Source organism: Enterococcus sp. 2201sp1_2201st1_C11_2201SCRN_220225 (assembly GCF_040925905.1).
In the GTDB taxonomy this organism is placed as follows: Bacteria; Bacillota; Bacilli; order Lactobacillales; family Enterococcaceae; genus Enterococcus_C; species Enterococcus_C asini_A.
Window position 1 is genome coordinate 1 of sequence record NZ_JBCOJC010000001.1, and the last position, 115,343, is coordinate 115,343.

Annotated in this window: 109 protein-coding genes and 1 pseudogene (1 of these 110 running past the window's edge); 100 read left to right on the plus strand and 10 right to left on the minus strand. The window is 40.6% G+C overall.

Annotated elements, in window-relative coordinates:
* The 7 genes from AB5754_RS00005 to AB5754_RS00035 form a co-directional block, all read left to right on the plus strand.
* On the plus strand, window positions 1-1,773 hold a 1,773-nt coding region (locus tag AB5754_RS00005), incomplete at its 5' end, for a hypothetical protein (protein WP_368259405.1).
* 5 nt (window positions 1,774-1,778) lie between these two features.
* A complete protein-coding gene (locus AB5754_RS00010; RefSeq protein WP_368251833.1) occupies window positions 1,779-3,731 on the plus strand; it encodes a phage tail spike protein in 1,953 nt (650 codons plus the stop codon).
* Window positions 3,731-3,949: a hypothetical protein gene (locus tag AB5754_RS00015; protein WP_368251832.1), complete on the plus strand. Its 219-nt coding sequence runs from the start codon at window positions 3,731-3,733 to the stop codon at window positions 3,947-3,949. The genes AB5754_RS00010 and AB5754_RS00015 overlap by 1 nt, the downstream gene beginning before the upstream one ends.
* Window positions 3,939-4,142, plus strand: coding sequence for a hypothetical protein (locus tag AB5754_RS00020; protein WP_368251831.1), 204 nt, complete (start codon window positions 3,939-3,941; stop codon window positions 4,140-4,142). Before AB5754_RS00015 ends, AB5754_RS00020 begins: the two co-directional genes overlap by 11 nt.
* Window positions 4,143-4,178: 36 nt before the next feature.
* Window positions 4,179-4,589, plus strand: coding sequence for a hypothetical protein (locus AB5754_RS00025; RefSeq protein ID WP_368251830.1), 411 nt, complete (start codon window positions 4,179-4,181; stop codon window positions 4,587-4,589).
* Window positions 4,589-4,825 (plus strand): phage holin, encoded by a 237-nt coding sequence (locus tag AB5754_RS00030; protein WP_368251829.1) that lies wholly within the window; start codon window positions 4,589-4,591, stop codon window positions 4,823-4,825. The genes AB5754_RS00025 and AB5754_RS00030 overlap by 1 nt, the downstream gene beginning before the upstream one ends.
* A gap of 12 nt (window positions 4,826-4,837) precedes the next feature.
* Entirely contained in the window at window positions 4,838-5,887 is a 1,050-nt protein-coding gene (locus AB5754_RS00035) for a GH25 family lysozyme (protein WP_368251828.1), read from the plus strand.
* Window positions 5,888-5,931: 44 nt separating this feature from the next.
* On the opposite strand, the gene AB5754_RS00040 is transcribed toward AB5754_RS00035, so the two are convergent.
* The 4 genes from AB5754_RS00040 to AB5754_RS00055 form a co-directional block, all read right to left on the minus strand.
* Complete coding sequence (locus AB5754_RS00040) at window positions 5,932-6,144, minus strand: hypothetical protein (protein ID WP_368251827.1); 213 nt, start codon at window positions 6,142-6,144, stop codon at window positions 5,932-5,934.
* Entirely contained in the window at window positions 6,144-6,374 is a 231-nt protein-coding gene (locus tag AB5754_RS00045) for a hypothetical protein (protein ID WP_368251826.1), read from the minus strand. Before AB5754_RS00045 ends, AB5754_RS00040 begins: the two co-directional genes overlap by 1 nt.
* A 289-nt stretch (window positions 6,375-6,663) precedes the next feature.
* Entirely contained in the window at window positions 6,664-6,933 is a 270-nt protein-coding gene (locus AB5754_RS00050; protein WP_368251825.1) for a hypothetical protein, read from the minus strand.
* A 1-nt stretch (window position 6,934) separates the two neighbouring features.
* Window positions 6,935-7,294: a hypothetical protein gene (locus AB5754_RS00055; RefSeq protein ID WP_368251824.1), complete on the minus strand. Its 360-nt coding sequence runs from the start codon at window positions 7,292-7,294 to the stop codon at window positions 6,935-6,937.
* A gap of 533 nt (window positions 7,295-7,827) precedes the next feature.
* Here AB5754_RS00055 and AB5754_RS00060 point away from each other — a divergent pair.
* Window positions 7,828-8,112 (plus strand): hypothetical protein, encoded by a 285-nt coding sequence (locus AB5754_RS00060; RefSeq protein ID WP_368251823.1) that lies wholly within the window; start codon window positions 7,828-7,830, stop codon window positions 8,110-8,112.
* Window positions 8,113-8,564: 452 nt separating this feature from the next.
* Here AB5754_RS00060 and AB5754_RS00065 read toward each other — a convergent pair whose 3' ends face one another.
* On the minus strand, window positions 8,565-10,070 hold the full coding sequence (locus tag AB5754_RS00065; protein WP_368259406.1) for a phosphomannomutase/phosphoglucomutase: 1,506 nt from the start codon (window positions 10,068-10,070) through the stop codon (window positions 8,565-8,567).
* Between the two features lie 339 nt (window positions 10,071-10,409).
* On the opposite strand from AB5754_RS00065, the gene AB5754_RS00070 reads away from it, so the two are divergent.
* The 12 genes from AB5754_RS00070 to AB5754_RS00125 all read left to right on the plus strand — a co-directional run bounded on the left by AB5754_RS00070 (window position 10,410) and on the right by AB5754_RS00125 (window position 21,084).
* Window positions 10,410-10,940 carry a YqeG family HAD IIIA-type phosphatase gene (locus tag AB5754_RS00070; RefSeq protein ID WP_311833533.1) on the plus strand — a complete coding sequence of 177 codons (531 nt, stop codon included), beginning with the start codon at window positions 10,410-10,412 and terminating at the stop codon, window positions 10,938-10,940.
* Entirely contained in the window at window positions 10,933-12,057 is a 1,125-nt protein-coding gene (yqeH, locus tag AB5754_RS00075) for a ribosome biogenesis GTPase YqeH (RefSeq protein ID WP_311833534.1), read from the plus strand. The genes AB5754_RS00070 and yqeH overlap by 8 nt, the downstream gene beginning before the upstream one ends.
* A gap of 33 nt (window positions 12,058-12,090) precedes the next feature.
* Window positions 12,091-12,402: a ribosome assembly RNA-binding protein YhbY gene (gene yhbY, locus AB5754_RS00080; RefSeq protein ID WP_311833535.1), complete on the plus strand. Its 312-nt coding sequence runs from the start codon at window positions 12,091-12,093 to the stop codon at window positions 12,400-12,402.
* A gap of 30 nt (window positions 12,403-12,432) precedes the next feature.
* On the plus strand, window positions 12,433-13,074 hold the full coding sequence (locus AB5754_RS00085; RefSeq protein ID WP_311833536.1) for a nicotinate-nucleotide adenylyltransferase: 642 nt from the start codon (window positions 12,433-12,435) through the stop codon (window positions 13,072-13,074).
* Window positions 13,067-13,660: a bis(5'-nucleosyl)-tetraphosphatase (symmetrical) YqeK gene (gene yqeK, locus AB5754_RS00090; protein WP_368251821.1), complete on the plus strand. Its 594-nt coding sequence runs from the start codon at window positions 13,067-13,069 to the stop codon at window positions 13,658-13,660. Before AB5754_RS00085 ends, yqeK begins: the two co-directional genes overlap by 8 nt.
* 21 nt (window positions 13,661-13,681) lie before the next feature.
* Window positions 13,682-14,023 (plus strand): ribosome silencing factor, encoded by a 342-nt coding sequence (gene rsfS / locus AB5754_RS00095; RefSeq protein WP_311833753.1) that lies wholly within the window; start codon window positions 13,682-13,684, stop codon window positions 14,021-14,023.
* Window positions 14,023-14,769, plus strand: coding sequence for a class I SAM-dependent methyltransferase (locus AB5754_RS00100; RefSeq protein WP_311833538.1), 747 nt, complete (start codon window positions 14,023-14,025; stop codon window positions 14,767-14,769). The genes rsfS and AB5754_RS00100 overlap by 1 nt, the downstream gene beginning before the upstream one ends.
* A 137-nt stretch (window positions 14,770-14,906) precedes the next feature.
* Complete coding sequence (locus AB5754_RS00105; RefSeq protein WP_368251819.1) at window positions 14,907-16,340, plus strand: glycoside hydrolase family 1 protein; 1,434 nt, start codon at window positions 14,907-14,909, stop codon at window positions 16,338-16,340.
* A 230-nt stretch (window positions 16,341-16,570) separates the two neighbouring features.
* A complete protein-coding gene (locus AB5754_RS00110; RefSeq protein WP_368251818.1) occupies window positions 16,571-17,737 on the plus strand; it encodes a nucleotidyltransferase in 1,167 nt (388 codons plus the stop codon).
* An 84-nt stretch (window positions 17,738-17,821) separates the two neighbouring features.
* Window positions 17,822-18,541, plus strand: a complete 720-nt coding sequence (locus AB5754_RS00115) for a YebC/PmpR family DNA-binding transcriptional regulator (RefSeq protein WP_368251817.1) — start codon at window positions 17,822-17,824, stop codon at window positions 18,539-18,541.
* Between the two features lie 182 nt (window positions 18,542-18,723).
* Window positions 18,724-20,232, plus strand: coding sequence for a glycerol kinase GlpK (glpK, locus tag AB5754_RS00120; protein WP_368251816.1), 1,509 nt, complete (start codon window positions 18,724-18,726; stop codon window positions 20,230-20,232).
* A 192-nt stretch (window positions 20,233-20,424) separates the two neighbouring features.
* A complete protein-coding gene (locus AB5754_RS00125) occupies window positions 20,425-21,084 on the plus strand; it encodes a hypothetical protein (RefSeq protein ID WP_311833543.1) in 660 nt (219 codons plus the stop codon).
* A gap of 278 nt (window positions 21,085-21,362) precedes the next feature.
* On the opposite strand, the gene helD is transcribed toward AB5754_RS00125, so the two are convergent.
* Entirely contained in the window at window positions 21,363-23,642 is a 2,280-nt protein-coding gene (gene helD / locus AB5754_RS00130; protein ID WP_368251815.1) for an RNA polymerase recycling motor HelD, read from the minus strand.
* A gap of 109 nt (window positions 23,643-23,751) precedes the next feature.
* On the opposite strand from helD, the gene AB5754_RS00135 reads away from it, so the two are divergent.
* The 15 genes from AB5754_RS00135 to AB5754_RS00205 all read left to right on the plus strand — a co-directional run bounded on the left by AB5754_RS00135 (window position 23,752) and on the right by AB5754_RS00205 (window position 40,454).
* On the plus strand, window positions 23,752-24,618 hold the full coding sequence (locus AB5754_RS00135) for an aminoglycoside 6-adenylyltransferase (RefSeq protein ID WP_368259407.1): 867 nt from the start codon (window positions 23,752-23,754) through the stop codon (window positions 24,616-24,618).
* An 18-nt stretch (window positions 24,619-24,636) separates the two neighbouring features.
* Window positions 24,637-24,813: a 2-hydroxymuconate tautomerase gene (locus AB5754_RS00140; protein ID WP_311833546.1), complete on the plus strand. Its 177-nt coding sequence runs from the start codon at window positions 24,637-24,639 to the stop codon at window positions 24,811-24,813.
* Between the two features lie 319 nt (window positions 24,814-25,132).
* Entirely contained in the window at window positions 25,133-27,073 is a 1,941-nt protein-coding gene (thrS, locus tag AB5754_RS00145) for a threonine--tRNA ligase (protein ID WP_368251813.1), read from the plus strand.
* A gap of 214 nt (window positions 27,074-27,287) precedes the next feature.
* Window positions 27,288-27,761, plus strand: coding sequence for a ribosome maturation factor RimP (gene rimP / locus AB5754_RS00150; protein WP_311833548.1), 474 nt, complete (start codon window positions 27,288-27,290; stop codon window positions 27,759-27,761).
* A 16-nt stretch (window positions 27,762-27,777) separates the two neighbouring features.
* On the plus strand, window positions 27,778-29,028 hold the full coding sequence (gene nusA / locus AB5754_RS00155) for a transcription termination factor NusA (protein WP_368251812.1): 1,251 nt from the start codon (window positions 27,778-27,780) through the stop codon (window positions 29,026-29,028).
* A gap of 14 nt (window positions 29,029-29,042) precedes the next feature.
* Complete coding sequence (locus tag AB5754_RS00160) at window positions 29,043-29,342, plus strand: YlxR family protein (RefSeq protein WP_368259408.1); 300 nt, start codon at window positions 29,043-29,045, stop codon at window positions 29,340-29,342.
* Entirely contained in the window at window positions 29,332-29,670 is a 339-nt protein-coding gene (locus tag AB5754_RS00165; RefSeq protein ID WP_368251810.1) for a YlxQ-related RNA-binding protein, read from the plus strand. The genes AB5754_RS00160 and AB5754_RS00165 overlap by 11 nt, the downstream gene beginning before the upstream one ends.
* A 91-nt stretch (window positions 29,671-29,761) precedes the next feature.
* Window positions 29,762-32,554 (plus strand): translation initiation factor IF-2, encoded by a 2,793-nt coding sequence (gene infB / locus AB5754_RS00170; protein WP_368259409.1) that lies wholly within the window; start codon window positions 29,762-29,764, stop codon window positions 32,552-32,554.
* 22 nt (window positions 32,555-32,576) lie between these two features.
* On the plus strand, window positions 32,577-32,924 hold the full coding sequence (gene rbfA, locus AB5754_RS00175; RefSeq protein WP_311833553.1) for a 30S ribosome-binding factor RbfA: 348 nt from the start codon (window positions 32,577-32,579) through the stop codon (window positions 32,922-32,924).
* Window positions 32,925-33,076: 152 nt separating this feature from the next.
* On the plus strand, window positions 33,077-34,006 hold the full coding sequence (truB, locus tag AB5754_RS00180; RefSeq protein ID WP_368251808.1) for a tRNA pseudouridine(55) synthase TruB: 930 nt from the start codon (window positions 33,077-33,079) through the stop codon (window positions 34,004-34,006).
* Window position 34,007: 1 nt separating this feature from the next.
* Window positions 34,008-34,946, plus strand: coding sequence for a riboflavin biosynthesis protein RibF (gene ribF / locus AB5754_RS00185; RefSeq protein WP_368251807.1), 939 nt, complete (start codon window positions 34,008-34,010; stop codon window positions 34,944-34,946).
* Between the two features lie 197 nt (window positions 34,947-35,143).
* Window positions 35,144-36,760, plus strand: a complete 1,617-nt coding sequence (locus tag AB5754_RS00190) for a PTS transporter subunit EIIC (protein ID WP_368251806.1) — start codon at window positions 35,144-35,146, stop codon at window positions 36,758-36,760.
* A gap of 2 nt (window positions 36,761-36,762) precedes the next feature.
* On the plus strand, window positions 36,763-38,094 hold the full coding sequence (locus AB5754_RS00195) for a 6-phospho-alpha-glucosidase (protein WP_311833557.1): 1,332 nt from the start codon (window positions 36,763-36,765) through the stop codon (window positions 38,092-38,094).
* A gap of 78 nt (window positions 38,095-38,172) precedes the next feature.
* Window positions 38,173-39,072, plus strand: coding sequence for a phosphogluconate dehydrogenase (NAD(+)-dependent, decarboxylating) (gene gnd, locus AB5754_RS00200; RefSeq protein ID WP_368259410.1), 900 nt, complete (start codon window positions 38,173-38,175; stop codon window positions 39,070-39,072).
* Window positions 39,069-40,454, plus strand: a complete 1,386-nt coding sequence (locus AB5754_RS00205; protein ID WP_368259429.1) for a gluconokinase — start codon at window positions 39,069-39,071, stop codon at window positions 40,452-40,454. Before gnd ends, AB5754_RS00205 begins: the two co-directional genes overlap by 4 nt.
* Here AB5754_RS00205 and AB5754_RS00210 read toward each other — a convergent pair.
* Window positions 40,433-41,155 carry a MurR/RpiR family transcriptional regulator gene (locus AB5754_RS00210; RefSeq protein WP_368252466.1) on the minus strand — a complete coding sequence of 241 codons (723 nt, stop codon included), beginning with the start codon at window positions 41,153-41,155 and terminating at the stop codon, window positions 40,433-40,435. The two genes, AB5754_RS00205 and AB5754_RS00210, sit on opposite strands and share 22 nt — an antisense overlap.
* A gap of 132 nt (window positions 41,156-41,287) precedes the next feature.
* Here AB5754_RS00210 and AB5754_RS00215 point away from each other — a divergent pair, with 132 nt between their 5' ends.
* The 14 genes from AB5754_RS00215 to whiA all read left to right on the plus strand — a co-directional run bounded on the left by AB5754_RS00215 (window position 41,288) and on the right by whiA (window position 58,897).
* Window positions 41,288-41,755 (plus strand): PTS glucose transporter subunit IIA, encoded by a 468-nt coding sequence (locus tag AB5754_RS00215; RefSeq protein ID WP_368252467.1) that lies wholly within the window; start codon window positions 41,288-41,290, stop codon window positions 41,753-41,755.
* Between the two features lie 68 nt (window positions 41,756-41,823).
* Window positions 41,824-42,978, plus strand: a complete 1,155-nt coding sequence (gene hemW, locus AB5754_RS00220) for a radical SAM family heme chaperone HemW (RefSeq protein WP_368259411.1) — start codon at window positions 41,824-41,826, stop codon at window positions 42,976-42,978.
* A gap of 161 nt (window positions 42,979-43,139) precedes the next feature.
* Window positions 43,140-44,183, plus strand: a complete 1,044-nt coding sequence (hrcA, locus tag AB5754_RS00225; protein WP_311833560.1) for a heat-inducible transcriptional repressor HrcA — start codon at window positions 43,140-43,142, stop codon at window positions 44,181-44,183.
* Window positions 44,184-44,218: 35 nt separating this feature from the next.
* On the plus strand, window positions 44,219-44,755 hold the full coding sequence (gene grpE / locus AB5754_RS00230) for a nucleotide exchange factor GrpE (RefSeq protein WP_311833561.1): 537 nt from the start codon (window positions 44,219-44,221) through the stop codon (window positions 44,753-44,755).
* A gap of 57 nt (window positions 44,756-44,812) precedes the next feature.
* Window positions 44,813-46,645: a molecular chaperone DnaK gene (dnaK, locus tag AB5754_RS00235; RefSeq protein WP_311833562.1), complete on the plus strand. Its 1,833-nt coding sequence runs from the start codon at window positions 44,813-44,815 to the stop codon at window positions 46,643-46,645.
* 198 nt (window positions 46,646-46,843) lie between these two features.
* Complete coding sequence (gene dnaJ, locus AB5754_RS00240; RefSeq protein ID WP_311833563.1) at window positions 46,844-48,013, plus strand: molecular chaperone DnaJ; 1,170 nt, start codon at window positions 46,844-46,846, stop codon at window positions 48,011-48,013.
* 153 nt (window positions 48,014-48,166) lie between these two features.
* Window positions 48,167-49,204 (plus strand): iron-containing alcohol dehydrogenase, encoded by a 1,038-nt coding sequence (locus AB5754_RS00245; protein WP_368259412.1) that lies wholly within the window; start codon window positions 48,167-48,169, stop codon window positions 49,202-49,204.
* 58 nt (window positions 49,205-49,262) lie between these two features.
* A complete protein-coding gene (locus tag AB5754_RS00250; RefSeq protein ID WP_368252101.1) occupies window positions 49,263-49,922 on the plus strand; it encodes a TVP38/TMEM64 family protein in 660 nt (219 codons plus the stop codon).
* A gap of 218 nt (window positions 49,923-50,140) precedes the next feature.
* Entirely contained in the window at window positions 50,141-52,132 is a 1,992-nt protein-coding gene (uvrB, locus tag AB5754_RS00255; RefSeq protein ID WP_368259413.1) for an excinuclease ABC subunit UvrB, read from the plus strand.
* A 25-nt stretch (window positions 52,133-52,157) separates the two neighbouring features.
* A complete protein-coding gene (gene uvrA, locus AB5754_RS00260; protein WP_311833567.1) occupies window positions 52,158-54,977 on the plus strand; it encodes an excinuclease ABC subunit UvrA in 2,820 nt (939 codons plus the stop codon).
* 139 nt (window positions 54,978-55,116) lie between these two features.
* A complete protein-coding gene (locus AB5754_RS00265; protein WP_368252103.1) occupies window positions 55,117-55,830 on the plus strand; it encodes an amino acid racemase in 714 nt (237 codons plus the stop codon).
* A gap of 224 nt (window positions 55,831-56,054) precedes the next feature.
* Window positions 56,055-56,939 carry an RNase adapter RapZ gene (rapZ, locus tag AB5754_RS00270; protein ID WP_311833569.1) on the plus strand — a complete coding sequence of 295 codons (885 nt, stop codon included), beginning with the start codon at window positions 56,055-56,057 and terminating at the stop codon, window positions 56,937-56,939.
* Window positions 56,936-57,934, plus strand: coding sequence for a uridine diphosphate-N-acetylglucosamine-binding protein YvcK (gene yvcK, locus AB5754_RS00275; protein ID WP_368259414.1), 999 nt, complete (start codon window positions 56,936-56,938; stop codon window positions 57,932-57,934). The genes rapZ and yvcK overlap by 4 nt, the downstream gene beginning before the upstream one ends.
* A 30-nt stretch (window positions 57,935-57,964) precedes the next feature.
* A complete protein-coding gene (whiA, locus tag AB5754_RS00280) occupies window positions 57,965-58,897 on the plus strand; it encodes a DNA-binding protein WhiA (protein WP_311833571.1) in 933 nt (310 codons plus the stop codon).
* Between the two features lie 137 nt (window positions 58,898-59,034).
* On the opposite strand, the gene AB5754_RS00285 is transcribed toward whiA, so the two are convergent.
* Complete coding sequence (locus AB5754_RS00285) at window positions 59,035-59,550, minus strand: thioredoxin domain-containing protein (protein ID WP_368252105.1); 516 nt, start codon at window positions 59,548-59,550, stop codon at window positions 59,035-59,037.
* A 179-nt stretch (window positions 59,551-59,729) separates the two neighbouring features.
* Between AB5754_RS00285 and cdaA the strand changes: the two genes are divergently transcribed.
* The 3 genes from cdaA (at window position 59,730) to glmM (ending at window position 63,185) form a co-directional block, all read left to right on the plus strand.
* Window positions 59,730-60,620: a diadenylate cyclase CdaA gene (gene cdaA / locus AB5754_RS00290; RefSeq protein WP_311833573.1), complete on the plus strand. Its 891-nt coding sequence runs from the start codon at window positions 59,730-59,732 to the stop codon at window positions 60,618-60,620.
* Window positions 60,617-61,747, plus strand: a complete 1,131-nt coding sequence (locus tag AB5754_RS00295) for a YbbR-like domain-containing protein (protein ID WP_368252106.1) — start codon at window positions 60,617-60,619, stop codon at window positions 61,745-61,747. Before cdaA ends, AB5754_RS00295 begins: the two co-directional genes overlap by 4 nt.
* Before the next feature lie 82 nt (window positions 61,748-61,829).
* Window positions 61,830-63,185: a phosphoglucosamine mutase gene (glmM, locus tag AB5754_RS00300; RefSeq protein WP_311833575.1), complete on the plus strand. Its 1,356-nt coding sequence runs from the start codon at window positions 61,830-61,832 to the stop codon at window positions 63,183-63,185.
* A 153-nt stretch (window positions 63,186-63,338) separates the two neighbouring features.
* Here the strand turns inward: glmM and glmS are convergent, their stop codons facing one another.
* A complete protein-coding gene (gene glmS, locus AB5754_RS00305; RefSeq protein ID WP_368259415.1) occupies window positions 63,339-65,150 on the minus strand; it encodes a glutamine--fructose-6-phosphate transaminase (isomerizing) in 1,812 nt (603 codons plus the stop codon).
* A gap of 554 nt (window positions 65,151-65,704) precedes the next feature.
* Here glmS and AB5754_RS00310 point away from each other — a divergent pair.
* From AB5754_RS00310 to clpB, 42 genes are all read left to right on the plus strand, one after another.
* Complete coding sequence (locus AB5754_RS00310; protein ID WP_311833577.1) at window positions 65,705-65,995, plus strand: hypothetical protein; 291 nt, start codon at window positions 65,705-65,707, stop codon at window positions 65,993-65,995.
* A gap of 49 nt (window positions 65,996-66,044) precedes the next feature.
* Complete coding sequence (gene sppA / locus AB5754_RS00315; protein WP_368252108.1) at window positions 66,045-67,067, plus strand: signal peptide peptidase SppA; 1,023 nt, start codon at window positions 66,045-66,047, stop codon at window positions 67,065-67,067.
* A gap of 1 nt (window position 67,068) precedes the next feature.
* Window positions 67,069-67,680: an RDD family protein gene (locus AB5754_RS00320; RefSeq protein ID WP_368252109.1), complete on the plus strand. Its 612-nt coding sequence runs from the start codon at window positions 67,069-67,071 to the stop codon at window positions 67,678-67,680.
* A 13-nt stretch (window positions 67,681-67,693) separates the two neighbouring features.
* Window positions 67,694-68,647, plus strand: coding sequence for a hypothetical protein (locus AB5754_RS00325; RefSeq protein WP_368252110.1), 954 nt, complete (start codon window positions 67,694-67,696; stop codon window positions 68,645-68,647).
* Window positions 68,648-68,779: 132 nt separating this feature from the next.
* Window positions 68,780-70,063 carry a trigger factor gene (tig, locus tag AB5754_RS00330; protein WP_311833581.1) on the plus strand — a complete coding sequence of 428 codons (1,284 nt, stop codon included), beginning with the start codon at window positions 68,780-68,782 and terminating at the stop codon, window positions 70,061-70,063.
* A 312-nt stretch (window positions 70,064-70,375) separates the two neighbouring features.
* Window positions 70,376-71,623 (plus strand): ATP-dependent Clp protease ATP-binding subunit ClpX, encoded by a 1,248-nt coding sequence (gene clpX / locus AB5754_RS00335; RefSeq protein WP_368252112.1) that lies wholly within the window; start codon window positions 70,376-70,378, stop codon window positions 71,621-71,623.
* A 75-nt stretch (window positions 71,624-71,698) separates the two neighbouring features.
* A complete protein-coding gene (gene yihA / locus AB5754_RS00340) occupies window positions 71,699-72,286 on the plus strand; it encodes a ribosome biogenesis GTP-binding protein YihA/YsxC (protein WP_368252113.1) in 588 nt (195 codons plus the stop codon).
* Between the two features lie 399 nt (window positions 72,287-72,685).
* Complete coding sequence (locus AB5754_RS00345; protein WP_311833584.1) at window positions 72,686-72,979, plus strand: UPF0223 family protein; 294 nt, start codon at window positions 72,686-72,688, stop codon at window positions 72,977-72,979.
* Window positions 72,979-73,752, plus strand: coding sequence for an inositol monophosphatase family protein (locus AB5754_RS00350; RefSeq protein ID WP_368252203.1), 774 nt, complete (start codon window positions 72,979-72,981; stop codon window positions 73,750-73,752). The genes AB5754_RS00345 and AB5754_RS00350 overlap by 1 nt, the downstream gene beginning before the upstream one ends.
* A 181-nt stretch (window positions 73,753-73,933) precedes the next feature.
* Entirely contained in the window at window positions 73,934-75,775 is a 1,842-nt protein-coding gene (typA, locus tag AB5754_RS00355; protein WP_311833586.1) for a translational GTPase TypA, read from the plus strand.
* A gap of 435 nt (window positions 75,776-76,210) precedes the next feature.
* Window positions 76,211-76,504: a YlaN family protein gene (locus AB5754_RS00360; RefSeq protein ID WP_311833587.1), complete on the plus strand. Its 294-nt coding sequence runs from the start codon at window positions 76,211-76,213 to the stop codon at window positions 76,502-76,504.
* Window positions 76,505-76,509: 5 nt separating this feature from the next.
* Complete coding sequence (locus tag AB5754_RS00365) at window positions 76,510-77,703, plus strand: FtsW/RodA/SpoVE family cell cycle protein (protein WP_311833588.1); 1,194 nt, start codon at window positions 76,510-76,512, stop codon at window positions 77,701-77,703.
* A 191-nt stretch (window positions 77,704-77,894) separates the two neighbouring features.
* Window positions 77,895-81,320 (plus strand): pyruvate carboxylase, encoded by a 3,426-nt coding sequence (locus AB5754_RS00370; protein ID WP_368252202.1) that lies wholly within the window; start codon window positions 77,895-77,897, stop codon window positions 81,318-81,320.
* Between the two features lie 213 nt (window positions 81,321-81,533).
* On the plus strand, window positions 81,534-82,643 hold the full coding sequence (locus AB5754_RS00375; RefSeq protein ID WP_311833590.1) for a CAP-associated domain-containing protein: 1,110 nt from the start codon (window positions 81,534-81,536) through the stop codon (window positions 82,641-82,643).
* A 2-nt stretch (window positions 82,644-82,645) separates the two neighbouring features.
* On the plus strand, window positions 82,646-83,077 hold the full coding sequence (locus tag AB5754_RS00380) for a YlbF family regulator (RefSeq protein ID WP_368252201.1): 432 nt from the start codon (window positions 82,646-82,648) through the stop codon (window positions 83,075-83,077).
* A complete protein-coding gene (locus AB5754_RS00385) occupies window positions 83,067-83,414 on the plus strand; it encodes a YlbG family protein (protein WP_311833592.1) in 348 nt (115 codons plus the stop codon). Before AB5754_RS00380 ends, AB5754_RS00385 begins: the two co-directional genes overlap by 11 nt.
* A 73-nt stretch (window positions 83,415-83,487) precedes the next feature.
* A complete protein-coding gene (gene rsmD / locus AB5754_RS00390) occupies window positions 83,488-84,057 on the plus strand; it encodes a 16S rRNA (guanine(966)-N(2))-methyltransferase RsmD (protein ID WP_368252200.1) in 570 nt (189 codons plus the stop codon).
* A complete protein-coding gene (gene coaD / locus AB5754_RS00395; RefSeq protein ID WP_368252198.1) occupies window positions 84,054-84,548 on the plus strand; it encodes a pantetheine-phosphate adenylyltransferase in 495 nt (164 codons plus the stop codon). The genes rsmD and coaD overlap by 4 nt, the downstream gene beginning before the upstream one ends.
* Window positions 84,538-85,560, plus strand: coding sequence for a SepM family pheromone-processing serine protease (locus AB5754_RS00400; protein WP_368252197.1), 1,023 nt, complete (start codon window positions 84,538-84,540; stop codon window positions 85,558-85,560). Before coaD ends, AB5754_RS00400 begins: the two co-directional genes overlap by 11 nt.
* 100 nt (window positions 85,561-85,660) lie before the next feature.
* Complete coding sequence (locus AB5754_RS00405) at window positions 85,661-86,056, plus strand: DUF1149 family protein (RefSeq protein WP_368252196.1); 396 nt, start codon at window positions 85,661-85,663, stop codon at window positions 86,054-86,056.
* Window position 86,057: 1 nt separating this feature from the next.
* Window positions 86,058-86,435 carry a VOC family protein gene (locus tag AB5754_RS00410; protein ID WP_311833597.1) on the plus strand — a complete coding sequence of 126 codons (378 nt, stop codon included), beginning with the start codon at window positions 86,058-86,060 and terminating at the stop codon, window positions 86,433-86,435.
* A 167-nt stretch (window positions 86,436-86,602) separates the two neighbouring features.
* Complete coding sequence (locus AB5754_RS00415; RefSeq protein WP_368252195.1) at window positions 86,603-87,337, plus strand: metallophosphoesterase; 735 nt, start codon at window positions 86,603-86,605, stop codon at window positions 87,335-87,337.
* 88 nt (window positions 87,338-87,425) lie between these two features.
* Complete coding sequence (locus tag AB5754_RS00420; RefSeq protein WP_368259416.1) at window positions 87,426-89,594, plus strand: Tex family protein; 2,169 nt, start codon at window positions 87,426-87,428, stop codon at window positions 89,592-89,594.
* A 3-nt stretch (window positions 89,595-89,597) separates the two neighbouring features.
* The gene (locus tag AB5754_RS00425; protein ID WP_368252193.1) at window positions 89,598-90,047 is read left to right on the plus strand and encodes a SprT family protein; all 450 of its coding nucleotides are present in this window, start codon (window positions 89,598-89,600) and stop codon (window positions 90,045-90,047) included.
* A 159-nt stretch (window positions 90,048-90,206) separates the two neighbouring features.
* Entirely contained in the window at window positions 90,207-91,541 is a 1,335-nt protein-coding gene (murC, locus tag AB5754_RS00430; RefSeq protein WP_368259417.1) for a UDP-N-acetylmuramate--L-alanine ligase, read from the plus strand.
* Window positions 91,542-91,798: 257 nt separating this feature from the next.
* Window positions 91,799-92,260: a MaoC/PaaZ C-terminal domain-containing protein gene (locus AB5754_RS00435; RefSeq protein ID WP_311833602.1), complete on the plus strand. Its 462-nt coding sequence runs from the start codon at window positions 91,799-91,801 to the stop codon at window positions 92,258-92,260.
* Window positions 92,247-92,969: a Bax inhibitor-1/YccA family protein gene (locus AB5754_RS00440; RefSeq protein ID WP_368252116.1), complete on the plus strand. Its 723-nt coding sequence runs from the start codon at window positions 92,247-92,249 to the stop codon at window positions 92,967-92,969. The genes AB5754_RS00435 and AB5754_RS00440 overlap by 14 nt, the downstream gene beginning before the upstream one ends.
* Window positions 92,970-93,044: 75 nt before the next feature.
* Entirely contained in the window at window positions 93,045-93,743 is a 699-nt protein-coding gene (locus tag AB5754_RS00445; RefSeq protein ID WP_368252117.1) for a hypothetical protein, read from the plus strand.
* A gap of 132 nt (window positions 93,744-93,875) precedes the next feature.
* Entirely contained in the window at window positions 93,876-96,521 is a 2,646-nt protein-coding gene (gene polA, locus AB5754_RS00450; RefSeq protein WP_368259430.1) for a DNA polymerase I, read from the plus strand.
* A 47-nt stretch (window positions 96,522-96,568) separates the two neighbouring features.
* On the plus strand, window positions 96,569-97,519 hold the full coding sequence (mutM, locus tag AB5754_RS00455; RefSeq protein ID WP_368252119.1) for a DNA-formamidopyrimidine glycosylase: 951 nt from the start codon (window positions 96,569-96,571) through the stop codon (window positions 97,517-97,519).
* The gene (gene coaE, locus AB5754_RS00460; RefSeq protein WP_368252120.1) at window positions 97,519-98,136 is read left to right on the plus strand and encodes a dephospho-CoA kinase; all 618 of its coding nucleotides are present in this window, start codon (window positions 97,519-97,521) and stop codon (window positions 98,134-98,136) included. The genes mutM and coaE overlap by 1 nt, the downstream gene beginning before the upstream one ends.
* Before the next feature lie 153 nt (window positions 98,137-98,289).
* Window positions 98,290-98,769 carry a transcriptional regulator NrdR gene (gene nrdR / locus AB5754_RS00465; RefSeq protein WP_311833607.1) on the plus strand — a complete coding sequence of 160 codons (480 nt, stop codon included), beginning with the start codon at window positions 98,290-98,292 and terminating at the stop codon, window positions 98,767-98,769.
* A 16-nt stretch (window positions 98,770-98,785) separates the two neighbouring features.
* A complete protein-coding gene (locus tag AB5754_RS00470; RefSeq protein ID WP_368252136.1) occupies window positions 98,786-100,168 on the plus strand; it encodes a DnaD domain protein in 1,383 nt (460 codons plus the stop codon).
* Window positions 100,152-101,078 carry a primosomal protein DnaI gene (gene dnaI / locus AB5754_RS00475; protein ID WP_368252121.1) on the plus strand — a complete coding sequence of 309 codons (927 nt, stop codon included), beginning with the start codon at window positions 100,152-100,154 and terminating at the stop codon, window positions 101,076-101,078. Before AB5754_RS00470 ends, dnaI begins: the two co-directional genes overlap by 17 nt.
* Before the next feature lie 21 nt (window positions 101,079-101,099).
* The gene (locus AB5754_RS00480) at window positions 101,100-101,369 is read left to right on the plus strand and encodes a hypothetical protein (protein ID WP_368252122.1); all 270 of its coding nucleotides are present in this window, start codon (window positions 101,100-101,102) and stop codon (window positions 101,367-101,369) included.
* A 56-nt stretch (window positions 101,370-101,425) separates the two neighbouring features.
* Window positions 101,426-102,136, plus strand: coding sequence for a tRNA (adenine(22)-N(1))-methyltransferase TrmK (locus AB5754_RS00485; RefSeq protein ID WP_368252123.1), 711 nt, complete (start codon window positions 101,426-101,428; stop codon window positions 102,134-102,136).
* Between the two features lie 22 nt (window positions 102,137-102,158).
* Window positions 102,159-103,283, plus strand: a complete 1,125-nt coding sequence (locus AB5754_RS00490; protein WP_368252124.1) for a Nif3-like dinuclear metal center hexameric protein — start codon at window positions 102,159-102,161, stop codon at window positions 103,281-103,283.
* Between the two features lie 11 nt (window positions 103,284-103,294).
* Window positions 103,295-104,527 carry a peptidase T gene (gene pepT, locus AB5754_RS00495; RefSeq protein WP_368252125.1) on the plus strand — a complete coding sequence of 411 codons (1,233 nt, stop codon included), beginning with the start codon at window positions 103,295-103,297 and terminating at the stop codon, window positions 104,525-104,527.
* Between the two features lie 411 nt (window positions 104,528-104,938).
* A complete protein-coding gene (locus tag AB5754_RS00500) occupies window positions 104,939-105,358 on the plus strand; it encodes a YjdF family protein (RefSeq protein WP_368252126.1) in 420 nt (139 codons plus the stop codon).
* A 268-nt stretch (window positions 105,359-105,626) separates the two neighbouring features.
* Entirely contained in the window at window positions 105,627-105,902 is a 276-nt protein-coding gene (locus AB5754_RS00505) for a DUF1294 domain-containing protein (protein WP_368252128.1), read from the plus strand.
* A gap of 39 nt (window positions 105,903-105,941) precedes the next feature.
* Window positions 105,942-106,988, plus strand: coding sequence for a YbhN family protein (locus tag AB5754_RS00510; RefSeq protein WP_368252129.1), 1,047 nt, complete (start codon window positions 105,942-105,944; stop codon window positions 106,986-106,988).
* Window positions 106,989-107,260: 272 nt separating this feature from the next.
* Entirely contained in the window at window positions 107,261-109,867 is a 2,607-nt protein-coding gene (gene clpB / locus AB5754_RS00515; RefSeq protein WP_368252131.1) for an ATP-dependent chaperone ClpB, read from the plus strand.
* Between the two features lie 186 nt (window positions 109,868-110,053).
* On the opposite strand, the gene AB5754_RS00520 is transcribed toward clpB, so the two are convergent.
* Entirely contained in the window at window positions 110,054-110,785 is a 732-nt protein-coding gene (locus AB5754_RS00520) for an SDR family oxidoreductase (RefSeq protein WP_368252132.1), read from the minus strand.
* 81 nt (window positions 110,786-110,866) lie between these two features.
* Between AB5754_RS00520 and AB5754_RS00525 the strand changes: the two genes are divergently transcribed.
* From AB5754_RS00525 to AB5754_RS00550, 6 genes and pseudogenes are all read left to right on the plus strand, one after another.
* Window positions 110,867-111,325: a MerR family transcriptional regulator gene (locus tag AB5754_RS00525; RefSeq protein WP_368252133.1), complete on the plus strand. Its 459-nt coding sequence runs from the start codon at window positions 110,867-110,869 to the stop codon at window positions 111,323-111,325.
* Between the two features lie 184 nt (window positions 111,326-111,509).
* Entirely contained in the window at window positions 111,510-111,947 is a 438-nt protein-coding gene (gene fabZ / locus AB5754_RS00530) for a 3-hydroxyacyl-ACP dehydratase FabZ (protein ID WP_311833618.1), read from the plus strand.
* Window positions 111,948-112,216: 269 nt separating this feature from the next.
* On the plus strand, window positions 112,217-114,055 hold the full coding sequence (gene lepA / locus AB5754_RS00535) for a translation elongation factor 4 (protein WP_311833619.1): 1,839 nt from the start codon (window positions 112,217-112,219) through the stop codon (window positions 114,053-114,055).
* 207 nt (window positions 114,056-114,262) lie between these two features.
* A pseudogene (locus tag AB5754_RS00540) lies at window positions 114,263-114,935 on the plus strand (zeta toxin family protein).
* Complete coding sequence (locus AB5754_RS00545) at window positions 114,928-115,092, plus strand: hypothetical protein (protein WP_368252415.1); 165 nt, start codon at window positions 114,928-114,930, stop codon at window positions 115,090-115,092. The pseudogene AB5754_RS00540 and the gene AB5754_RS00545 overlap by 8 nt, the downstream one beginning before the upstream one ends.
* A 182-nt stretch (window positions 115,093-115,274) precedes the next feature.
* Window positions 115,275-115,343 carry the 5' end (the start) of a hypothetical protein gene (locus AB5754_RS00550; protein ID WP_368252414.1) on the plus strand. Its footprint extends 198 nt past the window's final position, so the window shows 69 of its 267 coding nt (coding positions 1-69); its start codon is at window positions 115,275-115,277; the stop codon falls past the right edge of the window.

A 115,343-nucleotide genomic window follows, 5' to 3' on the forward strand; every position in this document is an offset into this window, starting at 1 on the left:
ACGACAACTAAAATTATGAGTTTCCCCTCAGGAAGATTTAGATTAGGGAAAAAAAGTACGTTGATCGCTGCACACGAAGTTGACTTGTCATCGACTACGTGGGGCAGCCTATTTTTTAACACATTGCTAAATACATTTACGTACACTGCGCCCACAAGCGGATCAATAGACGAGCCAAATAATCTTTGTGTTGGTGGTATCCAATATGGATATGTCAATAATCCAGTTATCAGTTTACCATTTGATTTTAGCTATAACGGCGGTGTGATGCCAAAAGCACCAGTTGGTGGCATGGTGACTTTTGCTTTGACTGGCCAAAAAATGCAATTTGATTTTGATAATTTGACTGTTACCGTGCCAACATTACGAATTGTGACTAAAAATCGGTCAAAATTTTACACGAATGGCGCAAGTGCTCAAACTTTAGCATTTAATAATACGTCAAATTTGCAAATGCTAACATACGATTACGATAGCGACAATTTAGCTATTACAACCGTTGACACTAGATCTGCAATTAACGGAGTGATACTGGCTGTTTTTGATGCAACGGCCAAAATGATATCAAGTACTCTGCCATATACTGTTAACGGATCTATACCGGCTACGGATCAGCAAGATCAAACGAATATTATTTATTGCTTGGGAAACGTGAATCAAATCATTAGTGGAACAACGATTAATCTAGTTTTTGACAATAAATCACTGCATGTTGACTCGCCGTGGTTTTATGGCTTTGTTATATTAGAAAATCAAGAAATTGTAATAAAACACAATGAAACGTTAGTTTTTAATTTTGTTGATAAAAAACTGGAAGTTACTAATAGCAGATACGACCGGGGAAAATGTTTTGCTGTAGCATTTAATAATAATGGCATTTTGAAATATCAAAATATCAAAATCGTAGAAAAAGAAAACGACACAGAATACACTACTTATTTTCCGTCGGAAGAAATGCGATTTGATTTCCCGATTGATCAAGATGCGGTGGTGGTTGATGATGAAATTTGGATTTGTGGATCTGGTGGAGAAGATAATGGCGGAATCATCCAACGACTGAATAAAGATAATTTTGAAAAAATAGGCACTATTTCTCATGGACTAGGTCATATGGGTAACGTTGATTATCGAAACGGCTACTTGTTAGAAACGGAAGGAATTGATAATGGTGATAGTACGTATTACCCTGCGCTGATCATTTATCATAACCCGCACGAGAAGAGCCTACTGACTCTTGGTGATACTGATTGTTTAACTATTAGTTTTAAAGACGGAGAGAAGCTTCTTGAAAATTCGAAGTTGGCTCCTGGTGGAGTTTTCGGCGAAAACGATCGTATCATTTACATGGTTGGCGCTAATTGTATTTACAAAATTTTGCTAGGCGTGGGAGAGCAAGATTTATCAGATAAAACGGCTGATAAGTCTGATATGGACTGCTGGGGTGTTTTTATCAGTGGAAAAGCCGCAGATGAATTTAATGGCACTGCAAAAATTATTGATCGATTTTACGGCACACAAGCGGGAGTCATGCAAGGCATTAGCTACCGAAATGGAAATATCTACTACATGTCAGGATTTGACGATATTACGTGCAAAGTTTTGGAATTTACTAACGAGACATACAGGATTAAGCAAAAATACACTTATGTTTGGATGGACGAAAACGGCGCTGCTAAGAAAATTGAGCCAGAAGCAGTATTCTTTATTGGCCGAAATTTGTATCTTGGTGGCCGGACTTTGGGTGACAGCTTTCTGGTTCATACGGAGGTGTGATCTAAATGCTAAAAGTCAAAAACTTATCCAACCAAACTACCGCCGTCTTAAGAAACGCATACAATGTCAGCTATGAAAAACCAGTTAACCAAATATGGTCAGCTGGTTTTTCTTTACCCTTAAAAGATCCAACCAGAAAAAAAGTGAAGCTCATGAACTTTTTGGAAATGCGCGATAAGGACGGCGAGTACATTGGGCTATTTCGCATTATGAGTCAAGTTTCCAAGACAAGCTCTAGTGGTCAGACCGTTGATTACGATTGTCTCCACGTTCTGTCTACTCTCATGGATTCGGCTATTTCTGGCTACCATCAGACAAAACGAGGCTGGACTACTCGCCAAGTGATTGAGTGGATTTTAAATTTTCAAGATGTGAAACACTGGCAATTGGGCCGATGTGATTTCACACGCTATTTTGAGTATTCCTTCGAAAACGAAAATGGGCTGGCCTCAGCATTGTTTTCTATCACAGAAGGCTTCGCGGAAGAGTACATGTGGACATACGACACTACTAGCTATCCGTGGACAATCAATCTAATCAAGCCAGATACTAAGCCGGTTTGTCGCATTCGGGAAGGTTGGAATCTAAAAGATTTAACGGTTGAAGAAAATGCCAGCAACTTGATTAACCGCCTGACATTTTTAGGAAAAGGCGATGGCATTAACAATCTCAACTTCAAAAAAATCAATGGTGGTAAAGACTATGTGGAAGATGCGGGAAGTCGTGCGGAATATGGTCTGATTGAATACATCAAGAAAGATGAGCGTTTCATCAACGAAGAATCTCTTTTGGAAAGCGCTAGGGGATTGTTAGAAAGTGCCAAACGTCCAAAAGTAACTTGGAAGACCACGGCTATTGATTTAATTAAATCAATTCCGACGAGATGGACCACCACAAAGATTCCTGAAATCGACAGGTTAAGAAGTGGCCAAGTCGTTCAACTGTGGACTAGCCTTTTCGGAGTGACCAATCTAAGAATTATGAATGAGAAAAAAACGGATGTGTTTGGTGATCCAGGAAATATCCAACTTGATATTAATTACATTAGCGGTGATATTACCACCACCACAGCAGATTTAGAGCGTCAGCTAGAGATTTACAAGCTCTCATCCGTTGGCGCTACGAACAAAGATACGGTTTCCTTTTTTGACAATGCCGACGAGGATAAGCCGTTGCCAGTACCGGTCTTTTTTGAAGATGAGCTCAAAAAAATCAACAAAGTGATTCTCACGTTTAAAACAGACAAATATCGGGCGTACAGTCGTGCCACAAAAGGCGGTGGAGCATTGATTGGCAGTACTGCTGCTGGCGGATATACAGCAAGTTCGACTGCTGGGGGTGGCGCAAGCGTCCAAGGTGGCACAAGTCAATCCGGGGGTGCGAGTGTACAAAGTTCCACCTCCACAGCAAACGGCTCGCACGATCACACAACATTCAAATATGCTTTTGATAATCCAACAGATATTGATCAGTTAAAAAGAAGGGCTTATTACGCGCAAGGAACGGCTGATTTAGTGGTAATTGAATCAACTGGAACAAATAACTTAAATACAAACACTCGTGCCGACAACCACACACACAATGTGTCTATTAATATTCCGGCCCATAACCACGGATTTAGCGTTAATATTCCAAGCCACAAACATGATTTCACAGTCCCAGCACACAGCCATCAAATCGAGTTGCCAGACCATACTCATGATATAGACTACGGAATTTTTGAAGATGACCAGATGCCTGATCGAATCGAAGTGTTAATCGACAATCAAAAAGTAACTGAGATTACATCGCTAAACGCTGACCGCTTGGATGTCACGAGGTATTTTTACACTGACGATGGGAAAATTACTCGTGGTTGGCATGAAGTAGTTTTAAAACCAATCGGTGCACGAGCTAGGTTTACTGGCCAATGTACAGTTTACGGATTCATTGGATCAATCGAAGGAGGAGAATTGTAATGGAACAAAAATACGCACAATTTACTTTAAAAAATGGTACACATATCCAGATTGGTGTGAAACATACTAAGGATTATCGTGATATGAGAAATAAAATTATCAATGCTAAAAACACTTTCGTTGATCTAATCGATTCTTGCACGGTTAAAGCTGACGAAGTTGTTTTAATTGAGCTTTTAACATATACCATCGAGGGGGAAGAAAAAGATGAAGATTGAAATCAAGTACCACAGTACAGAACCGATTTTCGTGGATGCGACGGAAGATGAAATTAAAGGAATTCAGCCGGCGTTAACCGAAAAAGATGAGTACGGAAACTTAACTACGGCTGCTATTTTTCTTGGCGGGTTTCCGTATTCGCCAGTCGGAATCCAGTACATTAGACCAGTGACGGAAGAGGCTACTGATTAGTGATCTCTTTTATTTTTGAGAAAAGAAGGGTTGTGTATGGAGGTATTAGATCAGTTAAACGATTTTTTTAGACAATATTTTGGTGTGGGACTGGTAGGCGGAATCATCTTTGCTGGCCGTCAGTTTTGGAAGCTCTACAAGGAGATTAAAAAGCGCAACGACCAACTAGACGAACTGCTTAAAGGCCAGACTGAGCTAGACATGCGCTTAGATACGCTTGAATTACAAGGAAATTTACGGCAGGAGGCGAGCCTAGCAAGTCTCCACGACCGGATTTACTCGTCTTACGAAATCATCTTAAAGCGTGGGTCAGTGACCATGAAAGAGCTGAACAATATAAGTCACCTCTGGAAGGCGTACAGTGGACTTGGAGGAAATGGCACAGGACATGCAATGTACGAAAGAATTTGTGCCATGCCAGTAATTGAGAAAGAGGAGGATGAATGATGAAAATGACAAACGATACTTATAACAAAGTTAAATGGATAGTAATGATTTTTTTGCCAGCTCTTACAGCTTTGATTGCCGGATTAGGTAAAGCATATGGCTGGGAAGGCACGGAATTAGCCGTTACGACATTAACACTTTTTACCACCTTTTTAGGAGCTATTACAATTAATAGCTCTGCAAAATATCGGGAGTTGAACGCTCTAGACAAAGACGACCAAGAAAACAACCTATAAGGAGGTAGCTCTATGTCAATTTTAGATATCGTGGATTTATCCAATAACAACGGCTCCAAAAACATTAAGGATTATCCAGCAGATGGCTATATGTTTAAAGCGACGGAAGGCAATTACTTTACCGATAAATACTGCGACCAGTTTGTCCAGCAAGCGGTTAAAGCTGGCAAGGTCTGGGGCGTGTACCATTTTATGGATGGCTCACCATGGCAAGCACAGGCTGATTACTTTATTGCGGCTACAAAAGGATATGTAGGTAAAGGTATTCTCTGTCTGGATTATGAAATGTACGGTCGGCAAGGCCCCACTATTGCAAAAAAATGGCTGGATTATGTCTATCAAAAGACTGGTGTCCGACCAATTATCTATATGAGCGCCTCTGTCACAAAAGAGGAAAACTGGGCGGAAGTAGTCAAAGCGAACTACGGCCTGTGGGTAGCCGATTACTCAGCGCCATTGGATAAACTGGGCTATTGGCCCGGCGCTATGATGTGGCAGTACACGTCAACTCCATACGATAAAAACTATTTCTATGGCGACAAAGCTGCCTGGTTAGCCTATGCAGGCTCAAAAGCTCAAACACCGCCAAAACCTTCTCAACCAACAATTAGCCAAGGCATTGCCAAACCCGGAAAAGGCCTGTTTTATCGCGTCCATATACCAAACCAAGGTTGGCTTGGCTACGTGGGCAGTACTATAACTGCGGGGACAACTGGCAAGGCAATCCCAATCCAAGCGGTGGAGGTACTCTGGAACGGCATTGGTGATCTGATTACCAGCAAGGCTCACGTGTCCGGTATTGGCTGGAAACCATGGAACTATAACATCACTGGCACGACCGGGCAAAACCGGAATCTGGAAGCAGTCCAGTTTTGGCTTGGCGAGCATTTGACAAAACAAGGATACTCCATTGAGTACCGCGTGCATGTAGCTAAAACAGGTTGGCAAGCGTGGAAAAAAGATGGTGAGATTGCCGGAACGACCGGAAAAGGACTAGCAATTGAAGCTATTGAGTTTCGGATGCGGAAAAACGGCGAACTTGAAGTAGGCAAGTTTTTATAAATAGCAAACAGCCCTCGGCCTATGCGGTCGGGGGCGTTTTTTTGTTATTCCGTGTTTTCTAGCATTTTCAAGTCCTTTAATACTTCCCAAGACTTCTTGCCAACCAACATTCCTATTCCGTCTAAAAGATAAACAGGGAACTCCTTCAGTTCTTTTATCTTGTAAGTGGCAAGAGTAGACTCGCCAATACCTGAAATCTGCGAAAGCTTGTAACGAGTGACCCCGTGTGCTTTAAGATAATCATCTAGCAGATACATCAATCTTCATCCTTTTCTTCGTATCCTTGGTCTTGTAATTCCCATATCAACTTAGTTGGTTCTTCTAAAAATAAATCGGAAGCATCTAACGATTCTGGGTTATAGTCTTCATCATCGACATCGATATAATTCGATGCCCCGCTTCCATTAGTAAACAAGTACCACTTTTCATCGTCGTTGATAACGATGAATGCCAATTCTGCTCCATCACCATTCAAGTAAACTCTCATTGTTCTTCCTCCTTTAAGTTATGTCCCTCTCTATATTTATATAATACTACAATATAATGTAGTAGTCAACAGAAATACTCAAATATTTTGAAGTATTTATTCCAAAACAAAAACCCCGCTACAGCAGGGTTACCTCGCCATCCACCTCGCAAGCCTCAGCAACAATTTAGCAACAGCGATAATGGTCAGTATGGTCAATCCGATGTAGAGAGCGTATAGGTATCTGATCAGTTTCATGCGCGTGCCTCCTTTAATAGTAGGTACGCAAAAAAAGCCTCCAAAAAGGAGACTAGTAAACTTTGTGTGGGTATCTGCTACGCTCAAATTCCACCACGATCTGCGGTTTCCCGATGACCGCATACTTCTTACAAACAAACTGCTTGCGACTGTTAAATTCCCCAGCCAGCGCAATCCGGCTACCTTCGGCAACGTCGGCCAAAAAGGTGAGGGAGTGGGTAGCAATCAGGCAGCTTATTTCATCAACCTTAAAATAGATGAGAGGGCGCTCGCTCATTTTGAGTATCTTAACCTTGGTTACTGTACCTCTGATGGTCTCCATGCTACGCCTCCAAATCTGACCACTTGGCCACAGATTCAAATTCCACGTTGCGGATTTCTTCCAGTTTAATCCGTTCGGTACCAATGTAGATCGCGCTCTCATCATAGCCTTTGACCATGCCACAAATATCCGGAAGATAGCTATCGTCCACAATATTATCCAATTGCACCGCAACGCGTTTGTTTTTAACAATCGCCTCAGACAGCACCGCGCCGATTTCTTCTTCAGTTAGCTTTTCCTTCGGCTCAATTATGATGGCATCTTTTCGTTGTTCTTCTTTTAACATGGCTGTGTGTTCGGATATAAAAAAGCCATTCCATTTCAGTTTTTTACGGTCATGATAGGGATGTAGTTCAGTCATATCGTTCACCTCACTTAAATTATACAAACGTACGTTCGTAAAAATCAAGCGAACAGAAAGTAAAATATAGAGGATAAAAACGTCGCGACTAAAAACGAAAAAATTGTAGGGCGTTATTTTTGGGTAATTTTAACTTTACCCACGAAATACCCAAAAAATAATTTCGTCAAAATATGTAAACACATATTATAATAGGTAGAAACATATCTGAAAAGGTAGTCAAAAAAGCTAATCCGATTATTCGATTCTCGTCACCCGCTTCTTATAATGAGAAGGAGCTGTAGTCCTTGACATGGATTACAGCTCTTTTTGTAGTGAAATAAAAATCGCTCAGTAAGTTTGAATTTATCGTTTAGTACAAGTATCAATGTTGAAAGGAAAGAAAATTCCTTTAAGAAAGGATGGGCTAAATTGGCTTTTATTTCGAGTCGGGGCTAGTTTATTGTTCTATCTTTTTCAAACAATTCCTCCTTTTATCAAAAGAGCAATTCTTCTATGTAACTTGTTAACATTTAGTTAGAGGGAGAAAAAGTATGAAACAATTTATTACAGGGAGCTTCATTGTTGCAGTATTACTGCCGGGAATTTTAGCCTCAAATGGAAGAATATCAGAAGCTGTGGCTCTATTGCTTTTGGGAGGCGTATTTATCGCTGGGGGACTGTTGATTCTTTTGGGCAAGCAGTATTATTTAGCGGCGGGAGTTTCATTGCGCAGTAAGCGCTATTCCAACGAGGATATTCGCAAGGGACGTTTTAGTGGTACTGTTATTGTCGGATTGGGAATTTTAATAGAAATCATTGATTTAGTGATTCTGTAATCTTTACTAGAAAAGAGCTTTCACAATAAAGTGGAAAAAGCTAGTAAATTTTTTTCAAAAAAGGCTAGCTTTTTTTGAAAATATTTGGCATAATACTGCTTGTCGGATAACTGACAGAGGATGTTAGCTTTATCTGATTGCCCTTTTTTATGAATAAATATGGTACTCCCACCGTATTTATCAAATATGTCAATTACTTGCTTCTAGCCTTTGCTGGCGAAAATGATTTTCCCCAAAAATCCCGAAGCCAAGCATTGACAACTCCCCCCAAGCCACCTTTAGATACTCCCATCTAAAGGTGGCATTTTTTGGCTAAGGTATAAAAATTTTACAAGTAAAACATAATAACTGGTCTAACTAGCCCACTTCAAAGTTAAAACGCAACCGACACATGATAAAGAATATCATGTGTCGGTTGCGTTTTTTTAGGAGGCTATCCGGTCTTTATTTGCTTACTTCATAGTTGATACTATTTTTTCTAAAGGTGTCAAATCAACTTTGGAATAATTTTGGAAGAAAGCTTTTAGTTTTTCTAGGATTTCTGGGTTATGTCCGAGTTCGTCATTTTCAATTTGTAAAACTAACAATGGCTCGTGTAAACTCATTCGCAACAGAAACCAGCCGGAGCCAAAAGGCGTGCTCATGGAAATTCGAATGCCTTCTTCGTTTTCTGAATTTACTTTCCAACCGGGGATGGTAGCCACATAGTCATTCAAATCCTCAATGACTTTCATACCAGTATTGCGGTAGTCAACTCCCTTAAGTGGAAAACGCAATTCCAAGGTTTCTGCCGGTTGTTTTAAATCGGCAATTAAATCGTCTAAGGTTTGGCCGGCTGCTTGCAGACTAGGAAGTAGCGTCAAAATCTTAGCGATTACATAAGCGCCATCGTCTAAGAAATAATTTTCCCGGAATGCTGCATGACCACTGGTTTCAATAGCTAAAGGACAATCGATACCGGCTTTATTTAGATCAATGGCTTTGTTAATAACGTTGCGGTAACCAGAAATATAACGCACTTGCCGGCCACCATGAGCTTCAATAAAGGTTTTTAAATGATCAGAAGTCGGGGAGTTGGTCACGATGGATGCTCCAGGCGACTCTTTTAATAAAATCATGCTTAAAACAGCAATCAGATTATTGCGATTTAGCACGTTGCCAGCTTGAGTGATCACCGCCGAACGATCCACATCTGTATCAAAAATAATGCCTAAATCAGCTTTTTCCCGTAAAACGGCAGTTCGAATGCTATTGATGGCTTCTTTATTATCAGGATTGGGAATGTGGTTGGGAAAATGACCATCTGGTTCTAAAAATTGTGATCCGGTGGTGTCAGCTCCCAAAGGTTTTAAGACTTTTTCTGCAAAAAAACCGCCGGCCCCGTTACCTGCGTCTAAGATAATTTTCATCCCAGCAAGAGGTTGTAGATTATCAGGTTTTCTGCTACGAATTTTCGCAACTAAGTCTGCACCATAAGGGGTCAGTAAATCAGCCTCTTGAGCTACATCAGCCCCATTTTTTTCTGTAGGTGTAGTATGCGTCAAAATATATTCAATATCACTTTTTTCAGCACCACCAGTTTTCGAGAAAATTTTGATACCATTGTAATAGTAAGGCAAGTGACTTGCTGTGAGCATAATCGCAAAATCGCAGTCAAATTGAGGGAATTGGGTCGCCATAAACATAGCCGGGGTAGTAGCCAGACCAAAGTCAATCACCTCAATGTCTTCAGTGAGAAAAACGCTTTTTAATGTGGCTGCTAAATCGGCTCCACTGATGCGGCTGTCTCGCCCAATGCCTAACGTAATCGGCTTATCGGTTTGATTGCGAAACCAATTTACCAATCCATAGGCGATTTCTTTGATGCTTTCTGAAGTGAGGTTTGCCTTGTGCTCAGCAGTGGAGATGGCAATTCCTCGAATATCGGAACCATTCTTCAATTCCAATAGGCTGCTCATATCGTTCATCCTTTCATTTGGAACCCTTTACACCTAGTATACCAAAATTCAAAAAACATTAAAGTAAAAATTACCAAAAAGATTTTTGCAGTGAACGGTAAAGGCAGTGGTTGTGATTAAGGGGGGCCTTTAGTTATAAAGTGCTATTGATAATCAAAAGAAGGGGGAGACGGTTAGTTGACTTTAGTAGCAGGCTTGTTTGAGGAAGGCGTTAAGGTGGGCAAACAAATTCTTAAACGCTAGTATTCTTCGTATTTTTATTGTATAATCAGGGTTTGAGGAGTGCAGAAAATGTACTCCTTTTTTTGAGAAAAGGACAACCAGTGAAGAGGAGTATCCATGTTTTTAAGTTATAAACCAACCTGGATGGTAGAGGCAATCTATCAAATTACGCCAGCTCAATTGCAAAAGCAAGGCATTAAAGCCGTTCTAACTGACTTAGACAATACCTTGATTGCTTGGAATAATCCAAATGGTACGGAGGAGTTACGCAATTGGCTAGCTCAAATGGAGCAAGCAGAAATTCCCGTTATTGTGGTCTCCAATAATAACGCGCAACGTGTAGCCAAGGCGATTGAGCCTTTTGGGCTAGAGTATATTTCCCGGGCATTAAAACCTTTTGCGAGAGGAATTCATCAAGCTTGTCAACGTTTGGGTTTGCCCCCAGAAGCAGTAGTTATGGTAGGGGATCAGTTGATGACGGATATTAAAGCAGCTCACTCAGCAGGGGTGAAAAGCATTTTGGTAAAGCCGGTAGTTAATACAGATGGCTGGAATACCCGGATTAATCGTTTTTTTGAAAGCAAAATAATGAAACATTTAGTGAAAAAAAATCCAGAGATGATCTGGCGAGGTGAACTACATGAGTGAAGCAATCGAAAATGAAGCATTGCATTGTATCGGCTGTGGGGCAGAGATTCAAACCACCACACCGGATACGTTAGGTTATACTCCCCAATCTGCATTAGATAAAGGACTTGCTACAGGAGAAGTTTATTGTCAACGCTGTTTCCGTTTACGCCATTACAATGAAATCCAAGATGTGAGTTTGACGGATGATGATTTTTTACGACTTTTAAATGAATTAGGCCAAAAGGAAGCTTTGATTGTCAATGTAGTGGATATCTTTGATTTTAACGGATCACTGATTCCCGGATTACATCGTTTTGTCGGGGATAATCCGGTTTTATTAGTGGGAAACAAAGTGGATATTTTACCAAAATCGTTGAAAAAGTCTAAAATGACGCAATGGATGCGAGAACGAGCCCATGAAGCGGGGTTACGACCAGTGGATGTGCTGTTAACCAGTGCTAAAAAGCCAAATGAAATGACTAATTTATTGGAAATGATTGAGAAGTATCGAGAGGGCCGGGATGTTTACGTGGTGGGTGTGACCAACGTAGGGAAATCCACATTGATCAATGCCATCATTAAACAGACTGCTGGTGTGAAAGAATTGATTACCACTTCACGTTTTCCTGGAACTACTTTGGATAAAATCGAGATTCCGCTAGATGACGGTCATTTTCTAATTGACACGCCAGGGATTATTCACCGGCATCAAATGGCGCATTATTTAGGTAAAAAAGATTTAAAAATCATTGCGCCAGCTAAAGAAATAAAACCCAAAGTCTACCAATTAAATCCTGGGCAAACTTTGTTTTTTGGAGGACTAGCCCGCTTTGACTTCGTCGCAGGAGAACGGGCGTCGTTTACCGCATTTATGGCCAATGATATTGAAATTCATCGTACCAAACTGGAAAAAGCGGATGCGTTTTACGAAAAACATGTTGGCGGATTATTGCAACCACCCCGTCCCGATGAAGTGGCAGATTTTCCTGAATTAGTGCGCTTTGAGTTTTCAGTGAAAGAAAAGACGGATATTGTCTTTGCCGGGCTCGGTTGGGTAACGGTGCAAAAACCGGGAGTCGTCTGTGGCTGGGCGCCAAAAGGTGTGGATGTTTTACGTCGGAAAGCTTTAGTGTAAGAAAATAGCAGTACTTGGAAGGAAAGTGAAAGAATGGAATTACGAGGAAAACAAAAACGTTTTTTGCGCAGTAAAGCCCACCACCTGCAACCAATTTTTCAAGTTGGTAAAGGCGGATTAAATGAAGCGATGATTTTACAAATTCAAGAAGCTTTAGAAAAGCGGGAATTGATTAAAATCACATTGTTACAAAATACGGATGAAGTTGCCGATGAAGTGGCAGCAGTCTTACATGACCAAATTCACTGTGAAATAGTGCAAATCATCGGTCGTGTTGTGGTTTTATTCAAACCTTCTTCAAAAGAAAAATACCAAAAGATTTCGACTGAAGTTAAAGCCATCTAAGGCTAAATTTACAAAGGAAAGTGAGGGAATATGTTGCAAACCAAGATCAGAAAAGACGTTCAAACTTTGGTGGCCAACCCCCAACCTGAGTTTGTAAAACGGCGTCAAGTAGGTATTCTGGGCGGAAACTTTAATCCGGTACACAATACTCATTTGATTTTAGCGGATCAAGTGGGGCGATTATTGGGACTGGATCAAGTCTATCTAATGCCAGAATTTTTGCCACCTCATGTGGATGAAAAAACAACCATTGCTCCAGAGCATCGGCTAAGGATGTTGCAGCTGGCCATTGAAGGCAACCCTTTATTAGCCATTGAACCCATTGAATTGCAACGGCAAGGTAAGAGTTACACTTATGAAACGATGAAGGAATTGCGAGAACGACATCCGGATACGGACTATTATTTCATCATCGGTGGTGATATGGTGGAATACTTACCTAAATGGCATAAAGTGGATGAATTAATGCAGTTAGCCCAATTTGTAGGGGTACGCCGCCCCGGTTATCCAGAAATTTCGGATTATCCTTTGATGTGGGTGGATGTGCCTTTAATGGATCTTAGCTCGACGATGATTCGTCAAAAAGTAGCCCAAGGGTGTTCCATTCGTTATTATGTACCAGAAGCGGTACGAGACTATATCGAAGAAAAGGGGCTGTACTTAGATGAATGAACCAACTTATACGGATTTAGACCGAGAACGCTTGATGCAAAAAGTGCAGATGCACATGAGTGAAAAACGTTTTAAACATGTTTTAGGTGTGGAAGAGGTAGCGGTGGCTTTAGCTGAAAAATACGGTGCTTCTCCAGTCAAAGCTTCTATTGCCGCTTTGTGCCATGATTATGCCAAAGAACGTCCAGATGATGAATTTGAACTGGTGATTCGTCGCGATGGTTTTGATTTAGCCTTGTTAAATTGGAATAACGCCATTTGGCATGGCTTGGTGGGGGCTAATTTTGTAGCCCGTGAACTGGGAATTGAAGACGAAGAAATCTTACAAGCGATTCGTCTTCATACTACAGGAGCTGCCCAAATGAGTTTATTGGATAAAATCATTTATGTAGCAGACTATATTGAACCAGGGCGGGATTTTCCTGGAGTGGTGGAAGCTCGAGAGATTGCCATGGTGGATTTGGATGAAGCGGTGCGTTATGAAACCAAACATACTTTAGCCCATTTAATTGAAAATGAAAATGCTGTCTACCCTAAAACTTTAGAAACCTATAATCACTGGGTAGCAAAAAAGAAAAGGAGCTGACCTAAAATAGATAGTCAGAAGATTTTAGAAATCGCCGTAACTGCGGCAGATAGTAAACATGCTGAGGATATCTTGGCTTTAGATGTGCGGGAAATTTCCCTTTTAGCAGATTATTTTGTGATTTGTTCTGCCAATAGTGAACGCCAAATCAATGCAATTATTGATGAAGTGTTGGAACAAGAAGAAAAAAATGGTGTGGATGTCAAACGGATTGAAGGCAAAGACGGGGCTGCTTGGGTCTTAATTGACTTAGGGGATGTCATCGTTCATGTCTTTTCGAATAACGAACGAGCTTTTTATAACTTAGAAAAGCTTTGGGCCGATGCGCCGTTAGTCGACATTAGTAAGTGGGTTGTGGCGTAATGGCCTACGAAACCTTTGCCTTTGTCTATGATGAGGTGATGGACAAAACCTTGTATGACAAATGGTTAAGCTTTGCCAAGCGTCATTTAGGCAAGCGCCGTAACTTATTGGAATTAGCCTGCGGTACCGGAGCTTTAGCGGTAGCTTTTGCTAAGGAAGATTATCAAGTCACCGCCTTGGATCTTTCTGAGGAAATGTTGATGATGGCCAGTGAACGAGCCTATGAAGCGCATGCGGACATTCAATTATTAGCTGGAGATATGATGGATTTAGAAGGCGTGGGTAGCTTTGAAGCTGTGACCTGTTTTTCTGATTCTATCTGCTATATGCCAGACGCTCCTAGCGTGCAACAGGTTTTTGATGAAGTCTATCAAGTATTAGAGGAAGAGGGCGTCTTTTTATTTGACGTTCATTCCCAATACCAGATTAATGAGGTCTTTCCTGAGTACAGCTATCATTATCAAACTGATGAATTTGCCTTTTTGTGGGATAGCTATCAAGATGCTCCAGATACCATTCAACATTTTTTGACGTTTTTTGTGCCGGAAAATCCTTCCGAGGAAAAAGTGGCTAACAACTTGTTTATCCGTGAAGATGAGATTCATGAAGAACGGACTTATCCTTTGGCTGAGTACGTGCGCATGTTGGAAAACGCAGGATTTAGCAAGGTAGAATGCTATGCTGATTTTATTGATAGTGAACCAAATGAAAAAAGTCGTCGGTGGTTTTTCGTTTGTCATAAGTAAGAAGTGAGGAGGGCTTAGCCATTCCTCGCTTTTTTTATAGAAATCTTACTTAAAGAAGGATATTCGATTGAAAATTTGCTATACTAAAGAAGTGAAGGGCTAATGTCTAGTCATTTAAAATTTGAGGAGGGGTACATTTGACAAAGCAATCGAAATTTCCAAAAGATTTTCTTTGGGGTTCGGCTTCAGCTGCTTATCAAGTAGAAGGTGCTTGGGACCAAGACGGTAAAGGACCATCTGTCTGGGATGAATTTGTCCGCATTCCCGGAAAAACATTTAAAGGGACCAATGGGGATCTGGCAGTAGATCATTTCCATCGTTACCAAGAAGATATCGCATTAATGAAAGAACAAGGGTTGAAAGCTTATCGCTTTTCCGTAGCGTGGACACGGATTTTTCCTAAAGGACGAGGAGAAGTTAATCAAGCTGGCTTGGACTTTTATATTCGTCTAGTTGATGAATTGATTGCAAACGGTATCGAACCAGTGCTTACTTTGTACCATTGGGACTTGCCTCAAGCCTTACAAGATGAATATCAAGGCTGGGAATCTCGCAAAATTATTGATGATTTTGTGAACTATGCCACTGTTTTGTTCGAAGCATTCCGAGATAAAGTTCATTATTGGGTTAGTTTAAATGAACAAAACGTCTTTATTCAAATGGGCTATATGTTGGCATTGCATCCTCCAGGTGTTACCGATGAAAAACGGATGTACGAAGCAAACCACATTGCTAATTTGGCTAATGCTAGTGTGATTAATAAATTCCATGAGTTGAATATGCCTGGGAAAATCGGGCCAAGCTTTGCCTATACACCAAACTATGCCATTGATAGCGATCCGAAAAATGTTTTGGCCGCGGAAAATGCAGAAGACTTAATGGCTCATTATTGGATGGATGTTTACGCTTGGGGCGAATATCCAATCAGTATCATGCATTATTTGAAAGCTCGGGGAATTGCACCAACGATTGAAGAAGGGGACATGGAATTATTACGTTCGGCTAAACCTGACTTTATGGGGATGAACTACTATCAAACAGCCACCAATGCTTTCAATCCACTTGATGGAGTGGGGCAAGGGAAAATGAATACCACGGGGAAAAAAGGCAGTTCTGAAGAATCCGGTGTTCCAGGAATGTATAAAAAAGTTTCCAATCCTTTTGTGGATCGTACGAACTGGGATTGGGAAATTGATCCTACGGGAATTCACATTGCTTTAAGACGAGTGACTAGTCGCTACCGTTTACCAGTTCTGATTACGGAAAATGGTTTAGGAGAATACGACAAGATTACAGAAAATCATGAAATTCATGATGAGTATCGAATTAAGTATTTGAAAAACCATGTGGCTGCCATTGGGGATGCCATTAGCGAAGGCTGCGAAGTGTTGGGCTACTGTACTTGGTCTTATACGGATCTTTTAAGCTGGTTAAATGGTTATCAAAAACGCTATGGCTTTGTCTATGTGGATCAAGATGAAACTCAAGAAGGCAGCTTGAAGCGATACAAAAAAGACAGTTACTACTGGTATCAACGAGTAATGGCTTCAAATGGGGAAAACTTAGAGTAAAGAGTAGCGTTTACCCCTAGTCGCTTCACCAGTCTTCAATCAATCCCAAATGCGGGATTATAAAAAACAAGCAACTTCCAATGTTCTTGAATGGAAGTTGCTTGTTTTTTCATTTTTTTGTGTCTGGAAATAGTCGCTATTTATCCTTTAGAAATGACTGTGGCACTTTGCTTTCTTATTTCATTTGTTTCTACTATCTGTACTGTTATAATGGATAGCGAGGTGAAAAGATGAAGTCAGTGGGAATTATTGTGGAATACAATCCTTTTCATAATGGTCATGCTTACCATGCAAAAATGGCCCGGCAAAAAAGTGGTGCCGAAGTCGTGATTGCCGTAATGAGTGGCAATTTTTTGCAACGAGGAGAGCCAGCGATTGTAGATAAATGGCAGCGGGCTGAGGCAGCTTTACACAACGGTGTGGATTTAGTGGTGGAATTGCCTGTTTCGTGGTCAGTTCAGGCAGCGGATTATTTTGCCAAAGGTGGAGTGAAATTATTACAGGCGCTAAACTGTGACAGTTTATGTTTTGGAACAGAAGATAGTGTAGACTTTGATTACCAAGCTTTTGGCAATTTCGCTTGGGCAGAACAAGAGCGAGTAAATACAGCTTTCCAACAAATTTCCGATCAAAAACTCAGCTATCCCCAGAAGATGAGTCTAGTTTATCAAGAGCTCTTTCCGGCCTTGCATTTATCTGGCGAACAACCCAATCACGTATTAGGCTTGACCTATGCTAAGGAAAATGCCAGCTATTCGCGTCCTATGAAATTGATTCCTATTCAGCGAAAAGGAGCAGCTTACCATGAAGCCGGACTAGTTCAGGAGTTTGCCAGTGCTACAGGTATTCGCCAAGGTGTACAACGAGGAGTGGATGTCAGTCCGTGGATTCCTTCTCAGACAATGAACGCTCTGTTAAAAGAACAAGTCACTTGGGAAAAATTATGGCCTCTTTTGCGGTATCGCTTGTTAGCTAGTCGCAAAAGTGAGTTGCAAACTATTTATCAAATGGTAGAAGGACTTGAGACTCGTTTAATGAATGCTGCCCGAAATGAAACGGATTACCAGTCATTTTTATCCCAGATTAAATCCAAGCGCTATACGTGGACTAGGATGCAGCGGTTGTTGTGTTATACCTTATTAAATATTACTCAAGAAGAAATGACAGCAGCCTGGGAACAACCAGCCTTAAGAATTCTTGGCTACACGAAATCTGGCCGAGCATATTTGCATCAAAACAAGAAAAACTTACAATTACCTCTCTTAAGTAAAATTGGCCAAGGGACTACAGTGGAACAAGTCGTGAGTAAGCGAGCTGATGAACTTTATCGCTTAGGGGATCAGCGAGTTCCCGAGCAAAATATCGGGCGATTTCCCTTGCGAGTGGAAATTCCCTAGAAAAGACTTCACAGAATGCTTTTTGACAAGTATAATGGAACAGGATATTTTTCACATAACAATTATTGAAAGCGAAGTGTAATGATGGGTCGTAAATGGGCAAATATCGTCGCTAAAAAAACCGCAAAGGATGGGGCCAATAGCCGCGTCTATGCAAAATTCGGGATTGAAATCTATGCAGCTGCAAAATCTGGAGAACCTGATCCCCATGCGAATCAAAAACTGCGGTTCGTAATCGAACGGGCGAAAACGTATAATGTACCAAAACATATTATTGATCGAGCAATCGAAAAAGCCAAAGGTAGCGGGGATGAAACCTATCAAGAACTACGCTATGAAGGGTTTGGCCCTAATGGCTCCATGGTGATTGTGGACACATTGACCAACAATGTAAACCGTACTGCAGCAGATGTACGGGCAGCTTTTGGGAAAAACGGCGGGAATATGGGAGTTTCCGGTGCTGTTTCTTATATGTTTGACAACACAGCACTCTTTGGCTTTGCCGGAGATGATGCGGATGAAATCTTAGAATACTTAATGGATCAAGATATCGATGTGAGAGACGTGGAAGAAGAGGATGGCCAAATCGTAGTTTACGGTGAATCCGAAGACTTCAGTGCCATTAACAATGCTTTGCGAGGAAAAGGAATTACTGAATTTTCTGTGGCTGAATTGCAAATGGTCCCTCAAAACGAAGTATCTTTATCAGGAGAAGACTTGGAACAATTCGAAAAAATGATTGACGCTTTGGAAGATTTAGAAGATGTGCAATCTGTTTATCACAATGTAGAACTTGAAGATTGAGTTTTCGTCTAAAAGACTGGTGCGTTTAGCGTACCAGTCTTTTTGTACTTTTCAGAAGTAATGAAGACAGCTTTTTATGGGAATAGTGGGCATTTTGTTATGTCAGTGGATACCGAGAATCTTTTTGGCAAGAAAGTAGGATATGCTATACTAAACTGAAATCAATTTAAGGTGGAGAAAATATGAAACCAGGTTATATATTGGCCCTTGATCAAGGAACGACTAGTACGCGGGCGATATTGATTAATCACGAGGGCAAAGAAGTGGGACGAGCGCAACGAGAATTTCCGCAAATTTTTCCAGAGGCGGGGTGGGTGGAACACAATCCTATGGACATTTGGAACTCGGCTCAATCCGTTATGTCGGATGCCTTAATTGACAGCAGCATTCATCCGGAAGAAATCAAAGCCATTGGCATTACGAATCAACGGGAAACCACCGTGATTTGGGATCGGAAAACAGGAGAGCCGTTGTATAACGCCATTGTTTGGCAATCAAAGCAAACCAGTGCAATTGCCCATGAATTAAAAACGGCGGGCCATGAAAAAATGATTCGAGAAAAAACGGGACTTTTGATTGATTCCTATTTCTCTGCCACTAAGATTAAATGGATCTTGGATAAAATTCCCGGTAGTCGAGAAAGAGCAACTCGTGGTGAGGTATTGTTTGGTACCATTGACACTTGGCTTTTGTGGAAATTGACCCAAGGGAAAGTTCATGTGACGGACTATACCAACGCCAGCCGAACTATGCTGTTTAATATCCATGATTTATGTTGGGATGAAGAAATTCTAGCTCTTTTGGATATTCCTAAACAGATGTTACCGGAAGTGCGATCAAACTCGGAAATTTATGGTTATACGGAAGACTTTTTGTTTTATGGTCAAAAAATTCCCATTGCCGGTATGGCAGGAGATCAACAAGCTGCATTGTTTGGTCAACAGGCCTTTGAAAAAGGTATGGTGAAAAATACTTATGGTACGGGAGCTTTCATCGTAATGAATACTGGTAGTGAGCCAATTGCGTCGACTAAGGGGCTTTTAACCACCATTGCCTATGGGATTAATGGAGAGATTACTTATGCTTTAGAAGGTAGTATTTTTGTAGCTGGCTCTGCAATTCAATGGTTACGAGATGGCTTGCGCTTATTTACTGACGCAGCAGAGTCAGAAATTTACGGAGCACGAGTTGAAGATAGCGATAATGTTTATGTGGTGCCGGCCTTTACTGGGTTGGGGGCACCTTATTGGGATCAAGAAGCTCGAGGTGCCATTTTTGGGTTAACCCGAGGGACTCAAAAGGAACACTTAATTCGCGCAACATTGGAATCACTGGCTTATCAAACGAGGGATGTGGTGGAAGCCATGGCTCAAGACTTTCAAAGTCCTATTAAATTATTACGCGTTGACGGTGGGGCTTCAGCCAATGATTTATTGATGCAATTTCAAGCGGATATTTTACAAACAAAGGTAGAACGGGCTCGCTATAAAGAGACCACTGCATTAGGCGCAGCCTTTTTAGCTGGAATGGCTGTAGGCTTTTGGGATTCTTTAGAGGATTTGAAGCCCTTTGCAAGTATTGGAGAAGTTTTCGAACCTACTATGGAAAAATCCCGAGCGACAGAACTCTATTCCGGTTGGCAAGCTGCCATTAAAGGAACCATGTGTTTTAAACACCGACCAAATCAGTAATAAATGATAGCCAGAATAGTTTTTGTTCTGGCTTTTTTAGATCTCCTCTATTGACGTAATAAAAACAATTGGACAGTTTTTAGCTAATAAAGTCCTTAAATCTCTTTAGCGACAGCGGCGTTTTATGTTATAGTATTCTTATAACAAAATGAGCATAAAATGAGCGCGGTGCGGGTTGCAAGGAGGAATAGTATGAGAATAAAATTGGAGCCAGTGGTGAAATCAGTGACTACCACTTGCGTTGCTCAAGAGGTGGCCGTTCCTATTGAACAGTGTGCCTCATTGGTGCAAGCTTGCCAATCATATGGAGTGGAAGGGTATCGAGTGGGCTCTTATACGCCTTCTGGTTTTTTAAGCCGATACACCCCGATCCAAATTCCCTTTGCGCCTATGTTAGTCTATCCCAATCAAATTATGATTCCTTTAGTGTTTCGTAATGGTAGCGATTGCGAGGCGTTATTAAATCAACCCAAACGGCTCAAGGCTTTTTTTCAGCTGTTGGATTGGTATTTGGCCTATGAGCCGGAAACCATTATTTTGGATTATAAAACTTCTCAAGGGCCATTCGCTAATCATGAGGGAAAGATTGTAGATAGCGCGTTGGTGGCTTTTCGCCTCCAAGAAATCATCCACTGTGGTGTTTATGCTATGAAGAATTTTGAAAGCATGGAGGAATTTACCCAATGGAACCGAAATAGTCGCTTGATAAAAGGACAAGCGATTGGCCGTCACAGTCGGATTCTAGATTTGGACAATCCTAAAGTAGCTGCGGAATGTAATTTAGTCTTTGGCATCTTAGCTTTGTTTTTTCCCGAAGCGCCATTAGCTCAGAAAATGCCAGTAGCAGGATAAAAAAGACGAGCATGATAAAGGATAAAGAGGGAAGGGCTGACCTATTCAAAAGATTATGACCCTCAAAATATTTGCGACAAGTGTTATGGCTTAGTCACTAGAATGAATATTACGCTACCTTCAAAGAAAAAAGCTGGGTAGTCAGTGTTTAAATTATAACGATAAAAGACAAGCAACTCCCATTAAAAATCATGGGAATTGCTTGTCTTTTGTATTCTCGGGTTTGGTAATGTTCGGTTTAAAAGATGGGAAAGCGACGATTATCACATCATCATCTTTTAAATTGCTTCTGTGCGATAAGTTTTGGGATTTGCTTGATTCAATAATGAAAAAGCATCAGTTTCAGTGAAGAGGGTTAACTCATGCATGGCACGAGTGCAAATCGTGTATAAAATTAAACGGTCTTGTTCTGTGGTGAAATTGTCCCCAATATTCCAAGCAAAAACTCGGTCAAATTCCAAACCTTTGGCTAGAAAGGCGGGAATCACGATGGTGGATCGTTTCATGAAATCATCTTCAGAAACAATTAATTGAATTTCATCCTGTTGTTTTTCGGTTAATCCTTGGTATAGAGTTTGACACTCTTGAATGGTTTTGCAGATGATTGCGGTGCGCCAGTGAGCGGCAACACGTTCATCTGTTAGTAAGCGTTTAAGAGCATTCAGATTCTCTGACTGGTTTTTTCCCGTAACAAGTAATGGCAAAGGACCTTTTCTAGCGGTGAGCTCCACTTGGTCTTCTTGGCTTAAAAATTGATTGGCAAAATCCGTGATTTCTTTCGTGGAACGATAGCTAGTGGTTAGCTGATAGCGAGTAACGTCTTCATCAGGGAAAAGTTTTGCTAAATTACCCACGATCGTTTCATTACCAAATACTTTTTGATTCAAATCTCCACAAAGAGTCAAACCAGCTTTAGGATAGAGTTCCCGTAACAGGGCCACTTGCGCTGGAGGAAAGTCTTGCATTTCGTCCACAAAGATAAAGCGCGCTTTCAAAGGAATGTCTACTGGATACAAGCTGCGAGCGAGTAAGAAGAACAAGACCGCATCTTCTTGCGGGAGTTTTCGCTCTTTTAAGCCGGAGCGGATTGTTGCATTTGCTTCACGCCACTCCTCTTGACTGATTTTGGCTTTATCTAAAATGCTTTTAGGCACGCTTTGTAAGAAATGAAGATATTGTTTGGAGAAATTAATAAAACGGAATTCTTCAATGGCCCGCACCACTGGTCGAAAATAGCGATTTAAAATTGCCTTGCGAATTTGGTTACGCAATTTTCGTTCATTTTTTTCGGAATCATCAGCGTTGGGATTGTCAGCATAGTATTCTTGTAGTCGTTCTTCTGTAGCTTCTTTAACCCATTGCTTTTTGCCTTCGTCTTTGTGCAAGCCCCCAGCTTTTTTCAAAAGTTTGGTTTGCAATAACTGACTGCGTTGATACAGTGGCAAGTTAGGATTGGTTTCTTGGTACCAATGACGCATTTGGTTTGCGGTAATATAAGTTTTTCCTTTAATTTTTAAATCCCGGAATAAAGGACCTAATTCTGTAATGGCCTTAACATAACGGCGATTAAAGTCTAATAAAGTCATCCCACTTTTTAACTGTTGAATCTGACTTTCATCACCGGTTAAAAAGACTTCTTCTTGGGCCTCTTCTTCCTCGATTTGGAAAGTAGGGAGCAGTTGTTGCATAAAGCTACGAAATGTTCGGGTAGGAACTTCGCTTTCTCCTAAAGAAGGCAAAACCATGGAAATATAGTCGGAAAAGAGATGGTTTGGAGAAAATAACAACACTTGGTCGTCTTTCAACCATTTCCGGTGGCGGTACAATAGAAAAGCAATTCGTTGCAATAAAGCAGAAGTTTTCCCACTACCAGCAATTCCTTCAATCAATAACACTTTACTATGTGTATCTCGAATGATTTGATTTTGGGCTTTTTGAATCGTGCCTACAATGTTTTTCATTTGAGCAGAGGAAGCTTCATCTAAAATTTCCAGTAAAAACTCATCATTGATTACCTCAGTAGTATCCACCATGGAAAGAATTTGCCCGCCTTGAATCTTAAACTGGCGTTTTAATAACAATTCTACCGTAAAATGTTCTGTGTCCGTTTCGTAAAACGTAGTGCCTAATTCTCCTTCATAATACAAATTGGCAATCGGTGCCCGCCAGTCGATGACCACTGTGTTTTCCTCTTTGTCTCGCAAAGAAGCAATCCCTAAATACAAAGTTTCTTTTTCCGCAGTGTTCTCTGTAAAATCAATACGAGCAAAATAAGGATTACCGTCCATTGTGTTCAAAGTTTTTAAACGTTTTTCCACGGATTCGGCACTGTGGTATTTTAATAATAATTCTTCTTCATATTGCCGGTATTCTAAGACGGATTCGTAAAAAGCCTCATCGTCGCCTCCGCGAATTCGCCGTTCTCCCACGCCTTGCAACTGTTCTTGCATTTGACCGGTGAGAAACTGCTGTTGTTTTTTTAGTAAGGTTTGTTCTTGATCAATTAAAGTGATGGTTTGTGTTACATGTTGTTGTTCTAATTGTCGTTCTTGATTCATCAACTAAAACTCCTTTATGAAAATGCGTCTTAAAATTATAGCACATAAATGAACAAAGGAGGTTGAATAGGATCAATCTATGGTAAAATCCTTATAAGTGAGGTGGCTTATGCGTAGTGAAGCAGAGATGATGGCATTAATTCTTCAAGTGGGGCAAAATTTACCTGAAGTGGAAGCTGTGGCACTAGGAGGCTCTAGGGCGAATGTCAATGTTCCAAAAGATTGTTTTCAAGACTACGATGTGGTCTATTTTGTAAAGGACAAAGAAAAACTGTTAGCCGACCGCAGCTGGTTGCAGGACTTTGGTCAAATTTTGATTCAACAGACGCCAGAAGAAATGAGCCTTTTTCCTCCTAGCTTAGGAGAACGGTTTACTTTTTTGATGCTTTTTGAAGATGGCAATCGAATTGATTTGATGCTTTGCCCCTTAACGTCAATTGCACAGTGGCAAAAAGAAGAGCCTTTTTCAAAAGTTCTCTGGGATCCCAATGGCTTACTAAAAGAGGTGTCGCAACCTTCTGATAAAACTTTTTGGTTGGACAAACCCACAGAGGCCCAGTTTCAAGATTGCTGTAATGAGTTTTGGTGGGTGTCAACCTATGTGGTAAAAGGCTTGTGGCGCAAGGAATATTATTACGCCACAGATCATTTGTATGAAGTATGCCAAAAAGAACTCCGGCGCTTATGGCGTTGGCAAGTGGGTAGTGATAGCCATTGGCAGCAAAGTCTTGGAAAAAATGATAAATATCTTTTTACGCAACTCTCTCAGCCGAAACTAGATCTCGCTATGGCAACAGCGGATTTTTCCAATTTTGAAGGGGTGTGGCAAAGTTTAGTAGCTACCCAGAAGTTCTTTCATCAAGGGGCGTTGATTTTTGCCAAAAAGAATCAGTATCACTATGATGAAAAAACGGCAATCAATGTGTTAGACTATACGAAACAATGGTATGACAAATTTAAAAATGATAAATTTTAAGAAATGGAGGAAAGTGAAATGCCCTTTGTCCATGTGGAGCTAGTAGAAGGTCGAAGTGAGGAAGCCTTAACGAAAATGATGGAAGAAATCACAGAAGCGGTCCATCGCAATACCGGAGCACCTAAAGAACACATTCACATCATTATCAATGAAATGAAAAAAGGCAATTATGCTGTGGATGGAAAATGGAAATAAATCCTTGCAAAATATTTTCAATAGTGTTTAAATGAAACCATATTTGATTGATGAAAAAACCAACTGAACCTGAGAGTCTTTTCAAGAGAGAAATGTCGTGGCTGCAAGCATTTCAAAGAAAACCAGGGAATGACCACTTTTTCTGTAACTTCTGGCAAACCAGAAGCGGCTTTGGACCGTTATCCCAGTTGAGGAGTATTTTATATACTCGAAATTAGGTGGAACCACGTGTCTTACGTCCTAGTCTTTTTGCATTCGCATTGAGATTAGGACTTTTTTTGTGATTTGCTCACAACCAATTAATCAAGGAGGAACTGATATGTCTATTCAAATTACTTTTCCAGATGGTGCTAAAAAAGAGTTTGAGGCGGGCGTCACTACTAAAGAAATTGCCAGCTCGATTTCAAATAGTTTAGCCAAAAAAGCGTTAGCTGGTAAATTCAACGGTGAAATAATCGACTTAGAACGAGGATTAGAAGAAGATGGTTCCATTGAAATCATCACTCCGGCAAGTGAAGAAGCTTTGGAATTGTTGCGCCACTCTACGGCACACTTAATGGCCCAAGCCGCAAAACGCTTGTTTCCTAAAATTCACTTTGGTGTAGGTCCAGCCATTGATTCTGGCTTTTATTACGATACTGATAATGGTGAGCATCCAATCACTGCTGAAGATTTGCCAGCCATTGAAACAGAAATGCGCCAAATCGTCAAAGAAAACTTGCCTATTGAACGGCTAGTGTTAAGTAAAGAAGAAGCTTTAGAATTATTTGCAGAAGATCCTTACAAAGTAGAATTGATTACTGAATTACCAGCCGATGAAGTGATTACGGCCTACCGCCAAGGAGAATTCACCGATTTATGCCGGGGACCTCATGTGCCATCCACTGGTCGCATTCAAGTCTTTCAATTATTATCCGTGGCAGGTGCATACTGGCGGGGAAATTCCGACAACCATATGATGCAACGAGTTTACGGGACAGCTTTCTTTGATAAGAAAGACTTAAAAGAGTTTATCCGTCTTCGTGAAGAAGCCAAAGAACGGGATCATCGAAAACTTGGTAAAGAATTAGACTTGTTTATGGTTTCTCCTGAAGTGGGTTCCGGATTGCCTTTCTGGTTGCCAAAAGGTGCTACGATTCGTCGTGTGATTGAACGCTATATCGTGGACAAAGAAGTCAGCCTAGGCTATCAACACGTGTATACTCCGATTATGGCGGATGTCAATTTGTATAAAACGTCTGGTCACTGGGATCATTACCATGAAGATATGTTCCCACCAATGGATATGGGCGATGGGGAAATGCTAGTCTTGCGCCCTATGAATTGTCCACACCACATGATGGTTTACAAAAATCACATTCATTCTTATCGGGAATTGCCAATTCGCATCGCAGAACTGGGCATGATGCACCGTTATGAAAAATCTGGCGCTTTGTCTGGCTTGCAACGGGTTCGGGAAATGACGTTAAATGATGGTCATACTTTTGTTCGCCCTGACCAAATCAAAGACGAATTCAAACGGACATTGGATTTGATGGTAGCAGTTTACAAAGACTTTAACATTACAGACTATCGTTTCCGTCTAAGTTATCGTGACCCTAATAACACTGAAAAATACTTTGACGACGACGCTATGTGGGAAAATGCTCAAACTATGTTAAAAGCTGCCATGGATGAATTGGAATTGGATTACTTTGAAGCAGAGGGGGAAGCTGCTTTCTACGGACCAAAACTGGACGTTCAAGTAAAAACTGCTTTAGGAATGGAAGAGACTTTGTCTACTATTCAATTGGACTTCTTGTTGCCTGAACGCTTTGATTTAACGTATGTGGGAGAAGATGGGGAAAACAACCACCGCCCTGTAGTAATTCACCGAGGAATTGTCTCTACTATGGAACGTTTTGTGGCTTACTTGACGGAAGTTTACAAAGGGGCCTTCCCGACTTGGTTGTCCCCAATCCAAGGAACGATTATTCCGGTTTCCAATGAAGCTCACAGCGATTACGCCTATGAGTTAAAAGAACGGATGCAAATGCTTGGTTTGCGAGTAGAAGTAGACGATCGCAACGAAAAGATGGGTTATAAGATCCGGGCTTCTCAAACTCAAAAAATTCCTTATCAAATCGTGGTTGGCGATCAAGAGATGGAAGATGCTACAGTGAATATCCGAAAATACGGTAGCAAAGCCACAGAAAGCATGGCAGCTAATCTCTTTATTGAGTCCATGGCAGCCGAAGTGAAGAATTATAGTCGCCAATAGTTTTCAGCAAAACTAAGAATTTCCTAAGAAAATAAATGGCAAAAAGAGAAAACCTGCTACTAGGCAGAAAAAGCGCCTCAATGGTTGAGTTTTCAGAAAAAATATGGTAAAGTAACAAATGGTAATGATACTTTGTGGAGTGAGGGATTTTTTCCCTCACTCTTTTTCATGAAAAGCGTTGTTTGCAAATAAAGCTAAAGGAGGCGAAGAATAGTTGAGTAGTGTAATCGAAACGATATCTGAAATGGTAACTCCGATTTTAGACGAAAAGCATTTTGAGTTAGTAGACATTGAGTTTGTAAAGGAAGGCAAAAGCTGGTATCTCCGGGTGTTTATTGACAAAGAAGGTGGCATCGACATCGAGGAATGCGCCTATGTCAGTGAGCAATTGAGTGAAAAGCTCGATTCTTGTGATCCAGATCCGATTCCCCAGGCATACTTCTTGGAGGTTTCGTCTCCTGGTGCGGAACGACCTTTAAAAAAAGAAAGCGATTATGAACGGGCCCTAGGCGAGTTTGTCCACATTTCTTTGTATCAGGCAATTGATGGTGAGAAGCAGTATGAAGGATTTTTAGAAAACTTGACACCGGAAACCTTGACCTTGAAGTACCGAGTGAAAACTCGGACCAAAGAGCTGACCATCGAACGAAAAAATATTGCGAAGGCTCGTTTAGCCATTCAATTTTAAGCTGGAGGAATCAACCATGAGTAAAGAAATGCTGAACGCATTGGACGCTTTAGAAGCGGAAAAAGGCGTTTCAAAGGAGATTGTGATTGAAGCGCTGGAAGCGGCTTTGGTCTCTGCCTACAAGCGTCACTATGGGCAAGCCCAAAACGTAGAAGTGGAATTCAATCAAAAAAAAGGTGACATTCATGTCTTTTCCGTAAAAGAAGTCACTGAAGAAGTAATGGATTCACAATTAGAAGTATCCTTAAAAGATGCCTTACTTTTGAATCCTGCCTATGAGATTGGTGACAAGATTCGTTTTGAAGTCACACCAAAAGACTTCGGTCGAATTGCTGCTCAAACAGCGAAACAAGTTATTTTGCAACGCGTGAGAGAAGCAGAACGGAATATCATTTATAATGAATTTTCTCAGTATGAAAAAGATATTTTACAAGGGATTGTAGAACGTCAAGACAGTCGTTATATCTATGTGAACTTAGGTAAAATTGAAGCCGTTTTGTCGAAACAAGACCAAATGCCTAATGAATTTTATCAAGCTCATGATCGAATCAAAGTTTATGTTTCTCGCGTGGAAAACACGTCTAAAGGACCACAAGTCTTTGTAAGTCGTAGCCACCCAGATTTATTACGTCGTTTATTTGAACAAGAAGTTCCCGAAGTTTATGATGGAACTGTGGAAATTGTCAGCATCGCCAGAGAAGCTGGGGATCGTTCCAAAGTTGCTGTCCGCTCTAATGATCCAAACGTAGATCCAGTGGGAACTTGTGTCGGGCCTAAAGGTTCTCGAGTTCAAGCGATTGTCAACGAATTAAAAGGCGAAAATATGGACATTGTGGAATGGGATGAAGATCCAGCAATCTTTATCGCAAACTCCCTAAATCCAGCTGAAGCGGTAGATGTTATCTTTGATTTAGACAATCCAAAAGCTTGTACCGTGGTAGTACCAGATTATCAACTGTCTCTAGCAATCGGCAAGCGAGGACAAAATGCTCGTTTGGCAGCAAAATTAACTGGCTTTAAAATTGATATCAAATCAGAAACCGATATGGAAGAATTCTATGCGAAACTTGAAGAAGGTGCCTATATTGATGCAGCTGACGAAGTGGAAGCAGAAGCATTGGATGAAGCGATTGTAGAATCTGATTTGACAAGTGATGAATATGAAACTGTAGCAACTGAAACAACAGATGAAGCAGCTGCAGAAGTAACTGCAGAAGTAACAGAAGCTGATGCTAGTGTTGAAGCTAGCGACCAACCTGAGGAATAAACGAGGTGGCAGGAATGAAACAGCGCAAAATTCCTTTACGAAAATCCGTAGTATCTGGAGAGATGCATCCGAAAAAAGAACTGATTCGGATTACCCGCTCTAAAGATGGACAAGTAGCCATTGACCCCACTGGGAAAATGCCCGGTCGAGGTGCTTATGTGGCTATGGAACCCGCCGAAGTACAAAGTGCTTGGGACAAACGGATTTTAGATCGTGTGTTAGAAACTTCATTGACCGATGAGTTTTATCAAGAGTTACTTGATTATGTGACCCATCAGAAAGCCCGACGCGAGTTGTTTGGCAATGGAAAATGAGGAAAAATTATTGAATCTTTTAGGATTGGCCATGCGGGCAGGCAAGTTGGTCACTGGAGAAGAAGGGGTCTTAAAAGAAATTCGTGGGCAAAAAGCGAAACTCGTCTTTATTGCCTCTGACGCTGGAAGCTCTACGACTAAAAGAATTCAAGATAAAAGCAATTATTACAAAATTTTCTATTTCGCAGGTTTGTCTCAGGCCGCACTGAGTCATGCTATCGGTCGCTCCCGAACGATTATTGCCGTAATGGATGCCGGCTTTGCGAAAAAGATGCAGGAATTGATCCAAAGTAAACAAGTAAATGCGACAGATGACCTGAGCTGTTAAGACGTTTTCTCACCGATTCAAAAAGTGGAATTTCGTCAGCTTTGGTTACGTTAAAAGTCGCGATGCTCCATTTACGAGGAAGGTGATTTAAATGGGAAAAAAACGGATTTACGAGCTTGCAAAAGAAATCAATCATTCCAGTAAAGAACTGGTAGATAAAGCACAAGCACTCGGCTTTGATGTGAAAAATCACATGGGAGCCATCACGGATACCGAAGAAAAAAAACTGCGTCAGGCAGTGTCAGGGGGAACTACTACGAAACCAGAAAATACTCCTTCGAATGAGTCGAAACAAGTAGCAGGACAAGAGGTTGAGCCTAAGAAAGATCAAAATCAACCGGAACAAAAGAAATTTGTGACCCAACGGAATAATCCAAAATTCCAAAATCGCAATAAGGATACTCGTAGTCAAAGTAATCCACGGGGAACGCAAAACAATCGGAATAACAATCAGGGTAGCCAAGGCAGTCGTCAAGGACAAAGCCAAGGTCAAGGTGGGCAAAGCCAAAACCGGGGCAATCAACAACGGAATAATCAAAATCAAAACCGTTCAGCTGCTCAAGGCCAAGGAAATCGTCCACAAAACCAAGGCAATCGTCAAACTTCCCAAAGTGGACAAGGCAATCGCCAAGGCAACCAAAGTCAAAGCGGTAATCAAAATCGTAATCCCCGCCAACGGGATAATCGCCGTGACCAACAACCACGTCAGACCGCTCAACAAGCCCAACGGCCACAAAGAGCTGGTATGACCAGTGCGTTGGAACGGGCAAAAAATCGGGCTCAAGAAATTGAAACCGAAGCAGCAAATAAACGCCAACGTTCTGAAAGAAAGCCAGCTGCTAAACCTGTTGCAAAACAAGAAACAAAACCACGTCAAGAAAATCGCCCAGCACCAAAAGCAGCTCCAGTTGTACCAAGCATTCCTAAAGAAGCTTTACAAGTGGAACAGCCAAAAACAGAAAAGAAGAAAACCGAATTCCGCAACAAAGACAAGGCACCATCTAGAGGCGGTCGTGGAAATTATCAACACAATGAGTTTAATCGCCGTAAGAAAAAAGGGAAAAAAGGCAAACAACAACCAGTTGCCCAAAAACCAGCCGTGCCACCACGTAAATTCCGAGAATTGCCAGAAGTTTTGGAATACACAGAAGGTATGAACGTGGCAGAAATCGCTAAGAAAATTTATCGGGAACCAGCTGAGATCATTAAGAAACTCTTTATGATGGGCGTGATGGTTAACCAAAACCAACCATTGGATAAAGATACCATTGAATTATTGGCGACTGATTATGGGATTGAACCACAAGAAAAAGTTCAAGTGGATATTGCTGATATCGACAAATTCTTTGAGCCAGAAGAAGTCAATGAAGAAAACTTAGTTCCTCGTCCACCAGTTGTGACCATTATGGGACACGTTGACCACGGGAAAACCACATTATTGGATACTTTGCGTCACAGTCGGGTAACTAGCGGAGAAGCTGGCGGAATCACTCAGCATATCGGAGCTTATCAAATTGACATTAACGGCAAACCAATTACTTTCTTGGACACACCGGGACACGCGGCCTTTACGAGTATGCGGGCTCGTGGAGCTAGTATTACCGATATCACTATTCTAGTGGTAGCAGCTGATGATGGCGTAATGCCACAAACCGTGGAAGCTATTAACCACGCCAAAGCGGCAAAAGTGCCAATTATCGTAGCGGTGAATAAAATTGATAAACCAGGAGCTAACCCTCAGCACGTAATGCAAGAACTAAGCGAATATGAATTAATCCCAGAATCTTGGGGTGGCGACACGATCTTTGTGGAAATTTCTGCGAAGTTCGGTCAAAACATTGAAGAATTGCTAGAAATGATTCTCTTAGTAGCAGAAGTGGAAGACCTAAAAGCTGATCCAACACAACGGGCAATCGGTACTGTTATCGAAGCACGTTTGGATAAAGGGAAAGGCCCGGTTGCTACCTTATTGGTCCAACAAGGTACTCTACACCAAGGTGATCCAATCGTTGTAGGGGATACTTATGGTCGGGTACGGGTGATGACCAATGACTTAGGGCGCCGGGATAAAGCGGCTGGACCTGCAACACCAGTGGAAATCACCGGGTTAAACGATGTGCCGCAAGCTGGCGATCACTTTGTTGTCTTTGAAGATGAAAAGACTGCCCGGGCAGCCGGAGAAGAACGGGCGAAACGGGCCTTAATCGAACACCGAGCAACTCACAGTCGCGTAACCTTGGATAACTTATTTGAATCCTTAAAAGAAGGAGAGCTTAAAGAAGTTAATGTCATTATCAAGGCTGACGTACAAGGTTCTGCTGAAGCATTAGGAGCCTCCTTGAAGAAAATCGACGTGGAAGGAGTACGAGTAAACATCGTCCATTCCGCTGTTGGTGCCATTAACGAAAGTGATGTGACATTAGCTGCTGCAAGTAATGCGATTATCATCGGCTTCAACGTACGACCAACACCACAAGCTCGCCAACAAGCAGAAGCGGAAGTAGTGGATATTCGTCTTCACCGGATCATTTACAAAGCCATTGAAGAAATCGAAACAGCCATGAAAGGGATGCTTGATCCTGAGTTTGAAGAAAAAATCACTGGTCAAATGGTGATCCGAGAAACCTATAAAGTTTCGAAAGTCGGTACCGTTGCCGGCTGTTACGTAACGGATGGGTTCATCCGCCGTGACAGTGGTGTACGGGTCATCCGTGACGGCATTGTCATCTTTGAAGGTGTTCTTGCTAGCTTGAAACGCTTTAAAGATGATGTTAAAGAAGTCCGTCAAGGGTTTGAATGTGGGGCAATGATTGAAAAATACAACGATCTAAAAGTAGACGATGTAATCGAAGCCTTCATTATGGAAGAAATTAAACAAGACTAAGAAAGTCTAGGGAGGACACACTATGGCGAATTATCGCAATCGACGTGTTGCCCAAGAAATTCTCCGAGAAGTCAATGACATTTTACGAAAACGAGTGCGGGATCCTCGCGTACAAGACGTAACGATTACCGACGTTCGAGTGACTGGTGACTTGCAACAAGCTACCATTTACTACAGTATTTTGTCAGACAAAGCCTCTGATCGAGAAAAAGCACAAATGGGGTTGGAAAAAGCAACAGGCTTGATTCGCAAAGAATTAGGTCAAGGCTTAACCTTATATAAAACCCCTGAGCTGATTTTCGAAGTGGACTCCTCGGTACAATACGGCAACAAAATAGATGAATTACTGCGAAATCTTAATAAAGACTAAGCAGTGGACTCCTAGAAAAAGGGAAAGCTTTTTCTAGGAGTTTTTTTAGATTTTTAGAAAGTCTAAGGAATCTGTTTCTTCCAACAACTTCCAGATTCTTTTCTAGTGATTTTCTGTTATAATAGCAAGGTTGAAAGGGCGTGTAAGGGAAAATGGATGGCATTTTAGCATTATGGAAAGAGCCTGGTATGACCAGTCATGATTGCGTTTTTAAATTGCGTAAAATTTTACATATGAAAAAAATTGGCCACGGGGGCACTTTGGACCCAGCAGTTTCCGGTGTTTTGCCGATTTGTCTAGGTAAAGGAACAAAAGTTATCGAGTTTCTAGCAGACAGTGGGAAAGTCTATGAAGGGGAAATTACGCTTGGGTTTGCTACCGATACCGAAGATGCTTCTGGGAATGTGGTGGAAAAAACACCCATTACTGAACCGTTTTCTACTGAGAATATTGATGAAGCGATGAAACAGATGGAAGGGGAAATCATCCAGATTCCGCCCATGTATTCTGCCGTCAAAGTAAATGGACGCAGGCTTTATGAATACGCTCGAGCTGGTGAAACTGTGGAACGGCCCAAACGTAAAGCGATAATCCATTCTTTTGTACGGACTACTGAGCCTGTTTGGGATGCGGAAAAACAAACCCAGTCTTGGCGGTTTCAAGTATCCTGTGGCAAAGGAACCTATGTGCGCACCTTAGCTTTTGATACGGGAAAAATTTTCGGTAAAGCGGCCTGCATGACGGATTTAACCCGCTTAGCTAGTGGTAGATTGACGAAAGAACAATCCTTGACATTGGCAGAAGTAGCCCAAGCCCAAGAAGAGGGCCGCTTAGAAGAAATGATTTTACCTATTGAATATGGCATACAGGAATTTTCCAAGGTGGCTATTTCCACTGAACTGTGGCAACGAGTGAAAAACGGTTCGCGCTTGACTTATCAAGACTTGGCTTTAGAAAACATGCCTGAAAAACCAATAGCTCTGTATTACCAAAATCAAGCTGTCAGCTTATATCAAGCCAATCCAAAAGAAAAAGATGGCTTAAAACCGTTAAAAGTCCTACGAACGGAGATTGAGAAATAGTATGGAAATTATTAAAATTCGACACCCTTATCGTCCCGCACAAATTCCTGATGAAGAAGTTGTTTTAGTCCTTGGCTTCTTTGACGGTGTTCATCGGGGACATCAAAAAGTTATCAAAACCGGCAAGAAAATTGCCAAAGAACAAGGCTTAAAATTAGCGGTTATGACCTTTACCCACCATCCTAGCATCGTTTTTAAGAAATTAGGCGCTAGTGAAATGGAATATTTAACGAGCTTACAACAAAAAGAAGATTTGATGCGTTGGTTGGGAGTGGATTATCTTTATGAAGTAGAATTCACCTCTGCCTTTGCCCATTTGGCTCCTCAACGCTTTGTGGACCAATATATTGCCGGACTTCATGCTAAAGTAGCAGTATCTGGATTTGATTATACTTATGGTCCCCGAGAAATTGCCGATGTGGCTCACTTGCCTGAATATGCCCAAGATCGTTTTGAAATCGTGACAGTGGCAAAAGAAAGCAACGAAGGAGAGAAAATCAGTTCTTCTCGGATTCGGGAACTCTTAGCTTTAGGTAAGGTAGATGAAGCCAATGAATTATTAGGCTATCCTTATACGATTGATGGCTTAGTGATTCATGGAGACGCCCGAGGACGACTTTTAGGCTATCCTACGGTAAATGTGAACTTTAGCCGTTATGCCCGTTTGCCTATGGAAGGAGTTTATGTCTGCCAGCTAAGAGTTGGGGATACTTGGTACAAGGCTATGGGCTCGATTGGTCATAATGATACTTTTGGAGCAGGCCGACGACTGACCATGGAAATCAATATTCTCGATTTTCATGAAGAAATCTATGGCGAAACCATCAGTGTCCGCTGGCTGCACTTTTTGCGAGAACAAATTAAATTTGAGGGAGCAGAAGCATTAATTGACCAATTGGCAGCAGATGAAGTGGCTACTCGAGCGTATTTTGCGAAATAGGTAACTAGAATAAAATAATGAAGAGGTTGGGATTGCGAATTGTCCCAATCTTTTTTTACTTTTTAAAACTTTTTTGTTTTGATATTCCGTGAAACCTGTTTCATATCACGAAACAGGTTGAGTTGTAACCGCTGTCTATTTATTTTTATAAATTTGAATACTATACTAATTACATCATAAAAAAAGGAGTTGGAAAGATGAAAGCAAAAATTATGGATAGCATGCAAAAATTCTCCAAGGCAATGTTTGTTCCAGTATTGATATTGCCGATTGCTGGTATTTTGATTGCAATTGGTAACGTTTTTACTAATCCACGATTGATTGAGATGTTTGGCTTCTTAGATAATCCAATCACCATGGGCTTTGGGAGTATCCTATCTGCAGCTTTATTACCGGTTTTAACAAATCTAGGAATTATTTTCTGTGTTGGTATTGCATTGGGACTAGCAAATAAGAAAAAAGCAGAAGCTGCCTTCACCGCAATATTAGGTTATTTAGTGTTCTTATATGCGATGAATAAATTTATGGAAATTAGAGACATGTTGGTAGCTCCAGACCAATTGCAAGGTTCTGGGCAAGCAATGGTCTTAGGTGTTCAAGTGTTGGACATGGGCGTGTTTCTAGGTATCATTTTAGGAATTGTGGTGGCGTTAGTTCACAATCGATTTATTGATACAACATTTAATAATGCTTTTCAGGTATATGGCGGTGCTCGATTTGTCTTTATTGTTTTAATTCCTGTATTGGTGTTAGCCGCAATTTTACTTACTTTTATCTGGCCAATAATTCAACAAGGAATTGATGGCCTAGGTGGTATCATTCAAAAAACTGGAAACTTTGGTATTTTCCTTTATGGATCATTAGAACGACTGTTGATCCCAACTGGGTTACATCATTTGATTTATACACCGTTTTTGTATACATCTCTAGGTGGAGTAGCAGAAGTAGGTGGACAAGTTTTTGAAGGAGCACGAAATATTTACTTTGCAGAAATTGCTGATCCGGCTGTTAAAGTTTTATCCCAAAGTGTAATTTGGGATGCTCGGGGAATCTCAAAAATGTTTGGGTTGATTGGAGCATGCTTGGCCATGTATCAGACAGCAAAACCTGAAAATAAGACAAAGGTTAAAGCAATTTTGATTCCAGCCGTAGTTACATCATTTATTGCTGGTGTAACAGAACCAATTGAATTTTCATTTATGTTTGTAGCACCTGCTCTATTTGTAATTCACTCTGCACTAAGTGGATTAAGTATGGTAGCGTTGAATGTTCTGGGTTCAAGAGCAATTGGTCCTAATGGGTTTATTGACTTTTTGCTGTATAATATCCCACTTGGAATTGAGAAAACTCGTTGGCCAATTTATCTTTTAGTCGGTGTCGCTTTCTTCTTTGTCTATTACTTTAGTTTCCGTTTCTTGATTACGAAGTTTAATTTTAAAACGGTAGGTAGAGAAGATAGTGATCAGGAAACGAAGCTGTATTCGAAAAAAGAATACAATGAGAAAAAAGCTTCTGGGGCTAGCGTAAGTTCTGGTACTGGTGTGTTAGCAACTGCAGATAGCTTATCGGCTACTATTGTAGAAGGCTTAGGCGGAGCTGAAAATATTAAGACAATAGATAATTGCTATACTCGATTACGTTTAAAACTCTCTGATCCATCTCTTGTGGATGAAGGTTTATTAAAAAATCAGACACAAGCAAAAGGCGTTATTAGTAATGGAGAGAATGTTCATGTAGTTTATGGTTTGACTGTACCACAAATAAGAGAAAAACTTGAAAAATATTTAGGTAGAGATAATGGAGGAGACGAATAATCATGAAAAAATTTTCAGTAGTAATTGCCGGTGGTGGGAGTACTTTTACTCCAGGAATCGTTATGATGATGTTAGACAATTTGGATCGTTTTCCGTTGCGGACATTAAAATTGTACGATAATGATGGAGATCGCCAAGGAATTCTTGGAGAAGCCTTGGAAATTCTATTAAAAGAACAAGCACCAGAAATCGAATTTCTATATACAACGGACCCTGAAGTTGCTTTTTCTGATGTTGATTTTTGTATGGCTCATATTCGTGTAGGAAAATATGCAATGAGAGAAAAAGATGAAAAAGTTCCATTACGACACGGAGTATTCGGTCAAGAAACATGTGGACCGGGTGGCATGGCTTATGGTATGCGTAGTATTACAGGAATGTTAGAGATCATTGACTATATGGAAAAATATTCACCAAACTGTTGGATGCTAAATTACTCTAATCCGGCGGCAATCGTAGCAGAAGCATGTCGTGTATTAAGACCAGATTCGAAAGTACTAAATATTTGTGATATGCCAGTTGGTACGCTACGGAGAATGTCACAGATTGTTGGAAAAACTCCGGAAGAATTGGAAGTTCGTTACTTTGGGCTAAACCACTTTGGGTGGTGGACCAGTGTCAAAGACAAAGAAGGTCATGAATATCTTGATCAAATCAGGGAGTATGTAGCTGAGCATGGTTATTTAACTCAAATTGAAGTGGACACCCAACATACTGATCCAAGCTGGCAAGAAACCCATAAAAAAGCGAAAGATCTTTTGGCAGTGGCACCGGAATTTTTACCAAATACTTATTTAAAATATTACTTGTATCCTGATTATGTTTATAATCATATGAAGGATCATCCAGAGTATACTCGGGCCAATGAAGTGATGGAAGGGCGAGAAAAAAATGTTTTCGATCACGCTCGTCAAATCATTAAAAATGGTACTGCTAAAGGTATCGCCTTTGACATTGATTCCCACGCAACATTCATTGTAGATCTAGCTCGTGCGATTGCCTTTAATACTCATGAACGGATGGTAATGATTGTAGAAAATAATGGGGCTATCGCTAATTTCCCAGATGATGCAATGGTGGAAGTTCCTTGTATCGTTGGTACAGATGGACCTGAAGCTTTGGCACAAGGCCAGATTCCAGCATTTCAACAGGCTTTGATGTTCCAGCAAGTTACCGTAGAGAAACTAATGGTAGAAGCATATGTAGAAAAGAGCTATCAAAAGATGTGGCAGGCTTTAACTTTATCTAAAACAGTCCCTAGTGCTCAAGTAGCAAAAGAATTGCTAGATGATCTTATTATTGAAAACGGGGAATTTTGGCCAGAATTACATTAATACATGAGGGATATGACAATAGTTGATATTAAGACTATTGTCAATATCCCTTTTTTAAAGAAATTAGGAGGAACAGTTGTGGAAATTTCGATGATTGGTTTAGGAAAAATGGGAATGGGAGTCGCTGAAAATTTATTGAATCATCAATACAAAGTTAACGGCTTCGATATTAATTCAAATTTGGGAGAGAAATTAACTGAATTAGGCGGCATTTTTTATTCGAATATTGATAGTCTTTTAGCTGATAAAGCACAGCAAAAAATTATTTGGCTCATGTTGCCAGCAGGTGATTTAACAAACAATATGATCAAGTTAGTGGTCGAAAAAATGAGTAAAAATGATATTTTGATTGATGCTGGAAATTCACACTATCAAGATAGTTTAAACAATGCTGAAATTTGTCAGGAAAAAGGAATCAATTTTCTTGATGTTGGGACATCTGGGGGCGTAGCAGGTGCTAGAAATGGAGCTTGTATGATGGTTGGCGGTTCAAGGCAGATTTTTGAACAATTACAACATGTTTTTGAAGACCTTTGCGTGGATAAAGGAGTTATCTATACAGGTGAAAATGGCAGTGGTCATTATCTGAAAATGGTTCATAACGGCATTGAATATGGGATGATGCAATCAATTGGGGAGGGATTTAATTTACTCTATCATAGTCCATATGAATATGAATTAGCTGAAGTATCACAGGTTTTTAATCATGGTTCAGTCATTCGTTCTTGGTTAATGGAATTAATGGAAAATATTTATCGTGAAAAGATTGATTTTAATGAAATTGCTGGAATAATTCCTTCTTCTGGTGAAGGAAAATGGACAGTAGAGGAAGCATTACGCTTAAAAGTAAATTTGCCAGTGATTTCCCAAGCTCTTATGACAAGATTTGCTTCAGAAGATTGTGATAAAATGGGAGAAAAGCTTGTGGCGTTATTGCGCAATCAATTCGGCGGACACGCCTTTATAAAGGATGAATAATTTTGACGGTATTTTTAGGAATAGACGTAGGGACCACTGCCATTAAATTTGGTGTAATTAAAGAAAACGAGCTGCTGTATACTAGTGAATTTCCTTTGAAAACGTATGGGGATGACAGAATCAAATATCAAAACCGTTCTGAAATCCTGCAAGCATTAAAAGAAGGCATTTTGCAGATACCGATTCAGCTTAGAAAAGCTATTACTAAAATGAGTTTTAGTGTAGCGATGCACAGCTTAATGCCAATGGATAACAGCAATCAGGTTTTCTTGTGGTCTGACCTGCAGGCAGCACAAGTAATTCAACGATTTAAAGAGACGCCGTTAGCTTCAAAATTTTACGAAATTTCGGGTACTCCGATTCACGCCATGTCTTCTTTTGCTAAGTTGTTGTATTTTCATCAGGAAAAAGACTATGCTAAAAAGATGCAATGGTATGGAATCAAGGAATTAGTGATGAATTATTTTACTGGACACTATGTCATTGATTATGCCACGGCCTCTGCCACCGGACTGTTTGATTTAAAGAAAAAGCAATGGAGTCAAGAAATTTTGGAATACCTAGGTATTAATCAGGAGCAGTTGGCACGATTAGTTGATACCGATGAATCTTTTGCAATGTTACCCGCTATGCGAAACTTATTTGATTTTGGACAATCGATTCAGGTCATTGTAGGGGCTAGTGATGGTACACTAGCAGCTTATGCAAGTTATTACGCCACCGGTCGGGCTGCAAGTTTAACAATTGGAACCAGTGGAGCAGTCCGTAAAGTATCAAATGAAATTCAATTAGATTCACTTAAACAGAATTTCTGTTATTATTTAAAAAATAATCTATGGGTTAAAGGCGCACCTTCAAATAATGGTGGGGTGGTATTGGCTTGGTCAGCAGAAAACTTAGGAAAAAATCCCGCAACTTTTTACGAGAGTCTTCCTAAGCTTCTTGAAAAAACACCTTTAGGCTCAAAAGGATTGCGCTTTTTTCCCTATTTAAATGGTGAGCGCGCACCATATTGGAGCAACGAGATTAAAGGCGGTTTTCATGATTTGACGCTGCAACACTCAAGAGAAGACATGATTCGTAGCGTAGTAGAAGGAATGTTACTGAATATGCGTCAATTAGTTGAGTTGGTAGCTTTAGGTGAGGAATTATCTGTCAGTGGAGGTTTCTTCCAAACGGCTGTGTTAGGTCAGTTAGCAGCAGATATTTTCGGGTCAACTTGCTTTTATGCACCGCAAAATGAACCGATTTTTGGTTTGTATTATTTATTGGAACAGCCGGAATTGGTTATTGAAAAACCACAGCAAGTCTTTGTACCACAGTTATCAAGTAGTCATGAATATGAGAAGTTGGCACAAAATTACTTCTCGGTAAATTCTTGAACGATGTATTCCATTAATAATAATAGTTTTCCGAAAAAGCTATTATAGCTAATGTTTTGACTATCTAAGGGGCGTTCATCAGTAACTTCAAAGATAATTGTAGCCGCATCGGTTGCTCTTGAGTGGCTGTTTCCTGTAAAAAGGATTGTGGGAATCTTATGTTCTTGAGAAAAAGACATTTTTTCAATGACTTTTTGTGTTTCACCGGATTTAGAAATAACAATCATCATACTGATATTGTCAGCATTATTATTAATGATTCCCGATGAATCAGCAGCGTTAACGAAAAGTGCCTTAATTCCATTAACTAACAACTTTTTATAAAGATATTCAGCAATAATGCTTGAAAAACCAGTAGCGTAAATTGTGATGAATTTTTCTTGGTTTTTCTGATAGATTTTTTTCATTGTTTGAATGGAGGGTTCAATTTTTTCAGTTGGTATCGAAATATCAACAGTAGCTTTCACAAACTGATTTTGAGGATGGTACTGGTTTTTTAAAAAGTAGAACAGTTCCAGATAACCAGAAAAGTCCAATTTTTGTGCCAAACGAACGATAGTTGCTGGCGACGTATAGAGTGTAGAGGCGATGTTTCGCAAAGAAATACCCTCTAGCTCATTGATATGTTCTGCTAAATAAGCCAGAATTGTCATATCATTAGTGGAGAGTTGTTTTCCTTTAGTGATTAAATCTAGATCCATATTGATGCCTCCAGCTTGAAAGATTACGCTTTTTTATTATACACCATGAATTTTTTTAAAAAAGCTGAGCAGTTGATTTATATGTAAGTAAAGGATACATCGTTAACTTAAAATAGTGAAGGAGAAAAGTATATGTTTGGATTTTTGAAAAGTAAACAGATGAATGTCTATACGCCAGTTAATGGAAACGTAGTCAGCATTGAAAAAGTAAAGGATCCTGTTTTTAGTCAAAAGATGATGGGGGAAGGATTCGCCGTTAAACCATTAGATGGAAAGATTTCTGCTCCTGTTAATGGGATAGTTCAAACAGTTTTTTCTACTTTACATGCCTTAACAATCAAGGCCGATAATGGGACAGATATTTTGATTCATATTGGCTTAGATACAGTTGAGCTGAATGGGGAAGGCTTTAGTTCAGCGATTCAAGCCGGACAATCCGTTAAAGTAGGGGATCTTTTAGTAAATGTTGACTTATCTCTCTTGGCTGAAAAGGGAAAAGATGATATTGTAATCGTTGTTTTCCCTGAAATGGAAGGAAAAAAAGTAATCCCCCAATGCGGAAAAAAACAGCTTGGTGAAATAGCTGCGGTCTTAAAATAGGAAAGTTCTCTAGTGGAAAAATTTGTGTTAGAATACCCCATGACACTAATCTTAGAAAGAGGTCTATTATGACACAATCCACTTCCGCCTACATCCACATCCCTTTTTGCCGCCATCTGTGCTACTATTGCGATTTCAATAAGGTCTACCTAGAGGGGCAACCGGTGGACGACTATATCGAAATGCTATTACGAGAAATGGAGCTATCTTTAGCACTTCAACCCATTACTGCTGCGCCAACTCTTTATATCGGTGGGGGCACGCCTACTGTTTTAACGGAGAAACAGTTGGATTTCTTACTAGGTGGGATTAATCAGCTTTTTCCGATGGAGACAGTGGAAGAGTTTACCATTGAAGCGAATCCGGGAGATTTGACGAAAGAAAAGTTGCAAGTCATGAAAGATCATGGCATTGATCGTTTATCCATGGGAGTACAGACCTTTGATGATAAATTATTAAAGAAAATAGGCCGTAGACATACCGCAGCAGATGTCTATGATTCTATGAAATTATTGGAACAAACAGGTTTTGATAATGTATCCATTGATTTGATATACGCGTTGCCGGGCCAAAGTTTGGCTAGTTTTTGCGATACCTTAAAACGGGCTTTGGAACTGGATTTGCCTCATTATTCTCTGTATTCCTTGATTTTGGAAAATAAAACCATGTTTATGAATTGGGTACGCCAAGGAAAGCTAACTTTACCGGATCAAGAAGAAGAAGCATTGATGTTTGAAGAAACTATTAAAGCCATGGAAACAGGCGGGCTTCATCAATACGAAATCAGTAATTTTGCTAAATCTGGGAAAGAGTCCAAACACAATAAAATTTACTGGCATAACGAACACTATTTTGGTTTTGGAGCGGGAGCGAGCGGTTATTTAGGAAAAGAACGCTACAAAAACTTTGGTCCGATTCAACATTACTTAGAACCTTTGCGTCACAATCAGCTGCCGGTTTATGAACGAGAAACGCTAACACAAAACAACCAGATGGAAGAAGAAATGTTTTTAGGCTTGCGCTTAAGAGAAGGGGTTTCCCAAAGACATTTTGCAGAAAAATTTGGAATTTCATTAGCAGAAGTCTACGGTTCAGTGGTGGAAGAATTGCTTAACAAAGGTTGGTTGGAACAAATCGGCGAACGTCTGCGTTTATCCAAAACGGGACTAGCCATTGGCAATGAAATATTTGAACGCTTTTTATTGGAAGAAGACGCCGAATAGGTAGTCTTCTTTTATTGTTTAAGATGTCTTAAGAAAATTAGCACTCTCGTTAAACAAGTGCTAAAAATAGAAGGATAATCCTTGACATATAGAGGGAATATGATATATTTATAATCGTGTTAGCACTTAACGATAAGGAGTGCTAACAAGGGGTGAATGAAATGTTGACAGCAAGGCAACAAAGTATTCTACGTCTCATCATCCAGAACTTTACCCAGACTGGATTACCGGTGGGTTCAAAGAAATTGATGGAAGAAGGAATCGATGTCAGTTCCGCCACAATTCGGAATGAAATGAAAGTCCTAGAAGATTATGGACTTTTGCAAAAGACTCATTCTTCTTCGGGACGAGTCCCTTCATTATTAGGATATCGTTACTATGTCGATCATCTTTTGCAACCAAGCCGGGTCAATAAGAAAGAGATTCAAACCATCCGCCGTTCTTTTCAAGGTGAGTTTCATGAAATCAATGAGATCATGAAACAATCGGTGGACATTCTTTCCAATTTGACGAGTTATACCGCATTGTCTCTGGGACCGGATGTGAAAGACAGACGTCTGACTGGTTTTCGAATCGTTCCTTTAAACAATCGTCAAGTAGTTGCCATTCTGGTGACGGACAAGGAAAATGTGGAAAGTCAAGTTTTTGAAATTCCACCCACAGTTTCTGGCTCAGATTTAGAAAAAGTGGTACGAATCATCAATGACAAACTAGTAGGCGAGCCATTAACGATTGTTTATCAAAAACTGCATACGGAAATGCCTTTGTTTTTACAAAAGTACTTTTTAACGCCTGATGGCATTTTGACTTTACTGGATACCATGTTAGGCCGAGCTTTTGAAGAGAAGGTTTTTGTAGGGGGCCGCATGAATTTTGTGGACTTTGAACCTACTCAAGACGTAAGCCAGTTTAAATTGATGTACACGTTAATGAAGGATCCAGAAGAACTGACTCAACTCTTAGTTCCCTTGGATCAAGGTATTCAAATCCGTATTGGAGATGAATTGGGCAATGAGCTCTTTGCCAATATGAGCTTAATCCAAGCATCCTATGAGATTGATGGACATGGGACAGGGACCATCGCGTTATTGGGACCAACGAATATGCAGTATTCCCGTCTGTTCGGTCTAGTCGACGCCTTTCGCCATGAATTAGCGGGAAAAGTCGCCGATTATTACAAGTCTTTGGATGATTCCAACGACTAGCTATAAAATGATTGATAAAGAAGGGAAGTTAAGACGTGTCTGAAAAAGATGAGTTCACAGAAGAAGTGGAAGAATTAAAAGATTTAGAAGACGCAGCCGAAAATGCGACAGAAGAAATCTCAGAAGTGGAAAAATTAACTGCTGAACGAGACGGCTTTGAAGATCAATTTTTACGGGCCCGGGCAGAGATTGCCAATATTACCAACCGCAATCGCAACGAACGGGAGCAATTACAAAAATATCGTTCTCAAGATTTAGCCAAAAAACTTCTGCCTTCCATTGATAACTTGGAACGAGCATTGCAAACAGAAGTTCAAGATGAACAAGGAGCAAGCTTGAAAAAAGGCGTGGAAATGGTTTTAGAAAGTTTATTAGTCGCTTTAAAAGAAGAAGGAGTCGAAGAAATTCCTGCAGCTAAAGGGGATGTCTATGATCCAAACCTTCACCATGGTGTGCAAGTTATTCCGGCAACTGAAGAACAACCTGCCGATACCATTGTGGAAGTCTTCCAAAAAGGCTATCGTCTTCATGACCGTATTTTGCGGCCAGCCATGGTAATCGTGGCACAATAAGTAGCAGTTTCAAGTAATGAAATTACTTTACATTTAAATTTAAAGGAGCGTTTTATTATGAGCAAAATTATCGGTATCGACCTCGGAACAACCAACTCTGCAGTAGCAGTCTTAGAAGGTGGCGAAGCAAAAATCATCGCCAACCCAGAAGGTAACCGCACTACGCCTTCCGTTGTTTCTTTTAAAAATGGTGAAATTCAAGTAGGGGAAGTTGCAAAGCGCCAAGCAGTAACCAACCCTAATACAGTAGCTTCTATCAAACGTCACATGGGTGAAGCTGGCTACAAGGTGGATGTGGAAGGCAAATCTTACACACCACAAGAAATCTCTGCTATGATCTTACAATACTTAAAAGGTTTTGCTGAAGATTACCTAGGAGAACCGGTTGACAAAGCTGTTATCACAGTACCTGCTTACTTTAACGATGCCCAACGTCAAGCAACAAAAGATGCGGGTAAAATCGCGGGCTTAGAAGTTGAACGGATTGTCAATGAACCAACTGCCGCAGCTTTGGCTTATGGTATGGACAAAACAGATAAAGACGAAAAAATCTTAGTCTTTGACCTTGGTGGTGGTACTTTCGACGTTTCCATCCTTGAATTAGGGGACGGTGTCTTCGATGTATTATCAACTGCTGGTGATAACCACCTAGGTGGGGATGACTTTGATAACAAGATCATCGACTACATGGTAGCTGAATTTAAAAAAGACAATGGCATTGACTTGTCCAACGATAAAATGGCATTGCAACGTTTGAAAGACGCTGCTGAAAAAGCGAAAAAAGACTTGTCTGGCGTAACCAGCACTCAAATTAGCTTACCATTTATCACAGCTGGTGAAGCAGGACCATTGCACTTGGAAATGACATTGACTCGTGCGAAATTTGATGAATTAACTGCTGACTTAGTTGAACGGACTAAAATTCCAGTACGTCAAGCATTGAAAGATGCTGGCTTGAATCAATCTGAAATCGACGAAGTAATCTTAGTCGGTGGTTCTACACGGATTCCATCAGTTGTGGAAGCTGTCCGCAAAGAAACAAATAAAGAACCAAACAAATCCGTAAACCCTGATGAAGTTGTGGCCATGGGTGCTGCAATCCAAGGTGGGGTTATCACGGGTGATGTGAAAGATGTGGTCTTACTTGATGTAACCCCATTGTCACTAGGGATTGAAACTATGGGTGCGGTCTTCACCAAATTAATCGACCGTAACACAACAATTCCAACTTCTAAATCTCAAGTATTTTCTACTGCGGCAGATAATCAACCAGCTGTAGATATTCACGTATTACAAGGGGAACGTCCAATGGCTGCGGACAACAAAACACTTGGTCGCTTCCAACTAACGGATATTCCACCAGCTCCTCGGGGGATTCCTCAAATCGAAGTTACCTTCGATATTGATAAAAACGGGATTGTAAATGTTTCAGCTAAAGATTTAGGTACTCAAAAAGAACAAAAGATTACCATTAAATCTTCTTCAGGCCTTTCTGACGATGAAATCGAACGCATGGTAAAAGATGCAGAAGCCAATGCGGATGCCGATAAACAACGGAAAGAAGAAGCGGATCTACGTAACGATGTTGATGCTTTGTTATTCACTGTTGACAAAACCTTGAAAGAATTAGAAGGCAAAGTGGATGCTGATGAAGTGAAGAAAGCTGAAGATGCTCGGGACGAATTGAAAGCTGCTGTTGAAGCCAACAACTTGGAAGAAATGAAGACTAAACGGGATGCTTTGAATGAAATTGTTCAAAACTTAACGGTGAAACTTTATGAACAAGCAGCTCAACAACAAGCTCAAGAAAATCCTGAAGCAGAACAACAAGCACAAGGCGGGGCTGATGATGTAGTCGATGCTGATTTTGAAGAAGTCGACGACAAATAAGTTTTAAAGAAGCGATAAAATATGGCTTAGGCCACGGACAGCCAAAGTGATTAACTTTGGCTGTTTTTTCCCAATTAGCACCATTTTCTTTAGCATTTTTCGAAAGATGCTACTGCTTATTCATAAGATATGGTAAAATAGCCAAAGCATAATGGTCTAACTGGGTTTAGTTAGCTTTTTGAAGTAGGAGGAAAGCCAATGGCAGAGAAACGAGATTACTATGAAGTCCTGGGCGTAGCAAAAGGGGCAACTGATGATGAAATAAAAAAGGCATACCGCAAGCTTTCCAAAAAATACCATCCTGATATTAACAAAGAACCAGATGCAGAAGAAAAGTTTAAAGAAATTTCTGAAGCCTATGAAGTCTTAAGTGATGCGCAAAAACGAGCAGCTTATGATCAATACGGTCACGCAGGTACCAATCCAAACTTTGGTGGCGGCGGAGGTTTTGGCGGTGGCTACAGTGATTTTGGTGGTTTTTCTGGCGGAGGTTTCGGTGGCTTTGAAGACATCTTTGATACATTCTTTGGTGGTGGGGGTTCCTCTCGCGGGGCCAATCCTAATGCCCCTCGTCAAGGAGCGGATTTGCAGTATTCCATCAAGTTGAAGTTTGAAGAAGCAATCTTCGGCTTAGAAAAGACGATTCGTTATAATCGGGAAGAAGAATGCCACACTTGTCACGGAAATGGTGCTAAGCCAGGCACGCAACCTGTAACCTGTCATAAATGTGGTGGTTCTGGTACGATTAACGTGGAACGTCAAACTCCTCTTGGTCGAGTAATGAGCCGTCAAACCTGTGATGTTTGTCACGGTACTGGTAAAGAAATCAAAGACCCATGCCCAACCTGTGGTGGTTCTGGTCATGAAAAGAAAGCCCACGAATTAAAAGTCAATGTGCCTGCAGGTGTGGAAGATGGTCAACAAATGCGTCTTCAAGGCCAAGGAGAAGCAGGAACGAATGGTGGACCATATGGTGACTTGTACGTAGTCTTCCGCGTTGAAGAAAGTGATATCTTCAATCGAGAAGGAGCAGAAATTTACTATGAGCAACCATTGAATTTTGTCCAAGCAGCATTAGGCGATGAAATCAATGTACCTACCGTCCATGGAGATGTGAAGTTGAAAATCCCAGCTGGAACCCAGACTGGTACCAATTTCCGCTTACGAGGCAAAGGAGCACCAAAACTTCGGGGTAGCGGCAATGGTGACCAAACCGTCCGGGTGAAAGTCATGACTCCACGGAACTTGAGTGAGGAACAAAAAGCTGCATTACGTCAATTTGCTGAAGTTAGTGGCAATAAGATTAATGAGGCTGAAGGCGGCGAAGGCTTCTTTGACAAGATGAAAGATGCTTTTAAAAAGAAATAAACAATGAGAAAAGGAAAGTTGCCAATTTTGATTGGTTGACTTTCCTTTTTGTGTTACGTGCTGATGGCAATGGGAAAATTCTAAAGAGAAGCAACTAGTTTAACAAGTTCTGCTGACGGTTTATGGTATGCTGATAGAAAGGGAGTGAAGTGAATGATTAGAAGTTTTAGAAGTCCTCAAAAGTATGTGCAAGGCCCGGGAGTCTTTGCTACTCAATTACAAGAAGTGAAAAAATTGGGGAATGAAGGTCTTTTAGTAACCGATGATTTTGTTTGGCAGTTAGTAGGTAACAAAATTGCCCAAGACCTGGAGCAATTAGGGATGAAAGTTCACGTTTTATTAGTAGCAGAGTTGGATTTAGCGAAGTGGACAAAGAGCAGTGGCCTTGAAGTGATCATTGGCCTTGGGGGAGGTCGGGTAATGGATGTTGCAAAAACGTTGGCGAATAAGATGCAAGCTCGTTGCGCAATTTTGCCAACTTCTGCCGCAACTGATGCGCCTACCTCGAGTATTTCTGTGATTTATGATGAACAGGGGTATTTTGTGGGCTATGACCATTATCAATTCAATCCAGATTTGGTTTTAGTGGACAGTCAAGTAATCTTTGATGCTCCAGGAAAATTTTTAGTTCAAGGAATCGCCGATGGACTGTGTACTTATATCGAAGCTTCCACGGTGGCCAAGTGGGAAAAAGAGGACAGCAAGCCGACTATTGCTGCTTTAACCTTGGCAAAAGCGTGTTGCGATACATTATTTAAGCAAGGAAAACAAGCGCTACAAGATCAACAAACAGGCCTTCTCAGCCAGGCTTTTGAAGATGTGATTGAGGCGAATATTCTCTTAAGTGGATTAGGGTTTGAAAATGGGGGCTTAAGTATAGCCCACGCTTTTCACAATGCTCTTTTAGGAGATCCTTCCTTACAAGTTACAGCTAGCCATGGAGAAATCGTGGGGATAGGCCTGCTTTTGCAACTAGTTTTAGAAAGACAAACAGATCGTTCTTCTTATCAAGACTTCATGTTAGACTTGGGCTTGCCGGAAAAGCTGAGTCAGCTAGGGGTCTTCCTAACTAAAAGTCAAAAAGAACGTTTAGCAGAAGAAATTTTGGCTGCAAAGCACAAAGGCAATCCCTTTGATCCAAAGATTACAAAAGATGAGTTAATGGAAGCACTGACAGGAATCATGGAGTAAAGAAATTTAGTTAAGGAAGACGTAATAAGGGCAAATGGTCCAGAAATGAGCGAAATAGATGAAGAAGAAGCTAATTTTTCTTAGTATCCTAGTTATGGTTTTTATATTGGTCTTTTTATATTTCGAATATCATCAAGATCTTAAGTTATGGCTTGATCCCAAAGTCTCAAAGAAACTTTTATTGGCACAAGTTCGTTCCCATGGGATAGAAGCGGCTTTACTTTTATTATTACTCATTACGGTGATGTGCGCCTTACCGGGAATTCCAACTTCTGTGATTTGCATTTTTGTTGGTGTTTGTTATGGGCCTTATTGGGGAAGTTTGATTAATTGCACGGGGAGTTTAGCAGGAAACTTGCTAGCAATCAGCCTCTTTCGTAAAATCAAATTGATTGATCCACAGCATAAAAAGAATGCGTGGGTGCAAGCAATTGCTAAGATGAAGCATCCTAAAATTGGTTTAATGCTGGGCTATATGATTCCCATTGTCCCGACTTTTTTAGTGAACTATACCGCCACATTAAAAGCTTTCACAATAAAAGAAGTGCTGTTTCCTGTGTTATTGGGTGTCTTGCCTACTTCGGTTTTTTATGCACTAGGAGGAGATGCGTTGTTTAATGGCAATCTTTCTAGAATTATCATAATTGTTGTGGCTTTAGGTGCGCTTTTGTTGTTAGTTATTTTATTGAAAAAGCACGAGCAAGTAATAGAAAAGTAAGAAGTGTCAGAAGGGGATTTTTGTATTCCCCTTCTTTTTTGTAGCCAATGCGTCAAAAATTCTGAAGAAGAAGTAAAGGATTTATGCTTTCGCTTTAGTCCAGTGATAAAAAATAGCGAAAATATGTTCGCTATGGTAAAATAAGCAAGTTAGGAAACCTTTTTTATGGCAAGTTTGCTAAAAGAAGGTACACTAGGGAAGAAGAGAGGATGATTTCTGTGATTGAACGTAAAACAAATCACCAGTTTGAATTGGTTTCCAAGTATCAACCAGCTGGCGATCAACCAGAAGCCATTAAAGAATTAGTAGCAGGAGTTCAAGCCGGAGAAAAAGCCCAAGTTTTGTTGGGGGCGACAGGTACCGGGAAGACTTATACGATTTCTAATTTGATTCAACAAGTAAATAAGCCAACGTTGATTATTGCCCATAACAAAACCTTAGCCGGACAATTGTACGGGGAGTTTAAAGAATTTTTCCCGAATAATGCTGTGGAATACTTTGTCAGTTATTATGACTATTACCAGCCAGAAGCCTATGTCCCATCTTCGGATACATATATTGAAAAAGATTCTAGCATTAATGATGAAATCGACAAACTACGCCACTCAGCTACCAGCTCCTTATTGGAACGCAATGATGTGATCGTAGTGGCTTCGGTTTCTTGTATCTTTGGTTTAGGTTCTCCCATGGAGTATCAAAAACAAGTAGTGTCATTGCGAGTAGGCATGGAAATCAGCCGAGATCAATTACTTCGGCGCTTGATTGAGGTCCAATTTGAGCGAAACGATATTGATTTTCAACGGGGACGCTTTCGAGTGCGAGGAGATGTAGTGGAAATCTTCCCAGCTTCACGGGATGAGCGGGCATTGCGGGTGGAATTTTTTGGGGATGAAATTGATCGAATTCGAGAAGTTGATGCCTTAACGGGCGAAATTATCAGCGAAACTGAGCATGTCTCGATTTTCCCAGCGACTCACTTCGTTACCGATGAAAATCATTTGGAACATGCCATTGCCAGTATTCAAGCGGAATTGGATATTCGTTTGAAAATTTTGCGGGATGACAATAAATTATTGGAAGCCCAACGCTTAGAACAACGCACGAATTATGATATTGAAATGTTGCGGGAAATGGGGTATACCTCAGGAATTGAAAACTATTCCCGTCACATGGATGGTCGTAATCCGGGAGAACCACCGTATACTTTGCTGGACTTTTTCCCTGAAGATTATTTAATTGTAATTGATGAATCCCACGTTACCATGCCTCAAATTAGAGGGATGTACAATGGGGATCGCGCCCGGAAGCAAATGTTAGTGGACTATGGTTTTCGCTTGCCTTCTGCTTTGGACAATCGTCCATTGCGCTTGGAAGAATTTGAAGAGCATGTCCATCAAATCGTCTATGTTTCCGCTACGCCAGGACCTTACGAAGAAACCCAAACAGATATTGTGGTCCAACAGATTATTCGACCAACAGGATTGTTGGATCCATTGATTGAAGTGCGGCCAATTATGGGACAAATTGATGATTTAGTTGGTGAAATCAATGAACGAGCGGCTAAAGATCAGCGAGTCTTTGTCACCACGCTAACTAAGAAAATGTCCGAAGATTTAACGGATTATTTGAAAGAATTAGGCATTAAAGTCAAATATTTGCACAGTGATATCAAAACCTTAGAACGAACGGAAATCATCCGTAATTTACGCTTAGGTGAATTCGACGTCTTAGTGGGGATTAATCTTTTGCGAGAAGGACTAGATGTGCCGGAAGTTTCTTTAGTGGCGATATTAGATGCGGATAAAGAAGGTTTCTTGCGCAGTGAACGTTCCTTAGTCCAAACCATTGGTCGAGCTGCTCGAAATGCAGAGGGGAAGGTTATTATGTATGCGGACAAAATCACGGATTCTATGAAAAAAGCCATTGATGAAACCGCCCGTCGCCGTAGCATTCAAGAGCAGTATAACCAGGAGCACGGGATCGTACCGAAGACGATTATTAAGGAAATTCGCGATTTAATTGCCATTACGAAAGTAGCAGAAGAGGAAGCAACGTACACGTTAGCCGATTACGATGATATGTCGAAAGAAGATCGCGAAACGTTAATCTTGAAGTTGGAAAAAGAGATGAAAGATGCTGCCAAAGCCTTGGACTTTGAAACAGCAGCAACGCTTAGAGATACGATTTTAGAACTAAAAGCAGCCTTGTAATAGCTGTTTTGTAAGGAGGCCAATTATGGCAAATGATAAAATTGTGATTCGTGGGGCACGAGCCCATAATTTAAAAAATATTGATGTAACGATTCCTAGAGATGAGTTGGTAGTAGTAACGGGACTATCTGGCTCTGGCAAGAGTTCATTGGCTTTTGATACCCTTTATGCAGAAGGGCAACGGCGTTATGTGGAGAGCCTTTCCGCTTATGCCCGCCAATTTTTAGGCCAAATGGATAAACCAGATGTGGATAGTATTGATGGCTTGAGTCCGGCAATTTCCATTGACCAGAAAACCACTAGTAAAAATCCGCGATCCACAGTGGGAACTGTCACTGAGGTCAATGATTACTTGCGGCTATTGTATGCTCGAGTGGGGCATCCGATTTGTCCTAATGACCATATTGAAATCACCAGCCAATCTCCGGAACAAATGGTAGATGCAGTGCTGGCTTTACCAGAACGCACCAAAATTCAAATTTTGGCACCGATTGTTTATCAGAAAAAAGGTCAGCACAAAAAAGTCTTTGAAATGATTCAACGAGAAGGCTATGTTCGCGTGCGCGTAGATGGTGAAATTTATGAAATCACTGAAGTACCAGAACTTGAAAAAAATCGTAAACATGAAATCAGCATTGTCATTGACCGGATTGTAGTTAAAGAAGGCGTACGTTCGAGATTATTTGGCTCCTTTGAAACAGCGTTACAGTTATCTAAAGGCTATGCAGTAGTGGATGTAATCGGTCAAGAAGAAATGCTTTTTAGTGAACATTATTCCTGTCCTATCTGTGGCTTTACAGTAGGAGAATTGGAGCCTCGCCTTTTTTCTTTCAATGCTCCCTTTGGTGCTTGTCCTGAGTGTGATGGATTAGGCATTAAATTGGAAGTGGATGAGGATTTGGTCATTCCTGATGCGACGAAAACCTTAGCAGAAGGGGCGATTGCTCCTTGGAATCCCATTAGTTCTCAATATTATCCTGAATTATTGCGACAAGCTTGTGAAAGTTTTGGAATTGATATGGATACCCCTTTTGAAGACTTGCCTGAAGAACATCGAGAAATTATTTTGCGAGGTTCCAATGGAGAAGCCTTTCATTTCCATTATGAAAATGACTTTGGCGGTGTGCGGGATGTGGAAGTGCCTTTTGAAGGGGTACTGACGAATATTAATCGCCGTTTCCATGAAACCAATAGTGATTTTACCCGGGAACAAATGCGTCTTTATATGACAGAATTAACTTGTCAAGCTTGTCATGGCTATCGTTTAAATCCACAAGCCTTATCCGTCCAGATCAATGAAGTGAATATTGGACAGCTGAGCCAGTTGGCCATTGATAAATCATTAGACTTTATTGAAAGTCTAAAATTAACCGAACAAGAGCAAACCATTGCCCGACCGATTTTAAAAGAAATTGACGATCGTTTAAACTTTTTACGAAATGTCGGCTTGGAATACTTAACGTTAAGTCGCGCCAGTGGCACATTATCTGGAGGAGAAGCTCAGCGGATTCGGCTGGCCACTCAAATCGGTTCCAATTTATCCGGGGTACTGTACATTTTAGACGAACCCTCCATTGGCTTGCATCAGCGAGATAACGACCGTCTCTTGGATTCATTACGAAAAATGCGGGATTTAGGCAACACTTTAATCGTGGTAGAGCACGATGAAGATACTATGCGGGCAGCGGACTACTTGATTGATGTAGGGCCTGGAGCAGGGGCTCAAGGGGGCGAAATCGTAGCTGCCGGAACGCCTAAAGAAGTGGCCGAAGTGGCTGAGTCCATCACCGGCCAATACTTATCTGGTAAAAAGAGCATTCCAGTGCCAAGTGAACGTAGAAAAGGCAATGGCGGCAAAGTCACCATCACCAAAGCTTCCGAAAATAATTTAAAAGATATCAATGTGGATTTTCCATTAGGCAAATTTATTGCAGTTACCGGTGTTTCCGGTTCTGGTAAATCTACTTTGGTCAATGAGATTTTAAAGAAAGCATTGGCCCAAAAAATCAACCGCAACTCCCATAAGCCTGGGAAATTTAAAAAGATTACTGGCTATGAAAAAATTGAAAAGATCATTGACATTGACCAAAGTCCAATTGGTCGTACGCCGCGTAGTAATCCAGCTACTTATACCAGTGTTTTTGATGACATTCGCGATCTTTTTACCAAGACCAATGAAGCAAAGATTCGCGGCTATAAGAAAGGACGCTTCAGCTTTAACGTCAAAGGTGGCCGGTGTGAAGCTTGTAAGGGCGATGGTATCATTAAAATCGAGATGCATTTCTTACCTGATGTTTATGTTCCTTGTGAAGTCTGTCATGGAAAACGCTACAATTCAGAAACTTTAGAAGTGCACTATAAAGGCAAAAATATTGCTGAAATTCTCGAGATGACGGTAGAAGATGCAGTGGAATTCTTTAAACACATTCCTAAAATTCACCGGAAACTAGAAACCATCGTGGATGTAGGTTTGGGTTACGTCACGTTAGGACAACCAGCCACTACCTTATCAGGTGGGGAAGCTCAACGGATGAAATTGGCCAGTGAGCTGCATAAAAAATCGAACGGCAAGAGTTTTTATATTTTGGATGAACCAACTACAGGCTTGCATACCGATGATATTGCTCGCTTACTGCAAGTTTTGGAACGTTTAGTGGATGCAGGAAATACGGTTTTAGTCATTGAACACAATTTAGATGTGATTAAAACGGCCGATTGGTTAATCGACTTAGGGCCAGAAGGTGGAGACGGCGGTGGTACAATCGTGGCTACTGGAACTCCTGAAGATATTGCCAAAGTACCAGAAAGTTACACTGGACAGTATTTGAAACGAGTCTTGAACTAAATTTTTCCTATGATTTTCTTACTAGGAGCGTGGAGCCTTGCTTTACGCTCCTTTTCTAGTGTATGATAAGATACTGAAAATAGGTTGAGGCACTAGCGAAGTTAGCTGGCAGGCTGAATCCGGGAAAGAAGGAGTACAGTTGGAGAACTTTTTTAGTATTATGGGTGGCATGGGGACTATGGCCACAGAAAGTTTTGTGCGAATTTTAAATCAACGAACCATTACCCATAAGGATCAGGATTATTTGAATTATGTCTTGTTCAATCACGCCACTGTACCCGATCGAACACAGGCTATTTTAGAGCCTGAGACTGCGGCAGACCCATTGCCTTATTTATTAGATGATATTGCCAAACAAAATTTATTAGGGCCAAATTTCATTGTTTTGACTTGTAACACCGCTCATTATTTTTATGACCAGTTACAAAAAGCTACTGAAATTCCAATTTTACATATGCCAAGAGAAGCAGCGAAAGCTTTATCGGGTAAGCAACATGGCGGAAAAGTTGCTTTTTTGGGAACAGAAGGCAGTGTAAAAGCAGGAGTTTATACAAAAGAATTAACAAATGCTGGCTTTGAAGTGGTAAATCCTCCAGCTGCCTTACAAAATAAGGTGAATCAATTGATTTATGGAGATATTAAGGAACGAGACTTTCTGAATGTACCTCTGTATCATGAAATTTTGGCAGATGCCATTGAAGGACAGGGATGTGAAAGTGTGGTATTAGGCTGTACTGAGCTTTCTTTAATGGAAGAACATGCGCCAGGTCACGGTTATCACGTGGTTGACGCCCAGTCAATCTTGGTGGATTGTACCATTGAACGTGCATTAGAGGACCGAAAGATAAAATAAAGAGTACGTCTTCCTGAGTGAGGAAGGCGTTTTTTTATATTTTGACAAGACTAGGAATAAAGGAGATTCGCTACTACGTGATGACAAGTTTTTCGCAAAAAAATCAGGGCGATAGTTTTTGTAGGGAAATGTAAGTTTTCAGTAAAAAGATAGCAAGGACACGCCCGGCATGCTATAATGATGGATAGCGAAAAGATAGGTAATGTGAAGGGAGTTTGATTTCCATGCAAGATAATTTACAGCTAGTGATTATTACTGGGATGAGTGGGGCTGGTAAAACAGTCGCCATCCAGAGTTTTGAAGATATGGGTTTTTTCTGTATTGATAATATGCCACCTTCTTTGATTCCCAAATTTTGGGAGCTAATTAAAGAATCGGACAAAATTACTAAAATTGCCTTAGTGGTTGATTTGCGGTCACGTACTTTTTTTGAAGAGATTCAATCCATGCTTGTAAGTATTGAAAATACTCATTTTATTGATACTCAAGTCCTCTTTTTAGATGCGACGGATGAAGAGTTGGTTTCTCGCTACAAAGAAACTCGACGGGCCCATCCTTTAGCGATGGATGGCTTAATTACGGAAGGGATTCGTAAGGAGCGGGCAATTTTAGAGGATTTAAAACCGAAAGCTACGATTGTGATTGACACCACAACGATGACGCCACGTCAGTTACGTGAGAAGATCAATCAAGAATTTAGAACTTCTCAAGATCACGGCTTCCGGGTAGAAATGGTTTCCTTTGGTTTTAAATACGGTTTGCCCATTGATGCAGATATAGTAATGGACGTGCGCTTTTTGCCAAATCCTCATTATATTGATGATTTACGTCCATTAACAGGAATGGATGCGCCAGTCTATGAATACGTGATGTCCTTTGAAGAAACCGAAGCCTTTTATGAAAAATTTATTGATCTTTTGACAACGATTATGCCGGGGTATGTAAACGAAGGGAAAAGTAGTCTAACCATCGCTATTGGCTGTACTGGCGGACAACATCGCTCGGTGGCTTTAACAGAACGGGTAGGTCAAGCCCTAGCAAAAGATTACAAAGTTAATATTACCCATCGTGACAAAGATAAACGTAAGGAAACGGTGAATCGCTCATGAAGATGAAAACCTATCGGATTCGTCGGCCCAAAGTAGTGGTGATCGGCGGCGGGACTGGCCTGCCAGTAATTTTAAATAGTTTGCGAAATGAAAGTGTGGACATCACTGCAGTGGTCACGGTGGCAGATGATGGCGGTTCTAGTGGTGCGATTCGGGATTCCATTGCCATGGCACCGCCTGGGGATTTACGAAATGTACTAGTAGCTATGTCAGATATGCCGAAACTTTATGAGGATATTTTCCAGTATCGTTTTAAAAAAGAGGATAATTTTTTGGCAAACCACGCTTTAGGAAATTTAATTATTGCGGCGATTGCTGAAATGCGGGGGAGTACGTATGAAGCCGTACAACTTTTAAGCAAGATGCTACATGTGGATGGTCATGTGTACCCCAGCAGTGAGACACCATTAGTACTTCATGCTATCTTTAAAGATGGCAGCGAGGCAGTGGGTGAGTCTAAAATTGCTGTTGATCGTAAAACGATCGACCGTGTTTTTGTGCGCAATCAAATGGATACCGAAGAACCAAAGGCTGCTCGCAAAGTGGTAAATGCAATTTTAGATGCAGATATGATCGTTTTGGGACCGGGAAGCTTGTTTACTAGTATTTTGCCAAATTTAATGATTTCTGAAATTGGGGAAGCAGTGCGAAAAACCGCAGCAGAGACGGTCTATATTTGTAATATCATGACCCAAAAAGGAGAAACAGAGCATTTTACCGATGCCAATCACGTTCAAGTGCTTCATAAACATTTAGGGGAGTCTTTTGTCGACACGGTCTTAGTGAATACAGAAAAAGTGCCAGAAGGTTATATGGATTTTGAGATTTATGATGAATATTTGGTACAAGTGAAACATGATTTTAAAGGTTTACGAAATGAAGGATGTCGCGTGGTTTCCACAGATTTTTTGAAATTGCGGGACAAAGGTGTCTTTCATGATGGTGATAAAGTCGTAGAAGAGTTATTGACCATTTTATACGGGGCTAAGTCATAAACAGACAGCTTTTAGAAAGGGGGCGAGAACATGTCATTTGCCGCTGATGTAAAAAAGGAATTAACGGGACTAGAAGTTCATCGAGAACACGCTAAGGCTGAGCTAGCTGCTTTATTGCGGATGAACGGTTCACTGAGTATTACCAATCATCAGTTTGTGCTCAATGTTCAAACAGAAAACGCCGCCATTGCTCGGCGGATTTATACGTTATTAAAAGACCATTTTGATGTCCGCAGTGAACTTTTAGTACGCCGAAAGATGAAGTTAAAAAAGAATAACGTCTATATCGTGCGCTTGAAACAAGATACGAAACGAGTGTTAACGGAACTGGATATCATGGAAGGGATGATGGTTCACAGCCATGTCTCTGATGAAATCATGGGCAATGCACAAAAGATGCGTTCATATTTGCGAGGGGCCTTTATGGCTTCAGGTTCCATTAACAATCCAGAAACGAGTCGTTATCATTTAGAAATCTATTCTTTATATGAAGAACATAATCAAGACATCTGTGATATGTTGAATTATTATCATCTCCATGCCCGTACGTTAGAACGCCGTAATGGCTATATTGCGTATTTAAAAGGAGCCGAGAAAATCGCGGATTTCTTGACTTTAATTGGCGCGACAAACTCCATGTTGAAGTTTGAAGATGTGCGCATTGTGCGGGATATGCGTAATTCTGTTAATCGCCTGGTGAATTGCGAAACCGCCAATATGAACAAGACCATTGATGCAGCTTCCAAACAAATTGATAATATTCGTTTTATTGAAAATCATGTAGGTTTACAAGCCTTACCAGAAAAACTTCAAGAAATCGCCACGCTACGTTTGGAACATCCGGAAATTAGCTTAAAAGAACTAGGAGAGATGATTCCTTCTGGAGCAATTTCAAAATCGGGAATTAATCACCGGATTCGTAAAATTAATGAATACGCGGAACGCCTGCGTTCAGAAGCCTAAAGAAGCATTGAGACAACCCTTTTGTGGATTGTTTCAATGCCTCTTTGCTTACGATTGTCTGTAATGGTTTTACTCAAAGTAGTTCATAAAAGTAGAGCAGGACAACAAAGAGTGTTCCTTTTTACTGAAAGAAGTTTTTACCCTAAGTATTCTTCAAGGGTTTCAAGTTCAATGCTTTCATCAAAAAGATGGCCGTCTAACCAAATCGTAGGGACAAATTGGATATTGGCAGCGTTGGCTTCTTTTTTGACTGCTTCTTTCATCTCGTGATCCGCGGATAGAGAAAGACCTAATTGATTTTCTGCAAAGTCTTTTAATTCCGTTAATGACAACTCTTGCCATTCTTTTTGAGTAACAAAAATATCGGTAATAGCAGCGATTGTTTTTTGGGAATCTGTTTTTGGTACATAGTCATGGAGAAAATTGCCTTTTCGCAAACTTTCTTTGTCTTTATCTAATAATTTGATTGTTCGCAGCAACTGACCGGAATTTGTTTTTTTATTTAATAAATCACTAGAAGCAAGAAACCATTTGTTACAGTACGGACAAGCCAAATTTAAAAACTCCCGGGAGTGGTGGGGCGCATTCTTTTGCCCAATGGGAATGCCAGTCTCTTGATTTGTCAGTTCCCCTTTGATGATGGTAATATCCATGTAAACACCTTCTTTTTTCTTTAGTGTAAGCAAAAATGGTAAGGATGGCTAGTTTTTTATCTCAGGTGGCAGAAAAGCTTTTAATCAGGAGTTTTCATGTTTTTTACAAGGATTTTGCTTCAAAAATCGGACAATATGGTATACTGTGTAAGGAAGTCAGCAGCAAAGGAGGTCTGCCTGTGTCTTTTAAATTAGACGATTTTTTTAATATCCAAAACTGGCAAGAGATCTTTACGACTGATATCTTTTCAATCAGCTTTCTCGTAAATGTACTAGATATTTTGGTGGTTTGGTACTTAATCTATAAGCTGATTCAGTTAGTGAGAGGAACCAAAGCGATTCAACTATTTAAAGGAGTCGCGGTATTTATTGCCATACGCTTAGGAGCGGAATTGATTGGTCTGCATACTTTATCATGGTTGATGGATCAAGTCATTACTTATGGGGTGATTGCAGCAATTGTGATCTTCCAGCCGGAAATTCGTCGAGGGCTGGAGCACTTAGGGCGTAGCTCATTGTTTTTATCCACTAAGACTGAGCAACGAGAAGAAGAGAAATTGATCAAAGCCTTGGATAAAGCGGTGCAGTATATGTCGAAACGACGCATCGGGGCTTTAATTACCATCGAACGCAATACCGGCCTTGAGGAATACATCGAAACGGGGATTCCACTAGATGCGGATATTACCGGAGAATTGTTGATCAATATCTTTATTCCCAATACACCCCTTCATGATGGGGCAGTTATTTTACGACAAGATAAAATTGCTGTGGCTTGTGCCTATCTACCTTTATCAGAGAGTATGTTGATTCCAAAAGAATTTGGAACAAGGCATCGGGCGGCAGTTGGTGTCAGTGAAGTCAGTGATGCCTTGACCGTTGTAGTCTCTGAAGAAACCGGGGATATTAGCATTACCTTAAACAATGAATTGCGACCAGGGTTGACGCAAACGGAATTTCTGGACTTGTTGCAAGCAGAGCTGGTCACAGATACAGTAGAAAGTAAAAAAGGTATTTTGCAATCCTTTATTGATGGTGTCACAGGCGTTGGTAAAGGAGGCAAAAAATGAAGAAACCCAAAATAAGAATCCGTACAAACGTTTTGTATGGTTTTACAGCTTTAATTTTTGCGTTGATTCTGTTCTTCTATGCCAATGGGCGGAGCTTGGTTTCTCAGATTTCCACTAATTCTACGGAAGCTTTTGAAGAAACGTTAAACAACGTAAAAGTCCAACCTTACTACGATAACGAGAAATATTACATTCATGGTTATAGTCCTACAGTTTCAGTGAAGCTAAGCAGTATTAATCGAGTACAGCTAAATGCGGAAGCCAATGTGGAAACTCGGAATTTTGAAGTGATTGCCGATTTAACCGGCTTAGGGGAAGGTACTCATGAAGTGAAACTACGCTTGCAAAACATGAGTTCTGCTGTAAGTGGCACGATTACCCCAGCAAAAATCACGGTGACAATAGAAAGTAAGACTTCAGAAAAGATGTCGGTGGAACCAGTCGTGTCCACAGCGAATCTGACAGAGGGGTATACATTAGATAGTGTCAGTGTGAGCCCTGAAGAAGTAAACATTACCACTGGCGCTCAAACGTTAAAAGAGATTGATCGATTGGTGGCAACGGTGGATTCAGCCAAAGTTACCGATGAAAACCTTGAGGAAAAAGTTCGGATTCAAGCCTTGGATAAAGAAGGCAATACCTTAAGTGTAGAATCTGATCCAGCTGAGGTGACGGTGAAAGTAGTCTTAAGTGCACCTCAAAAACAAGTCTTGCTTTATCCGCAACAAACAGGGACGCTAGCAAGTAATGTTAGCAGTGTGGCCTTAGATTTGGCTGAAACAACAGCCATTATCACTGGCCAGCAATCTGCCCTGGATGAGATTTCTGAGTTGCCGGTATTAGTAGATGTTTCGGATATCACGCGGACAACGACCAAAAAAGTACCGATACTGGTGGATGATGGATTAACCGTACAACCAACAGAAGTTTCAGTTACGATTACACCGCGACTGGCTACAAGTAATAGCACGACTACTCCAAGTAGCAATTCTCAAACGAGAGGAAATCAATCTACCAATAATCAAGAAACCACTCCATCTACTACGAAAAGTAGCGAAGCCGTAAGCTCAACGTCTACTTCAGAAAGTAGTGCGTCACAAGAGAGTACCACCAATTCGAAAAACTAATAACTAATACATCAGTCGGCGAGAGTCGACAAAATCATTCCTAGAAATAACATTAGGATCATTTTGATGAAGGAGTATGAACATGGGAAAATATTTTGGAACAGATGGCGTCAGAGGCGAAGCAAATGTAGAATTAACGCCGGAATTGGCCTTTAAATTAGGTCGCTGTGGTGGCTATGTATTAAGCCAACACGAAAGCGATGATAAACGACCTCGGGTTTTAGTCGGTCGAGATACGCGAATTTCTGGTCAAATGTTAGAAAGTGCTTTAATCGCAGGCTTATTATCAGTAGGAATTGAAGTCTTCCAACTAGGTGTGATTTCTACACCAGGGGTTGCATACTTAACCCGGGTTCAAAAAGCCAGCGCTGGGGTCATGATTTCTGCTTCTCACAATCCAGCACTAGACAACGGCATCAAATTTTTCGGAGCCGATGGGTTTAAATTAGTAGATGACCAAGAGCTAGAAATCGAAGCCTTGTTAGATGCTAGTGAAGATTTATTGCCTCGCCCATCTGCAGAAGGTTTAGGAACTGTGGAAGAATTTCCAGAAGGACTGTTGAAGTATTCTCAATTCTTGGAACAAACCATTACCGGTGATCTTTCCGGATTAACCTTATGCATTGATGCCGCCAATGGTGCCACAGCTACTAGTGTAAACCGATTATTTGCCGATTTGGAAACCGAATTTTTCACCATCGGTACAAAACCTGATGGCTTAAATATCAATGATGGCGTGGGTTCCACTCATCCTGAGGCTCTGGCGGCCTTTGTATTAGAAAAAGGTGCTGATGCTGGTTTGGCCTTTGATGGCGATGGGGACCGAGTGATTGCAGTAGATGAGCTAGGTAATATCGTGGATGGAGACAAAATCATGTACATCTGCGCCAAATATTTAGCTAGCAAAAAACGTTTGAAACAAGACACTATTGTTACCACTGTAATGAGTAACCTAGGTTTCCATAAAGCAGTGGAAGAAATTGGCCTAAAAGATGTGATCACTCAAGTGGGGGATCGCTATGTAGTAGAAGAAATGCGGAAAAATGATTATAATTTTGGCGGGGAACAATCCGGTCACATGATTTTCTTGGATTTCAACACCACAGGTGACGGTATGCTTTCCGGGATTCAGTTGTTGAGCATTATGAAAGCAACGGGCAAAAAACTATCTGAATTAGCAGCAGAAGTGACCATCTATCCTCAGAAGTTAGTCAATATTCGTGTGTCTGATAAATACGGCGCTATGGATGTACCAGCCATTAAAGCGGTCATTGAAGAAGCAGAGGAAGAAATGGCCGGCAATGGCCGCATCTTGGTGCGACCTTCCGGAACAGAACCTTTGTTGCGAGTCATGGCAGAAGCAGAAACCGATGAAAAAGTGAACTATTATGTAGAAAAAATTGCCGCAGTTGTTCGGGCAGAAATCGGAATCGAATAAAGTAAAAAAGGCTTCACCCACTAATGCTTAGTAGTTAGTGGGTGAAGTTTTTTTAATAGGAAAGATTTTATTTTGATTCAATTAATTGAATCAAAAAAGTAGCCCTTTTTTGGTTTGTTAAACCTAAGGGCTACTTTTGGCTTTAGTTCATAATTATTCCACTGTAACGGATTTCGCTAAGTTTCGTGGTTTGTCCACATCATATCCTCGTTGCAAAGTAGCAAAGTAAGCCAATAGTTGCGTTGGTAAAACAGCAATTAAGCTAGTTAAGAAGGGGTGAACGTGTGGAAGTAGAATCTGGTCGCCAACTTTGGCTAAGTTTTCGCTGACCATCACTAATGTGTGAGCACCACGACTTTCCACTTCTTTCAAATTGCCACGAGTATGTGAACCCGTAACTTCTTCGGTAATGATTCCAATCACAGGAGTGCCTTCTTCAATCAAAGCGATGGTACCGTGTTTTAATTCTCCAGCGGCAAAGCCTTCTGCTTGAATATAAGAGATTTCTTTTAATTTTAAAGCCGCTTCCATGGACACATAATAATCATTGCCACGACCGATGTAAAAAGCATTCCGGGTGGTAGTTAAGTATTCGGCAGTCAGTTCACTGAAGCGTTCTTTTTCAGAAATAAGACTTTCCATGCCGGTGGCTACAAGACCTAGTTCGTAGAAGACGTCAAAGTCGCTAGCAGCGGAAATTCCTTTTTGCCGTCCCAATGCCGTAGCAAGAATCGCCATAACGCCGATTTGGGCAGTGTAGGCTTTAGTGGAAGCTACAGCAATTTCTGGGCCGGCATATAGTAATAATGTATGGTCCGCTTCTCTTGATAAAGTAGAACCAGCTACGTTGGTAATAGTTAAGGCTGGATAGCCCATTTCATTGGTTTTAACCAATACTTGCCGGCTGTCAGCTGTTTCACCACTTTGGCTTAAATAGATAAAGAAAGGTTTTTCAGAGAGCAAAGGCATATTGTAACCAAATTCACTGGATAAATGAATTTCCACTGGGAGTTGGGTTAAGCTTTCAAAAAGTTTTTTGGCAGCCCAGCCTGCGTTATTACTAGTACCGCACGCCACGATGTAAATTCGATCACTATTAGCGATTTGTTTCAATAAGCTAGCTTCAATGGCAATGCTGCCATCTTCATTTCGGTATTCTTGTACTAGGCGACGCATAACAGCTGGCTGTTCGTCTACTTCTTTTAACATATAGTAAGGATATGTCCCTTTTTCAATATCGGTCAAATCAAGTTGGGCTTCATAAGATGGACGGAAGACGGGGGTTCCTTGTCTATCGTAAATAGTGATTTTGTCTGGGGTAACGATCACCATTTCACCATCAGCAATTTCTACAAATTCGTGTGTTTGATCGATCATAGCCATGGCATCACTACAAACTACGTTGAAACCATCTCCTAAGCCAATTAAAAGAGGGCTTTTATTTTTTGCTACGTAAAGCACGTCGGGATTTTGCTGATCCACTAGGGCAAAAGCGTAGGAGCCTTGGATCATGCCGAGAACTTTTTGGAAAGCTGCTTCCGTAGTAAGATCCTCTTGGTTCATTAGTTCTTCAATTAAATGAACTACGATTTCGGTATCGGTTTGACCTTTGAATTGGTGGTCAGCTAAGTAAGTTTGGTGCAATTCATCAAAATTTTCAATGACGCCATTATGCACTAATACTAAACGACCACTGGCAGAAGTATGGGGATGCGCATTGGCCTCACTTGGTTTCCCATGAGTTGCCCAGCGTGTATGTCCTATACCAATCGTTCCTGTTACTTCTGGAGTCACTTTTTCTGCTAAGTTTTTAATCCGTCCTTGGGCTTTTATAAGATGGCTAGAAGTGCGATTGGCGACATATAAACCTGCTGAGTCGTATCCCCGATATTCTAAACGTTCTAAACCTTGTAAAATTACCAATTCTGCCTGTTGTTTTCCAATAATTCCTACAATTCCACACATGTAAACTGTCCTACTTTCTTAGTTTCTTTTAGTTTATGATGTGTTTTTATCTGCTTGCTTAAGTCTCTGTCTCACTTTTTTGCAAAAGTGTTTTGCCATAAGCTAAAGAGTGCAGTCCCCAGAGCCATCCGCCGAATTTTTCGATAAGCTCTCTCCTCGTCACCTGTTGGAACAGGCCAGGCGCTATCCTAATGGTCTAACTATCCTCCTGGAATTTATTTTATAAAAACACAGGAATATTGTATCTTTAATCGCATTTTATGTCAACGTTAAATCTATTTTAAATAAATTGGTATAGTTGTTTTGGGAGGGTGGGGATTTGAAGGGACGATTTATTATTTATTAAAGGTCTTTAAAATCCGCGATGAAAAGGTTTACTAAACGTAAAGGGGATTTCAAAAGAAAAAAGAATTTTTTTTTGAATAGACCAATTTTAAAAGGAGACAACTAAAATAAAGTTTGATTGACGGCAAAAGAAAAATATTGAAAAGTGTTTTGTTTCTGTAATTAAATAAGGTATCATTTCAAGTAGAGTATTAAATGGGAGGATGACCATGGAAAATCGAGTACAGCAAATGAGCTTTCAAGAACTAAAGGCGGTGGTGGCTTCCTTAGAGGAGAATCCTGAGATTACACCGGAAACTAAAGTCTTTTTAGATACCGGTTGGGATAGCTTACAGGAAATTTTGCCTGGCGCGATTAAAGTCGCTACAGCCCAAGGTTTTACTGTGACAGATTCATTGACCAATGAACGCTTTCCTGGGTTTGCATTGCCAGAAAAAGCAGAAAAATTTGAAACACAAGGTGATCTTGAAACGGTTATTATTATTGAAAATCTGTATTAACCGATAATCTGAACCAGTTATAGGTACGAGAAATAGGGGAGTGTGGAAAATGAATCAAAGAAGATGGGTAGCCTTGGCTATTGCGGCGGGGTTGTTGATTTTTTCCGGAATGACGCAACGAGTAACCCAAGTACCAGATGAAGATGAATTAAAAGGAATCAATGAACTGCTTTATGGCAATCACGAACTAGAAAAAACAGTTATTGAAGAAGGTTCAGAAAGTCAGCAGATTTTAAAGCTCTCTGTGGATGGTACCATTGCGGATACGGGTTCTAGTAGTTTGTTTGCCAGTGAAACCTATGATCATCAACGTTTTTTAGAAGAGTTAGATGAGGCGGCAAATGATGATCAAATTAAGGGGATTTTATTAGAAGTAAATTCTCCTGGTGGTGGTGTTTATGAAAGTGCCGAAATTGCTAAAAAAATGGCTGCTATTAAAGAAGCGGGAATTCCTCTTTACGTCAGTATGAAACAAATGGCTGCCAGTGGCGGGTATTATATTTCTGCAGCTGCAGACAAGATTTTTGCCAGTGAAGAGACTGTTACCGGCTCGATTGGTGTCATTATGTCGGGAACCAATTATGCTGGTTTGTTTGAAAAATTAGGGATTGAAGACACCACGGTGAAAAGTGGTGCATTAAAAGATATCGGTTCCAGCACCCGAGAACCTACTGCTGAAGACAAAGCGGTATTGCAAGCTTATGTGGACAGTGCCTTTAGTCGTTTTGTCAAAACGGTGGCCAATGGACGTAAGATGTCTGAAGAAGCAGTACGGACGCTAGCTGATGGTCGGATTTACGATGGAGCGCAAGCCAAAGAAAATGGGTTGATCGATGAAATTGGGTTTCCGGAAGATGCTTTAGCGGCTTTAAAAGCGGATCAAAATCTTGAAAATGCCCAAGTGGTTGAGTATCAAGTGAATGCTACAAGTTTTGCTTCTTCGTGGCTTGGGGTGAAATTAGCAGAAGCCCAAGGATTAAAACAAACGGAAAACAGTCGCTTAGTCAACTTGGTGGAATCTTTAGGAACACCGGAGTCACCAAAGCCTCTTTATTATTATGGAGGTGAGTAAGATGTCAGCTGAAAAAGAGGAAAGTAAAAAGTCCACAAAGCCTAAAGTTTTCTTCAATGAAAAAGAAGTCTTAGGACGGAAGAAAGCCAAAGGAACTGAATTAAAACGCCTACAACAAAAATGGCAACCTTACGAAGAACCAGAAGGAGAGCAACCAGGGTTCCCACGTTACTTTTACGCTGGTTTTTGGATGCGTAGTTTTGCTTTTGTTTTAGACTTGCTTTGTATCAGTGCCATTCAAACAAGTACCGTGGGGTTGGTTTATTCTTTATTGGGTTTAGCGGATACAGGAAATTATTTTGGTTTGTACAATCTTTTTTGTATCGGGATTTACCTGGCGTACTTCACTTTGCTGACAAAATTTAACCACGGGCAGACCATTGGGAAAATGGCCTTTGGTTTACGGGTCGTTTCGGTAAAAGGAGAGTTAACCTGGGGGACGATTTTGATTCGGGAAACGGTCTGTCGCTTTATACTTATGGGCTTTCCTTTAATCATCGGCTATTTACCAGCGGCTTTTAGCAAGTATAAACAACATGTAGGGGATTATTTCAGTGAGACCAGTGTGGTAACCGTTAATCTGATTAAAGCATTTAACAAAGAACTCATTTAAAAGGGGTGAAAAAATGGGGCAGACCATACTCTTTCCTAATGATCAAGAACGGGAGATAAAACTAGGAAATCTTTCTTTGGAAAAGGGAGATTATCAAGAGGCTCTGAAACATTTTGAAAAAGTCTACGAAAAGAATCCTAGTTATGAATTAAACTGTCAAATCAATCGTTGTCTAGAAAAACAAGGGGCCTTTCACCAAGCCCTGCTTCTAGCCGAAGAGTATCAAGAACGATATGATTGTGATCCAGCAGGGTTTAACCAAGTTTTTCACTTGTATCTTTTAGACCAGCAATTTCTCTTGGCCAGAAAGTATTGGCGCTTTGCAAACAAGCGGCCTGAGTTGGCAATGGTGGACTTTGAACAAGCCAAACAAGAATTAACGCAGTTGGAACAAGTCTTTTCTTTTTATAATCCAGAGAGCCTACATCAAAAAAGAGAATATTTATTGAAGGTTAATGGCAGTCAGTTCCCCTTGCCCAATCAAAAATGGGAGGAATTAACCAAAGGCCTACCCTATGCATCCTTTGTGACCATTGCAAAAGAAATTTTAGCTAAAGCTTATAATCCATACTTGCGACCTCGTTTAGTGGAGGAATTAGTCAAGTTAGGGTATGAAAAAGAGCTATTTATTCAAGATATAAAAGGAATCAAGCAAAATTGTGTCTTAAAAGAGCTTGTGTTACCAGAAAATCATCCAGCTTTACTCAAGATGCTTGATTATTTAGAAGCAAATTTCAGTCAAGAAGATCCGGTACTGTTAGATAGTATTAAAGCAGAAGTAAAAGCGCATTTTGCTTTGGCCTATCCCTTCTGTCCGCAAAGAAAAGCCCCAGAAGAGTGGGCTGAGAGTTACTGGGTGGAATACCAAGTGGCTTTAGGTATTCAAGAAGATTTTCGCTTAGAAGAATTCGACAAGATTCAATTGGAAAAACAAGAATGGCGCAGCTTGCTTCAAATCCAGCTCTAACTTTGAAAAAATGGCAAAAATCCCCAGGTATCTTGCCTAAAATGTTTACAATTTCAAGGCCTTAGTGTACTATTAAAAAGTATGTTTTAAGCACATTCATATGAAAATTTTTATTCACTCGGAGGGAAAAACATGACTGCAAAATGGGAAAAAACAGGCACCAATGATGGTGTGTTGACTTTTTCAATTCCACAAGTAGAAGTTCAAAAAGGTTTAACAACAGCTTTCAATAAAGTAAAAGGAAATTTAAATGTTCCTGGTTTTCGTAAAGGGAAAGTAAGCCGCACTGTCTTTAACAAAATGTACGGTGAAGCAGCTCTTTATGAAGATGCATTGAACGCTGTTTTACCAGCAGCTTATGAAGCAGCAGTAAAAGAAGCAGGGATTGACCCAGTTTCACAACCACAAATCGACGTTGAAAGCATGGAAGCTGGCGAAGATTGGGTTATTAAAGCAGAAGTAACGGTTAAGCCTGAAGTTAAATTAGGCCAATACAAAGAATTAGAAGTTTCTAAACAAGACCGTGAAGTAACAGATGCTGATGTGGATGCTCGTTTGGAACGGGAACAACAAGCACAAGCAGAATTAGTCATTAAAGAAGATGCCGCTGCTGAAAATGGCGACACAGTTGTTATTGACTTTGAAGGTTTCGTTGATGGCGATGCTTTTGAAGGCGGCAAAGGTGAAAACTACTCCCTAGAATTAGGTTCTGGTTCTTTCATTCCTGGCTTTGAAGATCAATTAGTTGGCAAAAAAGCTGGCGAAAACGTTGATGTTACTGTAACTTTTCCAGAAGACTATCAAGCAGAAGACTTAGCTGGTAAAGAAGCAACGTTCAAAGTAGTTGTTCATGAAGTAAAAGGCAAAGAATTACCTGAACTAGACGATGAATTTGCCAAAGATGTAGACGATACAGTGGAAACTTTAGCTGATTTGAAAGCGAAATACCGCACTGAATTGGAAGAAACCAAAGCGAAAGCTGCGGAAGATGCCAAAGACGAAGAAGCAATCAAAAAAGCCGTTGAAAATGCGGAAATCTTGGACTTGCCTCACGTGATGGTTCATGATGAAGTTCACCGTTCCATGGATGAATTTTTAAACAACATGCAACGTCAAGGCATCTCTGCTGAAATGTACTATCAATTAACTGGTTCTACGGAAGAAGACTTGCACAAACAATTCGAAGGTGAAGCTGGCGAACGAGTGAAAACAAACTTGGTCATCGAAGCCATTGCAGCAGAAGAAAAACTAGATGCAACAGAAGAAGAAATTGCCAATGAAATCAAAGAATTGTCTGAAGCTTACAACATGCCAGAAGAACAAATCAAACGGGTCTTGACTGAAGACATGTTGAAACATGACATTACGATGAAAAAAGCTGTTGAATTAATCACAGGCACTGCTGTTGAAAAATAAGCATTGACGGTTGAGATCTCTCCTTGTGAGGGGTCTTTTTTTAATGGGGTTTTGGGATAGTAGGATAAGAGAGTGTGCTAGTTTCATTGGAGTCGAAGCCCTCGAAAAAAAGCGGTTCTTCTTTTTTTCAAGTATTACGGGAAGATTAAGGAACCCTTGTCATAAAAGGAAAGTCCTTTTGCTTTTATTCTAATTATGTTATGATAACGTAGACTATTCAGGTCAGATTCTGTCCACTCGTCACAGAGCATGGAGGAATTAGTATGGAACTTCTAAGTGTAACTTTTAAGTTCAATTCAAGGAGTGAAGACCATGTATGATAATCCAAGCGGAAACGACGCGGTTCGTTGTTCCTTCTGTGGTAAAACCCAAGAAGAAGTCCGTAAGATCGTAGCAGGTCCCGGAGTTTATATCTGTAATGAGTGTATCGATCTTTGCAAAGAGATTATCGACGAACAGATTTATGAAGATGCTGCCCGTGAGTTTTTGGAAGTTCCAAGACCTCAAGAAATTTTAGAAATTTTAAATGAATACGTGATTGGTCAAGGTCGTGCTAAAAAAGCCTTGGCAGTAGCGGTATACAATCACTACAAACGGGTAAATGCGGAAGCAACTGAAACCGATGATGTAGAATTACAAAAGAGTAATATTTGTTTAATCGGTCCTACTGGTTCTGGGAAAACGTTCTTAGCTCAAACATTAGCTCGGTCATTGAATGTTCCTTTTGCCATTGCGGATGCTACTAGTTTGACAGAAGCCGGCTATGTAGGAGAAGACGTGGAAAACATCCTTTTGAAACTCCTACAAGCTGCAGATTACAATGTGGAACGTGCTGAAAAAGGCATTATCTATATTGATGAAATCGACAAAATCGCCCGAAAGAGTGAAAATGTCTCTATTACCCGAGATGTCTCTGGTGAAGGGGTCCAACAAGCACTCTTGAAGATTTTAGAAGGTACCGAAGCTAGTGTACCCCCTCAAGGTGGCCGCAAGCATCCTCACCAAGAAATGATTCAAATCGACACCACCAATATTCTTTTTATTGTAGGTGGTGCTTTTGATGGAATTGAAACCATCGTCAAAAACCGTATGGGGGAAAAGACCATTGGTTTTGGCACTGACAACAAGAAGTTTGCTGAAGGAGAAAGTGTGATGCAACACATTATCCCTGAAGACTTGTTGAAATTTGGTTTAATTCCAGAATTTATCGGCCGTTTGCCAATTATGGCTGCTTTGGATAAGTTAACCAATGAAGATTTGGTCCGTATTTTAACGGAACCGAAAAACGCTTTGGTGAAACAATACACCAAACTCTTGTCATTGGATGATACCGAATTGGAATTTGAATCGTCTGCATTAAGAGCGATTGCGGATTTAGCTATTGCTAGAAACACTGGTGCTCGTGGCTTGCGTTCCATTATTGAAGACATTATGTTGGACATTATGTTTGATGTCCCTTCCGATGAGACCATCGAAAAAGTAATCGTCACTAAAGAAGCGGTAACAGATGGTGGCAAACCAAAAATTGTCTACGGAAAATCAGAGAAAAAAGCTGGTTAATCAAGTATGCGACAGGATACAAGTCCGCTGATTTGTATCCTGTTTTTTATGAGAATTTTTGAAAGGAGTGGAGAAATGAAAGTTCATAACGCTGAAATCGTCATCAGTGCGGTTTCTCCTGCCCAATATCCCGAAAGCACTCTGCCAGAGATTGCCTTAGCAGGACGTTCCAATGTGGGAAAATCTTCCTTTATCAATACATTAATTGATCGCCGAAAGTTGGCCCGGATCTCTTCTAAACCAGGAAAGACCCAGACATTAAATTTCTATTTGATTGAAAATAGTCTTTATTTTGTGGATGTGCCAGGCTATGGCTATGCTAAAGTTTCTAAATCAGAGCGGGCAAAATGGGGGAAGATGATTGAAACTTATTTAACCCAACGAGAACAGTTAAAAGCTGTCGTTTCCTTAGTGGATCTTCGTCATCCCCCAACCAAAGATGACATCCAAATGTATCAGTTTCTGAAGTATTATGATTTGCCGGTGATTTTAGTCGCTACCAAAGCGGACAAAATTCCTCGAGGCAAATGGAATAAACACGAGTCGGTTATTAAAAAAGAGCTGGATTTTGATCCTCGTGATACCTTTATCATTTTTTCTTCGGTTACAAAAGAAGGCAAAGAAAAAGCTTGGACAGCCATTGAACAAGCCGTAGCAGAATAATTCTAGGGACCGTGACATAAGTATTCCCTAAATGATAAACAACGAACATTTAATTTTTATTGATAAAAAAGATCCGGATGATAAAAAATAGTGACAATTTTTGTGTCTTAGTCCGAAGAGAGAACATTACCATACGTGAAAAGAGAAAAAGAGAATTACGCTGCCTTAGCTTGATGAAATCAAGGTTAGGCAGCGTTTAAGATTTTTAGCAATGAAAAGAAGGGTATCTTCCAATGATTTTTAATGGAAGATACCCTTCTTTTGCTTGCGTCTCACGTTTGGTATTGTTCGGTTCGTAGGACGGTGACCCAACTATTGTCACAGCCTGTTTTTGATTTGGAGAGTTTGCCTCAATTGAAAGCTGTGTTACACTGTGAGAGAATGTTTGAGGTGAAAAAAATGCATGAATATCAATATCCCTTAGATTTAGATTGGACCACTGAAGAGATGGTGGCGGTCATGAAGATGTGGGAATTACTCGAAGCAGCCAATGAAGAAGGAGTACAAGCGACAGAATTTTTGAATGCCTATAAAGAGTTCAAAAAAGTGGTACCTGCCATTGGTGAAGAGCGCCGGCTAGGACGGGAATTTGAGAAGAGTTCTGGTTACTCCTTATATCACACGTTAAAAGCGGTGAAAGAACAAGGGCAAGGTCGCTTCAAGATGATGAAGCAACAGAAAGGAAGGAAGTAATGAATCGACTTGCGATGATCGAAGAAATCAAAGGATGGATTTATGAAGCAGGAAATCACATTAAAGCTAGTTTTGCCAAAGATAATTTGAAAGTGGATACGAAATCTGGTCGTACAGATTTGGTTACTGATATGGATAAGGCAACCCAAGATTTTTTGATTGGCAAAATCATGACTTTTGATCCTGATGCTAAAGTACTGGGAGAAGAAAATGGTTTGGACCATTTAAAAGACAGGACGGGACGCGTGTTTATCATTGATCCTATCGATGGCACCATGAACTTTGTTTTGGAACAAGAAAACTTTTGTATTATGTTAGCTGTCTATGAAGAAGGACAAGGCGTACTAGGGTTTGTCTACAATGTCATGAAAGACGAATTTCTTTATGGAGGGCCTGAGACCGGGGTCTTTTGTAATGACCAGAAAGTGATGCCACCAGAAAACAAAGCTTTAAGTGAAGGACTAGTGGGGATGAATCACGTCATGTTTCAAAAAAATGCATGGCATACGCAAGAAATTGGACAGATTGCCATGGGTGTCCGCATGACAGGCTGTGCAGGTTATGAATTAATTGATTTGGCGTTAGGTCGGCGAGTAGCCTATATCTCCCGCTTGGCACCTTGGGATTATGCCCCAGGAGGAGTTTTAATTAAGGCGTTGGGGCTGGAAATGTCCACTATTGAGGGAAAAGCACTAGGTTTAGAAAAACGAGATGCCTTTTTAGCTGGGACTAAAAAAGCTTATGAAGAATGCTTGCGTTTTGCCAACAGTTAAAACGGGAAAAACAGGTAAAAAGTACTAAGAGTTCTTAAGAATACGACGTTTTTCAGAAAATGAAACATTTTCACTATATTTCAGAAAGAGTTTCTGATATAATAAGCCGTCGAGTGAAACAATCGTGTAGCAAAGAACCGGCCATCTTGGCTGGTTTTTTAAGGAAAAGGAGCAGAATACTGTGAAATTACGTGAAGATATCCGCAACGTGGCCATTATTGCCCACGTCGACCATGGGAAAACAACTTTGGTTGATGAATTATTGAAACAATCTGATACCCTAGACAGCCATACTCAATTGGCAGAACGGGCGATGGACTCCAACGCTTTGGAAAAAGAACGTGGGATTACCATTTTGGCGAAAAATACTGCGGTAGAATACAAAGACAAAAAAATCAACATCATGGACACCCCAGGACACGCGGACTTCGGTGGTGAAGTAGAACGAATCATGAAGATGGTTGACGGGGTCTTGTTGGTAGTAGATGCTTATGAAGGTACCATGCCACAAACTCGTTTTGTATTGAAAAAAGCATTAGAACAACATTTAACACCAATCGTGGTGGTCAATAAAATTGATAAACCATCAGCTCGTCCTGAACATGTAGTGGATGAAGTTTTAGAACTTTTCATTGAACTAGGTGCCGATGACGATCAATTAGACTTCCCAGTGATTTATGCCTCTGCTTTAAACGGGACTTCTAGTCTTTCTGATGATCCAGCAGACCAAGAACACACTATGGCGCCAGTGTTTGATACCATTATCGAACACATTCCCGCACCAGTAGACAACAGTGACGAACCATTGCAATTCCAAGTATCTCTATTGGATTACAATGAATATGTTGGTCGAATCGGGATTGGTCGTGTTTTCCGGGGTAAGATTGCGGTAGGCGACCAAGTAGCATTGATGAAACTAGACGGTTCGGTTAAAAAATTCCGCGTAACTAAATTATTTGGTTTCTTTGGTTTGAAACGTTTGGAAATTCAAGAAGCAAAAGCCGGGGACTTGATTGCTGTTTCTGGGATGGAAGACATCTTCGTTGGGGAAACCGTAACACCAGTTGACCATCAAGATGCTTTGCCAATTTTACACATTGACGAGCCTACTTTGCAAATGACGTTCTTGGTGAACAACTCACCATTTGCTGGTCGTGAAGGGAAATTCGTTACCGCGCGTAAAATTGAAGAACGTTTAATGTCTCAATTGCAAACCGATGTGTCATTACGGGTTGATTCCATTGCACCAGACGCTTGGATTGTTTCTGGTCGTGGGGAATTGCACTTGTCCATCTTGATTGAAAACATGCGTCGGGAAGGCTTTGAATTGCAAGTTTCTCGTCCAGAAGTAATCGAACGAATGATTGATGGCACTCGTTGTGAACCATTTGAACGAGTACAAATCGATACCCCTGAAGAATACATGGGGTCGGTTATTGAAGCGTTGGGAACACGTAAAGGTGAAATGCAAGATATGATCCATACGGGCAATGGTCAAGTACGAATCATCTTCTTAGTACCAGCTCGTGGCTTGATTGGTTTTAGTACAGATTTCTTATCCATGACTCGTGGCTACGGAATCATGGCTCATACTTTTGATGCTTACTTGCCAATGATTCCTGGTCAAATTGGCGGCCGTCGTCAAGGTGCCTTAGTTTCCATTGATCAAGGAAAAGCTACCACTTATTCGATTATGTCTGTAGAAGAACGAGGTACCGTCTTTGTAGAACCAGGTACTGAAGTTTACGAAGGGATGATTGTGGGCGAAAACTCTCGGGAAAAAGATTTGGCTGTAAACATTACCAAAGCCAAACAAATGACCAACGTGCGGTCTGCTAATAAAGACCAAACGTCTGTAATTAAACGTCCACGGATTTTGACGTTGGAAGAATCTTTGGAATTCCTAAATGAAGATGAATACTGTGAAGTAACACCAGAAAGTATCCGCCTAAGAAAACAAATCTTAAACAAAAACGAACGGGAAAAAGCTTCTAAAAAGAAGAAAATCGCCGCTGCTGAATAAGAGTAATGAAATCAGAAGATCTTCTGCCGTATTTGGTAGAAGGTCTTTTTTTGAAGTTTTTATAGATGAAGTAAACGCATTTTTTTGTAATCAAATTGAAATGTGGAAAACTATTTTAAGAAAAACTTAGAATCGTTGCTAGAAAGGGAATCAATAAATACGCAAAAAAATTGAGCTTCGTAAAACCAACGAAATATGTTTCATATTTATCGGATGTTTCACGAGCGGGCGAGTAAAACAGTTTATCAATGAGTTACCAAAGTAAAATGGAAAAGCTTATGAGAAATTTCAAAGTCTTTTTTGAAAATATTGAGAAAGGTTCTTGACTTCCTATCCAAAATGAAATTGAATTATGCTATAATGGGGAAACTGAGATGTAAGACTCAAAACTTGTGAAAAACAAGTTTGAAATAGGACCGAAAGGAAGGCTGAACCATGGAATTTTCACCAGAATTTGCTTTAGAAGTGTTGGTCCAAGATGGTGATCGCATCAAAAAATTGATTGAAAATCAAAAAAATAGTCAATGTATCTCCCAATGTAAAGCCTTTGAAGAAGTTGTGGACACGCAAATGTATGGCTTTTCTCGTCAAGTGGCTTATGCTGTGCGCTTGGGGCTAGTTTCAGCGGAGACGGGGCATCAACTTTTGGCAGATTTAGAACGGGAATTAAATCGTCTTTATAGCGAAGTTTATGAGACCCAGAAAACTGACAGCAACAAGGAGGTTTAATCCTTGTGCCGACAAAATTAAAGAAGCGCCATCTGTTGGACTATAGTATTTTGATTCCTTATTTGGTCTTGTGTATTTTTGGCCTAGTAATGGTCTATAGTTCCACTTCTTATCTACAAGTTGTAGATGGGGAGAATCCATTAGGGTTGGTGCGGAATCAAACGATCTTTTTTGCGCTTAGCCTTGTGATTATTGGGGTTATCTATAAGATGAAAACCCAATTTTTGAAAAACGATAAACTCGTCAATGTGATTTATGTCCTGATGTTGTTGCTATTGATTTATACTCGTTTTTTTAATAACTACACAGCAAATGGGGCCTATGGTTGGATTCGGATTCCTGGAGTGGGGACGATTCAGCCGGCGGAGTTTTTTAAAGTAGTGACTATTTGGTATTTATCCGTAAAACTTTATACTCGGCAAACCTTAATCAATGCTCGAGGCCATTATTGGTCGCAAGTTTGGCGGCCAGCTGGTGCCATTGCTATCGCTGGTTTAGTCATTGTAGCCATGCCGGATTTAGGTAATGCGGCGATTATCTTTTTGATTTTAATCATTATGTTATTAGCCAGTGGTGTAAATTACCTGTATTCGATTTTTACCGGGGTCATTGGTTTGTTTTCTTCAGTAGTTGTTATTAAATTACTGGGACTTTTAGGAAAAAGCCTTGGAGATAATCTGGATAGCTTGCCTATGAGCCACGTGTTGGAACGCTTTATCGTCTATCAGGATCCCTTTGAGTATGTGTATGATAAAGGGCATCAGCTGGTGAATGGTTATTATGCTTTTTACAATGGCGGTGCTTTTGGACGGGGCTTGGGCAATAGCATTCAAAAAAAAGGCTTTTTGGAATTCCCTCACACGGATTATATCTTTGCCGTGGTGGTTGAAGAACTTGGCTATGTGGTAGCAATCGTGGTTTTGGCAATCATTTTTTATATGGTAGCTCGAATCTTTTTAGTCGGAATTCGCTCCTCTAATCCTTTTAACTCCTTGATGTGTATCGGCATCGGTGCTTTGTTCATGGTACAAATCTTCGTGAACTTAGGCGGTGTATTAGGGATTATTCCTTTGACCGGGGTTACCTTCCCATTTTTAAGTCAAGGGGGCTCCAGTTTGTTAATGCTGTCGATTTGTATCGGCTTTGTATTAAATATTAGTGCAGAAGAAAAACGTAACAAATATGCAAGGATGCAATGATCTTTGCTAATTCGGATCGCAATTGTATCAGAGAAAAAACCCAATATTCCATTTGAGGATGCGGGTTTTTTCTATAAGAAAAACTGTCACAATTTTCCGAATGATGTGTTGTTTAGCAACAATTGTTTCATCAGAATTCTTATGCTAAGCTACTTTTAATAGCGCAGCATCATTACTAAAGGAGTGGTTAAATGAAAAAAGTTCTTGTGGCTAATCGGGGCGAAATTGCAATTCGGGTCTTTCGGGCCTGTAGTGAGTTGAAAATTAAAACAGTAGGGATTTATGCGGCAGAAGATGAATATTCAGTACACCGTTTTAAAGCTGATGAAGCCTACTTGGTGGGTAAAGGGAAAAAACCGATTGATGCATACTTGGACATTGATGACATCATTCGTATTGCCAAAGATTCTGGGGCTGAAGCCATTCATCCTGGATACGGTTTCTTATCGGAAAATCTGGATTTTGCTAAACGCTGTGAAGCAGAAGGGATCATCTTTATCGGTCCTTCCATTCATCACTTGGATATCTTCGGCGATAAGATTAAGGCCAAACAAGCAGCTATTGAAGCGGGGATTCAATCGATTCCGGGCACGGATGGCCCCGTTGCATCCATTGAAGAGGTTTTGGACTTTGCCAATGCCCATGACTATCCGATTATGATTAAAGCAGCATTAGGCGGTGGCGGTCGCGGTATGCGGGTAGCAAGAGATGAAAAAGAAGCTCGTGATGGTTATGAACGAGCAAAAAGTGAAGCGAAAGCGGCCTTTGGTTCTGATGAAGTTTATGTAGAAAAATACATTGGAAACCCGAAGCACATTGAAGTCCAAATTTTAGGGGATACTCACGGTAATGTGGTGCATTTGTTTGAACGAGATTGTTCTGTCCAACGCCGTCATCAAAAAGTCGTGGAAGTTGCGCCATGTGTTTCTTTAAGTGATGCTCAACGGACAACGATTTGTGAAGCCGCCGTGCAATTAATGAAGCACGTAGGTTATGTAAATGCTGGGACTGTGGAATTTTTAGTAGAAGAAGACAAGTTCTACTTTATCGAAGTTAATCCTCGGGTCCAAGTGGAACACACCATTACTGAAATGATTACCGATGTGGATATTGTGACGTCACAAATCTTGATTGCTCAAGGAAAAGACTTGCACAAAGAAATTGGCATTCCTGAGCAAAAGGATATTCAATTTAAAGGAGCAGCAGTTCAATGCCGAATTACGACGGAAGATCCTTTAAATAATTTCATGCCTGATACCGGAAAAATTGACACCTATCGTTCTCCTGGTGGATTTGGGGTGCGCCTAGATGTGGGCAATGCCTACGCGGGAGCGGTGGTTTCTCCTTATTATGATTCATTGTTGGTAAAAGTTTGTACCTTTGGCGCCACTTTTTCTCAAGCCATTCAAAAGATGCAACGCTGTCTGCGAGAATTTCGAATTCGCGGAGTGAAGACCAATATTCCTTTTATGCAAAATGTTATCAATCATCCAGTTTTCCAATCAGGAGATGCGAAGACTACATTTATCGATAATACGCCGGGATTGTTCGAATTTCCTCGTTTGCGAGACCGAGGCAACAAAACTATGAAATACATCGGGGAAATCACTGTAAATGGCTTCCCTGGGATTGAAAAGAGCAAGAAACGCTACTTTGAAGAACCACGAATTCCCAATAAATTGGAAACTTTTGACTATCGGTCGGCAAAAAATATTTTAGATGAAGAAGGTGCCGATGCAGTAGCGAAATGGGTGAAAGAGCAAAAAGAGCTCTTATTGACGGATACGACTTTCCGCGATGCCCACCAAAGCCTGTTAGCCACTCGCGTTCGGACAAAAGATTTCAGTAAAATTGCTGACTTAACAGAAAAAGCCCTTCCGCAGTTATTTTCCAGTGAAATGTGGGGAGGTGCCACCTTTGATGTGGCTTATCGTTTCTTAAATGAGGACCCTTGGCAACGGCTACGGATGATTCGTAAGTTAATGCCCAATACGCTTTTGCAAATGCTCTTTAGAGGATCCAATGCTGTGGGGTATTCTAACTATCCTGATAACGTTTTGGTAGAATTTATTAAAGAAGCAGCTAATGAGGGAGTCGATGTCTTCCGGATTTTTGACAGTCTTAACTGGGTACCACAAATGGAGCGTTCCATTCAAGCAGTACGAGACACGGGGAAGATTGCCGAAGCGGCTATTTGCTACACTGGAGATATTAATGATCCAACCCGGGATAAATATACGGTCCAATACTATAAAGACATGGCGAAGGAATTGGAAAATCTTGGGGCTCATATTATTGCCATTAAGGATATGGCTGGTTTATTAAAACCTCGAGCAGCATATCGCTTAATCAGTGAATTGAAAGATACAGTGGACTTGCCGATTCATTTGCACACCCACGATACGTCTGGTAACGGCATTATCACTTATTCAGCAGCTACTCAAGCTGGAGTGGATATTGTAGACGTGGCAACCGGTGCCATGAGTTCTTCCACTAGTCAGCCAGGAATGGCTAGCTTGTATTACGCTTTGGCTGACGACCAGCGACAACCGAAGATCAACATTGAAAATGCTCGTCAGATTAACCATTATTGGGAAGATGTGCGCATGTATTATAAGCCTTTTGAAAATGGCTTAAACAGTCCTCACGCGGAAGTATACAAGCATGAGATGCCTGGTGGTCAATATTCTAACTTGCAAGTTCAAGCCAAAGCTGTAGGTTTAGGAGATCACTGGGAAGAAATCAAAGAAATGTACCACACTGTGAACATGATGTTTGGAGACATTGTAAAAGTGACCCCATCTTCAAAAGTTGTAGGGGACATGGCCTTGTTTATGGTACAAAACAACTTAACTGAAGCCGATGTCTATGAAAAAGGTCTGGAGTACAATTTCCCAGAATCTGTTGTGACTTTCTTCCAAGGAGAACTAGGTCAACCAGTGGGTGGTTTCCCTGAAAAACTGCAACAAATCATCTTAAAAGGACGGCCAGCTTTCACTGAACGTCCCGGTTTATTGGCAGCTCCTGTAGACTTTGCTGCAGTGAAAGCCGAATTAGCAGAAAAAATAGGCTATGAACCAAAACAAGATGAAATTTTAAGTTATCTCATGTATCCACAAGTCTTTTTGGATTATCAAGCGGCTTACAATCAGTTTGCTGATGTTACCATGTTGGATACACCGACGTTCTTTAGTGGGATGCGTTTGGGCGAAACAATCAACGTTGAAATTGAAAAAGGCAAAATCTTGATCATTCGCTTGGATGAAATTGGTGAACCAGATATTGAAGGAAATCGGACGCTGTTCTTTAACTTAAACGGACAACGGCGAGAAGTTTTAGTGAAGGATAGCTCCATTAAGAGCGCGATCCAAACCAAACGAAAAGCTGAACCGACCAATAAAGAACAAATTGGTGCAACCATGCCTGGCTCGGTGCTGGAAATCTTAGTGAAAAAAGGTGATCGGGTAAAACAAGGGGATACATTGATGGTAACAGAAGCGATGAAGATGGAAACTGCCATTGAAGCGCGATATGACGGAGAAATTAAGCACATCTATGTAGAAGCAGGGGAAACAATTTCTCAAGACGATCTCTTGATTGAAGTTGTGGAAAAATAAAAAGGAAGAGACTAGGACTTCGGTTTTAGTCTCTTTTTATGGCAGAAAAGTAAGATTTCAAGGGTTACTACTTACAGTCTGGAATCAACAGTTAACTTCCGTAACGAATAGTTTTAGCTTTTTAAAAGTCTTTTTGAAGAGACAAAGCTGCGGGTTCTCTTTTATTATTCCTTGGTGTATCATAGTGATTAGACAGTTTAAGGGGGATATCAGATGAAACGGCGCTTCATCTTTTTGGGCTTTTTTGTTTTAGCTTTACTTGCAGTTTATTTACAACCAGTTTTTTTCCCTAGGCAAGCTCAGACCATTCGTCCCCAAGATTCTCATGTAACTGGGGAAGGAACGATTACAAACATGCAAGTAGACCCAATCGCTGCCTCTGGCTTTGCGATGGAGATTGGTAGTTCTTTGAAAGACTTTGAAAAGACTTATGGTAAAGCAATCGATAGCTATGATTCAGGTTATGGGTTTAGGATTAATCGCTATCAAACAGCTGAAAATGGCTTTTTAGAAGTGAATAGTAAAGAAGGCAAGATTACTGCTATTAAAACTACTGGGATTGACGGGGATGAAATTGCTCCTTTTTCATTGAAGATGACCATGGGCGATTTGGCGACTATTACCATGTTATTTCCTAATTTCACCATTAAAAATGGAGATGAAGAGGTCAAAATCGAACTGATGGAAGAAGATTTAAGCTACCGTCCATTGATCGTTTTTGACAATGGAATCTACGGTATTTTGTTTTTTAACAGTGATGCTAAACTGTACGGCATTATGTATTTAAATAAAGAAACTTTGTTAGAGCTTTCACCTTATAATGTAGTGTCCGGTAATGTGCCTTTTATGACCGCTCAGATTGATAAGTGGGAAGAAGTAGACCGAAAAAGGGTGAATCAGGGCTTTCAATTGCTGAACACTTTGCGTTTACAAGAAGATTTGCCCCAATATGAAACGACTTATACATTGCAAGGTCAAAGCCGGGACTTTTTAAGTCGCTTTTTAAAAAATCCCGGAAAGTTTCTCGAAGAAAGTCGTTATACTAGTTTCAAAAAAGCCACAGAAGAAGCTAGCAATGAAGTCTTTATGGTGACTGGAAGCGAATTTAGTGATTTAGCTAAGGCGGTAGGCGTGCCAAATATTCAAGGCTTTTTTGAAACGCCTTGTTACGATTTGACTTTTCAAATTTTATCTTGGTACAGTGATCCTTATATGCACACTCGCTTTATGGAAGATAAGAATCAAGCAATCGCTATTGGCATCAGCCAGCAGAATATGGTAATCTTATTTGAAGATGTAGCTGAGACAGAGGATAGTGAATAAGTGTGATATACAATGAACAGATGTTACAAATAGATGACCAGATTGACCTGGTGTTAAAAGCCATTGACCAATCTGATTTGCTACAAAACTATCAAAAATCAAAGCGTCAGATGGAAGCTGATCCAAAAGCTACTTTAGCCAAGGCCACTTTTACCAAAGCAAAAACTCGCTTTGAAGAAATTTCGGCTTATGGACAGTATGTTCCCGGGTACCACGAAGGGCAGAAAGAAGTGATGGTAGCCAAGCGAAAGCTGGATTTAACGGACTCTGTCAGTGCCTTTCGTTTTGCAGAAACTAGCTTACAAAGTTTATTAGATGAAATCGGGGCTCAGATTGCGAAGGCCATTGATGAAGAGATAAAAGTAGACGCTGGGAATCCTTTTTTTGAAACCGGACAGTCTACTAGTTGTGGAGGAAATTGCCATGGAAGTTGATCAGACAGTAGATTTTAAAATTAACCCCCGCCGCGGTCTTGTGGTTTGGGTTTATAGTTTAAAACAGTTAAAAAACTTAAAGCGATACGGCTTTGTCTATTATGTATCCCGGAAGATGAAGTATGTCTACATGTATTTGAATGAAGAACGCTATGAAGAATCTTTAGACAAGATTCAAAAGCTGCATTTTGTTCGCAGTGTGGAACCTTCTTATCGTCCTGATGTGGAAATGAATTTTGCGGATAAAATTGGTACTAAAGCGGCGTATCAGGAAAAAGAAGACGGCTTTGAAGTGGAAGAATTATCCACTCAGATTCGTTTAGCGGAAGATGTGTAATAAAATAAGCACAAAGGCGGGATTCAATGAGAATCGAAACCGCCTTTTTTGCTGAAACAAGAAAGCAGGAAACATGATGAGAGTAATTTCTGGAGAATTTCGGGGACGGCGTTTAAAGAGCCTCACAGGAGATAATACCCGTCCTACTACAGATAAAGTTAAAGAATCGATTTTCAATATGATTGGCCCTTATTTTGACGGGGGCGTTTGTTTGGACTTGTACAGCGGCAGTGGTAGCTTAGGTATTGAAGCCGTGTCCCGGGGGATGGAACGAGGGTATTTGGTGGACCGGAGTTTTCCGGCAATGAAAGTTATTAAGGAAAATGTGGCATTGACAAAGGCGGAAGCTCGTTTTACCCTGTGGAAGATGTCTGCGGAAGCTGCCTTGCAAAAGCTGTCAGAGCTAGGGAGCCAAGTGGATTTAGTCCTTTTAGATCCTCCCTATGCTAAACAAGTGATTGAAAAAGAATTAGCAAAAATGCAAGAGTTGGACTTATTGGCAAAAGATGCAGTCGTAGTTTGTGAAACAGATAAACGAGTGGATTTACCAGAAGAAATTGGCAACTTGATATTGCGCCGGGAGCAAAACTACGGCATTACCTCAGTTCGTATTTATGAAATGAAACAGAAGGTGACAGAATGAAAAAAATCGCATTATTTCCCGGAAGCTTTGATCCGTTTACTATGGGGCATTTAGACACAGTGGAAAGAGGAGCCAAGCTATTTGATGAAGTGATTATCGGTGTTTTTGTCAACACTGGCAAGCATTCGTGGTTTACTCCAGAAGAGCGACAAAAGTTGATTAAAGAAAGTGTCGGTCATATACCTAATGTACGAGTGGAAGCACAAACTAGTGAATTGACAGTGAATTACGCTAAAAAAATGGGAGCCCAGTTTTTGTTGCGGGGTATTCGTAGTATTAAGGACTATGAATATGAAAAAGACATTATGACGATGAATCGCCATTTAGATGAGGAACTGGAAACTGTCTTTTTGTTGGCAAATCCCAAATACAGCCATATCAGCTCTAGCCTATTAAAAGAAGTACTGCTTTTTGAAGGCGATGTGGCAGAGTATTTGCCAAAACCAATTTATCAAGCAATGCTTGGAAAGCGTGAGCGTAATGAAAAATAAATTTTCCTTGAAGCGTTTAGGTTTAGTAATAGCTGGGTTGATTGTATTGGCTTGTTTTTTAGTGCCGATTCCTTTTTATGTAGAAGGTCCTGGGGCAACCATTGATTTATCCGAGTTAATTAAGGTCAATGGCAAAGAAGACCAGCACTCCGGTTCATTTTCTCTCACTTCGGTGGGGATCCGTCAAGGGACTGTGGCCACGGTAGCTAAGGCGAAGTTTTCTGATTTTGAAGACGTGGTTAGTAAAGATGAGCTGATGGGTGGGGCCACAACAGAAGAATACGATCAAATGCAGGCTTACTATATGGAATCCTCCCAAAATGCAGCCATTGAGCAAGCCTTGAAATTGGCCGATAAACCTTATGAGATGACGTATTTAGGTGTCTATGTCATGGCAATCGACTCTGCTTCTAGCTTTTATGGCAAGATTGCCGTGGGAGATACAGTGACCAAGGTTAACGGCAAAAGCTTTGCTGATGCGGATGCTTTAGTGGATTACGTTCACAATCAAACTGTGGGGGATGAAGTAACGGTGACCTATCTTCACAATGACAAAGAAAAAGAAGCCCGGGGCAAATTGATTGAATTACCTGAGCCAAATAAAGGAAAAGCGGGAATTGGAATTACATTGACCAGTCATACAAAAATCAAAACCGATGAAAAAATTGTCTTTGATGTGGACAATATCGGGGGTCCTTCTGCTGGATTGATGTTTACTTTAGAAATTTACCAACAGTTGATTGAGGAAGACTTGCGTCAAGGATTAGATATTGCTGGCACCGGGACTATGAATGCCGATGGGACAGTAGGGCAAATCGGTGGAATTGACAAAAAAGTTGCTTCTGCTGCAGAAAGCGGCGCAAAGATTTTCTTTGCACCAAAGGGTGAATCAGAAGAAGATACCAACTACAAGGAGGCCAAAGCTGCTGCCAAAAAATTGGGCACAGATATGAAAATTGTGCCCATAGCTACTTTAAATGATGCAGTGAGCTATTTAGAGAAGTTGAATTGATGTTATGACAGCCAGTGACGAGGTTTTCTTGTCACTGGTTTTTAAATTTTGAACGACGATGTGGTATAATTTGCAATAACATAAGTAAGGAGGAAGACACGTGGAAATAAAACGTCAAAAACCCGTGGTCGAAGCGTATCACTATGATCAACGGATTCCAGATCAAGAATATGAAACAAAATTAAATGTAGGGTTTGCGCCATTGGAGTCAAATGATCCAAACTATCCGAAAGAAAATAGTATTTTAGGAACTCGCTTGGAATTCCTTTTGGCTTTTAAAGAGTATGTTCTCTCTGGTCAAATCAGTCAGATTAACCATATTGTGAATCGTAAAATTGCCAATCAAGAAGATTTAACCAAAGAAGAAATTGATGAAATCGTAGCGCCCTTGTTTGATCTAGTCGAACGAATTAGCTATGAAGTAACGGAAATCGCTACGGACGAACCTGGCTTGAAATTAAACTTCCATGCAGATGCCACACTCGCGGAGGAATAAGATGTTTAACAGTGAAACTCAAGTGATGCTTTATATGAACGATGTGGCAGCAGCAGGGGCTTTTTGGCAAAGTTTAGGCTTTGTAATCCTAGACGAAACAGAAGCAGATGGAACATTAGTCTTGGAAATCGCACCAACGGCTACTAGTAATCTGCATTTTGTCATTTATGATTTAACGTATGTGCAAAGTCATTCTCCTGAGGTTAACATTGCAACGCCATCGGTTATGTTTGAGGCGAAGGATGTTTTTGACTTGTATCAAAAAATGCAAATTCAAAATGTTACATTAGGCGAATTGGTACAATTAGGTGATCGGTTGATTTTTAACTTTGCCGATCCTGAAGGAAATTACTTCGCCGTTAGTGGCTTAGCTGAATAAAAATTAGAAGACATTTGCTTTTGAGAATATCAACAGCAGATGTCTTTGATTTTTACTGAAAAGAATAGGACAATTTGTTTCTTACTAGCAGACTAGTCGCCTTCTTCGCATTTCTTTTCAAAATAGCGTACACTTGACTTGAGTAATTGAGTTAGGAGGTGGCAAAATTGAAACCTTATGTATTTGCCATAGGGGATGTCCATGGGATGTATGATTTGTTTAGCCAAGTTGCAGATTATTATGAGCCTAAATTGCATCAATTGGTGCTAATGGGGGATATAAATGACCGGGGGCCACAAGTGAAAGAGAGTTTTCTACTGGCAAAAAAACTAGTAGAAGAACACGGTGCTGTTTATTTAATGGGAAATCACGAAGAGTTATTGCTTTATTTTTTGGCCCATCCAGAAGACGTGGGACAACTCTATGAACAAAATGGTGGCCGACAAACCATTGAAAGCCTCTTACACAAAGGCGCGTGGGAAGAATATTCCCCAACGGAAATCGCCATGATGATCAGAAGCCGCTATAAGGACTTAGTTGCCTTTTTAGCAAAACGACCTTTGTATTATGAATGGGGCCCTTATGTTTTTGTTCACGCTGGAATTGATTTGGGACAAAAAGATTGGCATAAAACCAGTCCTCATGACTTTGTTTGGATTAGGGAAGCTTTTTATCAAGGCAAAAATCACACGGGAAAGACCATTGTCTTTGGTCATACCATTACTCCAGTATTACATGGAGATATGATGACGACAGATCTTTGGCATCAAGATTATAAGATTGGCATCGATGGTGGGGCGGTCTTTGGCGGTAGTCTTCACGGGGTGATTTTTGATACTGAAGGAATTGTACAAGACATTGAGTACCAAAATTTAGAGGGACCGTGGCAGCCTTCAATTTAAAGAACAGTAAAACAGATTCTTACTGAAAAGTGAGAATCTGTTTTTTATGGTAAAATAATTTGGATTGGATAAGAAAGGTGTGACCCCAGTGGAAGCAAGTATTTTTGAATTATTAAAACAAGAGTTAACCCAGTACCGTCCCCAACAGATGAAACGAGTATTGGATTTATTATTAGAAGGTAACACGGTCCCTTTTATTGCCCGTTATCGAAAAGAAGCGACAGGAAATTTAGATGAAGTGCAGATTCGGGAAATCGAAGAACGCTATCACTATTTAGAAAACTTGGAAAAACGCAAAGAAGAAGTCTTGCGTTTAATTGAAGAACAAGAAAAGTTGACACCAGAACTTAAATTTGCGATTCAAAAAGCTAGCAAAATGCAGCAGTTAGAAGATTTGTATCGTCCTTACAAGCAAAAGCGCCGTACTAAAGCGACGATTGCAAAAGAAAGAGGACTAGCGCCATTCGCCTCTTGGCTGATGACGTTGCCAAGTGAAGGCGATTTAATTGCCGTGGCCTCTGAGTACATCAACCCAGAAAAAGAAGTACCAGATGTAGACGCTGTCCTTGCAGGGGCTCACGAGATTCTAGCAGAGGAATTTGGAGATAATCCAGATTTTCGTAAGTGGATTCGCACATATACAGAAAATCATGGTCAATACGTCAGCAAGGTGAAAGACGAAGAAAAAGATGAAAAAGGCGTTTACGAAATGTATTACGACTTTTCTGAACCGATTAAAAAAATGGTCTCTCATCGCATTTTGGCTACGAATCGAGGAGAAAAAGAAGGAATCTTAAAAGTTGCTATTGAAGTTTCGGAAGCAAGTATTTTAGCTTATTTGCAAAAGCAGCTATTGCCTAAAAAAACAATCGCTAAAAGTGTGATTCAATCCGCCTATGAAGATGCTTATAAACGGTTTATTGCACCAGCGTTGGAACGGGAATTTCGCGGTCAATTAACAGAAGCTGCTGATGAGCAAGCCATTGATGTCTTCGGCGAAAACTTACGGAATTTATTGTTACAGTCACCATTAAAAGGGAAAGTCGTCATGGGTTTCGATCCGGCTTATCGTACTGGGTGTAAATTAGCCATTTTAGATGCTACCGGAAAAGTCTTGGGGATTTCTGTAATTTACCCCCATGCGCCAGCAGCCCAGGCTAAGCGTGCTGCCGCTAAAGATCAGTTTGTCGAGTTAATTGAACGCTATGGTGTGGAAATGGTAGCCATTGGCAATGGGACTGCCAGTCGAGAATCCGAGCAATTTGTAGCAGAACAATTGCATCGGGTTGATCGGGATGTCTTTTATGTGATTGTCAATGAAGCTGGAGCCTCCGTTTATTCTGCCAGTGATATTGCTCGAAGTGAATTTCCGGACTTGGCTGTGGAAGAACGTAGCGCCATTAGCATCGGTCGGCGCTTACAAGATCCACTAGCAGAGTTGGTGAAAATTGATCCGAAAGCCGTGGGGGTAGGGCAATACCAACACGACGTCTCTCAAAAACGTTTGGGCGAGCAACTGGATTTTGTGGTGGAAACGGTGGTTAACCAAGTAGGAGTGGATGTAAATACGGCTAGCCCGCAACTTTTGCAACATATTTCTGGCTTGAATAAAACCACTGCCCAGAATATTTTGAACTATCGAGAAGAAAATGGAGCATTCAATGCTCGTAATCAATTAAAGAAAGTACCACGTTTGGGGCCTAAAGCTTACGAACAGGCGATTGGTTTTTTGCGAATTCCCGGAGGCAAACAAGTGTTAGACAACACGGGGATTCACCCAGAAAGCTATGGGGCTGCCAAGGCTGTGCTAGAAGCAGCTAAACTTACTGAAAAAGAATTGGGCACACCAAAAGCTGCAGAAGCATTAAAGGCTTTGGATTTAACCAAATTGGTAAATGAATTAGGCGTGGGAAAAGCCACCTTACAAGATATTGTGAAAGCTTTGATTCAACCGGGTCGGGATATGCGGGATGAAATGCCAGCACCATTGCTGCGAAAAGACGTTTTAAAAATGGAGGACTTACTACCTGGCATGGAATTAAAAGGTACTGTGCGTAATGTGATTGACTTCGGGGCTTTCATAGACATCGGCGTCAAACAAGATGGTTTGGTGCATCTTTCTAAACTCAGCAAACGTTTTGTCAAACACCCGAAAGATGTGGTGGCAGTGGGTGATATCGTCACCGTTTGGGTGGAGAATGTGGATCTTAAAAAAGGTCGCATCGCGTTAACCATGTTGGAACCGAAAAAGGAATAATTCATGACCAACCAAGAATTGCAAAAATTAGTAGAAGAGATTTCATTAAAAAGTTTCGGTCGGCCTTTTAAACACCAAGCCATCTTTAATCCACGTTTGAAAACGACGGGAGGGCGTTATCATTTACAAGATCATCATTTGGATTTTAATCCGAGTCTTTTTGACCAAGTAGATGAAACTGTCCAGCAAGGCATTATTGTGCATGAATTGTGTCATTACCACTTGCATTTGACAAAACGAGGCTATCGCCATCAAGACCGGGATTTTAAAGAGCTATTGCAAGCTACCCAAGGGTTACGCTATGCTCCAAGAATCAATTCCACAATTGATAAACCGAGAAGGCAGCTTCACTATCACTGTCAAGAGTGTGGTCAAGAATATGTACGACAGCGCCGCATTGACACAAGAAAATACCGGTGTGGTCGCTGCCGGGGGCCTTTAGTTTTGCTTTAAGTCCTTGATGTTTAAGAAAATGGCAAGAATCAACACAAAAAGTGAGCGCAAGAAAACTTGGTTGCACTTTTTGTGAATTTGTTAGATAATGTGGTTCGTAAATCGTAACGTAACAGATGTAGTTAAGAGTGAATCCAAGAAAAGAGGACAACTATTCATATGACAGCTAAGAATAAACTTTACCATTTCGTCGGCATTAAAGGCTCAGGCATGAGCTCATTGGCGTTGGTTTTACATGAAAAAGGGTATCGTGTGCAAGGTTCTGACGTAGAGGAATACTTCTTCACACAACGGGATTTGGAAAAAGCCGGAATTAAAATTTTACCTTTTGATGCAGCGAATATTGAAGCCGACATGGTAATTATTGCGGGAAATGCTTTCCCTGATACTCATCCAGAAATTGTTCGGGCCAAAGAACTTGGAGCAGAAGTAATTCGCTACCACGATTTCATCGGTCAATTTATTCAAGATTACACCAGTATTGCGGTAACAGGTTCTCACGGAAAAACTAGTACCACAGGTTTATTAGCTCATGTCTTTAGTGGAGTGAGTCCAACTAGTTATCTGATTGGGGATGGTACTGGGCACGGAGTTCCTGATGCAGATTTCTTTGCCTTTGAAGCTTGTGAATACCGTCGTCATTTCTTGGCTTATTCACCAGATTATGTGATCATGACCAATATTGATTTCGATCATCCGGATTACTACCATAGTATTGATGATGTTTTTGATGCTTTCCAATCCATGGCTAACCAAGTGAAAAAAGGCATCTTTGCTTATGGCGATGATCCTTATTTGCGGAAAATCCAAGCCGATGTGCCAATTTATTACTACGGCGTTAGCGAAAATGATGATATTCGAGCTTATAATATTAAACGGACCACAAAAGGTTCTGAGTTTGACGTGGCCATTAAAGGGGAATTCGTCAGCCATTTTGAACTACCTGCATTTGGGAAACACAATATTTTAAATGCCCTAGGGATTATTGGCGTGGCCCATTTAGAAGGGATTCCAATGGCCGAAGTAGGGGAAGAAATGAAAAGCTTTGGCGGTGTAAAACGGCGCTTTACAGAAAAGAAAGTGGCGGATATGCTAATTGTGGACGATTACGCCCACCATCCAGCAGAAATCAAAGCAACCATTGATGCTGCTCGCCAAAAATATCCTAAAAAAGAAATTATCGCCGTCTTCCAACCCCATACTTTCACTCGGACCATTGCTTTAATGGACGATTTTGCGGAAGCTTTGGATTTAGCTGACCAAGTATACCTTTGCGATATCTTTGGCTCTGCTCGAGAAACAAAAGGCGATGTGAAGATTGAAGATTTAGGTGCTAAAATTAAAAAAGGCGGCCAAGTCATCAAAGAAGAAAATATGTCACCTTTATTAGACTATGAAAATGCGGTAGTCATCTTTATGGGTGCCGGAGATGTTCAAAAATTTGAGCAAGCTTATGAGAAGCTATTAAGTAATACAACTCGTAACGTTTTATAATTGAAAACACTGGCAGCCAGAAAAGAAAGTTTTTTTCTGGCTGTCATTTTTTTAAGAACTGGATAAGAACAAAAGTGGGCAGAATGAAAAGCGTACTGCAACAAATGAACTTCATTGGAATCAATAGTCACTTTTATTTGGTAAGTCCATCATTTTTAAAAGAAGTTGCTTTTAGGTGAAGAATGCTTGCACTTTTTAATGGTTTTGATAGAATTGAAAGTATCAATTAAACAACACTTAACTGTGGAGGGAAAAACGTGCAGATAAATCGAAATAAGCGCATGGGAAAAACAATTGAAGAAATTGAGGAGGGAGACTCGTTATCTTTAACGGAATCCATTGAAGACAATCAGTTGTTGTTATATTTAGGCTTAACCAATGATGCCAATCCTTTATATATCCAACATGATTACGCCCAAGAAACCGAATACCAACGGCCAATCGTACCAAGTGTGATGCTTATGGGAATCATTACTTCTGCCATCAGCAAGCATTTGCCTGGTCCTGGATCTCATGTCGTAAATTTTTCTGTGAATTTTATTGAACCAGTTTATCATTATGAAACTTTGACTTTTCAATTTGAAGTGATCAAAGTAGATAAGATGAAAGATGTAGTAACCATTTCCGTAGAAGCAGTCAACGTGGAAGACAGTCGGGTGCTAGATGCGGTAGTGATGGTACAACCACCTTCAAGAAAAGAGCGTGATGAAATTGAATAATCCAAATATACGAGCACGAAAATCTGATTTAATAATCAATGATGTGAGTGGCTTGAATCGCTTTTATGGGAAAGTCTATGGCATTTTTGCCGCAGGACTAGGCTTAAGTGCGGTGACAGCATATCTGGGGGCTGAAGTTTTCCAAGCACAAGTACTTAGCTTTATGATGCGTTTTCCTTTAGGTATTTGGGGATTATGGATTCTCCAATTGGTTCTAGTTGGAGTGATGGGGAAAAAAGCTACGAAAAACCCTGCTTTGACATTAGCTGGCTTTGTGGTGTATTCCTTGCTAACAGGATTGACCCTTTCCATTACATTGAGCATGTACACTTCGGCAACGGTAGTACAAGCCTTTGTTACCGCCATGGTGACCTTTGCTGGAGCGGCAGCCGTGGGGATGTTTATTAAAAAAGACTTAAGTATGCTAGGCCGTATCGGCATGATCTTAGTTTGGGGCTTAATCATTACCATGCTGTTGAATGTGTTCTTCTTTAAAAGTGGTGGATTGGACTTAGTGATTTCCTTTATTGGTGTTTTAGTCTTTACCGGTTTAACAGCTTATGATAATCAAATGATTAAAAATTATTATGGTCAGTTTCAAACCACTGAAAATACAGGGATTGCAACTTTTGTAGCTTTGCAGTTGTACTTAGATTTTATCAATATTTTCTTATTCTTACTGCGCATCTTTGGTTATGATGACAATTAAAAAATGCAGTAAAAAGCTATTTTGGAAGCCAGTCTTTCAAAATAGCTTTTCTTATTTGGAGCTAGGAGGAATTATATGAAAGCATTATTTATCTTTGAAGATGGCAAGAACTCTACATTTTATCTCTATGATTTAACCGATGGAAAAAATCGTTTGATTCACTTTGTGCCAGAGATTCGTTTGCAAAAAATGTCACTAGGAGAACTCTTTGTTCGGGAACCTATTGAAAAATTTGTCCAATATTTTGCGGCCGCTTTTACCATTGAAGTGCGTAAGTATTTGGTATTATCAAAAGCAGAAGGGGTCGACTTAGTGAAAAGTACCGGGTTAAATGCTGATGGTAAATTTCACGTGTATAATCCCAATACTTTTACTGCTTATAAAAATCAAAAGCACTATGAAAAAGGGGATTTGTCCTTAGCTCCAGAAGAAATTGACGCCTATATTAGTTGGCAAATTGATGAGGATGGTTCTTTTGGCGTTTTTACCCGCCAAGAAGATGTGATTCGCTTAATGAAAAAAAAATTAGTGAAGCCTCGCTTGTCTACCGTGACGAAAAATTTTGGCACGGTGAATACCTATACGAAAACAAATTTAGGAATGCGTGATTTATTGAAATTAGCTGGCAGCTATTTAGCAAAAGGTTCCGATCCTATGGAAAAAGAAACGGTACCTGTTCTCGGAACCTATGAATTAAGCGAAGAGATTCCAAGACATTTAAAAAGAGTGGAATGGACGGAAAATCCTATAAAACTTCGATCCGAACTTTGGTGAAAAATTGTTTTACTTAAATCTGCCACAAACAGGCTTCTCTCAGTGTGTTTGTGGCTTTTTTTTGTTAGAATGGATAAGAGCAATTCATGCTAGTTCAGCAGTGGTCTACATAAAGTAGGCAGATAGGAGTAAATAATGAAGAAAAAACTATTACTAATTGATGGCAATAGCGTGGCTTTTCGCGCCTTTTTTGCTTTACACAATTCACTAGAACGTTTTAAAAATGCCAATGGTCTCCACACCAATGCCATTTACGCTTTTCATAATATGTTTGACAATGTGATGAAAAAAGAAGAACCAACCCATGTTTTGGTGGCTTTTGATGCGGGCAAGACCACGTTTCGAACTGAAATGTATCAAGAATATAAAGGTGGCCGTTCCAAAACGCCATCTGAGTTTCGTGAACAATTACCTTATATCCGGGAATTGATCCATCATCTAGGGGTAAAAACCTATGAGTTAGCAAATTATGAAGCCGATGATATTATCGGAACACTGGCCACAAAAGCCAATAAAGAGGAATATGAAGTGGTAATCGTTTCGGGGGACCGAGATTTATTGCAACTGGTGTCCGATGACATCACTGTGGACATTACCGTTAAAGGGGTCAGTGAAATTGAAGTTTACAATCCAGAAAAAGTTGCAGAGCGCTACGACGGTTTGACACCGGCTCAAGTGGTGGACTTAAAAGGTTTGGCAGGAGATACTTCTGATAATATTCCCGGTGTGACAAAAGTAGGAGAAAAAACCGCCATTAAGCTATTGAAGGAATATGAAACGGTGGAAGGGGTCTATGAACACGTCGATGAGATGAAAAAGAGCAAGATGAAAGAAAACTTGATTAACGATCGAGACTTGGCCTTTTTATCTAAGGAACTGGCGACGATTAATCGCCAAACACCGGTTGAAGTGGAAATCGACAGCTTGGAATATGTGGGGAAAGATTTAGATAAATTGATTCCATTTTACCAAGAGATGAATTTTAAGACGTTCTTGGATAAATTAAATATCACAGAAGATGTGCCGGATATGGAAGATGTTTTATTTGAAGTAGTGCGCGAATTTAAAGCTGAAATGTTTGCTCCTGAAATGGCTTTATATGTAGAAATGCTAGGAGAGAACTATCATACCGAAGAAATCGTGGGCGTGGCTTGGGGAACTGCTAAAAAAATCTATGTCACGGATGAATTATCCTTATTTGAAAATCAATATTTCTTAGATTGGCTAGCCAATGGTGCCAATAAAAAAGTGTACGATGCCAAGCGGACTTATGTAGCCCTTAATCGCTATGCTAGCCAAAAATTGACCAAGGTTCATTTTGACGTGTTATTGGCCGCTTATTTATTGGATACAAATGACAATGCCAACGATATCGCGGGAGTGGCGCGACATTATGACTATCAAGAAATTCAATCCGATGAAGCGATTTATGGCAAAGGAGCAAAACGGGGGCTACCTGCTGAAGAAGAGACTTTCTATGCTCATCTAGCTCGGAAAATCCAAGCTATTCACTGGTTATCCGGACGCTTAGACCAAGATTTAGCTGATAAAAATCAAAGCGAGCTTTTTTATAAAATGGAATTGCCACTGTCCTTTATTTTAGGAGATATGGAAATTGCGGGGATCACCGTGGATCCTACCCGTCTGCAAAGGATGAAAGGCGAGTTTTCCAAGCGATTACAAGAGATTGAAAAGAAAATTTATGCCGAAGCAGGGGAAGAGTTTAATATTAATTCTCCTAAACAACTTGGGGTGATTCTCTTTGAAAAGATGGGATTACCGGTGATTAAAAAGACGAAAACCGGCTATTCCACTGCGGTGGACGTTTTGGAACAACTACGGGAACAAGCACCAATTGTGGATGATATTTTAAACTATCGTCAAATTGCCAAAATCCAGTCAACTTACGTGGAAGGCTTGTTGCGAGTAATTGCAGGAGATGGCAAAGTCCACACTCGTTACGTGCAAACATTGACCCAAACTGGACGGCTAAGCTCAGTAGACCCTAACTTGCAAAATATTCCAATTCGTCTGGAAGAAGGCCGTAAAATTAGAGAAGCCTTTGTTCCTCGTCATAAGGACTGGCTAATTTATTCTTCCGACTATTCCCAAATTGAATTGCGGGTCTTAGCTCATATTTCCAACGATGAACACTTAAAAGCCGCCTTTATTGAAGGACAAGATATCCATGCTTCTACCGCTATGCGCGTCTTTGGTATTGAAAAAGCCGAAGATGTGACGCCAAATATGCGCCGCCAAGCCAAAGCGGTCAATTTTGGAATCGTCTATGGGATATCTGATTATGGCCTGTCTCAAAATCTAGGCATTACCAGAAAAGCCGCACAACAATACATTGATACGTATTTTGAAAAATATCCTGGGGTAAAAACCTATATGGAAGATATTGTGCGGGATGCTAAAGACCAAGGCTTTGTAGAAACCTTATACCATCGTCGCCGGTATTTACAAGAGATTAATTCCCGGAACTTTAACCTCCGCAGTTTTGCGGAACGGACCGCCATTAATACACCAATTCAAGGAAGTGCCGCGGATATTTTGAAAATCGCCATGATTGATTTAGCAAAGCGAATGAAAGAAGCCAATTTAGAAACGGTGATGTTGTTACAAGTTCATGATGAATTAGTCTTTGAAGTACCAGAAAAAGAATTGGAAACCTTAGATAAACTGGTGAAAGACGTTATGGAAAACGCCGTAGCTTTACATGTTCCCTTAATCACCGATTCTTCTTGGGGACCAACTTGGTACGAAGCAAAATAGTTTTTAGGCTGGGGGCGTACTCCAGCCTGTTTTAAGGAGGCAAAAGGATGCCAGAATTACCTGAAGTGGAAACGGTACGTCAGGGATTAACTCAGTTGGTAGTTGGGAAGACGATTGCCAAAGTGTTGGTCTTATGGCCTAAAATTATTGAAAGCCCAGAAGTTAGTGCGTTTAGCCACAACTTAGTGGGACAAAAAATCAACGAAATTAGCCGTCGAGGAAAGTATTTGGTTTTTCATTTGACGGATTATGATTTAGTCAGTCATTTACGGATGGAAGGCAAGTATGAATTTTTCTCCGAGCCTTCTTCTGAGCTGGTGGCAGAAGAGATTACCGGTCAATTGACAGTACAAGAGCTACAAGATGCCTTTACTAAAGATGAACTCGGAGGATATCCTGTGACGAAACATACTCACGTGCTGTTTTTCTTTACCGATGGCAGTCAATTGCAGTATCACGATGTGCGCAAGTTTGGGCGAATGGCTTTATTACCAAAAGGGACGGCAGGTGATTACAAAGGAATCGCCCGTTTAGGTCCAGAGCCTACGCTAGAAGCCTTTACTTTGAAGGAATTTAAAGTAGGCCTATTAAAATCTCACAAAGCAATTAAGCCTTTATTACTGGATCAGCACTTGGTGACTGGTTTGGGGAATATTTATGTGGATGAGGCGTTGTGGCAGGCGAAAATTCATCCAGAACAACTGGCTAACACGTTAACGGATCAAGAAATTAGCAGATTACGTCTGGCAATCATTGATGTTTTAAAGAGAGCGGTGGCAGCTGGGGGTACTACGATTCGTACGTATCTAAATGCTTTAGGAGAAGCCGGGAAATTTCAGCTTTCATTGAATGTATACAGTCAGACGGGGAAACCTTGTCCAAGATGTGGCACACCAATTGAAAAAATTAAAGTGGCACAACGAGGCACTCATTTTTGTCCTACTTGTCAAAAACTACACCAAGGAAATGGGCGACTGGTTAAAAAGGGGGCGCGATAATGGCTTTTGTTTTAGGCGTTACTGGGGGAATTGCCACCGGAAAAAGCACGGTGGTCAATTTTTTTAAAGCACAAGGTTTTCCAGTAGTGGACGGTGATCAAATTGCCAGAGCGATTGTGGAACCGAAAATGCCTGCTTTAACGGATTTAACTAAGGCGTTTGGTTTGGAGATTCGTAAAGAAGGACAGTTAGACCGCAAGAAATTAGGCGAGATTGTTTTTGGCGATGCAAAAAAACGTCAGCAAATGGATCAAATTTTAGATGGTTATTTGCGCAAGGAGATTACGGATCAAATCAAGGAAGCTAGTAAGACTGCGCCACTGGTCATTGCGGATATTCCTTTACTTTATGAAGCGGATTACGGCCAATATATGGATCAAGTGGCAGTGGTGTACATTCCAGAAGAATTGCAACAAAAGCGCTTAATGGAGCGGGATCATTTGACTCCAGCAGAAGCAAAAAAACGCATGGACAGTCAGCTATCCATCGAAGAAAAACGGCAAAGAGCCGATATTCTTTTTGACAATCAAGGCACCATTGATAAAACAAAAGAGCAAGTACAATCCTGGCTTGATCAACAAGGATTCACAAAAAATCACGAAAAAATAAATGGATAACGTAAACCGGGACTTTCTAAGTTGAGTGGTCCCGGTTTTTCATGCGCCACTGCACACTTTTGATAACGTTTCTGTTATAATTATGCTAGGTTGTGTTACCGAAAATAAATTGTAAATTCAAGGAGATCCCTTTAAAGAAAAGAGGCTAGAACTATGCGTTGTCCGAAATGTCACCACAATTCAAGCCGAGTCATTGATAGTCGTCAAACTGATGATGGTCGCACCATTCGTCGTCGTCGAGAATGTGAAAATTGTGGCTTCCGCTTTACTACTTTTGAACGTTTGGAAGAAACGCCCTTACTGGTGATTAAAAAAGATGGGAAGCGAGAAGAATTTAACCGAGAAAAAATTCTTCGAGGGTTGATTCGTTCTGCAGAAAAACGGCCGGTAGCCATGGAACAGATGGAACAAATCGTGGACCATGTAGAAGCCCGGGTGCGTTCTTTAGGCGAAAATGAAGTCTCCACCACATTAATTGGAGAATATGTGATGGAAGATTTAAAAGACGTGGACGAAATTTCTTATATTCGTTTTGCCAGTGTATATCGTCAGTTTAAAGATATGTCAGTCTTTCTAAAAGAGCTTCAAGAAATCGTGGAGAAAGCCAAGGATCCAGAAGAATCAGGAAGTTGAGGAAACAGGCTTGGAAGTGAACAATGAATTAAAACCTAAAGATATTTATCATCCCTTTAAGGCTCGTCCTTTAACGAGTCAAGGGGAACAGGCATTGTATTATTTATATCAGCCAATTACAGGCTCTGATGCGATTAGTTTGTATTTTACGTTACTAGGGGATGCAGAAGATAGCCAAGAAGATTTTTTGCATATGGATGCCTTAAATGCCTTAGACATGGGATTGCCCCGCTTTTTAAGCGCCCGTCAGCGTCTTGAGGCCATTGGATTAATAAAAGTCTATGTCAAAGAAGAGGAAGAACTGGGTCAAGTTTATGCCTATGAGTTACTGGAACCTTTAGCTCCTACCGCATTTTTTCAAGAGGAAGCCTTGGCGGTGTTGTTGTTAAACAAAGTCTCACAATTTAAATTTCAACAACTCGCGAAACGCTTTGAGCCAAAAACTTTTTCCAAAACCGGTTACCGAGAAATCACACTGCGTTTTAGCCAGATTTTTGGTCAATTTGATCAAAAGAGTGCCCGAGAAGACGTAGCGCAATTTACTACCGGTTATCAAGACCAACGTGATAGCGCTCAATTAAAGGTGGACTTATCCGCTTTAGATTGGCAGTTCATCAAAGATTTTGGAGAGAAAAAATACATCGACCCTGCGTTATACACACCGGACTTACGAGAAAAGTTGACTTTTTATCACGAGTTTTATGGCTATAGAGAAATGGATTTGGTCGACTTAGTGGCCGAGGCAATCTCTTTAGAAACAGGGGAACTGTCTTTCAAAGAGCTGGAAAAACTGGCGCAAGAAAAAAGCCAAGTCCTGCCGATAAAAAACACGGAAGAGGCAATAGATGAGCCGGACCAAATCTTACGTCGAAAAAATATCTTTTTAGCTCAAGGCTATTCCGAAGCGGATTGGGAAGCCGTGCAAGTGGCCGAAGCCTATCCACCCTTAAAATACCTGCAAGAGTTAAAAAAAGCCAAGCGCAGTTTTGTAACTAAAAACGAAGAGTGGCTCTTAAAAGACTTGGTGGAAAAATCTCCACTGCCAAATCCAGTGATCAATCAATTGTTAAACTATGTTTTAGTAGATCAAAACAAAAGTGATTTAAATGCGCGCTTTGTCAATACCATTGCAACCGACTGGTCGGAAAAACAAATTGTCACGGCTATTGACGCCATAGCTTATGTGCGCCAGCGTAAACAAGAGCAAAAGGAACAAAAAGAGCAAAAACAAAGTAAACAAAATACTCGCTACAACAATCGTCCTCAGAAAAAAGAAACCTTGGAAGATTGGACGAAATACGATGTGACTCCGGCAGATCCAGCCCTAGAAGCAGAATTGGATCGCCAATTGAAAGAATTCTATCAGGAAGAAGGTGAAGAAAATGGAAGACGTGGGTAAAAACTTGCAAAAGATTATGAACCACGGTAACTATCAAGAGCGTTATGAAGAGATGATGGCAGCAGTCTTAGCGGATTCCGACGTGCAAGCTTTTCTGGAAAAGAATGCGGATCGCTTGACTGATGAAGACATTGTGCGCAGTTATTCTAAGCTCTATGAATTTGTTAAAGAAAAACGCAAATTCCAAGTACAAGACGCCACCATGCTGGCTCCAGGCTACGAACCTCAGTTGACTTTGAATTATCATTATGTAGACGTAGCCTATGTACCCACGGATGAACTGTTGAAAAAACGAGAACAAGAAGAAATTCGTCAACGGATTCAGACTTACGATATCCCCAAAGATGTGCGAAATGCCATGATGAAAACGGTGCACCGTACTCCGGAGCGAACCCAAATTATTTTGCAAATTTTGCAGTTTGTTAAAGACTATGCTGCAGATCCTCAAAACTTTCATAAAGGTTTGTATTTAGCCGGTGATGTGGGCCGTGGCAAGACTTACTTATTAGGAGCTATGGCCAATGAACTGGCCCAACGTGGGTTTCAAACCATGTTAGTCCACTATCCAACTTTTTCTTACAATGTGAAACGAGGCATTGCCGATAATAGTGTGAATGAAAAAATTGAACCAATTAAAAAAGCGCCGATTTTGGTTTTAGATGATGTAGGTGCAGATGCGATTACTTCTTGGACGCGAGATGAAGTTTTCGGAGTGATTTTGCAGTATCGTATGCAAGAAGAACTGCCGACTTTCTTCACTTCTAATATGACCATGGAAAGTTTGGAGAAATTTTTGACTTTAACCCGTGATGGGGATGAACCATTAAAAGCGAAACGCATTATGGAGCGAATTCGTTATTTAGCGAAAGAGTTGGTTTTACAAGGACCGAACTTACGCAATCCTAGCTAGTTTAAAGAAAGAGGCGAGATAATGATTTTTACTGCTACAATTGATAAAATTGTCAAAGAAGAGCAGGGCTATCGGCTTTTTCTCAGTCAGGTTGAATCAGTTGAAAACTCAGCTTTTAACAATGGTGTGATTTTGAATACCACTTTTGAACAAGGAAATGAAATTGTTAAAGAAGCAAAAGAAGGCGCGCTCCTACAAGTAAAATTAAAAGAGCCGGCGATTATGACCATGTCTTTGCCACCTCAGATTCCCGGAAAAGTCATCGAAGAGCTTACGTTAATCGAGAAATAAGAAAAAAGAGGTCGGGATTCGTCCTTGCCTCTTTCATTGTGTAAAGGAGTAAATCAATGAACGAACAGGTTTTATCAAAGCGCCTATCCTTAGTGGGACAAGAAGTCCCAGTAGGTGCTCGCTTAGCTGATATTGGCTCGGATCATGCTTATTTGCCAGTAGCGTTAATGTTGGCGGGTAAATTGGAATATGCTGTGGCGGGAGAAGTGGTAAAAGGCCCTTTTGAATCAGCCAAAAATCAAGTAGCCAAAAATGGCTTAGACGAGAAAATCGTGGTGCGCTTAGCCGATGGACTGGCCGCAGTAAAAACTAGTGATCAGATTGATACGGTGACTATTGCCGGCATGGGCGGAACCTTGATAGCCAGTATTTTGGAAGCCGGTAAAGTAAACAAGCAGTTAACAGGCACGGAGCGCTTAGTCTTGCAGCCAAATGTGGCAGAACCTCAAGTCCGCCGTTGGTTAATGGAAAATGGGTACCAAATTGAAAAAGAACATATTTTAGAAGAAAACGGGAAATTGTATGAAATTATTGTGGCAGAACCAGTGAAAAATGCTGACGGTGTCCGTTATAGTGAAGAAGAACTATTTTTCGGTCCCTTCTTGATGAAAGCACAAAGTCCTGAATTCATCAAAAAATGGCGCCATGAAGCTGAGCAAATTCGTCGAGTCTTGCTGCAATTGCAACAAGCTTCTTCTCCTCAAGAAGAAAAAGTCAGCACGTTAACTGCGGAACTGGCCCGAATTGAGGCTATTTTAGGAAAATAAAACGAAAGGAGGAACCATAGCGATGGCAATCAATGGCAGAGAATTTATTCGTCGTTTTGAAGAATACTGTCCTTTGTGGATGGCAGAAGAAGGAGATCCAGTGGGATTGCACATTGGTACCTTGGATAAACCGATTCAGAAAATCATGATGACTTTAGATGTACGACCAGAAGTGGTGGAAGAAGCGAAGGCAAAGAATATTGACCTATTAATCGCCAAACATCCACCGATTTTTCGACCAATTAAACGGTTGACTAGTGACGATCCCCAAAACCAGATGTATATGGAGTTAGTGAAAAATGATATTGCAGTCTATGCCGCTCATACGAATATGGACATTATTTGGGATGGGTTAAATGATTGGTTTTGTGAGATGCTTGATGTGGGAGTTTCGGGTTATTTGACCCGCACCCATGTGGAGAAATTGAAAAAATTAGTCGTCTATGTTCCAAAAGATAATGCAGAAAAATTACGTCAGGCATTAGGCGATGCAGGAGCTGGTCAGCAAGGAAACTATCACCATACTTCCTTTACTTCCCATGGAGAAGGACGCTTTACACCCACTGCTGAAGCACAGCCAGCTATTGGGAAGAGTGATCAAGCAGAAGTGGTAGAAGAAGCCCGAGTGGAAGTTTTGTACCGAGAATTTCAAGAACAAGAAGTTTTAGCAGCTATGTTTGCAAATCATCCTTATGAAGAGCCAGCCTATGACTTGTTGTCATTGGATAATCATCCGGTGACATATGGTCTAGGCCGAGTGGGAAGTCTTTCTGAACCGCAGTTTTTAGATGATTTTGTAGAAAAGGTAAAAAAGGTCTTTGAATTGGAGGGATTGCGATTGGTGCAACCAGTAGGTGCTGAGAATCCATTAATTCAAAAAATTGCCATTTGTGGGGGAAGTGGAGCTGGTTTTTATCCAGATGCGCTAGTAAAAGGTGCTGATGTCTACCTTACTGGCGATGTAAGCTACCACACTGCCCACGATATGCAAGCGCATGGCTTGACGGTTATCGATCCAGGGCATAACATTGAACGTGTATGCATTCCTCGCTTTGTCGAAAAGATGAAAGCGTGGAAGAAAGAATTGAATTGGGATGTGGAGATTATCCCTTCCACAACGAATACCAATCCCTTTCAATATAAATAGGAGGAATCATCATGTATGAAAATTTATTACCCCGCTTTTTAAAGTATGTCAAAACAGAAACTCGCTCAGATGCAACTAGCTCTAGCACACCATCCACACCAACTCAAGTGGCTTTTGCCCACGAGTTGGAACAAGAAATGAAAGAATTAGGCCTTGTGGATGTCATTTATAATGAAGAGAATGGCTTTGTTATGGGGACGTTGCCTAGTAATACTGACAAAGACGTGCGCACCATTGGCTTTATTTCCCATATGGATACGGCGGATTTCAATGCAGAAAATGTAAACCCACAAATCATTGAAAACTACGATGGCGCTTCGACTATTCAGTTGGACAAAGCAGGCAAGTATACATTAAATACAACAGACTTTCCGAATTTGAAAAACTATGTAGGTCAAACATTGATTACCACAGATGGTACGACATTACTGGGAGCGGATGATAAATCTGGGATTGCAGAAATCATGACAGCGATGGAAATCATGATTAAAAACCCAGAAATTAAACATGGTGAAATCAAAATTGCCTTTGGTCCTGATGAAGAAATTGGCACTGGGGCTGATAAATTTGATGTAGCTCAATTTGGTGCTGACTTTGCTTATACTATGGATGGTGGACCAGTAGGGGAATTACAATTTGAAACTTTCAATGCAGCCCAAGCAGAAATTACCATTGAAGGGAAAAATGTTCACCCAGGGACCGCTAAAAATACGATGATCAACGCGATTCAGTTAGCGATTGATTTTCAAAATGCTTTACCACAAGATGAAGTTCCGGAAAAAACGGATGGTCGAGAAGGGTTCTATCACTTATTAGCCATTGAAGGAACACCAGATGAAGCAAAAATGACCTATATCATCCGAGATCACGATCGTCAAATTTTCGAAGAACGAAAAGCTAAAATCCAAGCTGTAGCAGATCAATTGAATGAATCATTTGAACAACCACGAGTAAAAGTAGACATGAGCGATCAATACTACAATATGAAAGAAGTTATTGAAAAAGACATGAGCATTGTGGAATTGGCGAAAAATGCCATGGTTTCGTTAGGGATCTCTCCAGCGATTGAACCTGTTCGGGGCGGTACAGATGGCTCAAAATTATCTTATATGGGCTTGCCTACACCAAATATTTTTGCCGGTGGGGAAAACATGCACGGTCGCTTTGAATTTGTTTCTTTACAAGCGATGGAACAAGCCACTGATGTAATTGTGAAAATTGCAGAATTAAATGTAGTAGATTAATCTTTAGTTTGCTACGTCGCTGTCCTGATAGAGGACGGCGACGTTTTTTAGTGTGCCGCACGCTTGATGGTGAAAGTCCAATACTGCTTGACACCTATACAGTAAATCCAGCGATTATATAGGATGAAAATTATTGCTTTTACCGGTGGAGGTTTTACGAGAATGCTGTGTAAGGTGAGTGATAACGAGCCAACACGAGTCGTATTACGAACAAGGTTTCAAGTCTAGTGTTTATGATGATAGCGAGTTGTTAATTTTGCGATTGTACACTTTCATGAGCGAATTTGTGATAAAATCATATACAGAAGATAAAAACACGTCCCGGTAGGTAGTCCGGGAGCGACAGTAGTCGTCAGTAACCTGCCTCCTTGGTTGTCCCTTCTTCTGATTCAAAACAAAGGAGGGATTGCCGTGGAGAAAATAAGTGCAACATTGACGGTGTTGTTCGAAAACCCATTTTGGGCTGGTATTTTTGAGAGAAGGTATGATGACAAGATTGAGGTGGCCAAAGTAACCTTTGGGAAAGAACCAAAAGATTATGAGGTTTACGACTTTATTTTGACCCAATACCATCACTTGAAATTCAGCTTAGCAATTGAAGATGAAGTGGTTAGTGATAGAAAAATCAATCCCAAACGTTTACAGAAATTGGCTAAGAAGCAAGCCTCTGAGGTTGGTATTGGTACGAAAGCTCAACAAGCGCTGAAACTTCAACAGGAAGAGCGAAAATTGAAACGCAAAAAAAGCAGTCGTGAACAACGAGAAGCTGAAAAGCAGAAACGATTTGAACTCCGACAAAAGAAACGTCGTGAGAAACATAGAGGGCATTGATTTGCTCTCTGTGTTTTTTTGTCCCCTAAATCTATGAAAGGAAACTACGAATGGAAATAGTTAACCGACTATTCAAATCTAGAGACAAATCAATGAATCAAACCATCAATAGGTGTCGGGTCTACAATTCTTATTAGAGATTCTTTTCCTTGCAAAACAGGCGCGACTTATTTTTGACTTTTTTCGGGACTTTTATTGAAACTTTTTCTTAATACTTTACGGACTGCAGGCCTTAAGGTATCCTTAAAAGATGAATGGAGGAAACGCCATGTTTGATTTTTTAAAGAATCATTTAATCCAGGTGTACCTTGTTTTGGCCAATGTCAGTTTGTTTGCACTAATGGGATTGGACAAGCTAAAAGCAAAGATGAATAGTTGGCGCATATCAGAAAAAACGTTGCTAATTTTAGGTCTAGCCGGTGGGGGAATCGGTGGCTTGTTGGGTCAGAGAATTTTTCATCATAAAACTCAAAAATATTATTTTACTCTATGTTTTTTGATTGGAATTGGGATAGCTTTGTTTCTATTGTTTTATTTACGTTAGGAAAGTCAAGGCGATTGCTTTGATGGTGGGAGTATTGGGATGAAAAAAAATTCAAAGCATAAGCTAATCTTGAATATTGGCCTAATTTTGGTGATTTTCGGGATTTTAATTTATTTATTGAAAAACAATTTGAAAGATATTATTTGGCAATTAATTGAAACGCCTCCTTTGATTTTATTAGGCGTCATTCTTTTAGGGACACTGTATATTGTGGTGGAAGGTGAAAATATTCGCTTAATGGCCACATCTTTTGTAAAGGAAATCACGGTTTTTGACGGTGCTATGGCCATGTGCTATTCTGCTTTTTACCGCTTGATTACCTTTGGGGCAGGTACAATGATTTCTGAGGTGAATTTTTACCATAAAAAAGGCTTGCGAATCTCTCAAGGTGTGGGCGTTACGGCATTACACTTGGTGATGTACAAGGTGGCTCTTTTGACATGGGCTTTTATCAGTCTTTTGTTTCAGCTTTTCTTTTCTTCAACTGTCCCTCATTTAATTGGCTTGATTTTATACGGAATTGTGGCGACTCTAGGCGTTATTGTAGTGCTCCTAGCTTTAACCTTAAGCTTGCGAGTGCAAGTCTGGTTTGTGAAACTATCTCACCGTTTTTTGCGTTCCCGCAAATTAAGAGATGGAGTGGACCGGATTAATTTGCAAGTCTATTCCTTACGAGAAGCAATGGATAGTATTTTAAAGGAACGGCCGCTGATTTTTCGCATTTACTTGGTGAATCTTTTTAAATTAGTCTTTTGGTTCACCATTCCTTATTTGGTTTTGGTGCAAAATCATCCAGAGCTCAATTTTTTCCAGTGTTTTGGTTTGATCTGTTTTTCTGTGATTTTGGCAGGCTCTATTCCTACTCCAGCGGGAATTGGTTCCTTTGAATTTGTTTTTTTGTTATTATTCCGTCCTTTGGTGGGAACCGTAGATGCGGTAAGTGCGATGTTGCTTTATCGTTTTGCCAGTTATATGTGGCCTTTTATCATTGGCTTGGTGTATTTTTTATTTGATAAACAGCAGACGATTCAGACCGAAATCAAAGAAATTAAATCGGAAAATAATGAATCGAGTGAGAAAGGTTGATTGTGCCTTATTTCATTTTCCTAAGTGAATAATTTCCCTGATATTGTGGGCAAAAAACGGAAACTTCTTGTGAAAGACCAAGGAATTTCCGTTTTTTTTTGTTGCATTTTGCACAGAGAATGAATCGTTTCGTTCTGCTATTTTTTTGCAAAAAACAGATGCAAATGTTTGACCAATTTTGACTAAAGGCGTAAAATAATCATTGGGGATAAAAAAGTTAATCATACAGCTATTTTCCCAGTGAATTTGTAAATAAAGGAGACGATGCGTCGATGAATATTGAGAAAATGACAACCACCTTACAAGAGGCGATTGCCGAAGCTCAGCAAATCGCAATTACCCGTCACCATCAGGAAATTGACATTCTACATCTTTGGAAAATTTTTATGCAGCCTAATCATTTTGGTCGTAATTTTTACCAAGATGCTGGTTTAGATGTGGAAGCCTTTGAACACCAAATTGATCAAGGACTGGATGAGTATCCGGCAATTGAAGGATCAAATGTAAACTATGGCCAGTCCATGAGTCAAAATTTGTATCACTTATTACAAGAAGCCGACACCATTCGCCAAGAATTTCAAGATGAATTCTTGTCAACGGAAGTGGTGATTCTGGCATTAATGAAATTGAAAAACTATTCTTTAACCAAGTACTTGCTTAAAAATGGGTTAAATGAAAAAGAAATCCGCAAAAATATCGTGGAGATGCGAGGAGGAGAGCGTGTGACCTCACAAAATCAAGAGGAACAATACAAAGCCCTAGAAAAATATGGGGTCGATTTAGTGCAACAAGTTAAAAATGGCAAAATGGATCCGATTATCGGGCGAGATGAAGAAATTCGAGATGTCATTCGGATTTTATCACGAAAAACCAAGAACAATCCGGTATTAATCGGTGAACCCGGTGTAGGGAAAACCGCCATTGTAGAAGGATTAGCCCAACGAATTGTGCGAAAAGATGTGCCAGAAAATCTCAAGGATAAGACGATTTTCTCTTTGGATATGGGCGCTTTAATCGCTGGTGCGAAATTTAGAGGGGAATTTGAAGAACGGCTAAAGGGCGTATTACAAGAAGTCAAAAAAGCCGATGGTCAAATTATTCTCTTTATTGATGAAATTCACAATATCGTCGGCGCCGGCAAAACAGAAGGATCTATGGATGCGGGCAATTTATTAAAACCAATGCTCGCTCGGGGTGAACTTCATACAATCGGGGCTACCACTTTAGATGAATACCGGCAATATATGGAAAAAGACAAAGCCTTAGAACGGCGCTTCCAAAAAGTTTTGGTGAAAGAACCAACTGTGGAAGATACGATTTCCATTTTGCGGGGCTTAAAAGAGCGTTTTGAAATTCACCATGGCGTTAATATTCACGACAATGCCTTGGTAGCGGCAGCGACTTTATCGGATCGTTACATTACCGATCGTTTCTTGCCGGATAAAGCCATTGACTTAATCGATGAAGCTTCAGCCACGATACGAGTGGAAATGAATTCCATGCCTACCGAGTTAGACCAAGTGACTCGTCGTTTGATGCAGTTGGAAATTGAGGAAGCTGCTTTGAAAAAAGAAAGTGACGATGCTTCGAAAAAACGTTTGGCTAGTTTACAAGAAGAGTTGGCGGATCTTAGAGAAGAAGCCAATGCATTGAAGATGCAGTGGGAAACAGAAAAAGAAGAAGTCAACAGTTTGTCTACGAAGCGGGCGGAAATCGACAAAGCACGTCATGAACTAGAAGATGCCGAAAACAACTACGATTTGGAACGGGCCGCGGTTTTACGTCATGGGACAATTCCCCAATTGGAAAAGGAATTGCAAGAGTTGGAAGCAAAAGCGAAAAACGACGATTTGAAAATGGTGCAAGAGTCTGTCACGGAAAATGAAATTGCTCAGGTCGTAGGACGCTTGACGGGAATTCCAGTCACCAAATTGGTAGAAGGTGAACGGGAAAAATTAATGCAATTAAATACTACCCTTCACCAACGGGTTATCGGCCAAGATGAAGCGGTGGATGCGGTCAGTGACGCGGTAATTCGGGCGCGAGCTGGCTTACAAGATCCCAATCGACCACTAGGGTCTTTCTTATTCCTAGGTCCGACTGGTGTGGGGAAAACCGAATTGGCGAAAGCTTTGGCGGAAAATCTTTTTGACTCAGAAGACCATATGGTGCGTATTGACATGAGTGAGTATATGGAAAAACATTCCGTCAGCCGTCTCGTTGGAGCACCTCCTGGCTATGTGGGATATGAAGAAGGAGGTCAGCTGACCGAAGCGGTTCGCCGAAATCCTTATACGATTATTCTGTTAGATGAAATCGAAAAAGCTCATCCCGATGTCTTTAACATCTTGTTGCAAGTCTTAGACGATGGACGCTTAACGGATTCCAAAGGTCGGGTGGTTGACTTTAAGAATACAGTTTTGATTATGACTTCTAATATTGGTTCCCAACTGTTGTTAGAAGGTGTGACCGCTGATGGTAAGATTCCGGAAGCAGTAGCAGAACAAGTGATGACTTTACTTCGAGGAAACTTCAAACCGGAATTCTTAAATCGGATTGATGATACGATTCTCTTTACTCCGCTGTCTTTAGAAGATGTGAAGGGCATTGTGCAAAAGATTATTTTACAATTGTCCAAGCGTTTGGAAGACCAAGAAATCTATTTGGCAATTGATGAAGATGCTCAAACTTGGATTGCGGAACAAGCCTATGAACCAGCCTATGGTGCTCGACCATTGCGCCGTTTCATTACCCGGGAAGTAGAAACCCCACTGGCAAAAGAAATCATTGCCGGACGAGTGATGCCAAAAACCAGAGTCACGATTACGTTATTAGATAATCAATTGGTTTTCCAAAATGAAGCATTACCAGAAGAGTAACAGATGGTAAAGCACTAGCTTTTGGTGGATGTTTGAAATGATTAATGCACCAAAGTGAACGGCAGCTTTAAAAAATACAGACAAAAAGATGCGAATCTTGCCTATCAACAGGCGATTCGCATCTTTTATTTGTCTATTCTTTGGCAAAATTGATTTCAAAAATCCTAAAATAGGTGATAAAGATTGCTAGCCATCTTGACGAGTGGCAGCGAGAGCCAGTTCGCGAATGTTGACCTCTTGAGGCATGTCGTAAATAAATTTAACGCTTGTGGCAACATAATGTGGATCTAACGTAATGCCGCCCATACTATTTTTCCATGCCTGATAATCCGTTAAAGCATTTTGATCTGTAACATGTGTCAAGAGCTCGGTTTCCGCAGCACCAGGAGCTACTAAAGAGATGCGCACATTTTTGTCAGATACCTCTTGGCGCACGGTTTCGCTGAGACCGTGGACGCCGAACTTGCTGGCCACATAAGCAGCGTGGTTAACGAAAGCTTTTTTACCGGCGATAGAAGACATATTGATAATCGTTCCGTGCTTTCTTTTTATCATTTGGTCTAAAACAATTTGCATGCCATTTAAGACTCCCATGATATTGGTATTTAGCATTTGCTGCCATTCATTGGGTTCTTGGTTTTGCACATTTCCTAATAACATGATGCCAGCGTTATTGACCAAAAGATCGACCGGGCCGTAGATTGCTTCGGCTTTGCGAATGGCTTTTTCGAATTGTTGGTAGTCTGTTACATCCACTGATTCAATCATAACGTCTTGGAAGTTCAGAGGGAGTTGGGCGATTTTTTCTGTACGCCGACCTAATAGCAATAATGGATACTTTTCGTGATTAAAAATTTTTGCAATTTCGGCACCAAAACCGGAGCTAGCTCCTGTGATGACGACTAAAGGTTTTTGCATGTTCATTTCCTACTTTCTTTGCTAAGATAGGCTAAGTCTACAACATGGAGTTTACTCCAAGTCAAGGAGGAAGTTTAAGTAATGGAAAAATATCGCATTGGCGAAATTGCAGAAAAAATGGGTGTTACCACAGATACATTGCGTTACTATGATAAGGAAGGGTTATTGCCGTTTGTACAACGAAATGCTGCCGGCCGCCGATATTTTACAGAGGATGATTTAGGCTATTTAGAAGTCATTAATTGTATGAAAAAATCAGCCATACCCGTAAAAGAAATCGGCCAATTTATTGAATGGTGCATGACCGGTGATAGCACTTTAAAAAATCGGCTGGATTTTTTGACAGAACACGAGCAGGGGTTAGAAGCACAGATTCAAGAATTAGACGAGCAATTGGCATTCTTACGATGGAAAAAATGGTATTACGCTCGTGCTCTAGCAGCGAAAACAGAACAAGTAAACCAAATTCCCGGAACGACACAAGTTAAGCCTGCTTTGTATCAGGAATATCAGAAAACCTTGATAAAGCAAGAAAAGTAGTATGAATTAGATTAGGCTTCGAAGTAGGAGGAGTTTGTTAGTTTAGAAGAAGCGAGCTGTGAATTAGTTCATCTCAGGACTTATTACTGAGCACAGCCGAAGCAAATTAGTTTATTCTCTGGTCACCTTGTGTTATTTTTGATAGCATAAACCAAGCAAACTTGGTGATAAGGGAGGAAAACAAATGAGCGAATTAAACGTAATGGATGTAATGGAATTAATTCCAAATCGCTTTCCGATTTATTATATAGATGCTGTGGAATCACTGGAACCGGGTAAAAAAATTCGTGCCAGAAAAAATCTGACAGCCAACGAAGACTTCTTTCAAGGCTATTTTCCTGATGACCCGCAGATGCCCGGTACTTTGATTTTGGAAACTTTGGCTCAAGCGGGTTCCGTATTGATTTTAAAGTCACCTGAATTTTTAGGAAAACGAGCATATATCGGTGGCATGAATCGGGTGAAGTTTTTGAAAAAAGTTTACCCTGGGGATGTACTTTTCTGTGAATTTGAAATCACGAAAATGAAAGGACCCGTGGGCACGGCAGATGCGGCAGCCTATGTGGGAGAAACACGGGTTTGTGAAGCGGAATTCACCTTTATCGTTAATCAAGATGCATAATAAGAAAAGCTGATACGAGTGCGTGAAGCCAAAAATAATTAGACTTGGTATGATGGTATTTTTAGACGGGATTTCCCGTCTTTTTTGTGTTTTATAAGAAACCGATGAATAATCAAAATCATTGTTCAGAAAAATTGACGAAGACAGCTTTACGGAAATACAAATTGTCAGTAAGCTCCTGCTTTTCATTGCCTTATGGAAATAGCTTTAATTTCCGCGGAATCGTTGGTATAATAAAAAGGCTGAACATTAGGAAATGAGGAATCAATTTGAACTTACAAGAAATGAAAAAACGACAAGAGCGGATTCGTAATTTTTCCATCATTGCTCATATTGACCATGGGAAATCCACATTAGCGGACCGTATCTTGGAACTGACTCACACCGTCTCTTCCCGGGAAATGCAAGCCCAACTTCTTGATTCCATGGATTTGGAACGGGAACGAGGCATCACCATCAAGCTCAATGCGGTAGAATTAAACTATACTGCAAAAAATGGGGAAGAGTATGTCTTCCATTTAATTGACACCCCGGGACACGTGGACTTTACCTATGAAGTCTCTCGTAGTTTGGCTGCCTGTGAAGGAGCAGTTTTGGTGGTGGATGCAGCGCAAGGAATCGAGGCGCAAACACTGGCCAATGTTTATTTGGCTTTAGATAACGATCTGGAAATCTTACCGGTCATTAATAAGATTGACTTGCCCGCAGCCGATCCAGAACGTGTCCGTAAAGAAATTGAAGACGTGATTGGCATTGACGCTTCTGAAGCAGTCCTAGCTAGTGCCAAAGCCGGCATTGGTATTCAAGAAATCTTAGAACAAATCGTGGAATACGTACCAGCGCCAGCAGGGGATTTAGAAGCACCACTGAAAGCTTTGATCTTTGACTCGATTTACGATAGTTATCGCGGCGTAGTCTTAAATATCCGGGTAATGGAAGGCGTGGTTCGTCCAGGAGATAAGATCCAACTCATGAGTAACGGCAAAACTTTTGAAGTGACTGAAGTGGGCGTCTTCTCACCAAAAGCCATTCAACGAGACTATCTGATGGTTGGGGATGTAGGCTATATCACTGCAGCGATTAAGACGGTGGCCGATACGCGAGTAGGGGATACCGTGACATTGGCAGATAATCCTGCCGCAGAAGCCCTGCCTGGCTACCGTAAGATGAATCCCATGGTCTTCTGTGGCTTGTATCCCATTGACAATTCTCGTTACAACGATTTACGGGAAGCGTTAGAAAAATTAGAATTAAACGATGCGGCTTTGCAGTTTGAACCAGAAACGTCTCAAGCGCTAGGCTTTGGTTTCCGTTGTGGCTTTTTAGGTCTTTTGCATATGGATGTGGTCCAAGAACGTCTAGAGCGGGAGTTCAATCTAGAACTAATCACTACTGCACCATCTGTTATTTATCATGTCAATAAAACTGACGGCTCCATGGTCGTGGTGGACAATCCTGCTGATTTTCCAGATCCGGTGACCATTCAAAGCGTTGAAGAACCCTTTGTCAAAGCCCAAATTATGGTACCCAATGACTACGTAGGCGCAGTTATGGAATTGTCCCAAAGAAAACGGGGCGAATTCGTCACGATGGATTACTTAGATGATTACCGAGTAAATGTGGTCTATGAGATTCCGTTATCCGAAATCGTCTTTGACTTCTTTGATAAACTGAAATCTTCTACTAAAGGATATGCTTCCTTTGACTATGAAATGTCCGGTTATCGCGTCAGCAAGCTGGTGAAGATGGATATCTTGCTAAACAGTGAAAAAGTTGATGCTTTAAGCTTTATTGTACACCGAGATTTTGCTTATGAACGAGGGAAAGCAATCGTGGAAAAACTGCGTCAGTTGATCCCTCGCCAACAATTTGAAGTACCAATCCAAGCGGCTATTGGTCAAAAAATTGTGGCTCGGTCTGATATTAAGGCCTTGCGGAAAAACGTCTTAGCGAAATGTTACGGTGGGGATATTTCCCGAAAACGCAAGCTTCTAGAGAAACAAAAAGAAGGGAAAAAGCGCATGAAACAGATTGGTTCTGTGGAAGTACCACAGGAAGCCTTCATGGCTGTTCTGAAAATGGATGAGGACGAACCTAAGAAGAAATAAGGGTTTGTTTGAAAACAGCTTAATTTCTGTTTGATTGCTTCAGTCATTGGGCGTAAATATCGTCAGGCTCCTTATTCGTGTCTTTGTTAGCGATTAAGGAAAATGCGGTGATTTTGAATAAGCTCAAGTAATTGTCGTGTTAGGTCGTCGGTCTGGTTTCTTTCTAATTCTGGACTGTTGTAAGTAGAAAGAAAGGGGATAATTAATATGGAAATTAATGATTCTTATTTAGAGTATGCAAAAGCAAATAAGAATAAGTTTATTTCTTATATTATCAAAGGGAAATCCCCCGAAGTTGGACGAGACGCAGTTTTTATGGCAAGGAGTCCTGGCGCTGGAAAGTCAGAGGTTGCCATTGGATTGGCTGAGAATTATGATAATCACGTAATTATTGATGCGGATTACTTTCGCACCAAGTTTCCTGATTATAATGGAAAAAACTCTATCTCTTTCAAAAAGCATCTTCTTGGTTGGTGGAACAGGCATTTAGATATGTCTTAGATCATGGATACTCTTTTATTCTAGATGCAACTTTTGCTATATTAAGTGCTGAAAAAATATTTCACGGGCATTGAAAAATCATTTTCGAGTGACGATTTTCTATGTTTATCAAGACCCAAAAATCGCTTGGAATTTTACACAAGGACGTGAACCGGCAGAAGGATGCCATGTGCCGAAAAAGGCATTTATTAACGACTTTTTCAAATCAAGAGAAAATATTGCGAAAGTAAAGAGTAAACATCCAGATGTATTGCTTCATATTATTATAAAAGATTATATGAATAACATTTCTGAAGTTCATTATGCTGCAGATAATCTAGAATTATTCTTGCCATTAGGATATAGTAGGGAAGATTTGGAGGTTCAATTACATGACTGAGAAAGAACAAGTAACGAAAATTGTAAAGAAATACAATAAGAGTATTGCGGATTTATCGGAAAACGCTACTGCAAAAGAGTTCAAAACAGTGATTAAATATGTTGCCAATCAGGCCAATGAAAAACAGCGGAAATTAGTTGGGTTAGATAAAAAATAGTAAATGAAGTAATAATGTAGAAGCCAAGAGCAAAATGTTCTTGGCTTTTTTCTTTGCAATGAATGAAGATACAAATTGAAGGGAATTAGAAGGAAACGATACCGAAAAAGAAATAGGACAGTTTCAGTGGCGAGCATCGAAAAACGGTCCTTGCCTTTTCTGATATTACGAGTGGTTATTGGTTGGCCATTTTTATACCAATGGCAATACTTGGCTTAGGACAAGGATTAATCTTGGCACCCGTGACTTCT

Bases quoted from the DNA above. Each gene is read 5' to 3' on its own strand.
- dnaJ (WP_311833563.1), top strand. From the start codon at position 46,844: ATGGCAGAGAAACGAGATTACTATGAAGTCCTGGGCGTAGCAAAAGGG.
- sppA (WP_368252108.1), top strand. From the start codon at position 66,045: ATGAATCAAAGAAGATGGGTAGCCTTGGCTATTGCGGCGGGGTTGTTG.
- AB5754_RS00520 (WP_368252132.1), bottom strand. From the start codon at position 110,785: ATGCAAAAACCTTTAGTCGTCATCACAGGAGCTAGCTCCGGTTTTGGT.
- yhbY (WP_311833535.1), top strand. From the start codon at position 12,091: ATGGAATTACGAGGAAAACAAAAACGTTTTTTGCGCAGTAAAGCCCAC.
- AB5754_RS00385 (WP_311833592.1), top strand. From the start codon at position 83,067: ATGGAAGTTGATCAGACAGTAGATTTTAAAATTAACCCCCGCCGCGGT.
- AB5754_RS00015 (WP_368251832.1), top strand. From the start codon at position 3,731: ATGGAACAAAAATACGCACAATTTACTTTAAAAAATGGTACACATATC.
- AB5754_RS00055 (WP_368251824.1), bottom strand. From the start codon at position 7,294: ATGACTGAACTACATCCCTATCATGACCGTAAAAAACTGAAATGGAAT.
- AB5754_RS00485 (WP_368252123.1), top strand. From the start codon at position 101,426: ATGAACGAACAGGTTTTATCAAAGCGCCTATCCTTAGTGGGACAAGAA.
- helD (WP_368251815.1), bottom strand. From the start codon at position 23,642: ATGAATCAAGAACGACAATTAGAACAACAACATGTAACACAAACCATC.
- yihA (WP_368252113.1), top strand. From the start codon at position 71,699: ATGAAAGTTCATAACGCTGAAATCGTCATCAGTGCGGTTTCTCCTGCC.
- AB5754_RS00375 (WP_311833590.1), top strand. From the start codon at position 81,534: ATGAAACGGCGCTTCATCTTTTTGGGCTTTTTTGTTTTAGCTTTACTT.
- AB5754_RS00250 (WP_368252101.1), top strand. From the start codon at position 49,263: ATGAAGAAGAAGCTAATTTTTCTTAGTATCCTAGTTATGGTTTTTATA.
- AB5754_RS00010 (WP_368251833.1), top strand. From the start codon at position 1,779: ATGCTAAAAGTCAAAAACTTATCCAACCAAACTACCGCCGTCTTAAGA.
- AB5754_RS00490 (WP_368252124.1), top strand. From the start codon at position 102,159: ATGGCAATCAATGGCAGAGAATTTATTCGTCGTTTTGAAGAATACTGT.
- AB5754_RS00345 (WP_311833584.1), top strand. From the start codon at position 72,686: ATGCATGAATATCAATATCCCTTAGATTTAGATTGGACCACTGAAGAG.
- AB5754_RS00350 (WP_368252203.1), top strand. From the start codon at position 72,979: ATGAATCGACTTGCGATGATCGAAGAAATCAAAGGATGGATTTATGAA.
- AB5754_RS00310 (WP_311833577.1), top strand. From the start codon at position 65,705: ATGGAAAATCGAGTACAGCAAATGAGCTTTCAAGAACTAAAGGCGGTG.
- AB5754_RS00210 (WP_368252466.1), bottom strand. From the start codon at position 41,155: ATGGATCTAGATTTAATCACTAAAGGAAAACAACTCTCCACTAATGAT.
- yqeK (WP_368251821.1), top strand. From the start codon at position 13,067: ATGAATGAACCAACTTATACGGATTTAGACCGAGAACGCTTGATGCAA.
- AB5754_RS00045 (WP_368251826.1), bottom strand. From the start codon at position 6,374: ATGAGAGTTTACTTGAATGGTGATGGAGCAGAATTGGCATTCATCGTT.
- AB5754_RS00125 (WP_311833543.1), top strand. From the start codon at position 20,425: ATGAGAATAAAATTGGAGCCAGTGGTGAAATCAGTGACTACCACTTGC.
- nrdR (WP_311833607.1), top strand. From the start codon at position 98,290: ATGCGTTGTCCGAAATGTCACCACAATTCAAGCCGAGTCATTGATAGT.
- clpB (WP_368252131.1), top strand. From the start codon at position 107,261: ATGAATATTGAGAAAATGACAACCACCTTACAAGAGGCGATTGCCGAA.
- dnaK (WP_311833562.1), top strand. From the start codon at position 44,813: ATGAGCAAAATTATCGGTATCGACCTCGGAACAACCAACTCTGCAGTA.
- AB5754_RS00400 (WP_368252197.1), top strand. From the start codon at position 84,538: ATGAAAAATAAATTTTCCTTGAAGCGTTTAGGTTTAGTAATAGCTGGG.
- mutM (WP_368252119.1), top strand. From the start codon at position 96,569: ATGCCAGAATTACCTGAAGTGGAAACGGTACGTCAGGGATTAACTCAG.
- glmM (WP_311833575.1), top strand. From the start codon at position 61,830: ATGGGAAAATATTTTGGAACAGATGGCGTCAGAGGCGAAGCAAATGTA.
- murC (WP_368259417.1), top strand. From the start codon at position 90,207: ATGACAGCTAAGAATAAACTTTACCATTTCGTCGGCATTAAAGGCTCA.
- AB5754_RS00410 (WP_311833597.1), top strand. From the start codon at position 86,058: ATGTTTAACAGTGAAACTCAAGTGATGCTTTATATGAACGATGTGGCA.
- AB5754_RS00195 (WP_311833557.1), top strand. From the start codon at position 36,763: ATGAAAAAATTTTCAGTAGTAATTGCCGGTGGTGGGAGTACTTTTACT.
- AB5754_RS00525 (WP_368252133.1), top strand. From the start codon at position 110,867: ATGGAAAAATATCGCATTGGCGAAATTGCAGAAAAAATGGGTGTTACC.
- yqeH (WP_311833534.1), top strand. From the start codon at position 10,933: ATGAGTGAAGCAATCGAAAATGAAGCATTGCATTGTATCGGCTGTGGG.
- coaD (WP_368252198.1), top strand. From the start codon at position 84,054: ATGAAAAAAATCGCATTATTTCCCGGAAGCTTTGATCCGTTTACTATG.
- AB5754_RS00285 (WP_368252105.1), bottom strand. From the start codon at position 59,550: ATGGATATTACCATCATCAAAGGGGAACTGACAAATCAAGAGACTGGC.
- AB5754_RS00100 (WP_311833538.1), top strand. From the start codon at position 14,023: ATGGCCTACGAAACCTTTGCCTTTGTCTATGATGAGGTGATGGACAAA.
- AB5754_RS00030 (WP_368251829.1), top strand. From the start codon at position 4,589: ATGAAAATGACAAACGATACTTATAACAAAGTTAAATGGATAGTAATG.
- infB (WP_368259409.1), top strand. From the start codon at position 29,762: ATGGGAAAAAAACGGATTTACGAGCTTGCAAAAGAAATCAATCATTCC.
- AB5754_RS00545 (WP_368252415.1), top strand. From the start codon at position 114,928: ATGACTGAGAAAGAACAAGTAACGAAAATTGTAAAGAAATACAATAAG.
- AB5754_RS00085 (WP_311833536.1), top strand. From the start codon at position 12,433: ATGTTGCAAACCAAGATCAGAAAAGACGTTCAAACTTTGGTGGCCAAC.
- AB5754_RS00165 (WP_368251810.1), top strand. From the start codon at position 29,332: ATGGAAAATGAGGAAAAATTATTGAATCTTTTAGGATTGGCCATGCGG.
- coaE (WP_368252120.1), top strand. From the start codon at position 97,519: ATGGCTTTTGTTTTAGGCGTTACTGGGGGAATTGCCACCGGAAAAAGC.
- dnaI (WP_368252121.1), top strand. From the start codon at position 100,152: ATGGAAGACGTGGGTAAAAACTTGCAAAAGATTATGAACCACGGTAAC.
- AB5754_RS00510 (WP_368252129.1), top strand. From the start codon at position 105,942: ATGAAAAAAAATTCAAAGCATAAGCTAATCTTGAATATTGGCCTAATT.
- whiA (WP_311833571.1), top strand. From the start codon at position 57,965: ATGTCATTTGCCGCTGATGTAAAAAAGGAATTAACGGGACTAGAAGTT.
- uvrA (WP_311833567.1), top strand. From the start codon at position 52,158: ATGGCAAATGATAAAATTGTGATTCGTGGGGCACGAGCCCATAATTTA.
- AB5754_RS00020 (WP_368251831.1), top strand. From the start codon at position 3,939: ATGAAGATTGAAATCAAGTACCACAGTACAGAACCGATTTTCGTGGAT.
- AB5754_RS00070 (WP_311833533.1), top strand. From the start codon at position 10,410: ATGTTTTTAAGTTATAAACCAACCTGGATGGTAGAGGCAATCTATCAA.
- AB5754_RS00325 (WP_368252110.1), top strand. From the start codon at position 67,694: ATGGGGCAGACCATACTCTTTCCTAATGATCAAGAACGGGAGATAAAA.
- AB5754_RS00320 (WP_368252109.1), top strand. From the start codon at position 67,069: ATGTCAGCTGAAAAAGAGGAAAGTAAAAAGTCCACAAAGCCTAAAGTT.
- AB5754_RS00480 (WP_368252122.1), top strand. From the start codon at position 101,100: ATGATTTTTACTGCTACAATTGATAAAATTGTCAAAGAAGAGCAGGGC.
- AB5754_RS00025 (WP_368251830.1), top strand. From the start codon at position 4,179: ATGGAGGTATTAGATCAGTTAAACGATTTTTTTAGACAATATTTTGGT.
- AB5754_RS00445 (WP_368252117.1), top strand. From the start codon at position 93,045: ATGAAAGCATTATTTATCTTTGAAGATGGCAAGAACTCTACATTTTAT.
- nusA (WP_368251812.1), top strand. From the start codon at position 27,778: ATGAGTAAAGAAATGCTGAACGCATTGGACGCTTTAGAAGCGGAAAAA.
- pepT (WP_368252125.1), top strand. From the start codon at position 103,295: ATGTATGAAAATTTATTACCCCGCTTTTTAAAGTATGTCAAAACAGAA.
- fabZ (WP_311833618.1), top strand. From the start codon at position 111,510: ATGAGCGAATTAAACGTAATGGATGTAATGGAATTAATTCCAAATCGC.
- AB5754_RS00370 (WP_368252202.1), top strand. From the start codon at position 77,895: ATGAAAAAAGTTCTTGTGGCTAATCGGGGCGAAATTGCAATTCGGGTC.
- AB5754_RS00215 (WP_368252467.1), top strand. From the start codon at position 41,288: ATGTTTGGATTTTTGAAAAGTAAACAGATGAATGTCTATACGCCAGTT.
- rbfA (WP_311833553.1), top strand. From the start codon at position 32,577: ATGGCGAATTATCGCAATCGACGTGTTGCCCAAGAAATTCTCCGAGAA.
- AB5754_RS00115 (WP_368251817.1), top strand. From the start codon at position 17,822: ATGGGTCGTAAATGGGCAAATATCGTCGCTAAAAAAACCGCAAAGGAT.
- thrS (WP_368251813.1), top strand. From the start codon at position 25,133: ATGTCTATTCAAATTACTTTTCCAGATGGTGCTAAAAAAGAGTTTGAG.
- AB5754_RS00135 (WP_368259407.1), top strand. From the start codon at position 23,752: ATGCGTAGTGAAGCAGAGATGATGGCATTAATTCTTCAAGTGGGGCAA.
- AB5754_RS00440 (WP_368252116.1), top strand. From the start codon at position 92,247: ATGAAATTGAATAATCCAAATATACGAGCACGAAAATCTGATTTAATA.
- glpK (WP_368251816.1), top strand. From the start codon at position 18,724: ATGAAACCAGGTTATATATTGGCCCTTGATCAAGGAACGACTAGTACG.
- truB (WP_368251808.1), top strand. From the start codon at position 33,077: ATGGATGGCATTTTAGCATTATGGAAAGAGCCTGGTATGACCAGTCAT.
- AB5754_RS00425 (WP_368252193.1), top strand. From the start codon at position 89,598: ATGACCAACCAAGAATTGCAAAAATTAGTAGAAGAGATTTCATTAAAA.
- AB5754_RS00160 (WP_368259408.1), top strand. From the start codon at position 29,043: ATGAAACAGCGCAAAATTCCTTTACGAAAATCCGTAGTATCTGGAGAG.
- AB5754_RS00050 (WP_368251825.1), bottom strand. From the start codon at position 6,933: ATGGAGACCATCAGAGGTACAGTAACCAAGGTTAAGATACTCAAAATG.
- AB5754_RS00060 (WP_368251823.1), top strand. From the start codon at position 7,828: ATGAAACAATTTATTACAGGGAGCTTCATTGTTGCAGTATTACTGCCG.
- yvcK (WP_368259414.1), top strand. From the start codon at position 56,936: ATGAAGATGAAAACCTATCGGATTCGTCGGCCCAAAGTAGTGGTGATC.
- hemW (WP_368259411.1), top strand. From the start codon at position 41,824: ATGACACAATCCACTTCCGCCTACATCCACATCCCTTTTTGCCGCCAT.
- AB5754_RS00040 (WP_368251827.1), bottom strand. From the start codon at position 6,144: ATGTATCTGCTAGATGATTATCTTAAAGCACACGGGGTCACTCGTTAC.
- AB5754_RS00295 (WP_368252106.1), top strand. From the start codon at position 60,617: ATGAAGAAACCCAAAATAAGAATCCGTACAAACGTTTTGTATGGTTTT.
- AB5754_RS00360 (WP_311833587.1), top strand. From the start codon at position 76,211: ATGGAATTTTCACCAGAATTTGCTTTAGAAGTGTTGGTCCAAGATGGT.
- clpX (WP_368252112.1), top strand. From the start codon at position 70,376: ATGTATGATAATCCAAGCGGAAACGACGCGGTTCGTTGTTCCTTCTGT.
- ribF (WP_368251807.1), top strand. From the start codon at position 34,008: ATGGAAATTATTAAAATTCGACACCCTTATCGTCCCGCACAAATTCCT.
- rsmD (WP_368252200.1), top strand. From the start codon at position 83,488: ATGATGAGAGTAATTTCTGGAGAATTTCGGGGACGGCGTTTAAAGAGC.
- AB5754_RS00245 (WP_368259412.1), top strand. From the start codon at position 48,167: ATGATTAGAAGTTTTAGAAGTCCTCAAAAGTATGTGCAAGGCCCGGGA.
- glmS (WP_368259415.1), bottom strand. From the start codon at position 65,150: ATGTGTGGAATTGTAGGAATTATTGGAAAACAACAGGCAGAATTGGTA.
- AB5754_RS00505 (WP_368252128.1), top strand. From the start codon at position 105,627: ATGTTTGATTTTTTAAAGAATCATTTAATCCAGGTGTACCTTGTTTTG.
- hrcA (WP_311833560.1), top strand. From the start codon at position 43,140: ATGTTGACAGCAAGGCAACAAAGTATTCTACGTCTCATCATCCAGAAC.
- AB5754_RS00065 (WP_368259406.1), bottom strand. From the start codon at position 10,070: ATGAGCAGCCTATTGGAATTGAAGAATGGTTCCGATATTCGAGGAATT.
- AB5754_RS00140 (WP_311833546.1), top strand. From the start codon at position 24,637: ATGCCCTTTGTCCATGTGGAGCTAGTAGAAGGTCGAAGTGAGGAAGCC.
- AB5754_RS00035 (WP_368251828.1), top strand. From the start codon at position 4,838: ATGTCAATTTTAGATATCGTGGATTTATCCAATAACAACGGCTCCAAA.
- rapZ (WP_311833569.1), top strand. From the start codon at position 56,055: ATGCAAGATAATTTACAGCTAGTGATTATTACTGGGATGAGTGGGGCT.
- AB5754_RS00190 (WP_368251806.1), top strand. From the start codon at position 35,144: ATGAAAGCAAAAATTATGGATAGCATGCAAAAATTCTCCAAGGCAATG.
- AB5754_RS00110 (WP_368251818.1), top strand. From the start codon at position 16,571: ATGAAGTCAGTGGGAATTATTGTGGAATACAATCCTTTTCATAATGGT.
- tig (WP_311833581.1), top strand. From the start codon at position 68,780: ATGACTGCAAAATGGGAAAAAACAGGCACCAATGATGGTGTGTTGACT.